The sequence below is a fragment of the Nocardia africana NBRC 100379 genome (assembly GCF_001612635.1).
GTDB classification, from domain to species: domain Bacteria; phylum Actinomycetota; class Actinomycetes; order Mycobacteriales; family Mycobacteriaceae; genus Nocardia; species Nocardia africana.
On record NZ_BDAV01000008.1, the window covers coordinates 1 to 112314 of the forward strand.

The 112314-nt window shown below is 68.7% G+C and carries 116 protein-coding genes and 1 pseudogene (1 of these 117 only partly in view); 55 read left to right on the forward strand and 62 right to left on the reverse strand.

The features are described from left to right. The 9 genes from NA3_RS13945 to NA3_RS13985 all read left to right on the forward strand — a co-directional run. Positions 1 to 822, forward strand: an 822-nt coding sequence (locus tag NA3_RS13945; RefSeq protein WP_062964056.1) for an ABC transporter permease, incomplete at its 5' end; no start/stop codon positions are given. Further along, positions 819 to 1586 (forward strand): ABC transporter ATP-binding protein, encoded by a 768-nt coding sequence (locus NA3_RS13950; protein ID WP_062964159.1) that lies wholly within the window; start codon positions 819 to 821, stop codon positions 1584 to 1586. The genes NA3_RS13945 and NA3_RS13950, both read left to right, overlap by 4 nt. Beyond that, the gene (locus tag NA3_RS13955) at positions 1583 to 2608 is read left to right on the forward strand and encodes an ABC transporter substrate-binding protein (RefSeq protein WP_062964057.1); all 1026 of its coding nucleotides are present in this window, start codon (positions 1583 to 1585) and stop codon (positions 2606 to 2608) included. The genes NA3_RS13950 and NA3_RS13955 overlap by 4 nt, the downstream gene beginning before the upstream one ends. Beyond that, on the forward strand, positions 2605 to 3735 hold the full coding sequence (locus tag NA3_RS13960; protein WP_062964058.1) for an LLM class flavin-dependent oxidoreductase: 1131 nt from the start codon (positions 2605 to 2607) through the stop codon (positions 3733 to 3735). The genes NA3_RS13955 and NA3_RS13960 overlap by 4 nt, the downstream gene beginning before the upstream one ends. Next, positions 3732 to 4901, forward strand: a complete 1170-nt coding sequence (locus tag NA3_RS13965) for an LLM class flavin-dependent oxidoreductase (RefSeq protein ID WP_062964059.1) — start codon at positions 3732 to 3734, stop codon at positions 4899 to 4901. Before NA3_RS13960 ends, NA3_RS13965 begins: the two co-directional genes overlap by 4 nt. 7 nt (positions 4902 to 4908) lie before the next feature. After that, positions 4909 to 5616 (forward strand): class II aldolase/adducin family protein, encoded by a 708-nt coding sequence (locus tag NA3_RS13970; RefSeq protein WP_062964060.1) that lies wholly within the window; start codon positions 4909 to 4911, stop codon positions 5614 to 5616. 34 nt (positions 5617 to 5650) lie between these two features. Continuing rightward, the gene (locus tag NA3_RS13975; RefSeq protein WP_062964061.1) at positions 5651 to 6598 is read left to right on the forward strand and encodes an ABC transporter substrate-binding protein; all 948 of its coding nucleotides are present in this window, start codon (positions 5651 to 5653) and stop codon (positions 6596 to 6598) included. 178 nt (positions 6599 to 6776) lie between these two features. Then, on the forward strand, positions 6777 to 7091 hold the full coding sequence (locus NA3_RS13980) for a cold shock domain-containing protein (RefSeq protein WP_084491560.1): 315 nt from the start codon (positions 6777 to 6779) through the stop codon (positions 7089 to 7091). 95 nt (positions 7092 to 7186) lie between these two features. After that, the gene (locus NA3_RS13985) at positions 7187 to 7861 is read left to right on the forward strand and encodes a hypothetical protein (RefSeq protein WP_062964062.1); all 675 of its coding nucleotides are present in this window, start codon (positions 7187 to 7189) and stop codon (positions 7859 to 7861) included. Between the two features lie 73 nt (positions 7862 to 7934). Here the strand turns inward: NA3_RS13985 and NA3_RS36900 are convergent, their stop codons facing one another. Next, entirely contained in the window at positions 7935 to 8096 is a 162-nt protein-coding gene (locus NA3_RS36900; protein ID WP_157126556.1) for a hypothetical protein, read from the reverse strand. A gap of 148 nt (positions 8097 to 8244) precedes the next feature. Between NA3_RS36900 and NA3_RS13990 the strand changes: the two genes are divergently transcribed. Then, positions 8245 to 8595 (forward strand): hypothetical protein, encoded by a 351-nt coding sequence (locus tag NA3_RS13990; protein WP_227995091.1) that lies wholly within the window; start codon positions 8245 to 8247, stop codon positions 8593 to 8595. A gap of 12 nt (positions 8596 to 8607) precedes the next feature. Here the strand turns inward: NA3_RS13990 and NA3_RS13995 are convergent, their stop codons facing one another. Beyond that, entirely contained in the window at positions 8608 to 9783 is a 1176-nt protein-coding gene (locus tag NA3_RS13995) for a PucR family transcriptional regulator (RefSeq protein WP_062964063.1), read from the reverse strand. A 6-nt stretch (positions 9784 to 9789) separates the two neighbouring features. Here NA3_RS13995 and NA3_RS36905 point away from each other — a divergent pair, with 6 nt between their 5' ends. Genes NA3_RS36905 through NA3_RS14005 form a run of 3 tightly spaced genes read left to right on the forward strand, consistent with a single transcriptional unit; the run spans position 9790 to position 13215 of the window. Then, a complete protein-coding gene (locus NA3_RS36905; RefSeq protein ID WP_157126557.1) occupies positions 9790 to 9936 on the forward strand; it encodes a hypothetical protein in 147 nt (48 codons plus the stop codon). Positions 9937 to 9958: 22 nt separating this feature from the next. Next, positions 9959 to 11521: a GMC family oxidoreductase gene (locus NA3_RS14000; RefSeq protein WP_062964064.1), complete on the forward strand. Its 1563-nt coding sequence runs from the start codon at positions 9959 to 9961 to the stop codon at positions 11519 to 11521. Next, the gene (locus tag NA3_RS14005) at positions 11518 to 13215 is read left to right on the forward strand and encodes an aldehyde dehydrogenase family protein (RefSeq protein ID WP_062964065.1); all 1698 of its coding nucleotides are present in this window, start codon (positions 11518 to 11520) and stop codon (positions 13213 to 13215) included. The genes NA3_RS14000 and NA3_RS14005 overlap by 4 nt, the downstream gene beginning before the upstream one ends. A 103-nt stretch (positions 13216 to 13318) precedes the next feature. Here the strand turns inward: NA3_RS14005 and NA3_RS14010 are convergent, their stop codons facing one another. Both NA3_RS14010 and NA3_RS14015 read right to left on the reverse strand, forming a co-directional pair. Further along, positions 13319 to 14518, reverse strand: a complete 1200-nt coding sequence (locus NA3_RS14010) for a lipid-transfer protein (RefSeq protein WP_062964066.1) — start codon at positions 14516 to 14518, stop codon at positions 13319 to 13321. Further along, positions 14511 to 14933: a Zn-ribbon domain-containing OB-fold protein gene (locus tag NA3_RS14015; RefSeq protein WP_062964067.1), complete on the reverse strand. Its 423-nt coding sequence runs from the start codon at positions 14931 to 14933 to the stop codon at positions 14511 to 14513. The genes NA3_RS14010 and NA3_RS14015 overlap by 8 nt, the downstream gene beginning before the upstream one ends. A gap of 160 nt (positions 14934 to 15093) precedes the next feature. On the opposite strand from NA3_RS14015, the gene NA3_RS14020 reads away from it, so the two are divergent. The 4 genes from NA3_RS14020 to NA3_RS14035 all read left to right on the forward strand — a co-directional run bounded on the left by NA3_RS14020 (position 15094) and on the right by NA3_RS14035 (position 18483). Beyond that, complete coding sequence (locus tag NA3_RS14020; protein ID WP_227995089.1) at positions 15094 to 15873, forward strand: GTP-binding protein; 780 nt, start codon at positions 15094 to 15096, stop codon at positions 15871 to 15873. A gap of 446 nt (positions 15874 to 16319) precedes the next feature. Continuing rightward, positions 16320 to 16826, forward strand: a complete 507-nt coding sequence (locus NA3_RS14025; RefSeq protein WP_062964069.1) for an SRPBCC family protein — start codon at positions 16320 to 16322, stop codon at positions 16824 to 16826. A gap of 9 nt (positions 16827 to 16835) precedes the next feature. Continuing rightward, positions 16836 to 18005 (forward strand): zinc-dependent alcohol dehydrogenase, encoded by a 1170-nt coding sequence (locus NA3_RS14030; RefSeq protein WP_062964070.1) that lies wholly within the window; start codon positions 16836 to 16838, stop codon positions 18003 to 18005. 139 nt (positions 18006 to 18144) lie between these two features. Next, the gene (locus NA3_RS14035) at positions 18145 to 18483 is read left to right on the forward strand and encodes a histone-like nucleoid-structuring protein Lsr2 (RefSeq protein WP_062964071.1); all 339 of its coding nucleotides are present in this window, start codon (positions 18145 to 18147) and stop codon (positions 18481 to 18483) included. Positions 18484 to 18498: 15 nt separating this feature from the next. On the opposite strand, the gene NA3_RS14040 is transcribed toward NA3_RS14035, so the two are convergent. After that, a complete protein-coding gene (locus NA3_RS14040) occupies positions 18499 to 19533 on the reverse strand; it encodes a uroporphyrinogen decarboxylase/cobalamine-independent methonine synthase family protein (protein WP_062964072.1) in 1035 nt (344 codons plus the stop codon). A 354-nt stretch (positions 19534 to 19887) separates the two neighbouring features. On the opposite strand from NA3_RS14040, the gene NA3_RS14045 reads away from it, so the two are divergent. Beyond that, complete coding sequence (locus tag NA3_RS14045) at positions 19888 to 21396, forward strand: WS/DGAT/MGAT family O-acyltransferase (RefSeq protein ID WP_084491548.1); 1509 nt, start codon at positions 19888 to 19890, stop codon at positions 21394 to 21396. A gap of 34 nt (positions 21397 to 21430) precedes the next feature. On the opposite strand, the gene NA3_RS14050 is transcribed toward NA3_RS14045, so the two are convergent. From NA3_RS14050 to NA3_RS14065, 4 genes are all read right to left on the reverse strand, one after another. After that, positions 21431 to 21922: a beta-class carbonic anhydrase gene (locus NA3_RS14050; protein WP_062964163.1), complete on the reverse strand. Its 492-nt coding sequence runs from the start codon at positions 21920 to 21922 to the stop codon at positions 21431 to 21433. Between the two features lie 153 nt (positions 21923 to 22075). Then, on the reverse strand, positions 22076 to 23407 hold the full coding sequence (locus tag NA3_RS14055; RefSeq protein ID WP_062964164.1) for an APC family permease: 1332 nt from the start codon (positions 23405 to 23407) through the stop codon (positions 22076 to 22078). Between the two features lie 53 nt (positions 23408 to 23460). Next, the gene (locus tag NA3_RS14060) at positions 23461 to 23880 is read right to left on the reverse strand and encodes a DUF4186 domain-containing protein (RefSeq protein ID WP_227995086.1); all 420 of its coding nucleotides are present in this window, start codon (positions 23878 to 23880) and stop codon (positions 23461 to 23463) included. A gap of 87 nt (positions 23881 to 23967) precedes the next feature. Beyond that, the gene (locus tag NA3_RS14065; RefSeq protein WP_084491562.1) at positions 23968 to 25914 is read right to left on the reverse strand and encodes a glycoside hydrolase family 15 protein; all 1947 of its coding nucleotides are present in this window, start codon (positions 25912 to 25914) and stop codon (positions 23968 to 23970) included. 172 nt (positions 25915 to 26086) lie between these two features. On the opposite strand from NA3_RS14065, the gene NA3_RS14070 reads away from it, so the two are divergent. Then, positions 26087 to 26593 carry a hypothetical protein gene (locus NA3_RS14070; RefSeq protein WP_227995080.1) on the forward strand — a complete coding sequence of 169 codons (507 nt, stop codon included), beginning with the start codon at positions 26087 to 26089 and terminating at the stop codon, positions 26591 to 26593. 28 nt (positions 26594 to 26621) lie between these two features. Here the strand turns inward: NA3_RS14070 and NA3_RS14075 are convergent, their stop codons facing one another. Further along, complete coding sequence (locus NA3_RS14075; RefSeq protein WP_063917499.1) at positions 26622 to 27086, reverse strand: hypothetical protein; 465 nt, start codon at positions 27084 to 27086, stop codon at positions 26622 to 26624. A gap of 57 nt (positions 27087 to 27143) precedes the next feature. Further along, the gene (locus tag NA3_RS37670) at positions 27144 to 27299 is read right to left on the reverse strand and encodes a DUF6131 family protein (RefSeq protein ID WP_086006941.1); all 156 of its coding nucleotides are present in this window, start codon (positions 27297 to 27299) and stop codon (positions 27144 to 27146) included. A gap of 327 nt (positions 27300 to 27626) precedes the next feature. Here NA3_RS37670 and NA3_RS14080 point away from each other — a divergent pair, with 327 nt between their 5' ends. Further along, complete coding sequence (locus tag NA3_RS14080; protein ID WP_062964073.1) at positions 27627 to 29273, forward strand: flavin-containing monooxygenase; 1647 nt, start codon at positions 27627 to 27629, stop codon at positions 29271 to 29273. 128 nt (positions 29274 to 29401) lie between these two features. On the opposite strand, the gene NA3_RS14085 is transcribed toward NA3_RS14080, so the two are convergent. Together NA3_RS14085 and ilvD are read right to left on the reverse strand one after the other, a co-directional pair. Next, positions 29402 to 30196 carry a PIG-L family deacetylase gene (locus NA3_RS14085; RefSeq protein ID WP_062964074.1) on the reverse strand — a complete coding sequence of 265 codons (795 nt, stop codon included), beginning with the start codon at positions 30194 to 30196 and terminating at the stop codon, positions 29402 to 29404. Between the two features lie 31 nt (positions 30197 to 30227). Next, positions 30228 to 31919: a dihydroxy-acid dehydratase gene (gene ilvD, locus NA3_RS14090; protein WP_062964075.1), complete on the reverse strand. Its 1692-nt coding sequence runs from the start codon at positions 31917 to 31919 to the stop codon at positions 30228 to 30230. A gap of 254 nt (positions 31920 to 32173) precedes the next feature. Between ilvD and NA3_RS14095 the strand changes: the two genes are divergently transcribed. Both NA3_RS14095 and NA3_RS14100 read left to right on the forward strand, forming a co-directional pair. Beyond that, positions 32174 to 33286, forward strand: a complete 1113-nt coding sequence (locus NA3_RS14095) for a ferredoxin reductase (protein ID WP_062964076.1) — start codon at positions 32174 to 32176, stop codon at positions 33284 to 33286. Positions 33287 to 33294: 8 nt separating this feature from the next. Further along, complete coding sequence (locus NA3_RS14100) at positions 33295 to 34536, forward strand: fatty acid desaturase family protein (protein ID WP_062964077.1); 1242 nt, start codon at positions 33295 to 33297, stop codon at positions 34534 to 34536. Positions 34537 to 34617: 81 nt separating this feature from the next. Here the strand turns inward: NA3_RS14100 and NA3_RS14105 are convergent, their stop codons facing one another. From NA3_RS14105 to NA3_RS14125, 5 genes are all read right to left on the reverse strand, one after another. Continuing rightward, entirely contained in the window at positions 34618 to 35193 is a 576-nt protein-coding gene (locus NA3_RS14105) for a dihydrofolate reductase family protein (protein WP_062964078.1), read from the reverse strand. Positions 35194 to 35243: 50 nt separating this feature from the next. Beyond that, positions 35244 to 35957, reverse strand: a complete 714-nt coding sequence (locus NA3_RS14110; protein WP_062964167.1) for an SDR family oxidoreductase — start codon at positions 35955 to 35957, stop codon at positions 35244 to 35246. 17 nt (positions 35958 to 35974) lie between these two features. Beyond that, the gene (locus NA3_RS14115; protein ID WP_062964079.1) at positions 35975 to 36154 is read right to left on the reverse strand and encodes a hypothetical protein; all 180 of its coding nucleotides are present in this window, start codon (positions 36152 to 36154) and stop codon (positions 35975 to 35977) included. A gap of 63 nt (positions 36155 to 36217) precedes the next feature. Further along, positions 36218 to 36475 (reverse strand): hypothetical protein, encoded by a 258-nt coding sequence (locus NA3_RS14120; protein WP_062964080.1) that lies wholly within the window; start codon positions 36473 to 36475, stop codon positions 36218 to 36220. Continuing rightward, the gene (locus tag NA3_RS14125) at positions 36475 to 37506 is read right to left on the reverse strand and encodes an RNA polymerase subunit sigma-70 (protein ID WP_227995078.1); all 1032 of its coding nucleotides are present in this window, start codon (positions 37504 to 37506) and stop codon (positions 36475 to 36477) included. Before NA3_RS14125 ends, NA3_RS14120 begins: the two co-directional genes overlap by 1 nt. A gap of 78 nt (positions 37507 to 37584) precedes the next feature. Here NA3_RS14125 and NA3_RS14130 point away from each other — a divergent pair, with 78 nt between their 5' ends. Further along, positions 37585 to 37773, forward strand: coding sequence for a hypothetical protein (locus NA3_RS14130; protein ID WP_062964082.1), 189 nt, complete (start codon positions 37585 to 37587; stop codon positions 37771 to 37773). A gap of 197 nt (positions 37774 to 37970) precedes the next feature. Next, complete coding sequence (locus NA3_RS14135) at positions 37971 to 38606, forward strand: hypothetical protein (protein ID WP_062964083.1); 636 nt, start codon at positions 37971 to 37973, stop codon at positions 38604 to 38606. Between the two features lie 23 nt (positions 38607 to 38629). On the opposite strand, the gene NA3_RS14140 is transcribed toward NA3_RS14135, so the two are convergent. Next, positions 38630 to 38983: a MerR family transcriptional regulator gene (locus NA3_RS14140; RefSeq protein WP_062964084.1), complete on the reverse strand. Its 354-nt coding sequence runs from the start codon at positions 38981 to 38983 to the stop codon at positions 38630 to 38632. A gap of 146 nt (positions 38984 to 39129) precedes the next feature. Between NA3_RS14140 and NA3_RS14145 the strand changes: the two genes are divergently transcribed. From NA3_RS14145 to NA3_RS14150, 3 genes are all read left to right on the forward strand, one after another. Continuing rightward, positions 39130 to 39552 carry an Hsp20/alpha crystallin family protein gene (locus tag NA3_RS14145; RefSeq protein ID WP_062964168.1) on the forward strand — a complete coding sequence of 141 codons (423 nt, stop codon included), beginning with the start codon at positions 39130 to 39132 and terminating at the stop codon, positions 39550 to 39552. Between the two features lie 274 nt (positions 39553 to 39826). Next, the gene (locus NA3_RS39040; protein ID WP_258562241.1) at positions 39827 to 39955 is read left to right on the forward strand and encodes a hypothetical protein; all 129 of its coding nucleotides are present in this window, start codon (positions 39827 to 39829) and stop codon (positions 39953 to 39955) included. A gap of 107 nt (positions 39956 to 40062) precedes the next feature. Further along, the gene (locus NA3_RS14150; protein WP_062964085.1) at positions 40063 to 40554 is read left to right on the forward strand and encodes a DUF2231 domain-containing protein; all 492 of its coding nucleotides are present in this window, start codon (positions 40063 to 40065) and stop codon (positions 40552 to 40554) included. A gap of 34 nt (positions 40555 to 40588) precedes the next feature. On the opposite strand, the gene NA3_RS14155 is transcribed toward NA3_RS14150, so the two are convergent. After that, on the reverse strand, positions 40589 to 41320 hold the full coding sequence (locus tag NA3_RS14155) for an IclR family transcriptional regulator (RefSeq protein ID WP_062964169.1): 732 nt from the start codon (positions 41318 to 41320) through the stop codon (positions 40589 to 40591). Positions 41321 to 41499: 179 nt separating this feature from the next. On the opposite strand from NA3_RS14155, the gene NA3_RS14160 reads away from it, so the two are divergent. Genes NA3_RS14160 through dmpG form a run of 3 tightly spaced genes read left to right on the forward strand, consistent with a single transcriptional unit; the run spans position 41500 to position 44320 of the window. Continuing rightward, complete coding sequence (locus NA3_RS14160) at positions 41500 to 42312, forward strand: 2-keto-4-pentenoate hydratase (RefSeq protein WP_062964086.1); 813 nt, start codon at positions 41500 to 41502, stop codon at positions 42310 to 42312. Between the two features lie 5 nt (positions 42313 to 42317). Continuing rightward, entirely contained in the window at positions 42318 to 43298 is a 981-nt protein-coding gene (locus NA3_RS14165; protein WP_062964087.1) for an acetaldehyde dehydrogenase (acetylating), read from the forward strand. After that, positions 43295 to 44320 (forward strand): 4-hydroxy-2-oxovalerate aldolase, encoded by a 1026-nt coding sequence (gene dmpG / locus NA3_RS14170; protein WP_062964088.1) that lies wholly within the window; start codon positions 43295 to 43297, stop codon positions 44318 to 44320. Before NA3_RS14165 ends, dmpG begins: the two co-directional genes overlap by 4 nt. A 170-nt stretch (positions 44321 to 44490) precedes the next feature. Here the strand turns inward: dmpG and NA3_RS14175 are convergent, their stop codons facing one another. From NA3_RS14175 to NA3_RS14185, 3 genes are read right to left on the reverse strand one after another with little or no spacing between them, the layout of a single operon-like run. Continuing rightward, positions 44491 to 45342 carry an alpha/beta fold hydrolase gene (locus NA3_RS14175; RefSeq protein ID WP_062964089.1) on the reverse strand — a complete coding sequence of 284 codons (852 nt, stop codon included), beginning with the start codon at positions 45340 to 45342 and terminating at the stop codon, positions 44491 to 44493. After that, the gene (locus tag NA3_RS14180) at positions 45342 to 46286 is read right to left on the reverse strand and encodes a VOC family protein (protein WP_062964090.1); all 945 of its coding nucleotides are present in this window, start codon (positions 46284 to 46286) and stop codon (positions 45342 to 45344) included. Before NA3_RS14180 ends, NA3_RS14175 begins: the two co-directional genes overlap by 1 nt. After that, the gene (locus NA3_RS14185) at positions 46240 to 47862 is read right to left on the reverse strand and encodes a bifunctional 3-(3-hydroxy-phenyl)propionate/3-hydroxycinnamic acid hydroxylase (RefSeq protein WP_084491549.1); all 1623 of its coding nucleotides are present in this window, start codon (positions 47860 to 47862) and stop codon (positions 46240 to 46242) included. The genes NA3_RS14180 and NA3_RS14185 overlap by 47 nt, the downstream gene beginning before the upstream one ends. 160 nt (positions 47863 to 48022) lie before the next feature. On the opposite strand from NA3_RS14185, the gene NA3_RS14190 reads away from it, so the two are divergent. Further along, a complete protein-coding gene (locus NA3_RS14190; RefSeq protein WP_062964091.1) occupies positions 48023 to 48688 on the forward strand; it encodes a TetR/AcrR family transcriptional regulator in 666 nt (221 codons plus the stop codon). Between the two features lie 12 nt (positions 48689 to 48700). Here NA3_RS14190 and NA3_RS14195 read toward each other — a convergent pair whose 3' ends face one another. From NA3_RS14195 to NA3_RS14205, 3 genes are all read right to left on the reverse strand, one after another. Then, on the reverse strand, positions 48701 to 49477 hold the full coding sequence (locus NA3_RS14195; protein ID WP_227995077.1) for an IclR family transcriptional regulator: 777 nt from the start codon (positions 49475 to 49477) through the stop codon (positions 48701 to 48703). Between the two features lie 123 nt (positions 49478 to 49600). After that, positions 49601 to 54223: a cation-translocating P-type ATPase gene (locus NA3_RS14200; protein ID WP_062964093.1), complete on the reverse strand. Its 4623-nt coding sequence runs from the start codon at positions 54221 to 54223 to the stop codon at positions 49601 to 49603. Between the two features lie 118 nt (positions 54224 to 54341). Further along, complete coding sequence (locus NA3_RS14205) at positions 54342 to 55283, reverse strand: pentapeptide repeat-containing protein (protein ID WP_084491551.1); 942 nt, start codon at positions 55281 to 55283, stop codon at positions 54342 to 54344. 274 nt (positions 55284 to 55557) lie between these two features. Here NA3_RS14205 and NA3_RS14210 point away from each other — a divergent pair, with 274 nt between their 5' ends. Next, the gene (locus NA3_RS14210; protein ID WP_062964095.1) at positions 55558 to 57483 is read left to right on the forward strand and encodes a serine/threonine-protein kinase; all 1926 of its coding nucleotides are present in this window, start codon (positions 55558 to 55560) and stop codon (positions 57481 to 57483) included. Between the two features lie 21 nt (positions 57484 to 57504). Here NA3_RS14210 and NA3_RS14215 read toward each other — a convergent pair whose 3' ends face one another. Genes NA3_RS14215 through NA3_RS14225 form a run of 3 tightly spaced genes read right to left on the reverse strand, consistent with a single transcriptional unit; the run spans position 57505 to position 59260 of the window. Continuing rightward, on the reverse strand, positions 57505 to 58041 hold the full coding sequence (locus NA3_RS14215; RefSeq protein WP_062964096.1) for a Dabb family protein: 537 nt from the start codon (positions 58039 to 58041) through the stop codon (positions 57505 to 57507). Beyond that, positions 58041 to 58352, reverse strand: a complete 312-nt coding sequence (locus NA3_RS14220) for a hypothetical protein (RefSeq protein WP_062964097.1) — start codon at positions 58350 to 58352, stop codon at positions 58041 to 58043. The genes NA3_RS14215 and NA3_RS14220 overlap by 1 nt, the downstream gene beginning before the upstream one ends. Then, entirely contained in the window at positions 58349 to 59260 is a 912-nt protein-coding gene (locus NA3_RS14225) for an LLM class F420-dependent oxidoreductase (RefSeq protein WP_167354989.1), read from the reverse strand. The genes NA3_RS14220 and NA3_RS14225 overlap by 4 nt, the downstream gene beginning before the upstream one ends. A gap of 223 nt (positions 59261 to 59483) precedes the next feature. Here NA3_RS14225 and NA3_RS14230 point away from each other — a divergent pair, with 223 nt between their 5' ends. Next, entirely contained in the window at positions 59484 to 60374 is an 891-nt protein-coding gene (locus tag NA3_RS14230) for a YihY/virulence factor BrkB family protein (RefSeq protein ID WP_227995076.1), read from the forward strand. Between the two features lie 12 nt (positions 60375 to 60386). Here the strand turns inward: NA3_RS14230 and NA3_RS14235 are convergent, their stop codons facing one another. The 17 genes from NA3_RS14235 to NA3_RS14310 all read right to left on the reverse strand — a co-directional run bounded on the left by NA3_RS14235 (position 60387) and on the right by NA3_RS14310 (position 75755). After that, positions 60387 to 61145: a DUF6390 family protein gene (locus tag NA3_RS14235; RefSeq protein WP_062964171.1), complete on the reverse strand. Its 759-nt coding sequence runs from the start codon at positions 61143 to 61145 to the stop codon at positions 60387 to 60389. Continuing rightward, on the reverse strand, positions 61142 to 62215 hold the full coding sequence (nicT, locus tag NA3_RS14240; protein WP_218021821.1) for a Nickel transporter NicT: 1074 nt from the start codon (positions 62213 to 62215) through the stop codon (positions 61142 to 61144). The genes NA3_RS14235 and nicT overlap by 4 nt, the downstream gene beginning before the upstream one ends. A 30-nt stretch (positions 62216 to 62245) precedes the next feature. Beyond that, positions 62246 to 63331 carry a hydrogenase expression/formation protein HypE gene (gene hypE, locus NA3_RS14245; protein ID WP_062964100.1) on the reverse strand — a complete coding sequence of 362 codons (1086 nt, stop codon included), beginning with the start codon at positions 63329 to 63331 and terminating at the stop codon, positions 62246 to 62248. Continuing rightward, the gene (gene hypD / locus NA3_RS14250; RefSeq protein WP_062964101.1) at positions 63324 to 64436 is read right to left on the reverse strand and encodes a hydrogenase formation protein HypD; all 1113 of its coding nucleotides are present in this window, start codon (positions 64434 to 64436) and stop codon (positions 63324 to 63326) included. The genes hypE and hypD overlap by 8 nt, the downstream gene beginning before the upstream one ends. Continuing rightward, positions 64433 to 64768, reverse strand: coding sequence for a HypC/HybG/HupF family hydrogenase formation chaperone (locus NA3_RS14255; protein ID WP_062964102.1), 336 nt, complete (start codon positions 64766 to 64768; stop codon positions 64433 to 64435). Before NA3_RS14255 ends, hypD begins: the two co-directional genes overlap by 4 nt. Before the next feature lie 20 nt (positions 64769 to 64788). Next, a complete protein-coding gene (gene hypF, locus NA3_RS14260; protein WP_439956177.1) occupies positions 64789 to 67110 on the reverse strand; it encodes a carbamoyltransferase HypF in 2322 nt (773 codons plus the stop codon). Next, positions 67107 to 67346, reverse strand: coding sequence for a HypC/HybG/HupF family hydrogenase formation chaperone (locus NA3_RS14265; RefSeq protein ID WP_062964173.1), 240 nt, complete (start codon positions 67344 to 67346; stop codon positions 67107 to 67109). Before NA3_RS14265 ends, hypF begins: the two co-directional genes overlap by 4 nt. Before the next feature lie 2 nt (positions 67347 to 67348). Next, on the reverse strand, positions 67349 to 67825 hold the full coding sequence (locus tag NA3_RS14270; RefSeq protein ID WP_062964103.1) for a hydrogenase maturation protease: 477 nt from the start codon (positions 67823 to 67825) through the stop codon (positions 67349 to 67351). Further along, a complete protein-coding gene (locus NA3_RS39455; protein ID WP_372464222.1) occupies positions 67822 to 67941 on the reverse strand; it encodes a DUF6893 family small protein in 120 nt (39 codons plus the stop codon). Before NA3_RS39455 ends, NA3_RS14270 begins: the two co-directional genes overlap by 4 nt. 26 nt (positions 67942 to 67967) lie before the next feature. Further along, positions 67968 to 69296, reverse strand: coding sequence for a hypothetical protein (locus NA3_RS14275; RefSeq protein WP_062964104.1), 1329 nt, complete (start codon positions 69294 to 69296; stop codon positions 67968 to 67970). Continuing rightward, positions 69293 to 69940, reverse strand: coding sequence for a DUF6084 family protein (locus NA3_RS14280; RefSeq protein ID WP_227995075.1), 648 nt, complete (start codon positions 69938 to 69940; stop codon positions 69293 to 69295). The genes NA3_RS14275 and NA3_RS14280 overlap by 4 nt, the downstream gene beginning before the upstream one ends. Beyond that, positions 69937 to 70575, reverse strand: coding sequence for a DUF5947 family protein (locus tag NA3_RS14285; protein WP_062964105.1), 639 nt, complete (start codon positions 70573 to 70575; stop codon positions 69937 to 69939). The genes NA3_RS14280 and NA3_RS14285 overlap by 4 nt, the downstream gene beginning before the upstream one ends. Then, positions 70572 to 71471 (reverse strand): NifU family protein, encoded by a 900-nt coding sequence (locus tag NA3_RS14290; protein ID WP_084491552.1) that lies wholly within the window; start codon positions 71469 to 71471, stop codon positions 70572 to 70574. Before NA3_RS14290 ends, NA3_RS14285 begins: the two co-directional genes overlap by 4 nt. A 33-nt stretch (positions 71472 to 71504) precedes the next feature. Beyond that, on the reverse strand, positions 71505 to 73301 hold the full coding sequence (locus NA3_RS14295) for a nickel-dependent hydrogenase large subunit (RefSeq protein ID WP_062964107.1): 1797 nt from the start codon (positions 73299 to 73301) through the stop codon (positions 71505 to 71507). Positions 73302 to 73313: 12 nt separating this feature from the next. Then, on the reverse strand, positions 73314 to 74369 hold the full coding sequence (locus tag NA3_RS14300; RefSeq protein ID WP_062964108.1) for an NADH-quinone oxidoreductase subunit B family protein: 1056 nt from the start codon (positions 74367 to 74369) through the stop codon (positions 73314 to 73316). Positions 74370 to 74451: 82 nt separating this feature from the next. After that, entirely contained in the window at positions 74452 to 75423 is a 972-nt protein-coding gene (hypB, locus tag NA3_RS14305; RefSeq protein ID WP_062964109.1) for a hydrogenase nickel incorporation protein HypB, read from the reverse strand. After that, positions 75378 to 75755, reverse strand: a complete 378-nt coding sequence (locus tag NA3_RS14310; RefSeq protein ID WP_062964110.1) for a hydrogenase maturation nickel metallochaperone HypA/HybF — start codon at positions 75753 to 75755, stop codon at positions 75378 to 75380. Before NA3_RS14310 ends, hypB begins: the two co-directional genes overlap by 46 nt. 228 nt (positions 75756 to 75983) lie before the next feature. On the opposite strand from NA3_RS14310, the gene NA3_RS14315 reads away from it, so the two are divergent. Continuing rightward, positions 75984 to 76736: a patatin-like phospholipase family protein gene (locus NA3_RS14315; RefSeq protein WP_218021822.1), complete on the forward strand. Its 753-nt coding sequence runs from the start codon at positions 75984 to 75986 to the stop codon at positions 76734 to 76736. Positions 76737 to 76740: 4 nt separating this feature from the next. Here NA3_RS14315 and NA3_RS36005 read toward each other — a convergent pair. Continuing rightward, positions 76741 to 76866: pseudogene (locus NA3_RS36005) on the reverse strand (FAD-dependent oxidoreductase); the annotation flags it as partial. Positions 76867 to 77045: 179 nt separating this feature from the next. On the opposite strand from NA3_RS36005, the gene NA3_RS14320 reads away from it, so the two are divergent. Beyond that, on the forward strand, positions 77046 to 77993 hold the full coding sequence (locus tag NA3_RS14320) for an extracellular catalytic domain type 1 short-chain-length polyhydroxyalkanoate depolymerase (RefSeq protein ID WP_062964112.1): 948 nt from the start codon (positions 77046 to 77048) through the stop codon (positions 77991 to 77993). Between the two features lie 23 nt (positions 77994 to 78016). Here the strand turns inward: NA3_RS14320 and NA3_RS14325 are convergent, their stop codons facing one another. Then, entirely contained in the window at positions 78017 to 79156 is a 1140-nt protein-coding gene (locus NA3_RS14325) for an acyl-CoA dehydrogenase family protein (protein WP_062964175.1), read from the reverse strand. Between the two features lie 99 nt (positions 79157 to 79255). Here NA3_RS14325 and NA3_RS14330 point away from each other — a divergent pair, with 99 nt between their 5' ends. Continuing rightward, on the forward strand, positions 79256 to 79840 hold the full coding sequence (locus NA3_RS14330; RefSeq protein WP_062964113.1) for a TetR/AcrR family transcriptional regulator: 585 nt from the start codon (positions 79256 to 79258) through the stop codon (positions 79838 to 79840). Here the strand turns inward: NA3_RS14330 and NA3_RS14335 are convergent. Continuing rightward, the gene (locus NA3_RS14335; RefSeq protein WP_062964114.1) at positions 79831 to 80442 is read right to left on the reverse strand and encodes a TetR/AcrR family transcriptional regulator; all 612 of its coding nucleotides are present in this window, start codon (positions 80440 to 80442) and stop codon (positions 79831 to 79833) included. The genes NA3_RS14330 and NA3_RS14335 overlap by 10 nt on opposite strands. 99 nt (positions 80443 to 80541) lie before the next feature. Between NA3_RS14335 and NA3_RS14340 the strand changes: the two genes are divergently transcribed. Beyond that, a complete protein-coding gene (locus NA3_RS14340) occupies positions 80542 to 81885 on the forward strand; it encodes a cytochrome P450 (protein WP_062964115.1) in 1344 nt (447 codons plus the stop codon). Positions 81886 to 81895: 10 nt separating this feature from the next. Here NA3_RS14340 and NA3_RS14345 read toward each other — a convergent pair whose 3' ends face one another. Together NA3_RS14345 and NA3_RS14350 are read right to left on the reverse strand one after the other, a co-directional pair. Continuing rightward, a complete protein-coding gene (locus tag NA3_RS14345) occupies positions 81896 to 84097 on the reverse strand; it encodes an acyl-CoA dehydrogenase family protein (protein ID WP_063917502.1) in 2202 nt (733 codons plus the stop codon). 86 nt (positions 84098 to 84183) lie between these two features. Beyond that, positions 84184 to 84693, reverse strand: coding sequence for a DUF2231 domain-containing protein (locus NA3_RS14350; protein WP_062964117.1), 510 nt, complete (start codon positions 84691 to 84693; stop codon positions 84184 to 84186). Positions 84694 to 84934: 241 nt separating this feature from the next. Between NA3_RS14350 and NA3_RS14355 the strand changes: the two genes are divergently transcribed. Beyond that, on the forward strand, positions 84935 to 85585 hold the full coding sequence (locus NA3_RS14355) for an HAD family hydrolase (RefSeq protein ID WP_439956178.1): 651 nt from the start codon (positions 84935 to 84937) through the stop codon (positions 85583 to 85585). Here NA3_RS14355 and NA3_RS14360 read toward each other — a convergent pair. Continuing rightward, positions 85582 to 86856, reverse strand: coding sequence for an NsdA family TPR-like regulatory protein (locus tag NA3_RS14360; protein ID WP_062964118.1), 1275 nt, complete (start codon positions 86854 to 86856; stop codon positions 85582 to 85584). The two genes, NA3_RS14355 and NA3_RS14360, sit on opposite strands and share 4 nt — an antisense overlap. Positions 86857 to 87039: 183 nt before the next feature. Between NA3_RS14360 and NA3_RS14365 the strand changes: the two genes are divergently transcribed. The 5 genes from NA3_RS14365 (at position 87040) to cyaB (ending at position 90083) form a co-directional block, all read left to right on the forward strand. After that, on the forward strand, positions 87040 to 87231 hold the full coding sequence (locus NA3_RS14365) for a helix-turn-helix domain-containing protein (RefSeq protein WP_062964119.1): 192 nt from the start codon (positions 87040 to 87042) through the stop codon (positions 87229 to 87231). A 482-nt stretch (positions 87232 to 87713) separates the two neighbouring features. Further along, complete coding sequence (locus NA3_RS14375) at positions 87714 to 87944, forward strand: eL24 family ribosomal protein (RefSeq protein WP_062964121.1); 231 nt, start codon at positions 87714 to 87716, stop codon at positions 87942 to 87944. Continuing rightward, positions 87941 to 88096, forward strand: coding sequence for a hypothetical protein (locus NA3_RS36910; protein WP_157126558.1), 156 nt, complete (start codon positions 87941 to 87943; stop codon positions 88094 to 88096). Before NA3_RS14375 ends, NA3_RS36910 begins: the two co-directional genes overlap by 4 nt. 44 nt (positions 88097 to 88140) lie before the next feature. Further along, a complete protein-coding gene (locus NA3_RS14380; protein WP_062964122.1) occupies positions 88141 to 89511 on the forward strand; it encodes a hypothetical protein in 1371 nt (456 codons plus the stop codon). A 5-nt stretch (positions 89512 to 89516) separates the two neighbouring features. Beyond that, positions 89517 to 90083, forward strand: coding sequence for a class IV adenylate cyclase (cyaB, locus tag NA3_RS14385; RefSeq protein WP_227995074.1), 567 nt, complete (start codon positions 89517 to 89519; stop codon positions 90081 to 90083). A gap of 94 nt (positions 90084 to 90177) precedes the next feature. Here cyaB and NA3_RS14390 read toward each other — a convergent pair whose 3' ends face one another. From NA3_RS14390 to NA3_RS14415, 6 genes are read right to left on the reverse strand one after another with little or no spacing between them, the layout of a single operon-like run. Continuing rightward, entirely contained in the window at positions 90178 to 90669 is a 492-nt protein-coding gene (locus tag NA3_RS14390; RefSeq protein ID WP_062964124.1) for a hydrogenase maturation protease, read from the reverse strand. After that, on the reverse strand, positions 90666 to 91958 hold the full coding sequence (locus NA3_RS14395) for a Ni/Fe hydrogenase subunit alpha (protein ID WP_062964125.1): 1293 nt from the start codon (positions 91956 to 91958) through the stop codon (positions 90666 to 90668). The genes NA3_RS14390 and NA3_RS14395 overlap by 4 nt, the downstream gene beginning before the upstream one ends. Then, a complete protein-coding gene (locus tag NA3_RS14400) occupies positions 91942 to 92715 on the reverse strand; it encodes an NADH-quinone oxidoreductase subunit B family protein (RefSeq protein WP_062964126.1) in 774 nt (257 codons plus the stop codon). The genes NA3_RS14395 and NA3_RS14400 overlap by 17 nt, the downstream gene beginning before the upstream one ends. Next, entirely contained in the window at positions 92715 to 93524 is an 810-nt protein-coding gene (locus NA3_RS14405; RefSeq protein ID WP_062964177.1) for an FAD/NAD(P)-binding protein, read from the reverse strand. Before NA3_RS14405 ends, NA3_RS14400 begins: the two co-directional genes overlap by 1 nt. 41 nt (positions 93525 to 93565) lie before the next feature. Next, positions 93566 to 94072, reverse strand: coding sequence for a Crp/Fnr family transcriptional regulator (locus NA3_RS14410; RefSeq protein WP_062964127.1), 507 nt, complete (start codon positions 94070 to 94072; stop codon positions 93566 to 93568). Continuing rightward, positions 94059 to 95189 carry a 4Fe-4S dicluster domain-containing protein gene (locus NA3_RS14415; protein ID WP_062964128.1) on the reverse strand — a complete coding sequence of 377 codons (1131 nt, stop codon included), beginning with the start codon at positions 95187 to 95189 and terminating at the stop codon, positions 94059 to 94061. The genes NA3_RS14410 and NA3_RS14415 overlap by 14 nt, the downstream gene beginning before the upstream one ends. Positions 95190 to 95533: 344 nt before the next feature. Between NA3_RS14415 and NA3_RS14420 the strand changes: the two genes are divergently transcribed. Beyond that, on the forward strand, positions 95534 to 96337 hold the full coding sequence (locus NA3_RS14420; RefSeq protein WP_227995070.1) for an SAM-dependent methyltransferase: 804 nt from the start codon (positions 95534 to 95536) through the stop codon (positions 96335 to 96337). A 270-nt stretch (positions 96338 to 96607) separates the two neighbouring features. Here the strand turns inward: NA3_RS14420 and NA3_RS14425 are convergent, their stop codons facing one another. Further along, positions 96608 to 97552, reverse strand: coding sequence for an NADP-dependent oxidoreductase (locus NA3_RS14425; RefSeq protein WP_062964130.1), 945 nt, complete (start codon positions 97550 to 97552; stop codon positions 96608 to 96610). Positions 97553 to 97670: 118 nt separating this feature from the next. Here NA3_RS14425 and NA3_RS14430 point away from each other — a divergent pair, with 118 nt between their 5' ends. The 4 genes from NA3_RS14430 (at position 97671) to NA3_RS14445 (ending at position 101138) form a co-directional block, all read left to right on the forward strand. Then, complete coding sequence (locus NA3_RS14430) at positions 97671 to 98168, forward strand: MarR family winged helix-turn-helix transcriptional regulator (RefSeq protein WP_062964131.1); 498 nt, start codon at positions 97671 to 97673, stop codon at positions 98166 to 98168. Between the two features lie 69 nt (positions 98169 to 98237). Beyond that, entirely contained in the window at positions 98238 to 98456 is a 219-nt protein-coding gene (locus NA3_RS14435) for a ferredoxin (RefSeq protein WP_062964132.1), read from the forward strand. After that, positions 98453 to 99844 carry an NAD(P)/FAD-dependent oxidoreductase gene (locus NA3_RS14440; protein WP_062964133.1) on the forward strand — a complete coding sequence of 464 codons (1392 nt, stop codon included), beginning with the start codon at positions 98453 to 98455 and terminating at the stop codon, positions 99842 to 99844. The genes NA3_RS14435 and NA3_RS14440 overlap by 4 nt, the downstream gene beginning before the upstream one ends. A 13-nt stretch (positions 99845 to 99857) precedes the next feature. Then, a complete protein-coding gene (locus tag NA3_RS14445; RefSeq protein ID WP_062964134.1) occupies positions 99858 to 101138 on the forward strand; it encodes a cytochrome P450 in 1281 nt (426 codons plus the stop codon). Between the two features lie 19 nt (positions 101139 to 101157). Here the strand turns inward: NA3_RS14445 and NA3_RS14450 are convergent, their stop codons facing one another. Together NA3_RS14450 and NA3_RS14455 are read right to left on the reverse strand one after the other, a co-directional pair. After that, positions 101158 to 103152 carry an APC family permease gene (locus NA3_RS14450; RefSeq protein WP_062964135.1) on the reverse strand — a complete coding sequence of 665 codons (1995 nt, stop codon included), beginning with the start codon at positions 103150 to 103152 and terminating at the stop codon, positions 101158 to 101160. Positions 103153 to 103299: 147 nt separating this feature from the next. Beyond that, entirely contained in the window at positions 103300 to 104034 is a 735-nt protein-coding gene (locus NA3_RS14455) for an IclR family transcriptional regulator (RefSeq protein ID WP_062964136.1), read from the reverse strand. Between the two features lie 132 nt (positions 104035 to 104166). Here NA3_RS14455 and NA3_RS14460 point away from each other — a divergent pair, with 132 nt between their 5' ends. Beyond that, positions 104167 to 105579, forward strand: coding sequence for an acyl-CoA synthetase (locus NA3_RS14460; RefSeq protein WP_062964178.1), 1413 nt, complete (start codon positions 104167 to 104169; stop codon positions 105577 to 105579). A 16-nt stretch (positions 105580 to 105595) separates the two neighbouring features. Here NA3_RS14460 and NA3_RS14465 read toward each other — a convergent pair whose 3' ends face one another. Further along, positions 105596 to 106228: a winged helix DNA-binding protein gene (locus tag NA3_RS14465; protein WP_062964137.1), complete on the reverse strand. Its 633-nt coding sequence runs from the start codon at positions 106226 to 106228 to the stop codon at positions 105596 to 105598. A gap of 211 nt (positions 106229 to 106439) precedes the next feature. Between NA3_RS14465 and NA3_RS14470 the strand changes: the two genes are divergently transcribed. The 6 genes in view from NA3_RS14470 to NA3_RS14495 are tightly spaced (at most 47 nt apart) and all read left to right on the forward strand, a layout consistent with a single transcriptional unit that may run on beyond the window. Continuing rightward, on the forward strand, positions 106440 to 107633 hold the full coding sequence (locus NA3_RS14470) for a Rieske 2Fe-2S domain-containing protein (protein WP_062964138.1): 1194 nt from the start codon (positions 106440 to 106442) through the stop codon (positions 107631 to 107633). Between the two features lie 4 nt (positions 107634 to 107637). Further along, positions 107638 to 108696: an FAD-binding oxidoreductase gene (locus NA3_RS14475; protein ID WP_062964139.1), complete on the forward strand. Its 1059-nt coding sequence runs from the start codon at positions 107638 to 107640 to the stop codon at positions 108694 to 108696. 47 nt (positions 108697 to 108743) lie between these two features. Further along, positions 108744 to 109616, forward strand: a complete 873-nt coding sequence (locus tag NA3_RS14480) for a VOC family protein (protein ID WP_062964140.1) — start codon at positions 108744 to 108746, stop codon at positions 109614 to 109616. Between the two features lies 1 nt (position 109617). Continuing rightward, complete coding sequence (locus NA3_RS14485) at positions 109618 to 110922, forward strand: amidase (RefSeq protein WP_062964141.1); 1305 nt, start codon at positions 109618 to 109620, stop codon at positions 110920 to 110922. Beyond that, entirely contained in the window at positions 110919 to 112277 is a 1359-nt protein-coding gene (locus NA3_RS14490; protein ID WP_084491555.1) for a M20 family metallopeptidase, read from the forward strand. Before NA3_RS14485 ends, NA3_RS14490 begins: the two co-directional genes overlap by 4 nt. Further along, on the forward strand, positions 112274 to 112314 hold the beginning of the coding sequence (locus NA3_RS14495; RefSeq protein WP_062964142.1) for an aspartate/glutamate racemase family protein. The gene runs 718 nt beyond the window's last position; only the first 41 of its 759 coding nucleotides appear in the window; the start codon lies at positions 112274 to 112276; its stop codon lies beyond the right edge, outside the window. Before NA3_RS14490 ends, NA3_RS14495 begins: the two co-directional genes overlap by 4 nt.

Genomic DNA, 112314 nt, shown 5'->3' on the forward strand with positions numbered 1-112314 from the left:
CCCGCCGCATCGGCGGGCCGGCTCGCCCCGCCGCGCGGCCGGATCGAGAAACGCCGGCCCGCATGGCTGTCGGTGCCGCTGCGCTTCCTGCTTCCGGTGCTGATCTTCGCCGGCTGGTGGATCGGGTCGGCGACCGGCGCGCTGTCGCCGGAGGTGCTGGCCGGCCCGCCGAAGGTCTGGTCGGCGTTCACCGAACTGGTGAACAACGGACAGCTGGTCGATTTCGCGCTCGCCTCCTTCGTCCGCGCCGGCCTCGGGGTGCTGCTCGGCGTCTCGGCCGGGCTGCTGCTCGGCTTGGTGGCCGGATTGTCCGGCCTCGGTGAGGAATTGGTCGATTCGACGATGCAGATCGTGCGCGCCGTCCCGTTCCTCGCGCTGGTGCCGTTGTTCATCGCCTGGTTCGGCATCGACGAGTTGTACAAGGTGCTGCTCATCGCCGTCGCCACCGTCGCGCCCATGTACGCCTACACCTATCTCGGCGTGCGCAATGTGGACCGCAAGGTGGTGGAGGCCGCCCGCGGCTTCGGGCTGACCGGGCCGCGCCTGGTGCTGGAGGTGATCCTGCCCTCGGCATTGCCCGGCATCCTGATGGCGCTGCGGGTCTGCCTTTCCATCAGTATCACCGGCCTGATCGCGGCCGAACAGGTGGGCACCAGCAAGGGCGTCGGATATCTGGTCACCCTCGCGCAGGAATACAACCGCACCGACTACATGGTGCTGTGCGTCGTGCTCTACGCGGTCCTGGGCCTGATCTTCGACGGCGCGGTGCGGCTGGTCGAGCGCTTCGCGATGCCGTGGCGCGGGCAGGTGGCGATCCGATGACCGCCGTGGACGAAACACGCACCGGCGCACCGCTGGCCGTGCACCTCTCCGGGCTGCGAAAAGCGTTCGGCGACACAGTCGTTCTCGACGGGGTGGAGCTGAGCATCCGCCGCGGTGAGTTCGTGGTGCTGCTCGGCCCCAGCGGCACCGGAAAGACGACGCTGCTGCGGTTGCTCACCGGCCTGGAGGTCCCGGATGCGGGCGATGTGCTGGTTCCCGCGGTCCGCACCACCGTCTACCAGGAGCCTCGGCTCATCCCGTCCAAACGGGTCCTGGCGAATGTGATTGTCGGGCAACGCCGTTCCAAGCCGGTCCGGGAGGCGGGCCTGCGTGCCCTGGCCGAGGTCGGACTCGACGGGAAGGCACGGCAGTGGCCGGCCACCCTGTCCGGCGGCGAAGCTCAGCGCGCCGCTCTCGCCCGCGCACTGGTCCGGGAGCCCGAACTGCTGCTGCTGGACGAACCGTTCGCCGCACTCGACGCCCTGACCCGGTTGCAGATGCAGGACCTCGTCGGCGACCTGGTGCAGCGGCATCGCCCAGCGGTGCTGATGGTGACCCACGACGTGGACGAGGCGGTCCGGCTGGCCGACCGGATCCTCGTGCTGAACCGGGGCCGCTTCGCCGTCGACATCGATATCGACCTGCCCCGGCCGCGCGACCGGACCGACCCCGCCGCCCTGCGCTACCAGGCGGCTCTGCTCGCCGAACTCGGCGTCGGGCACACCCGTCCATCGAATTCCCCGAACTCACGGAGCATTTCATGACCGACACCCTCTGGTACACCCGCTGCCCCGTCCCGACGGCCAGCGGTCTGGCGCACAGCCTGGGCTGGCTCGGGGAAACCGCGCAGCGTAGCGGCCTCACCTTCGGCGTCCTGCAGGACGCCGGGCCCGAACTGGCCGGATTCCACTTCGACCACGCGCTGCCCGGCCTGGTGCGCGAAGGCGGCAACGTGCCCGCGTTGGCCGCCCGCGCCGCGGGCTCGCCCACCCGGCTGATCGGCCTGACCTGGATCGACGAATCGCAGGCCATCCTGGTCGGCCCGGATTCACCGGTCGCCACCCCGGCCGAGCTGGCCGGTCTGCGCATCGGTGTTCCGGCATGGGCACAGGATCAGGCCCGCAGCTTCCCGCGGGCCATGGCGTTGCACGGCTTCGGCAATGCCCTGCGGCTGGGCGGTCTGACCTTCGCCGACGTCACCGTGGTCGAACTCGGCGTGGAACGAGATCCACAGGTGCGCACCGATGTTCAGCAGCGGACCGGCCGCGTCACCTGGGGCGCGGAGGAACTGCTGCGCGGCGAGGTCGACGCGATCTACGTCAAGGGCGCACGCGCCCAGGAGGTGGCCGCCGAGCACGGCCTGCGGGTGGCCGTCGACCTCGACGCCACCGACAGCAAGCGGCTGCGCGTCAACAACGGCACCCCGCGGCCCATCACCGTGCATCAGCACCTGCTCGACACCCGGCCCGAGGTGGTGATCGACTTCGTCGCGCAGAGTCTGCGCGCCGCCGACTGGGCCGCCGGCAATCTCGACGGCGTCCGCGCGGTACTGCAACGCGAAACCCTGTCCGGCCCCGACGGTGTCGTGGCCGCCTACGGCGGGGACTTCCACCGCGGCCTGCATCCCAGCCTGGACGACGAACGGCTCGAACTCCTGGGCGTGCAGAAACAGTTCCTCTACACCCACGGCTTCCTCGCCGCCGACTTCGACCTCGACTCGTGGGTCGCGCCGGAACCCCTGGCCCGAGCACGGGAGCTGGTCGCGGCCGGACGGGCGGCGGCATGACCGAGTATCTGTGGCGGCTGCCCAGCCGCGGTGACGGCCGCCGCGCACGTCCGGAACTGCGGCATCGCGGTGGCTTCGGCGCCCCGGCGCCCACCCCGGCGAGCGGGCACACCGGTAATCGCGTGCCCGATCGCGAACCCACCGATGTTCGGCCCGGCCGCTTCGGCCCCTTCGACGACCTGCACCAGGTGATCGACGCCGCCGAACTGGCCGGACTCGACGGGGTCCTCGCACCCTACGATCCGCTCGGCGAGGAATCGTGGATCGTCGCCGGCGGCGCGCTGCGTGCCACCCGGCACAGCCGGGTGATCGTCGAATTCCAGCCCGCCTTCGGCACTCCCGTCTACGCGGCGAAGGTGTCGGTCACCTTGCAGCGCCTGTCGGCGGGGCGGCTGGGCTGGCGCCTGGCGGTCGACACCGACGACGCGGAGGCGTGCTCGCGCGGCGACCGGGTGTCCGGTGCCGACCGCTACCGTCGCGCCGCGGAATTCCTCACCGTCGCACGCGGTGTGTGGAACCGGGAACCGGTGCCGGCGGCCGGGTTCCAGGGCACCGGATTCGATTTCGCGGGCGACTACTACGACGTGATCGACGGCGGTTTCCGCGGTGTGCTGTCGGGCCTGCCCTTCCCGACCGTCTACCTGTCCGGCACCTCGCCCGAGGCCCTGGACCTTTCGGCGCGGCACGGGGATGTGCACGTGTTCACCGAATCCCCCGACGGCCCGGGCGAACAGCTGGCCGCGCTGCGCGCCCGCACCGGCGAGACCGGCCGCACCGTGCGCGCCGGACTCGAGCTCCCGGTCATCGCGCGCGAGACCGAGGAGGAAGCCTGGGCGCGAGCGGAACGGCAATGGCGTGAGGTGCGCCCGGACGGGCCGGGCGCGCGATCGCTGGCGCTGGGCGACGGCCGCTGGGCCGGATTCGACCTGCTCGGGTATCCGCAGGCCATCGGTCTGGTCGGCAGTTACGAGCAGGTGGCCCGGCAGTTGCAGGTCTATGCCGCAACGGGTTTCGACACCCTCGTGCTGTCCGGGCACCCGTATATCGAGGAGATACACCGCGCCGGCGAGCACCTGCTGTTCCTGGCCGATCCGGCCGGACGCACCCTGAAGGAGGTCGCGCTGTGACGATCGATATCTACTGGCGCATCGGTATGGAAGGCGACCACGCCTCGCTGCGCACGCCGCGCCGCTACAACCGGGGCAACGCCGCCGGCTACGGTCCGGGCAATATCGCCCCGGCCGTGCGCGGTGGTGAACTCGACGGCTACAGCTATATCGATCACGTCGCCGCCGTCGCGCGAGCGAGCGAATCCGCCGGATTCCTGGGCGGGCTCCTGCCCTCGTTCCCGGTCACCGAGGATCCGTGGGCCTTCGCCGCCGCCCTGGCCCGCGAGACCACCACCTACCGCTTCATGGTCGCCTTCCAGCCGGGCTTCCTGCACCCCGTGCAGGCCGCGCGCATGTCGGCCAGTCTGCAGCGCGCCACCGGCGGGCGGCTCGTCTACAACATCATCAGCGGTGGCGGCGGTCCGGCCCAATTGTGGTGGGGCGACAAGGTTTCTCACGACGACCGCTACGCCCGCACCAGCGAATTCCTGGATGTGCTGCGCGGGGTGTGGGACGGGCGCCCGTACACCCACGACGGCCGGTTCTTCCACACCGAGGCCGCCGCCCTGCCGCCGGGCCTGGCCGGGCAACCGTTCCCGGAGGTGTACTTCTCCGGGTCCTCCGGCGCCGCGGTGCAGGCCGCCGGACGCCACGCCGACTACTACCTGTCCTGGCTGGAGCCCTTCGGCGACCTGCGCGCCAAATTCGACGGCGTGCGCGCCCACGCCGAAAAGATCGGCCGCACACCGAAATTCGCGGTCCGGATCGACATCCTGGCCCGGCATACCGAAGAGGCGGCCTGGGAGGAGATCCGCAAGGGCTGGGCCTTCGTCGACCGCGAGGCCGCCAACCGCGCCGCCCAGGGCGATTCGGTGGGAGCGGCGCGGATCAAGGGCTGGGTCCCCGAAACCATCACCGGCTACCGGGATCTCGAGGTGCAACCCAACGTCTGGTGCGGATTCAGCCTGATCCGCGGCGGACCCGCCTTCGGGCTGGTCGGCAGCTACGAACAGGTCGCCCAGCGCCTCGACGAGCTGATCGACCTCGGGGTCGACGCCTTCATCCTCGCCGGCAACCCGCATCTGGAAGAGGCCTACCGGGTCGGCGAGGAAGTGCTGCCGCTGCTCGGCCGAACCCGCCTGACCGCACCCGATGCCACCCCCGCACTGACGCCCGCCCACTAGGAGAATCGTGACCACCACCGAAATCCGGCTCGACGACACCGTCACCGCATTCGTCGCCGCCGCCACCCGCGACGCCGAGAAGGCGTTCCGGGTGTTCCGCGAAACCGGCACCGTCGCCGGCAACGGGACCGTCAACTTCGTCGAACGCGTCCCCGGCACGGAGATCGCGGTCGCGCTCAACGAGCCCGGGCCCTGGGCCGACGACCGCACCGTGCGACCGGTCGTCGCGACGTTCGACGGAGAGGTGCTGTCGGGCGCCGGTTCCGCGGGATTCGTCACCGGCTACGCGGCGGTCTTCCGCGCACACCCGGAAATCACCTCCGTCGTGCACGTGCACAGCCCGTGGCTGGGCGGCTGGGCGCAGACCCACCGCACCTTCCCGATCCGCTACGCCGCCGTGCAACGGCTGACGCTGTCGCGAGAGATCCCGCCGCACATCGACCGCAGCATCGGCGCGGGCGAGTTCATCCTCGATCAGCTGGACCGCGACCCCGATCTCATCGCCATCTTCGAGGCCAACGGCGGCGCGAATGTCATCGGCCGGGCCGGACTGCTGGACCTGGCGAAGCTGGTCGTCTTGCTGGAGGAGGGCGCGCAGTACCAGGCGATCGCCGAAACCCTCGGCGGCTCCGTCGAATTCGACAAGTCCAATCTGGCGGTGCAGTGGGGGCGCACCGGGCTGGCGGACGAGGCTCGCCGCCGCGGACTGATCTGACCCCTACTTCCGTACTTTCCCGAGGAGCATCCCCATGAGTGTTCGTGTCGGCTATTTTCCGCACAACAATTCGCTGTTCGTCCTGCGCCACCGCGGCATCCTGGAACGCGCGCTGCCCGACGTGGAATGGGTGGACCTGCGCGACCTGCCGCAGCCGCCCCGCGCCGACGTGAAAACCGCACTGCCGTCGCTGCATTCGGACTACCTGTTCGACGCGGGCGGCTACGACTTCATCGGCACCGGCTTCACGCCGCCGATCACCGCGCTCGGCAACGACCGCGACATCGTCTACGTCGGCATCTCCGGCCCGCGCATCGAGAACGGCCGGCTGGTCACCAAGGCCGGCAACGGCATCGAATCCGTGGCCGATCTGAAAGGTAAACGAGTCGGCATCGCCCACGGCTCCTGGCAGACCACGCTGCTGCTGTTCGCCCTGGAGCGCTCGGGCCTGGGCTGGAACGATATCGAACCGGTGGACACCGACGTGCACGACGGCGGCGCCCTGCTGCTCGACGGCACCCTCGACGCCTGGGTCGGCGCCTATCCCGGCCTCACCGCCGTGGAGGCCGCCACCCCGCTGCACACCCTCGTCGACACCGAATCCGTCTTCAGCCACCCCTCACTGTGGTTCACCCGCCGCGACTTCGCCGAAGCCAACCGCCCGGCGCTGGAAGCGATCACCACCGCCCTGCGGGAATCCGACGCCTGGATCGCCGAAAACCCCCGCGCCGCAGCACAATACTTCGTCGACGACATCGTCGCCCGCGGCGGCACCGCGGACCTCGACGCCTGGGAAGCCGCCCTGCGCGGCCGCCCGTTCGGCCTCGGCCCGGTCACCGAGCAATTCCTCGACGAGCAACAGCACGCGGCCGACCTGCTGCATGCGAACGGTTTGCTGCCCAAGAAGATTCGGGTGCGAGACGCGGTCGATCCGGCGATCGCGGAGTTCCTCACCGCGCACGAACCGGCACCCGCCGGCTGAGGGAGTCGCCCGGACGGGCCGCCGGTGCACGCCGGCGGTCCGGTGGCCGTGCGTGCGCGGCGCACGCACCGGCCGGCGCGGTTGTTTGGCCCCGGAAGAGGCGGGTATCGCGGCTGGCGGCACCGGGAAGCCGGTCGCCGACAACAGTTGCCCACCCGCGACCGGAATGAGTGTGCGCATGACCGTGACCTGGACGCCCGCCGTTGTTCCCGCCGAGCACCGGACCCATCCGGATCCGCACCTCACGGCAGCCGAGGAGAAGCTGCCGGGCTGGCAGCGCGGGCAGGTGGCGTGGTTCAACGGCGAGAAGGGGTTCGGCTACCTCACCAGCGCCTCCGGTGATGCGGTATTCGTCGACTATCGCACGATCGACATGCCGGGATACAAAACCCTCAGCCCCGGGCAAGCGGTGGTCTTCACCGTGACCCACACCTGCGGCGGACCCGAGGCCACGCAGGTCCTCCCCTACCCGCAGGCCCGCGACGAATTCTGAGCACGGGTCGCGCGAATACCTCGGCCGTGACGGGGTATCGGCCAGATGTCGGCTGCCGCCGGCCAGACCCGACCGTCACGACGAAAGCGACAGATGTGAAAGCCGAACGCCTGGTCGAGGAATCGTTCGAGCTGGTCGCCCGCGCCCGGCGCGCCCGCGTCTTCCATCCGCGCGGACTCTGGTTCAGTGGGCGCCTGCGCCCCGCCCCGGCCTTCGAGAGGTATTTCGGGGACGGAGAACGCGACGTCGAGGTGCGCCTGTCCAAAGCCCTCGGCCTGCCGGGACGGCTGCCGGACGCCGTGGGGATCGGGCTGCGCGTGCGGACGCCCGGCGGGCGCTGGGACCTCGCTCTGGCGTCCACACCCACCGGCACCCTGACCCGATTCTTCGCGATCCCCGTCCCGTCGTGGCGCCACGCGACCTACGGGACGCTCATGGCCTACCGGTTCGACGGCGGCGCACCGCAGTGGATATTCGCCCGGCCGGACGGCGATCAACCTGCCGACGCCTCCCTGGCTACGCTGCGCGAATACACGACCGCCCACGGCCTCGGTTTCACGCTGACGGTCGGGCGACTGAACGGGCCCGAAGAACCGTTCGCGAATCTGCGGCTCACCGCCGAAACCATCGCCCCGCCTCCCGAGGACGCCGTCGACCCGACCCTGCACCATCCGCCCGGTGTCGCCCTGGCCCCGCGGTTCATCACTCGTATCCGGCGCAGCGCCTACCGGGGCAGCCGCGAAGGCCGCGGCGCCGAACCGGCGCGGTAGCCGGTCGCCCCGCCACCCGCACCGGGGCGGCCGGCGTCGAAACCCCTGCGGCGCCGGGGATCTCGTCGTCCGGTCAGGCGGCGGGGCGTGGCGGGTCGGCCGACAGCCCCATGACGTCGTTCCACCACGAATCCAGGGGGCTGGGGTCCGGCCAGCTCACCGCGGCCGGCTGCTCGGCGGGCATCGCGGCCACGGCTTCATCGTCGACGAATACGGAATCTCTGTTACTCGGCATGCGGCTCACTCCTCGTTCCCCCAAGATCACAGCTGACTACCGAAAACCCCGATCGCGGCCTGCCAAACCACTTTTTCATCACACGTGGGAGACCGTAGGGTTGCCGTCACAGGCCAGTGAACTCTTTTCCGACCGGCGAGGAGCAGAATTGCCGAATTTGACCGTCCGCCGTGTAGTCACCGCCGCCGCGGTCTCGGCCGCCGGACTCGCGGCACTGGCGCCGAGCGCAGCTGCCCAGCCCAGCATCTACCACCCGGTGATCACACCGTGCAGCCAGCAGTTCCGTACCCCCCTGGAACCGCCGCGACCGGGCGCCGAGGTGTACTGGAGTCCGTTCGGCACCGCCGGCATCGTCTGCTACGACGACGGCACCGGGATGGAGCACTACTACCAGCGCGATCCCGCCGGCCGCTGGCACGACATCAACGAACTGCTGCCGGGCCAGCACTTCTACGAGATTTTCACCTCCACCGTGCCGGACCAGGCCACCTGGGGATGAGCGGAGCCGCTGCTAGGACTCGAGCCGGATCGCGCGCAGCGCGAGGTACAGCTCGGCGGCGGATTTCGGGTCCGAGCAGCGCCGCCCGGTCAAGGTCTCGATGCGGCGCAAACGCTGGTGGATCGTGTTGCGGTGGTAGTTGAGACGTTGCGCCACTTCGGTATTGGACCCGCCGCAGTCGAACCACAGATCGAGAGTGTCGAGCAGGGTGTCGCGGTCTTCACAGGGCAGCTCGAGCACGGCCCCGAGGATGTCGTGGGCGAGTCCGCGTGCCGCGTCCGGCGCATGGGCCAGCACCAGGGGCACCGATGCGCTGCCGTAGCTGACGACGGCCGAGGTGCCGGGCCGGGCACAGCGCGCGGCGAGTTCTGCCTCGCGCACGGCCGCACCGGTACCCGTCACGGCGGAGAAGGCGCGGCTGACGCCGACCCGGCCGGCCGCGATCTGCCGGAGCCGGGCCAGCGACGATTCCAGCGCGCGCGGACTGCCGAGGCTGATCAGCCCGACGCTGGTTGCCCCATCCCGCAGCCACACCGAATTCACATAGGCGACGCGCAGCCGGCGTTCGGCGCCCGGGAGCGGATCGACGGTGGGGACACCGGAGTCGGCGTGGACCGCGACGAACAGACCGGTCCGGGGCAGATGCAGGGTCCGGCCGATCTCCGATATCGCCGCCGCGTCGATCTCCCCGTGGAACAGCGCGTCCAGTAGTGCGCGGCGATCGGCGTCGGCGCGGGCCGCGCGATCGGCCAGATAGCCGGTGTAGGCGTTGGCGGCGGCACTCGAATAGTCGTCGATCAGCCGCAGGATCTCCGAACCCAGCGCCGGCAGCACGACATCGCCACCGGCGGTAGCGAGCGAGCGTTCCCAGATCAGGCGGCCGGCCAGCCGATAGGCGTGCAGGAGCGCCGCCAGCGGAACCCCGAGTTCGGCCTTGGTGCGGCCGACGTCGGCGGCGGCACGCAACCGCCGCCCGCCCACACCGGCGAGCTGACCGAGTACCGCGGCCAGATTGTCGTGCACGGCCGCGCGCAGCAGCGCCTCCGGCACGGCGGTGACCTCCGCGTAGGCGTGGTCTCCGGTGCGGATGCGCCCGACCAGTTCGCTCGTGAGGTCGTCGACCCCCTCGAGCAAGGTGCGGGCGACCGCTCCGGACCCGTCCGCGGCCGGTTCGATCAGGGTTGGCATGAGTCGATGGTACGAAAGCCGGCGGCCCGTGATGTGTGCTGGAGCACACTGGCCACCACCGAACCGACGACTCGGGCACATGGTGAGGGCGGGGCCTCGGCCTGCACCATCGACTTCGACAGTGATCTGGGCCATATCGGCCCGCATTCGTAGCGAATCGAAGTGAGGTGCCGTCGTGTACGACTACGTCGTCGTAGGCGCGGGTTCGGCCGGCTGTGTACTGGCTGCCCGGTTGTCCGAGAATCCCGAGGTCCAGGTCGCCCTGATCGAGGCCGGGCCGCGCGACACCGCCGAGGAGATCCACATTCCGGTGGCGTTCCCGGCTCTGTTCAAGGGACCGCTGGACTGGGATCTCGACACCGAACCCGAGGCGGGCCTCTACGGGCGCCGCGCCTATCTGCCCCGCGGCCGCATGCTCGGTGGTTCCGGCTCGATGAACGCGATGATCTACATCCGCGGCGCGCGGGCCGACTACGACGGCTGGGCTGCCGCCGGCGCCGAGGGCTGGAGCTACGACGAGGTCCTGCCGTACTTCCTGCGGGCCGAGGACAACGAACGCGGCAAGGACGCCTACCACGGTGTCGGCGGCCCGCTGTCGGTCAGTGACGGCCGCTCCCTCAATCCGCTCGGCGAGGCCTTCCTCGCCGCGGCCGAACAGGCCGGCTACGGCCGCAACGACGACTTCAACGGGGCGACGCAGATCGGCGTGGGCCGCTACCAGCTGACTCAGCGAAACGGTATGCGCTGCAGCGCATCCGTCGCCTACCTGCATCCAGCCCTCGAGCGGCCGAACCTGACCGTCTTCACCGACACCCTCGCGCACAAGGTGGTGTTCGACGGCGACCGGGCGACCGGCGTGCTGATCGGCCGCGGCGCCGAGGCGGAGCTGATCACCGCCCGGCGCGAGGTGGTGCTGTCGGCCGGTGCGTACGGTTCGGCGCACCTGCTGCTGCTGTCCGGTGTCGGCCCCGCCGACGCGATCGCGCCTTTCGGGATCGAGGTGCTGCGCGAGCTCCCGGTCGGGCAGAACCTGCAGGATCACCCGGCGGTGTTCCTGAACTTCCACACCGATCGGGAATCGCTGATGACCGCCCTCTCACCGGAGAATCTCGCGCTGCTGCAGACCGAAGGCCGCGGCCCGCTGACCTCCAATGTCGGCGAGGCGGGCGGCTTCTTCGAAACCCGGCCGGGCCTGGCGGGTCCGGATGTGCAGTTCCATCAGGCGCCCGCGCTGTTCTACGACGAGGGCATGGGACCGGCGGTCGCGCACGGCTTCGGATTCGGCCCCTGCGTGATCAGCCCCACCAGCCGGGGTGAGGTGACGCTGCGCTCGGCCGATCCCGCGACCGCACCACGCATCCGGCACAACTACCTCGACACCGAGGCCGACCGGGCCGCCATGATCGCCGGCTTGCGGATCGGACTCGACCTCGCCGCCCAGCCCGCCCTGCGCGAGGTCACCACCGGCGAATTCAGCGTTCCCGCATCCGATTCCGACGACGATCTGCTCGACTTCGCGCGCCGCACCGCCCAGACGCTCTACCACCCGACCTCGACCTGCGCCATCGGCTCGGTCGTCGACGCGCGGCTGCGGGTGCGGGGACTGGAGGGAGTGCGGGTCGCCGACGCCTCGGTCATGCCGAGCGTCGTACGCGGTAACACCAACGCCCCGACGATCATGATCGCCGAGAAGGCCGCCGATCTGATCGCCGCGGATCACGAAGGGGCGGTGCGATGAGCAGCGCGCTGACCTCCACCGTCGACACGGCGATCGCCGCCTTGCGCGTCGGCGAAAAGACCTGGGCTGCCGCCGATCTGGCGCAGCGCCGGCGGCTGCTCGAGCAACTGCACGCCGCGACCGCGGCATCCGCGCAGGAATGGGTGGACGTCGCCGCCCGCATCAAAGGCCTGGCGGCGGATTCACCGCTGCTGGGTGAGGAGTGGGTGAGCGGACCGTACTCGCTGCTCACCGCCACCACGGCCCTCGCCGAGAGTGTGCGCGCGCTGGAGAACGGGCGCAGCCCGATCGACGGATATCCGATTCGCCCGGCGCCCGGCGGCCGGGTGGCCGTCGACGTGTTCCCGCACGGACTGTTCGATCGGCTGCTGCTCAACGGTTTTCGTGCCGAGGTCTGGTCCCGTCCCGGAGTGGACGCGCGGACATTGCGTGCGCGGGCGGGGCTGGGACAGCGGACACCCGGCGACACCGGCGGCATCGGAGCGGTGCTGGGCGCGGGCAACATCTTTTCGATCGCGCCGCTGGATGTGCTGTACCAGTTGTTCGCCGACAACCGCGTCGTCGCGCTGAAACTCAATCCGATCACCGATCCCCTGCTACCGGTGCTGGAGCGAATCTTCGCGCCGGCGATCGAGCGCGGGCTCGTGCGCATCCTCACCGGCGGCGCCGACGTCGGCGCGGCGCTGGTGAATCACCCCGCGGTGACCGCTGTGCACATGACCGGCAGCGCGGCCACCCACGACGCCATCGTCTGGGGCACCGGAGGCGCCGGCGCGCAGCGCAAGGCGAGCGGAAAACCGTTGCTGGACAAGCCGATCAGCAGCGAACTCGGCGGCGTGTCACCGACGATCGTGGTTCCGGGACGCTGGTCGAACGCGGATCTGCGGTTCCAGGCCGAACATCTGGCGACGCAGCGGCTGCACAACAACGGCTACAACTGTGTCGCCGCGCAAGTGGCCGTCATCAGCGCCGAGTGGCCGCAGAAGCAGCGTTTCCTCGACGAGTTGCGTGCCGCGATCGAGCGGGCGCCCCAGCGGGCGGACTACTACCCCGGCTCCCAGGACCGGGTGGCCGCGGCGCGCACGACCTATCCGCAGGCCCAGGCGATCGGCCCGCGCACCCTGATCGAGGGGCTGGCGCCCACCCGCGGCGAGCCCGCCCTGCACACCGAATATTTCGCGCCGGTCCTCGGCGTGATCGAAATCCCCGGCGCTGCCGCCGGTTTCCTCGCCGAGGCGGTTCGGGTGTGCAACGACGAGTTCGAGGGCACCCTCGGGGTCAATCTGATCGCGCATCCGCGCACCATCCGCCGGCTCGGCAGCGAATTCGACACGGCCGTCGCGGCATTGCGCTACGGCACGGTCGCGGTCAACGCCTGGACCGGGCTGGGGTATCTGACCGCACGGGCCACCTGGGGCGCCTTCCCCGGCCATACCCTCGACGATATCCAGAGCGGTATCGGTGTCGTGCACAACGCCCTGCTGATACCCGAGCCCGAGCGCACGGTGGTGTACGGACCGTTCCGGCCCGCGCCGCGGTCGATCGCCCACGGCGAGTTCACGCTCTCGCCGAAACCGCCGTGGTTCGTCACCAACCGCACCGGCGCCACGACCCTGCGCCGGCTCACCGGATTCGCGGCGAAGCCCGGATTCGCCTCGCTGCCGGGCATTTTCGCCTCCGCGCTGCGCGGCTAGCACTACCGTCCCGTCCCTGGCGGCAACATCGCGCGAAACCGGCCCGCCGCGGGAGGGCGGCGGGCCGGACGTTCGATGACGAGGCCGCTGCGCGGCGGCCGGTTCAGCGGGTGGCGATGATCGCCGAACCGTGGCCGAACAGGCCCTGGTTCACCGCGATACCGGCGCGGGCGTTCTCCACCTGCCGACCGTCGGCCTGGCCGCGCAACTGCCAGGTGAGTTCGCAGATCTGGGCGATCGCCTGCGCCGGGATGGCCTCACCGAAGCAGGCCAGGCCACCGCTGGGGTTGACCGGCACGCGGCCACCCAAAGTGGTCGCGCCGCTGCGCAACAGCTCCTCGGCGCCGCCGATCTCGCACAGCCCGATGTCTTCGTACCAGTCCAGCTCCAGCGCGGTGGACAGGTCGTAGACCTCCGCGAAGGACAGATCGGCGGGGCCGAGTCCGGCCTCCTCGTAGGCGGCATCCGCGATCGCGGAACGGAACGACCGCGAGGGCGTGTCGAAGGCCACGGCGGAGTCGGTCGCGAAATCCGGCAGATCGAGCACCGTTTTCGGGAAGGTCGGCGTGACCGTCGACAGCGCCCGGATGCGGACCGGATCGGTAATGCCGTGGCGGCGGGCGTAATCCATCGACGTCAGCACCAGCGCGGCGCCGCCGTCGCTGGTGGCGCAGATGTCGAGCAGCCGCAACGGATCCGAGACGATCGCCGACGCCGCGACCTCCTCGGCCGCCACCTCCTTGCGGTAGCGGGCGTAGGGGTTGTTCAGGCCGTGCTTGGCGTTCTTGACCTTGACGGCGGCGAAATCGTCGAGCGTGGCCCCGTGCAACGCCATCCGCCGGCGCGCGTACAACGCGAAATAGATGGGATTGGTGGCGCCGAGCAGGTGGAAGCGCAACCAGTCCGGATCGTCGCGGCGTTCACCGCCGACCGGCTGGAAGAACCCCTTCGGGGCGGCATCCGCACCGACCACGAGCGCCACGTCGGTCAGCCCGGCGAGAATCTGGGCGCGCGCGTTGGCGATGGCCTGGGCGCCGGAGGCGCAGGCGGCGTAGCTGCTCGAGATGCGGGCGCCGGACCAGCCGAGCGCCTGGGCGAACGTCGCGCCCGAGACGAATCCCGGGTAGCCGTTGCGGATCGTGTCCGCGCCGGCGATGTAGCCGACGTCGCGGTGGTCGACGCCGGCATCGGCCAGCGCCGCCCGCGCGGCCACCAGGCCGTATTCGACGAAATTGCGTCCCCATTTGCCCCACTGGTGCATACCCGCACCGAGGACGGCGATATCGCGATCGTTGTCAGGCATCGACCGGCCTCCACATCCACACCGTGTGTTCCGCTTCCTCGTCCTCGTACAGCACGCCGAGGGCCAGTTCGACCGGCATGCCGACGGCCAGGTCGTCCACGGTGAGGCCGCGCACGACCTGCCCGAGAATCACCATCTGCTCTTCCTCGAGCTCCACCGCCGCGACGACGTAGGGCTCGAACGGATCCGGCGAGACATAGGGCGCGGGCGGTTTGTAGCGGGCGTCCGCGTACGACCAGATCCGGCCTCGCGTGGAGAACAGGTATTCGGCCAGCTCGGATCCGTCCTTCGGACTCGCACACTGCGGGTTGCGGCAGGCCAGCGTGTTCCGCGGGAAGTACGGTGTGCCGCACACATCGCAGCGACTTCCCTGGAGACGTACCGTGCCGTCGTCCGCAGTGAACCAACCTTCCACGGCGGGGCGTTGTTCTTTCTGCACAGCGCCGACGATATAGGAACACGTTCTATTTTGGCGAGGAAATCCGCTCCGCCGACGCGACCGCGCGAGTACGGTGAGACCGCATCGAGGACGGTCCCCACCCGTGAGCCGATCGGGAGTACGCAGCGCGATGGGCATGAAAATCATTGACCCGCAGTTGATTCGCAACGTGACGATCGTCGGGGAACCTCAGGAGACGAGGGCGCTCATCGGTCGACTGTGCCGCCGGCACGCCGGAAACGGATCCCGCTCAGCGGTCACCGTCGACTGGGTGACCGACCACGTCGAGCACCGGGTTCGCCTCATCGAACTGTCGAGCCACGCGCCCATCGCCGAACTCGAACGGGCCATCCGGACCGCCGACGGGGTGGTCGTGCTGATGAACGCGGCCGCGACGAGCGCTCCACGAGTCGAGGCGCTACTGCGGGTGGCCGACGACCATCAGGTCGCGCGCCTGTGCCTGGTGGGCGGACTCGACGATGCCGCCGCGGACTTCGGCCACTGCGTGCGCACCGTCGCCGCCACGCGCGGAGCGGTGCCGCTGACGCTGCAGATTCCGTTCGGTACCGGCGCCGCATTCCGGGGCGTCATCGATGTGGTGCCGATGTGGGAACTCGAACCCATGGCCGCGGAATTCTTCGGCAGCCACTGGCCGATCGCCGAACAGCGCTACCACGAACTCGTGGACGCGGTACTGGCGCAGGACACCGGGCGGTCCCCCACACCCGGCGCCGGGACGATGGCGGCACACCAGTTGTACGACCGGATCCGCCATCTCACCCGGATCGGCGATGTCGTGCCCGTCCTGTGCGATGCGTCGCCGCACACCGACGACATCGCCGCACTGCTGGACGCGATGGTCCGGTACCTGCCGTCACCGATGCATGTCTGCCAGCCGGAACATGCCCTCGATTGATCAACGACTCGGCGCTGCCGCCGACGCCTCGCGCGGTGGATTCGGCTCGCCGGTAGCGAGCCGAATCCTCACGTTCACCAGCCGGAGCCGGAGCCACCCGAACCGGTGTTGGCGAGGATGGTGCCGATCACCATCTGCAGGATGCCAGCGACTGAGCCAAGAAATTCCACGGTGTCCTCCGACTTTCTCATCGCCGAATGTCCGGCGTAGCCGTGAACCTAACCCAGCAATCTTATGAAAGAAGGACATTTCAGAAAATTCGGTGCGCTCACGCCGGCCCGCGACCGCCTCGAACCCGACGTGAGGACGCCGGACGCCGATACCCTACCGGCCGGGAAAGTCCCATCCGAAACGATCTCCGCCGGTCCGCGACCTTGCGGCAATCGGCGTTTACCGCCTCCGGTCCCGGGTAGCTCGCCAGCGAAGCGACCGGCGAGGAGGACCGGATGAATGTCACCGATGCGGTCAAGGACCGACTGGGCACGGTGGTCACGAAGGCGGTGGGCGCCGTCGCCGGGTACGGCCACCCGCAGTCGGTGACGATCGGCCGCCCGCGCGAGGACGTCGAGCGCCTCTGGCGCGATCCCCACCAGCTGTCGCGGGTGTTCGGGGAGGTGGCCTCGGTGCGCAGCGAGGACGGTCACCGATTCGAGTGGCAGCTGGGTCCGCACGGCAGCGAAACCGCCACGTGGACAACAACGCTGAGCGAAGGCCCGGGAACATTGCGGTTCACCGGCACCGAGTCCGCCGGAGCCGCCCTGCAACTGAACTTCCGCGACGCCCCCCGCGGACTGGGCACCGAAGTCACCCTGTCGGTGCTGGCGCCGATTGCCGACGTCCTCACCGACACCGCCGCATTCGCGGTCCTCTACCGCGCGCGGGCGCTGCTGCAGACCGGCGAGATACCGACCCTCGCCGGCAATCCGAGCGCCCGTGCCACCTCGGACGAATAGGAACGACTCATGCGCGCACTGTGCTGGAACGGGGTCAACGATCTCGCCGTCGAAACCGTGCCCGACCCCTCGGTGGTCAACCCGCACGACGCCGTCGTCGCGGTCCATCTGACCACCACCTGCGGTTCGGATCTGCACTTCATCGACGGCTACCTGCCCGGAATGCGGCACGGCGACGTCTTCGGACACGAATTCGTCGGCGAAATCGTCGATGTCGGGCCGGAGGTCACCCACCGCAAGGCGGGGGATCGTGTCGTGGTCCCCTCCTTCATCGGCTGCGGCTCCTGCTGGTTCTGTGAGCACGAGCTGTGGGCGGCCTGCGACACCACCAATCCGAACGCGCACGTGCAGCGCCCGGTGCTCGGTTATCCGACCGCGGGCATCTACGGCTACACGCATCCCTTCGGCGGATATCAGGGTTCGCACGCCCAATACGTCCGGGTGCCCTTCGCCGACGTGAACTGCTTTCCCGTCCCCGGGGAGATCACCGACGAACAGGCGCTGTTCGTCTCCGACGCCGTGCCCACCGGTCTGATGGGCGCCGAATTCTGCGACATCTCCCCCGGCGACACGGTCGCGATCTGGGGCAGCGGCGGAGTCGGACTGATGGCCGGGCATTCGGCGCGCCTGCTCGGCGCGGATCGCGTGATCGTGATCGACCGCTATCGGGAACGATTGGCGCTGGCGCGCAAGCATTTCGACGCCGAGACCATCGACTACACCGCGGTGGACAGCGTGCAGAACATTCTCGCCGAGATGACCGGCGGCCGCGGCCCCGATGCCTGTATCGACGCGGTCGGCATGGAGGGGCACGGCACCGGGCTGCAGAACGCCTACGACCGCGTCAAACAACTTCTGCGCCTGGAAACCGACCGCGCGACACCGCTGCGCGAGGCGCTGCTGGCGTGCCGCAAGGGCGGTGTGGTGTCGGTGCTCGGCATCTACGGCCTGACCGACAAATTCCCGATGGGCATCGTCACCAACAAGAGCCTCACGATCCGCAGCGCGCAACAGCACGGCCAGCGCTACGTGCGGCGCATCTTCGACTACATCCAGCAGGGCGACCTCGACCCGTCCTACCTGATCACCCATGACCTGCCCCTCGAGGACTCCGTGCGCGGCTACGACATGTTCAAGAACAAACGAGAAGGCTGCGTGCGCGCGATCTTCCGCCCGTGACGGACCGGTGCACGATATGTCCGGCCGCCGCGCGGCCCGAGCCGCAACCCTCTGCGCTCACCCTGCTCAACGACGCTCTCGCGAACTCGATTAGCATTTTCGCCGCGTCACATACGAGCTGAGTGGAGGGTGGGTTTTCATGGCCAAGAAGGTCATCGTCGAGCTGGTGGACGACTACGACGGCAAGTCCGATGCCGACCAGACGGTGCACTTCGGCATCGACGGAGTCGAATACGAGATCGATCTGTCGACCAAGAACGCCGAGAAGCTGCGCAAGATCTTCGAGCAGTGGACCGCGTCCGCCCGCAAGGTCGGCCGAAACCGCAAGGGCGCCGTCAAATCCGGTGCCACCCGCACGACACCGGACCGGGAGCAGACGGCCGCCATCCGGGAATGGGCCCGCAACAACGGCTATGAGATCTCCAGCCGCGGCCGCATCCACAAGGACATCGTCGAGGCATACCACAAGGCCGGCTAGACTCGGTCCGCCCGGTCACGAACCCGCCACTGTCACGGCGCGCGCCATGAGCGCGTCCGCGACGGCCCGGGAACGACGGCCCAGCCCGCATGCGCAGGCGACGCCGTCGACGCGCCGGCCGAGCGCATTCTCGATGGTGTGCAACGTTTTTCGCTGCTCGTCCTCGGTGGGTACGTCGTGGACGAAACCCGCGTAGAAGCGGGTGCCCGCGGGCAGGGACAGATCGGCGAGGGGCGCGTAGAACCGGGCCTCGGCCGCCGGCGGTCTGTCACCCGCGGCGAACGGGACATGAACGTATTCCAGGGTGCGTCCGGCAGGCCATTGCCGCGCAATTGAATTGGCCAGGTCGACGACGGGCCGTGCGGTGCGCAGCGGCGCACCCTTGTTGTGCAGGCTGCCCAGGCACAGGTGCACGCCGAGGCGGGTGCCCTCCGGGGCCGAGGCGGCGAGTGCCGCGATGCCGCGGCCCGAGGCCAGCAGGCGTTCGATCCTCCGATGCGCGGGCTGGGTCAGTGCCATCGCCACCAGCTCCGCGGTGGCCTCCAGCTGGATGACGACGTCGTCCCCGCCCGCCCGTGCGATGGCGGTGATCTCGCGTGCGGTGGCTTCGGTGAACGGCGTGCGCCCGGACCGAATACCCTTGGGCCCCAAGGCGACGAACGCCAGGGTGAGGTCGGTCGGCATGCCGATCTGCACCGCGAGTTCGGGCCGGCCGAGATCGGCACGCACGGCGGAGAAGATCGGCAGCGCCTCGGCGGCTTCCCTGGCATATCCGAGGTCCATCACCTCCCCGGCCGGCGCCCGCCCTCGCGGCAGACGGTACCGGGGGCGATCGCGCCGAGTCCGCCAGTCCCCCGCCCGGGTGACCTCGAGCGCGCCCTGAGCGACGAGATCTTCCAGGATCGGCCGGACGTAGTACTCGTAGCGGCGGGTCTCACCGGTGGGCAGGGTGTGCAGCAGCGGACCGGCACCGGCCGCCATCGCCCGCATCGCCTCATCGGTATTCGTGGCGGGGAAGCTTCCCACGAAATGCACGCTCCGCGAACGCATTACCACATCGTACAAGCCGCGGGGCACACGTTCTGCCGAACGCGGAACCGGGCCGAGGCGAGGGCGGTGCTGCCGGGCGCGGCGTTGGGGTAGGCCGGCGCCGGTTCGCGTCGGCGCGCTCACATCCGGTGTTTGCACACAATTTACGGGCCCGAATTCTTCGTGAAGCCCGGCCGGCCGCGATCGCCCCTAGACTCGCAGCCACGTTTCGGATATCGAGACGCCCCGTCGTTCGACCAGTGCCGCGCGAACACCGCCTACGCGCCTCGCCGAGGCGCCACCCAGCTGTCCGGGCTCGATCGGTGCACCCGTCTCGCCGGTGAACCTTCCCGGACCGGATCCAGGGAGGTACCGATGACCGGCTCGTACAGCACTGTGTCGCACGCCCGGGGAACCACCGTCCACCTGCGAACTCCCGGCGAGTCGTTGACCAGCCGGGCGCACCGCGCGACCGCGCCGGCGTTCACGACGATCCCGGCCGCGGCGGAAATCGGACCGCCGCGGCAATTGAGCGCCCTGGACCTGCACCTGCTGGACAGCGAAACCGCGGCGGCGCCCATGCATATCGGCGCCGTCATGCTGCTCGATTCGGGCCGCGCGCCGCGCGGCCCGCTGGATGCCGGCACATTGCGGCGGTTGTTCGCCGCCCGGCTGCACCTCGTGGCGCCGCTGCGCCGCCGGGTACGCACCGTCCCGCTGGGCCTCGACGAGCCGTACTGGGAAGATTGCGCCGCCGTCGACCTCGGTTTCCACGTGCGGGAGGTGCGACTGCCCGACGGTGCGACCGACGCCGACCTCGCCGACTATGTCGCCCGCCGCCATGCCCAGCCGCTCGACCGATCCCGGCCACTGTGGGAATGCCATCTCGTCTCCGGGCTCTCGGGCGGGCGCCAGGCGGTCTACACGAAGGTGCACCACGCGGTGATCGACGGCGTGTCCGCCGCGGAGATCATGGGCGCCATCCTCGACATCTCCGAAACCCCCACGGCCACACCGCTACCCGAGACCGGTATGCGCCGCGATCGCACGCCGTCGATCATCGAGATGCTGGCCCGCAGCGCTCCCAAGGCGGTGACCCGCCAATCGGCCCGCACGCGCGCGGCCCTCGACGCGGTCCCGACACTGCTGCGCACCCGCGACGCCTTCCGCGCCAAGCGCGACGACGTTCCGTTCAACCAGCCGCTCACCACGACCCGCAGCGTCGCCTACACCTCCCTGCCCCTCGACGCGGTCAAGGCGATCAAGAAGGCGATCGACGGCACCGTCAACGATGTCGTGATGGCCCTGTGCACCTCTGCGTTGCGCAACTGGATGCTCGACCGCGAACTCCCCATCGACCGGCCTCTACTGGCCGCGATCCCGGTCTCGGTGCGCACCCCCGAGCAGTTCGGCCGCGCGGGAAATCAGTTCTCCCTCATGCTGTCCCAGCTGCCGATCGCCGAGAACGATCCACACGCCCGGCTGAAACTGCTGCACAACAATCTGCTCGTGGCCAAGGACCGGTTCGGCAAACAGCCACCGACCCTGCTGCACGAGCTGACCACATTGCTCACACCGGCCTTGCACGGCAGGCCGACGCGTGCGCTGCTGCGCGCCGCCGCCCCCACTCTCCCCCTGGTCAACCTGATCGTCTCGAACGTCCCCGGCCCGCAGATTCCGCTGTATCTCGACGGAATCCGCGTACTGGCCAGTTATCCGGTCTCGGTGCTCACCGAATTGTCCGGCGGCCTGAACATCACCGTGATGTCCTACGACGGGCACCTCGATTTCGGCATCGTCGCCTGCCCGGAGGCCGTTCCCGATGTCTGGGACCTCACCACCCACCTCGCGGACGCGCTGGCAGAGTTGCAGGGAACCTCGTAACGCGGAGTACGACGATCCCTGTCCCGCACCGCGATCAGGCGACGACCTCCTGGAGTTTGCCGGTGCCGACGTCGAAGACGAAGCCACGCAGCGAGGTCGTCTTCGTCACGAACGGGCTGGCCTCGATCCGCCGGATCGACTGACGCACATCCACATCCAGATCGTCGAAGGCCTCCGCGGCCCACGCGGGCTTGATGCCGACCTCGTCCTGGATTCCGCGTTTGAACTCGTCGTCGGTGAAGGTCAGCATGCCGCAGTCGGTGTGATGGATCAGAATGATCTCCGTGGTGCCCAGCAACCGCTGACTGATTGCCAGCGAACGGATTTCGTCGTCGGTCACCACCCCGCCCGCATTGCGGATGACGTGCGCCTCTCCCTCTCGGAGGCCGAGAACGCGGTAGACGTCCAGCCGCGCGTCCATGCACGCCACCACGGCGACGTGCTTGCTCGGCGGCAGCGGAAGCGGTCCGCTGAACTGTGCTGCGTATTCGGCGTTGTTGGCCAGAAGCTCGTCGGTCACGGTCATGATCGCGCCCTTCGTCGGGAAACTGCGGACATTCACATGTGTGCATGGATCGTGACTCCCGATCGACGTGAACACCAGGTATTCGCTCAGCGTGAAGTCAACGGTTGCCGATCGGGTGACACGAACGCCTCGGCTCGTCGGCCGCCCAGGACTTCATGGACGCATCGCCTTCGCCGCGTGCGCGATGCGCGATTCCGGGTGGGCGCGACGGGTGCGCACGCTGTTGACCAGCGCGAGTACGGCGCCCAGGCCGACCAGGACCAGTCCGCGCGCCCAGATCTCGGCATCGACGCGGGTGAACAGGTAGAGGCAGGAGGCCAGCGCCAGCCAGGGAGCGAGGGTGGGGACCCGGAAGTGATCGGTGTCGACCGGATGGCGGCGCTCGAGCAGAACCGAACAGTTCACCGCCGCGAAGACGACGAGCAGAAGCAGAACCAGTGTTTCGGCCAGCACGGCGACCTCGCCGGTGAGCGCGAGGGCGACGGACACTCCGGAGGTCACCACCACCGCGACCCACGGGGTGCGGCGGCCGGGAAGCAGCCGGGTCAGCACCGCCGGCAGCAGGCCGTCGCGAGCCATGCCGTAGGCGAGCCGCGAGGCCATGATGCCGGTCAGCAACGCGCCGTTGGCGACGGCGACCAGGGCGATCACACCGAACAACCGGTCGGGCACCCCACCGGCCCGGCGCACCACCTCGAGCAGCGGACCGCTCGACCGCGCCAGTTCGTCGGTGGGCACGGCAGCGCTGGCGACCACACCCACCAGCACGTACACCAGTCCGGCGGTGAGCAGGGCGCCGAACAGCGCGAACGGGTACGAGCGCCGCGGATCGCGCACCTCCTCCGCCAGATTCACCGAGGTTTCGAAACCGACGAAGGAGTAGAAGGCCAGGACCGTCCCCGCGAGCACCGCCGCGACCGGACCGTGTTCCGCGGTTCCGATCTCGGTGAGCCTGCCGGGATCGGCGTCCCCGCGCACGAGGATCCACGCACCCAGCCCGATGATCAACACCAGCCCACTGAGCTCGACCAGACTCGCCGCCACATTGGCGCGCAGCGATTCCTTGATCCCCCGGATGTTGAGCAACGCCAGCGCCACCAGGAAGACGACGATGACCAGCGCGGTCGGCGCGGACACGATCGCCTGCAGATAGTCACCGGCGAACGCCCGCGCCAATGCCCCCACCGACACCACCCCCGCGGCGAGCATGCAGAAACCGACCAGCGAACCCGCCGCAGGTCCCAGCGCACGAGTCGCGTAGTGCGCCGAACCGCCGGCCCGGGGGTACTTCGTCGCCAGCTCGGCATACGACGCCGCGGTGAGTGTGGCCGCTCCGAGGGCGACCGCCAGCGGTAACCACACCGCACCGCCCGACGCCTGTGCCACCGAACCGATCAGCACGTACACACCGGCCCCGAGCACGTCGCCCAGAATGAAGAAGTACAGCAGTGGCGTACTGACGGCACGCTCGAGGGAACGAGGCATATCGGCCACGTACCCGCCCGGCGCGCATCGAACCGCAAAAGGCCGGTGACCCTCTACCCGTCGCCGCGGCGGCCGGAGTCCTCGTCGCCCGGTACCGGCGCCGTCCGGCGAGCGCACTCGATCTCGACCCAGCGGCAGATGACGTCCACGACGTATTCACGCTCGGCCGTGGTCAGTTCGCGGCCCTTGCCGATGCCGTGGTTCCGCTGCAGACAGCTGCGACAGCAGGTGCCGGTGGCGTGCTGAGCGCGAAAGACCGGATGACCGCCCCACGGAGTCTGTTTGCCGTCCTTCGCCGGATGAGCCGGCGCGAGCCGCTTGCCGATGAGATCGGCAGCATGCTCGCGCACCACCGCCATGCCGCGCAGCGCGACGAACTCCACCTCGGGTCCACGCAGGTAGAACTTCGCCCGAAACGGCTGCCGCGCGATGGCAGCGAGGCGAGCGTCGAGAGTGGCGTGGTCCAGCGGCACCACACCAGCCTAGAACGACCGGCCGACACGACCGTCCGACCCGGTGATCCGCTATGACGGCTCCGCACCCGGCACGGCGTCGGGCGCTCAGAAGTGGATGTATCCGCCGGTGCGCATGCCGTCGTCGAGGCGGGGGGCGATGGACTCTCCCCCGAGCGCGGTGCGCAACTCGATCTGCTCGTCCCGGACGACGTGCATGACGGCATTGATCAACGCCAGGTGCGTGAACGCCTGGGGATAGTTGCCCCAGTGCCGGCCGGTCGCGGGGTCGATCTCCTCGGCGTAGAGGCCCAGCGGGCTGGCATAGCCGAGCAGCTTCTCACACAACTGTTTGGCACGGTGTTGCTCGCCGATTTCCGACAGGGCCGACACCAGCCAGAACGAGCAGATCGTGAAAGTGCCTTCGGCCCCGGTGAACCCGTCGTCGGTTTCGTCGGTGCGGTAGCGCAGGACCAGTCCGTCGCTGGTGAGTTCGTCGGCGATGGCCAGCACCGTCTTGCGGACGCGTTCGTCGTCGGCGGGAAGGAACCGCACCAGCGGGATGAGCAGCGTCGAGGCGTCCAGTGCCGTGCTGCCGTAGTACTGGGTGAACACACCCCGCGCATCGACGGCATTGGCGCAGACGTCGGCGCGGATCTCGTCGGCCGCACGCTGCCAGCGGGCGGCACGTTCGAAATCCTGATGGATGCGGGCCAGGCGCGCGCCGCGGTCCGCGGCGACCCAGCACATGACCTTGCTGGAGGTGAAGTGCTGCGGCTTCCCGCGCACCTCCCAGATACCGTGGTCGGGTTCGCGCCACACCGCGAGCGCACTCTTGACCGCCCAGCGCAGCAGTGGCCAGGTGCGCGCGTCGATCTGGTCCTGATGACGGGCGTAGAGGTAGACCGAATCCAGCGCCGCACCCCAGACATCGTGCTGGCGTTGCCGATACGCGTCGTTGCCGACCCGCACCGGGGTGGCGTTCTCGTACCCCCGCAGGTTGTCGAGTGTGTGTTCGCGCAGATCGGTCTCGCCGCCGATGCCGTAGACGATCTGCATGTCCTCGGCGTTCTCGGCGAGATTGATGATGTGGGAGAAGTAGTCGTTGGCCTCCCAGTTGAAGCCCAGGGTGTACAGACCCCACAGCGCGAAGGCCGAGTCCCGGATCCAGGTGTAGCGGTAGTCCCAATTGCGTTCTCCGCCAGGGGTTTCCGGCAGCGATGTGGTCGGTGCGGCGACGATGGCGCCGGTCGGGGCGAAGGTCAGGCCCTTGAGCGTCAGGGCGCTGCGGGTGAGCTGGGCGCTCCAGGGGTGATCGGGGAACCGCCCGCCGGCCAGCCAGTGCCGCCAGTGATGCACGGTCCCGATCAGCCGTTCGCGGGCCTCTTCGACGGTTTCGGGAGCCGCGCGACTCCCCCACGACAGTGCGCAGTAGCGGGTGTCGCCACTCTTGAGCAGGGTGCGGGCCACCGCGCGCGAGCCCTCGATCCCGAGGCGCAGATCGGTGGTGAGCCGCAACGGCAGATCGACCCCGTCGGCGTCGGCCTGGGCCAGGTGGTAGCTGTCGAGATATTCCCAGGTGGCCCGGGCGCGCCCGTATTCGTAGGCGGGCTGGCAGTCGAGCACGAACTGGATCTGCCCCGTCTCGCAGTGCACGATGCGCAGCAGGATGTGTTCGGCGTCGTAGTCGGTGGGTGCGCGGCGGTGTGCGCTGCGGCCGGGTTGCTGGTGCCGCCAGGGGCCGACCAGCAATACGTCGCGTACGGTTGCCCATCCTTCGCCACTGCGCCAGCTCGTCTCCATGACCATCGTCCCCGGGATGTACCGGCGATCGGCCGGGGTCGCGATGTCGTCGGGAGCGAAGCGGAACGTCCCGGCGGAACGATCGAGGATCGCACCGAAGACGCTCGGAGAATCCATGCGGGGCAAACACATCCATTCGATGGCGCCGCTGGGCGCGATCAGGGCTGTGACCTCGGAATCGGAGATGAACGCGTAGTCGTCGATGCGCGGGAAGGCGGTGACCCGGGGCGTGTGTTCCGGATGGTCGTTCATGCGGTGCTCCCATTCGCCACCTGCTCGGCCCACTCGGGCACTGCTTCGATCGTATGTCCGGCCGGTGCCCGGTTTCTACCGGCGCGGAGAAGGCGACGCGAGCATCCGCCAGGTTGTCTGAAAATTTGCCAAATACCGCATGGTGACGGTCTCGCCGGACGACGATGAGAGGGTGACCGACGAAGACGGCAGGAGCGCCCTGGCCACCGCACAGCATCGCGGCCGCGAGGTGCGGCGAGCGTGGACGGAGACACTGGGGCCCGGGGAGCGGTCGGCGGTGTGGGCATGGGCGGCGTTCACGGCGACCTTCGGGACCACGCGGGCCCTCACACACTGGATCCGCGCCGGGCACGGGCCCAGCGGCGGCGGAATGAGCTTGGGCGGCAAGCATTTCCACCACTACAACATCGGGATCGCGACGCTCGCGGCGGTGGGATTGGTGGCGTTGCGCGGCACCGAGCGCGCCCGCCGGCATCCGATGGTGGCCACCTCGTACGGCGCCGGTTCAGCCCTGATCGTCGACGAACTGGCACTGCTGCTGGATCTCGAGGACGTCTATTGGGCACGCGAAGGGCGGACCAGCGTCGACGCGGCGGTGCTGGTGATCGGACTCGGCGGCCTGGCCACCGCCGGATTCGAATTCTGGCCGCGCGCTCACCGCGCGCTGTGGGGGCGGTGACACGCCGGTAGCCGCACCGGCGGCCGGGTCAGCGCCCCTCGGCGGTGTCGTTGCGCCGAACGTCGTTTCTCGGAACGTCGCTTCGGGGAGCATCGGCTCCGGACGTCCGGCCGGGCTCGGCTTCCTTCCCCGGCTCGCGGGTTCGCGCATCCGGATCGACCTTGTCGGCACGGCGGAACTCCTGGGTGAGTTCGTCGCGCGACGTCGCGGCCTCGTTGTGGTGCGCGGCCGCTTGTTCCTTCAGACCCGCCGCCTGCGCCGCCTTGATATCGGCCTCGGCGGACGCTGCCCGGGCTTTGGCCGCGGTTTCGTCGGCGAGCGCCTGGCGCCGGCCGACCTCGTGGGAACGCTCGGTCGCCTTGTCGCGAATCTCCGCGGCTTCGGCGCGACGGTGTTCCTTCCGCTGGGCCACGGCCACCCGGGCCAGCGCGGCGATGACCAGGATCGCCACAACCACGACAACAACGATCACGACGATCGTGGTGGTACTCATCTCGACTCCTCGAACTCGCTCGGGCGTTCCGGGGTTCGGCCGGCATCGGTACCGGCGTCAGTAGTAGTGGCGTCGACCGCCGACGGCACGACCCATCGACCCCATGGCCAGCAGCACCAGACCGATGACGAGGACCACGATTCCGATAATCCAGATGATGTGGATCTTCAGCAGAAAACCGACGACGAGGAGAATGATTCCGAGAATGATCATGGTCGATACCTGATTCGGCGAATGAAGCGACGGGCCTGTACCGGGCACTTCGACGGTCTGCAAAGCTACCCACCGGCTACACGCTGTAAAACTTACTCAACCACCGCGAACCCACCCTGTCAACGGTGATCAGCTCCTGCCCGCAACCCGGCTCTGCGGGCGGCCGCCTGTGGTCGGCGATGCGGATGCCCGGCACAGCGCGCGTCCCGGTCATCGGGAACCGTCACGCCGGGAGCGCCGGTCAGCGGGACGACATCTGCTCGAGAACCCCGCGCGTTCCTAGCGTCGAAGGCGGAGAAACAGGTCTCCGGCGAAAGGTATCCGACTGTGACCCCCGAGACGACATCGTCCACTGGGAATATCCGTACCGGCGTCGATGTGGTGATCGTCGGCGCAGGCATCGCAGGGCTCTACGCGATCCACCGGCTGCGCGGCCAAGGGCTGCGCGTCCAGGCGTTCGAGGCGGGCGACGGCGTGGGCGGCGTGTGGTATTGGAACCGCTACCCGGGCGCGCGCTGCGACGTCGAGAGCGTCGACTACTCGTACTCGTTCGACGACGCCCTGCAGCAGGAATGGAACTGGAGCGAGAAGTACGCCACCCAGCCCGAGATCCTGTCCTATCTCGAACACGTCGCCGACCGCTACGATCTGCGCCGCGATATCCAATTCGGCACGCGGGTAACCGATGTCGTGCTCGACGAGACCACGCTGCACTGGCGGGTCCGCGTCGACAACGGCGCCGAGGTGACGGCGCGGTTCGTCGTACTGGCCACGGGTCCGCTGTCGAACGCCAACACCCCGGCCATCGACGGCCTGCCGACCTTCGCCGGCCGGATGTTGCACACCTCCAACTGGCCCGCCGGCGGTGTCGACCTCACCGGGCAACGCGTCGGCGTCATCGGCACCGGATCCTCTGGCATCCAAGCCATTCCGCACCTCGCCGAGCAGGCGGAGCGGTTGTACGTCTTCCAGCGCACGCCCAATTACAGTGTGCCCGCGGGCAATACGCCACTGGACGAGCAGACGCGCCGCGAGCAGAAGGCCGGGTACGCGGAGCGGCGGCGACTGTCGATGGCCAGCGGCGGCGGCTCACCGCACCGCCCCCATCCGAAGAACACCCTCGAGGTCTCCGACGAGGAGCGCCGCGACGCCTACGAAAAGCGGTGGCAGCTGGGCGGTGTGCTGTTCAGCAAGACGTTCCCGGATCAGATGGTCACCGCCGAGGCGAACGAGCCGGCGCGCCTGTTCTGGGAGGAGAAGGTGCGCGCGGTGATCGACGACCCGCGCGTCGCCGACCTGCTGATCCCGCGCGACCATCCGATCGGCGCCAAACGGATCTGCACCGACACGAACTACTACCAGACCTTCAACCGCGACAACGTCGAACTGGTGGACCTGCGCACGACACCGATCCAGCGGATCGACGCCGCGGGCGTGCACACCACCGACGCGCACTACCCGCTCGACACCCTGGTACTGGCCACCGGATTCGACGCGATGACCGGATCGGTCGCGAAGATGAATATCGTCGGCCGCGGTGGCGAAACCCTGAACGAGGCGTGGCGCGAGGGGCCGAAAACCTATCTCGGCCTGGGCATCAGCGGCTTCCCGAATCTGTTCAACCTCACCGGGCCGGGTAGTCCCTCGGTACTGGCCAATATGGTCCTGCATTCGGAACTGCACGTCGACTGGGTGGCCGATGCCATCGACTTCCTCGACCGCCGCGGCGCCGCCGCCCTGGAGGCGCGGCCCGACGCGGTTTCGGCCTGGGTGGCCGAATGCGCCGAGCGGGCCGCGAAAACTCTGATGCCGCAAGCCAATTCGTGGTACCTCGGCGCGAACGTCCCGGGTAAGCCGCGGGTGTTCATGCCCTTCGTCGGCGGGTTCGGCGTCTACGGCGAGATCATCGCCGAGGTGGCCGCGGCCGATTACAAGGGCTTCGACGTCCTCGACACCCCTTCGGATCCGACGTAATCCGACTCCGACGCAATCCGACTCCGACGCAATCCGACTCCGACGTAATCCGACAAGGCCCTCCCGTCGGCCCCGCGGTTCCCGATGCGGACCGCGGGGCCGATGTCGTGACCGGGAATTCCGCGAAATCACCGGGGCGCGAACAGATCCGTTTCGAGGATGCCCGGTTCCGCGCCGCTGCGGATGAACCATTCGGTGCCGAACGCCCGCGCGAACGCCGGCTCCGGCATCGCGAGGAAGAACGACTGCTCGTCGATCTGGCTCCGGTGCGCCCGCATGGCTTCCCGCTTGTGGTGCAGATAGGCCGACACGTCGACGGCGGTGGTCAGCATCGATTCCGGCTTCCCGAATTCGGCGACCTCACGGATATCGGGCGGCTCGATCCCCAGCGCCCCGGCCTGCTCGGCCATCTCCCTCATCCCCCGCACGGCCTCGTCGCGGTTCATGGTGCTCTGGAAAACCCGTGGGGTACCGGCGAGTTCGGCGGCACGCATCCCGACGCGGTGGACCTGGATGTGGTCGGGATGACCGTATCCGCCGTTGTCGTCGTAGACGGTGAGCACCTCGGCGTCCTCCTCGGCGAGGATCGCGGCCAGCCGCCGCGCCGCGTCCTCGACCGGAGCGGTCCAGAACGAACCGGCCGCGTCGTTGGTGGAGGTCCCCATCATTCCCGAGTCGACGTAGCCGAGGAACTCCACCCGCGCGACGCCGAGAATCTCTGCGGCGGCGTGGGTTTCGCGCACCCGCCGCTGCCACAACTGTTCGCCGTCGTCGAGGAAACCCTCCGGCACCTCCCCGTGCTCGCCGCGTGTCGCGACCACGAGAACCACTCGGTGCCCCTGCTCGTACGCCTTGCGCATCACCCCGCCGCAGGTGATCGCCTCGTCGTCGGGATGGGCGTGGAAACTGACCAACGTTGCCATGGCGCAACGCTACGTCACGGTCGCGGATGCTTCAGCCGGTCACGGCCCCGTGGGCGGCGGAACTGACCAGCTTGCGGTACTTGGCCAGCACTCCCGAGGTGTACTTCGGCGCGAGCGGCTCCCAGCCGACCTTGCGCGCGGCGAGTTCGGCCTCGTCGATCTCGACGTCGAGACTGCGGTTGGCGACGTCGAGGACGATCGGGTCACCGTCGGCGACGAAGGCGATCGGCCCGCCGTCCACGGCCTCGGGTGCGATGTGACCGACGCACAAACCGGTGGTGCCGCCGGAGAACCGGCCGTCGGTGAGCAGCAGGACGTCCTTGCCCAGGCCGGCGCCCTTGATCGCGCCGGTGATGGCGAGCATCTCACGCATACCGGGCCCGCCCTTGGGGCCTTCGTAGCGGATGACGACCACATCGCCCGCGCCGATGGTGCCGTTCTCGAGCGCGTCCATCGCGGCCCGCTCACCGTCGAAAACCCGTGCGGTGCCGCGGAAGACGTCGGAATCGAATCCGGCGCTCTTGACGACCGCGCCCTCGGGCGCGAGGGTGCCGTGCAGAATGGTCAGCCCACCCGTCTTGTGGATCGGGCGATCGAGCGGGCGGATCACGTCACCGTCGAGCCCCAGCTCGATGTGCGCCAGATTCTCGGCCATGGTCGCGCCGGTCACGGTCAGCACATCGCCGTGCAGCAGCCCCGCGTCGAGCAGGGCCTTCATCACGACCGGGATGCCGCCGACCCGGTCGACGTCGTTCATGACGTAGCGACCGAACGGCTTGAGGTCACCCAGATGCGGCACCTTGTCACCGACCCGGTTGAAGTCGGCGAGGGTCAGCTCGACTCCGGCCTCGCGGGCGATGGCCAGCAGGTGCAGCACGGCGTTGGTGGAACCACCGAGCGCCATGACGACGGTGATGGCGTTCTCGAACGCCTCGCGCGTCAGGATGTCGCGCGCGGTGATGCCGTTGCGGAGCAATCCGACCACGGCCTCACCGGACTTCCGGGCGTACTCGTCCCGGCGCCGGTCGGGCGCGGGCGGGGCGGCCGAGCCGGGCAGGCTCATGCCCAGCGCTTCGGCGGCCGAGGCCATGGTGTTGGCGGTGTACATACCGCCGCAGGCGCCTTCGCCCGGACAGATCGCACGCTCGATGCGGTCGACCTCCTCGCGGCTGATCAGTCCCTTCATGCAGGCGCCGACCGCCTCGAAGGCATCGATGATGGTGACGTCGCGGCCGTCGACATTGCCCGGCAGGGTGGAACCGGCGTAGAGGAACACACTCGCCAGGTCCAGGCGGGCGGCGGCCATCAGCATGCCCGGCAGACTCTTGTCGCAGCCGGCGAGCAGGACCGAGCCGTCGAGCCGTTCGGCCATCATGACGGTCTCGACGGAATCGGCGATGATCTCGCGGCTCACCAGGGAGAAGTGCATGCCCTCGTGGCCCATCGAAATCCCGTCCGACACCGAGATCGTGCCGAATTCCAGCGGGTAGCCACCGCCGGCGTGTACACCCTCCTTGACCGCCTTCGCCAGGCGATCGAGCGACAGATTGCACGGCGTGATCTCGTTCCAGCTGGAGGCGACGCCGATCTGCGGTTTGGCCCAGTCGTCGTCGCCCATGCCGACGGCGCGGAGCATGCCGCGGGCGGCGGTCTTCTCCAGCCCGTCGGTGACGTCGCGGGAGCGAGGCTTGATGTCGTGCGACCTGTCGCGATCGTGTGCCATGCGGCAAGCCTACGACCGGCGCAAACCCCGGGCCGGTTGGCCGGCTCCCGGCGCGTGGCGCGGCGAGAGCGTTCGGCGCACAGTCGTCCACTCAATGAACGAGCGGATCCGACGACGGTGCGGCATATCCGGCAGCGTCGTCCGATTCAGGGGAACCTCGAGAATCCTGTGTATCCGCGTGCGACGGTGGTATACCAGCCCCCGTAGACACAGGCATTTCGAGTGTACGGATGTACACGGAAGTGAGGGCTTCCATGGATCTGCTGAAATGGAGTAAACGGCCTGCCGCCGATGTCAGCGCCAAGAAGCCGCGCGTCAACATCGTGCGCGGGCTGGTGGCGCGGGCCACCACGCCACTGCTTCCCGACGACTACCTCCGCCTGGTCAATCCGCTCTGGACCGCCCGCGAGCTCCGCGGCAAGGTCGTCGACGTCGTCAAGGAGACCGCCGATTCGGCCACCGTCACCATCCGTCCCGGCTGGGGTTTTCCGACCACGTACACCCCCGGTCAGTACGTCGGCATCGGCCTGCAGATCGGTGGCCGCTGGCATTGGCGTTCGTATTCGCTGACCTCGATCGGCGCGACCGGTGACAAGACCATCTCGATCACGGTGAAGGCGAATCCCAACGGGTTCCTGTCGACACATCTGGTCGACGGCGTGGAGCCGGGCACCGTGATCCGGCTGGCGGCGCCGAAGGGCGATTTCCATCTCCCGGAGCCGGTGCCGGACAAACTGCTGTTCGTCACCGCGGGCAGCGGGATCACGCCGGTGATCGCGATGCTGCGCGCCCTCGCGACCCGTGAGCAGGCGCCCGACATCTGCCACATCCATTCGGCCCCCACCCGCGACGACGTCATCTTCCTGGACGAGATGCAGAGCCGGGCCGCGGAGACCCCCGGCTACGACCTGACTCTCCAGCTCACCCGGGAGATGGGCAATTTCGATGCCGCACGACTCGACGAATGGGTGCCCGACTGGCGCGAACGCCACTGCTGGGCGTGTGGCCCACCGGCGCTGCTCGACGAGATGGAATCGCACTACGAGGCCGGCGGACTGCGCCACCGCCTGCACACCGAGCGATTCACCATCGCCCGCACCGACCACGGCGGTGAGGGCGGCACGGTGTACTTCGCCGCGTCCGGGAAGAAGGCGGAGATCGACGGCGCCACAACACTTCTCGAAGCAGGAGAAGAACTGGGCATCGGAATGCCCTTCGGATGCCGGATGGGCATCTGCCAAACGTGTGTCGTCCCGCTGGCGGGGGGATACGTGCGCGATCTGCGCACCGGCGCGGAACGACGCGAAGGAGAACGAATCCAGACATGCATCAGCAGCGTGTCCGGAGAATGCACCCTCGATCTGTAGGAGCCCTTATGGCCATCACCGATATCGACGCCTACGCCCATCTGACCCCCGAGGACATCGAGGCGCTCGGCGCCGAACTCGACACCATCCGCCGCGATATCGAGGAGTCCCGCGGCGAACGGGACGCCCGCTACATTCATCGCACCATCGCCCTGCAGCGTGCCCTGGCCGCCGGCGGCCGGGTGACGCTGATGTTCAGCAACCGCAAGGTCGCGTGGCTGGCCGGCACGGCGATGCTCGCGCTGGCCAAGATCATCGAGAACATGGAGCTCGGCCACAATGTGATGCACGGGCAATGGGATTGGATGAACGATCCGGAAATCCACTCCTCGTCGTGGGAGTGGGACACCACCTGCCCGAGCGTGCAGTGGAAGCATTCGCACAATTTCGTCCACCACAAGTACACGAATGTCGTCGGAATGGACGACGATGTCGGCTACGGAATCCTGCGGGTGACCCGGGACCAGCGGTGGGAGTGGTGGAACGTCGGAAATCCGGTGTACAACCTGATATTGGGGACCTTGTTCGAGTGGGGCGTCGCGCTGCACCACCTCGAGGTGGAGAAGATCCGCCGCAAGGACAAGACCTGGCGGCAGGCGTTCCGGGATCTGCGCATCATCGGAACGAAGGTCGGCAAACAGGCGGCCAAGGATTATCTGATCTATCCGGCGTTGTCGGGGCGCAACTGGAAGACGACGCTGACCGCCGACGCCACCGCCAATCTCATTCGCAACTACTGGGCCTACATGGTGATCTTCTGCGGCCACTTCCCCGACGGCGCGGAGAAATTCACCACCGAGGAAGTCGCGGAGGAGGATCAGCCGCGCTGGTATCTGCGACAGATGCTGGGGTCGGCGAACTTTCGCGCCGGGCCGGTCATGCGTTTCATGAGCGGTAACCTCAGCCATCAGATCGAGCATCACCTGTTCCCCGACCTGCCGAGCAACCGGTACGAGGAGATCGGCGTCCGGGTCCGGGAACTGTGCGACAAATACGACCTGCCGTACACGACCGGTTCGCTCGGGCACCAATACCTGCAGTCGTTCCGGACGATCGCGAAACTGGCCCTGCCCAACGCGCTGCTCACCGCGACCTCCGACGATGCTCCGGAGACCGCCTCCGAGTTGCGGTTCGCGATCCGCGACGGCATGCGCGCGCATTTCGGTGTCGACCCCGAGACCGGCAAGCGCCGGGGGCTGCGCACGGCGCTGCGCGAACTGAAGCAGGCGCCGGTGCGGTCGGCATCCTGAACGCGCGGTGAGGACAACTCCTATCGAAGGCCGGACCGCCGCCGGGACGAGGCCCGGCAGCGGTCCGGTGTTCGATGCCGGTCAGCCGACGTCGTAGACGCAACTCAGCCGGCCGTCGGGCAGTTGCTCGAATTTCCGCAATTCGAGCGGATGGCGAGCACTCGCGGCCGCGAACAGGGCCGGGCCTTTTCCCGCGATGAGCGGGTAGACGATCAGGCGAATCTCGTCCACCAGGCCCGCGTCCAGGGCGGCGGCGGTGAGGGCGGCGCCGCCCATGAGGTAGATGTCTCGTCCGGGTTGCGTCTTCAGGGCCGCGACCTCGTCGAGGCCGCGCAGGAATCGCGTAGTCGGCCACGCGGCCGCACTCCGCGTCGTCGAGACGACGTAATGCGGTGTGCGGCGGGCGAATTCGACCCATTCGAGCTCGCCCGGGGTCGGCGTCGCACCGGTCTGGGGCAGGGGCTCGTCCGGGTGGTCGCCGATCGCCGTCCAGTACGGCTCATAGCCGTCGTACATCCGGCCGCCGAGCACACAGGCGTCGATCTGCGGGCTCAGGCCGTAATCATCGGACCAGCCGTGCACCCAGTCCGCATATCCCTGCGCCCCTTCGTATTTCCCGTCCACCGAGATCTTCATCGCGGCGATGAGCTTGCGCATGCTGCTTCTTCTTTCGTTCGGTCGAGGTGTGGGGACATCCGCCGGTGGGATCACGGCAGCGCCGTCAGCCCCTCGGCGGTGAGCCGATAGGCCGCCGCGGGGTCGCCGCTGCCGGCGAGTTCGAGCAGGGCCGCGCCGGCGATCTCGGGAGTCAGCGGCGCACCCAGGCGATCGAGGTACTCCTGCGCGCTCCGGCCGGAGCGGGCCGCGTAGGCGCGCACCGCGGGCAGGCCGAGGCTCGTGGCCGGAGTGAGCTGCGGCAGGACCGCCGTGAACGTGAGGTCCGCGCCGGCGCGCCGGGCCTCGTCCTGGGCGTAGCCGGTGATGAACCGCTGTGTCGCCTTGGCGCCGGCGTACCCGCCGCTGAGCGGCGAACCGTTGACGGCGGCGCCGCTGCTGACGACGATCACGCGGCCTCCGGGCGGCAGCGGAGTCAGCAGCGCTTCGCGCAACCAGTGAAAGGCGATGCGCACGTCGGTATTCCAGTTCGCCGAGAACGTCTCCCAGGTGTGGTGGTGCAGCGGCCGCATGAGCGGGGCGGCGCCCGCCACGAGGATCAGGGTCTCCGGGCGGTGGCGGTCGAGCAGCGCTCCCGGCACGGCCGGATCGGACGCGTCGGCGACCTCGATGTCGATGCCGGGAGTCTCGCCGGCCAGTTCCCGCAGCGCGGACTCCGTGCGCGCCACCGCCACGACCGCCGCACCGGCGCGCGCGAACGCGACGGCGATGCCCCGGCCCAGGCCACGGCTGCCACCGACGACCATCGTGCGGCGGGACGCGGTCACGACGCCACCGCCACGGCCTGTACGGAGGCGGCGTTCGCTCGCTCCAGGCTCTTGACGACACCGTCGTCCCACCCGGCCGCGATCGATGCGGACATCGGGTCGGGGAAGATCTCTTCGCGGCCGTCCGCGAGACCGGACAGAATGGCGCGGGCGGCCAGAGTGGTGGGGACAGACATGATGGTGCTCCTACTCGGTGTATTCGATGTGTCCACCTGTGTGACGCACGCCGGCCCGATCCGTCATCGGTGGCGGCGGCGCGTCACCGCCGACAGCACGAGCGGCTCGGACCCGGGATTGAGCAGCCGTCGCACCGGCACGACGGCGGGCGCGAGGACCGCTCCGGCGGCGAATCGGGCCCGCCGGCCGCCGCGGCATTCCAGCTCCAATTCGCCGCTGGTCACCACGACAAGGACGTCGGCCCAGTCGGCGGCGACGTAGTCGAGTGCGTCCCCCGGCTGCAGAACCACGCTCCAGCGCCGCACTCGCCGAGAGTCCATCAGCTGTGGGACGGCAAGGCGGGAGGCAACGCGAACGCGGCGAACAGCTCCGGCTGGTGGAACAGGGCGATCTCGGTCAGTGAATCACCGTCGACGGTCAGCACCCCGATGGCGAAGGCATCGAACGTGTCCGCGCCCGGTTCGCGCCAGTACAGTCCGAACGCCGGTTGCCGGTTGGCGGCCGTCGGCAGGAGCCGCCAGCCGCTGCCCATCTCGCCGAAGACGTGGTCGGCCAGAAACGCGCCGATGTCGCGGCGACCGGCGAACCAGACCGTGCCCGGCGGCATGATCAGCGCGGCGTCCTCGCGCAGCAGGGCGACGAGTGCGGCCGGATCCGCGCTCTCCCACGCGGTGATCAGCTTCGCCAGCGCCCGGCGTTCGGACGCGGTCGACTCCGGTCGCCACCGATCACGTTGTGCGGGAAGGTGTTCCGACAGCGTGGCATGGGCCCGTTGCAGCGCGCTGTTGACCGCCGCCCGGCTGACTCCCAGGGCGGCGGCGGTGTCGGCCACCGACCAGTCCAGCGTGTCCCGCAGGATCAGAACGGCGCGCTGGCGCGCGGGCAGGCGCTGGATCGCGGCCAGGAACGCGAGCTCGATCGTCTCCCGGGCGGTGACGACCGCCTCCGGTTCCTCCCCCGTGGCGGCGCCCCCGTCCAGCAGCCGATCGGGATAGGGCTGCAGCCACGGCACGTCCACCGAGACCAGCTCGTAGCGATGCGGATCCGCCGGGCCGGCCAGATCGACCGGCCACGCTCGCGCCTTGCGCCGCCGCAGCGCATCCAGGCAGGCATGGGTCGCGATGCCGTACAACCAGGCACGCAGCGGAGCGCGGCCCGCATAGGAGTCCAGCCGGGACCACGCCCGCACCAGGGTCTCCTGCACCGCGTCCTCGGCATCCTCGACCGAACCGAGCATGCGATAGCAATGCACCTGCAGCTCATGCCGCAACGGCTCGACCAGCTGCGCGAACGCGATCTGGTCACCGTCGCGCGCTGCCTCCACCTTCTGATCCATATCTGTATGACGCATCCGGGCCCCATCGTTCATCGGTCTGCCGAAAACATCAGTAGGCACTTTCACATGTGCCGGCCACGACCACCGGGCGCCATGCCCGGGGCCGCCGAACTGCCGGTGGGCGTGATCGGCTGCGGTATGTCCGGCCCGCTGAATCAGCATGCGGGAGGCGGGATTCCGTTCCTCGTGATCGAGAAGAACCGGGCTCAACCCCTTTTCCGCCTCATCGGCCAATGGCGATCGATCCGCGCACCGGACCCGGACGAGTACGAAATCGATTGAGCCGCGACACTACTCGGACATATGACCAGGTGAGGCGGCGTTGCGATCGCCTGGTGCACGGTGTGGGATGCCTCACGACGTGAGTCGGCGAATTCCGGTTTAGCCGTGACCGGAACCGGTCAATCTGCACACGACGTCCTCGGCTCTATACGCAGGGCCGGTTCGCCGTGTGTCGGTAGAAGAGGTCACGCCAATCCATGGCTCCCATCCCCACTGGCCGCAACGACAACGATCCAACCGCCTATGTCGCGGTGCGGAATGCGTTGTCGCAGGCCTTCGAACTGGTCGACGCGATGCTGCGGTCCGATTACGCGGACCCGGAAGGCCCCGGCGCCGAACTCCCCGGCGCCGAAGCGGTATCCGTCACGCAACTCCGAGCGCGCGGCGGTCGCGGTAGCAATCTCGCCCTGTTCCCCCGTGGCGCCGGTCTGCTCCAGCGCGTCGAGCGGGCGGTGCAGCGCTGCATCGGTCATACCCAGCTGCGCAGCATCGTCGCTGTCACCGGGTCGGCGGACCAGGTACCGGACGCGGTGGCCGACCAGGCCGAAGCCGTGGTCGCCGACACCGTCGCCGCTGTCGTCGCGCATGCGGGCGCCGCGGCGGTCGTCGTCACCGTCACCGTGGCCGACGTTCTCACTCTCACCATCGACACCCTGGACACCACCGGCACCACCACCGCCGACGCACTTCCCACGGCCACCGTGGCGACCGTGCACGCGCGGGCCCGCGACGTCGGCGGCTGCTGCCGGGTCTTTCCCGGCGGCCGGGTCTCCTGGACCGCACCGCTGCCGCCGCACGGCAAGGACGCCACGGTCCATCCGATCATGTTCTGACGCGGTGTGATTCGCCCGGCGGGTCAGGGCTGCGGTTGCTGCCGGGTGAGCGTGTCGCGCAGGTGGTCGCGTTCGACGGTCAGGGCGGTGTTGCGGGCGCGCAGGGCGCTGTTGTCGTCTTCGAGGTCGAGAATCCGCGCGATGGCCGACAGATGGATGCCCTGCCGGGTGAGCGCGGTGATGCGCTGGAGTCTGGCGAGGTCGTCACCGCTGTACCGCCGGGTCCCGCCCGCGCTCCGCGCGGGGGTGATCAGACCGTGTTGCTCGTAGAGGCGCAGGGTGTGGATTTCGATACCGGCGAGCTCGGCGGCCACCGATATCGAATACACCGCCCGGTCCGACCCCGGCAGATGTCCCTCGCGCCGATCCGAACCCATCCTGCTCCCTTCTCCGTGCGGCAACCAGTTTATCTCTCACTACTCCTTGCACTCTCCTGGCCCGAGTGCTAAATAAATCTGTGTCAGATAACAGAGGTTATCTGAGGTTCCTTCGAGCGATAAAGGAGTGAACTGAGGTGGCGACCATGCTGATGCGCACCGATCCGTTTCGCGATCCGGACCGTTGGACGCAGCAGGTGTTCGGCACGCAGGCCCGACCGGTAGCGATGCCGATGGACGCCTGGCGCGAGGATGACGAGTTCGTGGTGGAGTTCGATCTACCCGGCATCGACCCCGATTCGCTGGGTGTGGACATCGAACGCAACGTGGTCACGGTGCGGGCGTCGCGCCCCGAGCACGATTCGGGCCGGTCGATGATCGTGGCCGAACGCGTTCGCGGGGTGTTCCGGCGTCAGGTGATGCTGGGTGACAGCCTCGACACCGATCACATCCGCGCCGACTACCGCGACGGCGTACTCCGGTTGCGAATCCCGGTGGCGGACAAGGCCAAACCACGCAAGATCAGCGTCGACCGGGTCGACAGCGAGCGGCAGGCGATCACGGTCTGATCGCTGCACGGGTGGGCCCGGTCGGCTGCGGCTTCCGGGCCCACCCGTGCGCGAGGAGCCCGTCACGACCGTTTTCCCGACCGTATCGATCAGTCCTGGACTTCTCCCCCATGCCGATGACGATTACGACCGCCTCGCCTCTCGACCACACTCGCGACCTCGATCCCGATGCGGTCGTGCGGTGGCCCGACCCCAGCCCCCTGCAATCGGGGTGGGACACCGTCATGCGTGCCACCCGCCGCGCCGACAACGACACCGAGAGGAGGAAGTTCGCATGCCGATAGCTCTCACGCTGGCCGGCGGCGCCGGTATCGCCGCTGCCGTCACCATCGCGTACGCCACCGTCGCGGCGACCTATTGGTGGGAGATGCGCACCTGCCGGCCCGACTCCAGCGGCGAGTAACCGGGCGAATTCGTTGCTCCGATGGCTATGCTCGGTGCGACTGGGGCGTCGGCGAGTTCGGGGCGGTCGTCGGCGCCGCGCTGACCACGAGTGACCGAGGAGCCCCGGTGACCGTCATTCACAACCTGCCCGCGCACGTGCTGTTCGTCCATTTCGTCGTGGTCTTGGTGCCGTTGACCGCGATCCTGGAAATCGTGTGCGCGCTGTGGCCGGCCGCGCGCCGGGGAAATCTGATGTGGCTGACACTGGTGCTGGCCGTGATCGTCATGGTCCTGACGCCGATCACCATTCACGCCGGCCAATGGCTGTACAACCTGCGCCGCAATCCCGACGAAATCCTGCGCGAGCACGCCGAACGCGGCGAGACGATGCTCTACTTCGCCATCGCCCTGCTGGTCGTCGCGCTGGTGTTGACCGGCCTTCACCTCGCCGAACGCCGCGGCGCCGACCTGCGCACCCTCGCCACGATCACCGTCGTCGTGCTCGCCGTGGTCGTCGGCATCGCCTCGATCGTGCAGACCTACCGCGTCGGCGATGCCGGGTCCCAATCGGTGTGGGGCGACGAGATCGCACGTCTGCAGAAGGCCCGCGGCGACTGACCGACGCCGCTCCGGCACTGCCGCCGTCGCGCGGTCAGCGGCCCGCCGACGTCACCATTCGGGCGCGGCGGGTGAGGGTCGCTCCGATGCCGTCCGCGGCCGCACGCACCGATGCCACATGACTTTCCGGATGGAATCGGTGCGACGCGCCCGCGATGCTGATCGCCGCGACCACGGTGTCGGCCTCACGCACCGGCGCCGCCACGCACACCAATCCCGGTGCCGATTCCTCGAATTCGTAGGCCACGCCCTCGGCGGCGATCCGGTCGAGTTGCGTGCGCAAGGTGCCGGGCAGCACGATCGTGCGGGGAGTGTGGGCGCGGAGCGGGCCGGTCAGCACGCGATCGCGCAGCGACCGATCCGCATGAGCGAGCAGCGTTTTCCCGATCGCCGTGCAATGCACCGGCATGCGGCCGCCGATCCGCGACGGCGCACTCGCTTGGCGCCGGCCGCCGATCTTGGTCAGATACACCACGTCCGTCCCGTCGAGGACACCCAGATGCACGGTCTCGTGGATGCGTGCGTTCAGTTCCTCGAGGAACGGGATCGCGACCTCGAGCAGACTGCGCTCCACGGACGCGCGCATTCCGAGTTCGAACAGGTGGCCGCCGAGGCGATAGCCGGCTTCGGTCCGTTCCAGTAGCCGGACGGTGACCATATCCGCCAGCACCCGGTGCAGGGTGCCCTTCGGCATCCCGGTGCGCCGGCCGATCTCGGCCAGGCTCAGGACGCCGTCGTCGATCGAGAACGATTCGAGGACGGCCATCACCTTGCCCAGCACGGTCGAACCGTCCACCGGCCGTGCGCCGATCCTCGCCGACTCCGCGGTACTCACCCCACCGAGCGTACTCGACGTTCCGCTCAGTGGAACGAAAAGCTGGTGCGGCACCTGCTCCGACGCGACAGTGAAGGCTCTCCCCCTCACCTACTACGCCAGGACATTGGATGCCGACACCACGACTCGACGACCGAACCGCCGCGGCCACGACCGCCGCGGCACACCGGCTCAGCACCGCGGCTCGCACCGCCACCCCCTGCCGCCCCGTGCGTGACCTGATCGGGTCGGACGACGTCGCCGCCGCCTACGCGGTGCAGGCGCAGTCGACCGCCGAACGGGTCGCGGCGGGCGCCACGATCGTCGGCCGCAAGATCGGCCTGACCTCACCGGCGGTGCAACAGCAACTCGGTGTCGGCCAACCCGATTTCGGCGTCCTGTTCGACGACATGCAATTCCGGCAGGACACCCCCATCCCCGCGAGCCGCCTGCTGCAACCCAAGGCCGAAGCCGAGGTCGCGTTCGTGCTCGCGCACGACCTCGCCGACGGTCCGCTCGACGACGAGCAGGTGCGCGCCGCGGTGGACCACGCCGTGGCCGCACTGGAAATCGTCGACAGCCGAATCGCCGACTGGGACATCACCTTCGGCGATACCGTCGCCGACAACGGCTCGAGCGGACTGTTCGTCCTCGGATCGCAGCGCCGCACCCTCGACGAGTTCGAACCCGTGTCGGTGCGGATGACCATGTCCATCGACGGCGCCGAGGTGTCCACCGGGACCGGCGCGGCCTGCCTGGGTGACCCGCTGCGCGCGCTGGCATGGCTGGCGCGCACCGCCCGCGAATTCGGCGAACCGCTGCGCGCGGGCCAGGTGATCCTGTCCGGTGCGCTCGGCCCGATGGCCGCGATCACCGCCCCCGCAACCGTCACGGCCGACATCTCCGGGCTCGGCTCGGTGACCGCCGTCTTCATCGAGGAGTGACAACCATGAGCGACACACGTGGCGCCGTCAAGGTGGCCGTCATCGGATCGGGCAATATCGGCACCGATCTGATGATCAAGGTGATCCGGCATTCGACCGTCCTGGAAATGGGCGCGATGGTCGGCATCGATCCGGAATCCGACGGCCTCGCCCGCGCCCGGCGGCTGGGCGTGCCCACCACCGCCGACGGTGTGCAGGGGCTGCTTCGGCTGCCGAACTTCGACGAGATCGAGGTGATCTTCGACGCGACCTCGGCCAAGGCGCACGCGGCCCACGCGGCGATCCTCGAGCCACTGGGTAAACGCCTGGTCGATCTCACCCCGGCGGCGCTGGGCCCGTTCGTCGTCCCGGCGGTGAACCTGGACGAACACCGGCACGCCACCAACGTCAACATGGTCACCTGCGGCGGGCAGGCCACCATCCCGATCGTCGCCGCGGTCTCCCGCGTCGCACCGGTCCCCTACGCCGAGATCGTCGCGTCGATCGCCTCGAAATCCGCCGGCCCGGGGACGCGGGCGAACATCGACGAGTTCACCGAGACCACCGCGCATGCGGTGCGGACCGTGGGCGGGGCCCGCCGGGGCAAGGCGATCATCATCCTCAATCCGGCCGAACCGCCGCTGGTCATGCGGGACACCGTGCTGTGCCTGACCACGGCTCCGGACGCCGCCACGCAGGAGGCGATTCGCGCATCGATCGAGGAGATGATCGCGCAGGTCGCCACCTATGTGCCCGGCTACCGGCTCAAACAGCAGATCCAGATCGCCCCGATTCCTTCCGACCAGCCGGTGCACACCCTGCAGCCCGCCGACGGCGGGCCCGCGCCCACGCATCAGGTGAGCGTCTTCCTGGAAGTGGAGGGTGCGGCGCACTACCTGCCCGCCTACGCGGGAAATCTCGACATCATGACCTCCGCGGCGATGCGCTACGCCGAATCGGTCGCCGACACGATCGCCGCCCCGGCAGAACAGGGAGCCTCGCGATGACCACGCAACTGTTCATCCAAGACGTCACCCTTCGCGACGGCATGCACGCCGTGCGCCACCGCATCACTCCCGAGGACGTCGGCGCGATCGTGGCGGCGCTGGACGCGGCGGGCGTCGACGCCGTCGAGGTCGCCCACGGGGACGGGCTCGCCGGCGGCAGCCTGAACTACGGCCCCGGCAGCAATACCGACTGGGAGTGGATCGAGGCCGCGGCCGACAACCTCACCCATGCCCGGCTGACGACCCTGCTGCTGCCCGGCATCGGCACCATCGAGCATCTCGAGCAGGCCTATCGGCTCGGCGTCCGCTCGGTGCGCGTGGCCACCCACTGCACCGAGGCCGACGTCTCCGCCCAGCACATCGGCAAGGCCCGCGAACTCGGCATGGACGTCTCCGGCTTCCTGATGATGTCGCATATGGCCGAACCCGACCAGCTCGCCGAGCAGGCCAAGCTGATGGAAAGCTATGGCGCACACTGCGTTTACGTCACCGACTCGGGTGGCCGGCTGACCCTGAACGGCGTCCGAGACCGGGTGCGCGCCTACCGCCGCGTCCTCGATCCGGCCACCGAGATCGGCATCCACGCGCACGAGAATCTCTCGCTGTCGGTCGCCAATTCCGTTGTCGCCGTGGAGGAAGGCGTCACCCGCGTGGACGCCTCGCTCGCCGGGCACGGCGCGGGGGCGGGCAACTGCCCGATCGAACCGTTCGTCGCCGTCGCCGACCTGTACGGCTGGAAGCACAACTGCGATCTGTTCGCCCTCCAGGACGCCGCCGACGATCTGGTGCGGCCGTTGCAGGATCGCCCGGTGCGAGTGGACCGCGAAACGCTCACCCTGGGCTACGCCGGTGTGTATTCCTCGTTCCTGCGCCACGCCGAAGCGGCGGCGCAACGCTACGGATTGGACGCCCGCACCATCCTGCTCGAGGTCGGCCGGCGCGGATTGGTCGGCGGCCAAGAGGATCTCATCGTCGACATCGCCCTGGATCTGCTGGGTGAATCCAGCACCGCGACCGCCTGAACCCCGAAGGGCCACCGAGTACGAACTACTCGGTGGCCCTTCGGTTTTCGCAAGCGTGCGGTGGACATATCCGGGCGGCGGCATCGTGGCCGCGGATGCCGATCGGAGCACGGCGGCGAATGGCTCGCGGAGCGCATCGGGGCGCCCCGCGAGCCGCGTGAGTGCCGGATTCAGTGCCCGGCGACGAAGCCGGCGACGAGCCGGTTGAACTCCTCGGCGTGCTCGATCATCGCCCAGTGCCCGCAGCGGTTGAGCAGCACCGCGCGGCTGTCGGGAATGTGCGCCAGCAGGAACAAGGTGTTCTCGTAGGAGACCACTCGATCGTCCTTGCCGTGAACGAGCAGTGTGGGAGCCGAGATCTCGCCCAGCCTCGAGCGATCGACCCACTCCGGGATCGGCGTACCGGCGGCCAATCCCGCCACATAGTTGCGCAGATGCTCGGGACGCGCCAGCGCCGCGTCGGAACGCGCCTCGACCAGCTCCGGGGTGGCGAAGCGCGCCTTGTCGAAGGTCATCACCTCCACCAGGCGACGCATATTTTCCGGGGAAGGATCCTGGTACGCCGCGATCAGGACCTTCAGCCCTTCGGAGGGGCCGTCGCCGGCGCCGAACAGGGTCGGCATCTTGCCGATCGGCGGGCCCATGGTGATCAGATGGCTGACCCGTTCGGGATGGTGGATCGCCAGCCGCAGCGACGTGTGACCACCCATCGAATTGCCGACGAAGGCCGCCTTCTCGATCCCGACCGCGTCCAGGAATTGCACCGCCGCGCCGAGGTGGTCGAGCCGGTCGATAGTGACCGCGTCCGATTCGCCCCAACCGGGCATATCGACGGCGTAGACGTGGAACCGTTCGGCCAGTCCGGGGATGTTGCCGGCGAAGTTGGACCAGCCGGTGGCCCCGGGACCGCTGCCGTGCAGGAGCACGATCGGCTGCGCGTCGGCGGGTCCGGCCTCGTAGTAGCGCAGTGTCCAATCGGGGGTGGCGACCGTGCGGGCCGCCGACTCCTGTGTGATCGTCATCAGTGGGTCGTCTCCTCGTGTGCGATATTCGTGAACGGCGCCCGGCCGAGCAGATCGTGGACCGTCTCGGGCGCGCGATGACCCCAGCTGTGCAGCCGGTCGAGGGTGCGCACCTGCCAGGTGTCGTCGTCGATGAGCAGTCCGCCCCAGCCGTATTCGATCGAGAAACCCGACGGCGTGCGGACGTAGAAACTGAACATGTTGTCGTTCGGGTGCATCCCCAGCGTCATCTCGAACGGCTGCGCGGCGTCGAGGCAGCGGTCGTAGGCCGTACCCACGTCGCGAATGTCGCTGACCTCGATCATGAAGTGGTGGGTGCGTTTCGGATGCGGCATCTCACCGAACGCGACCGAATGATGACGCGGATTGCAGTGCAGGAAGATCAGGTCGGCGAAGACGCCGGGGGCCAGTTCCTCGACGATGGTGTCGCTGACGCGGAAGCCGAGCAGCCCCTCGTAGAAGGCCATGTAGTCCGCCCGGGCCACGCCGCGGGCGAGCAATACCTGATGGCCGGCGCCGCCGGTGCCGGTGACGAACGAGCCGAGCAGCACCTCGGATCGGAACGGCGTCGGCGCGTCGGCGAATCCGGTGACCAGTTCGATGCGGTTGCCCATCGGATCGGTGGTCAGCACGATCCGGTCGACATGGCGGGAATCGGCAAGTGCGGCATCGCCTTCGGTGACCTGCGCACCGGCCGCCCGCAGCGTCGCCGCGAGCCGGTCGAGCGACTCCTCCGAGTCGACCTCGTACCCCGAGGCGACCAGATCGTCGGCGGGGCCGCGCTGAATGCGCCAGCGGAAGGCCCGCTCATCGGTGCGCAGGACGAGACGGTCGGCGTCCTCGTCGGCGAGTTGCATACCGAGCAGATCGCAGGCGAAATGCCGCCAGGCGGCGAGATCACTCGCCTCGTAGACGACGTAGGCGAGTTCTTTCACTCCGGACATGGTGAATGCTCCTGATACGGGCGGGTTTTCGGCAGGTGGGTGCGGCGAGGCCGTGCACGTCGTCGGCCGCCACGAAGCGATCGGGACGCAGCGCGACGGCACGGCTGCCGTACCGCCGCAGCCATGGGCCCAGGACGTCGTCGAGGTCGACCAGATCGTCGCGGCCGCGGGTGTGGACGGTGCGCGGGCGCACCGCGACGTAGCGGGCGCCGAGTGCATCCCAGCCGGCCTTCTCCTCGGGGGTGAGCAGGCCGGCCGGGTCGAGATCGTCGCCGAGCAGTACGAATCCGTCGCCGAGCAGGTCGTCGAGCCGGGTCATACGCCCGGCCGTATCGCCGACGATCGGCTGGGGCACCATCCGGCCGATGATGCTGGCGTCGGCGATCTCGCCCCGGAGCCATCCGGCGGTCAGGGTGGGCGGGGCGGTCAGGGGCGGTTCGTGCGGGGTGACCAGGCCCTCGGGGACGGCGTTCATCGCATCGATCTCCGCCTGGGTGGCCTCCTGTTTGATGACCCGGCCCAACTGCACGGCCAGATTCGTATAGGACGCCGCGTTGGGCCGGCGCTCGGCCTCGTACGTCGCCAGCCAGGCCTCCGGCAGCGCGCCGCGCAGCACCCGGCCGAGCTTCCAGCCCAGGTTGTGCGCGTCGCGCATCCCTGTCTGCATGCCGGCCCCCGCCCAGGGCGGCATCAGATGCGCCGCATCGCCCACCAGGAAGATCCGGCCGTTGCGCCAGGTGTCGGCCATCCGGACGTGGTGGCGGTAGAACGCGTATCGGTGGATGTCGACGTCGTCCGCGGTGACCCCGATCGCCTCGAGCAGCGGCCAGACCTCGGCCGCGGTCGGGAAGTCCGCCTCGGCCTCCCCGTGCATGAGGGGCAGCTCCCAGCGGTGATTGCCACCCGAGAGCGCGATGTCGACCACCGGGCGCTTGCGGTCGGTCCAGAAGGTGAGCACGTCACGGTCGGGCCACCAGCGCCGCACCGCGCAGTCGACGACGATCCAGAGCGTCTCGGCGGTGTCGCCGTCCAGATTCGCGCCGATCCAGCCGCGCGTGCGCGAGGAGCCGCCGTCGGCGCCGATGGCGTAGCGAACGCGGCAGGTGCGGGACTGCCCGGTCTCGGGATCGGTGGTCGTGACGGTCACGCCCGTCTCTTCCTGGTCGATGCCGGTCACCTCCGCGCCGTACCGGACCGACAACAGATCGCCGTATTCTGCTCCGGCCGAACGCAATTCGGCCTCCATCGTCGGCTGGTAGATGTTGTAGAACCGCGATCGGGACCCGAGCGTGCTCGGCGGATGTTCGATCCGCATGACCTCCTCGCCGCCGTAGGTGACCCAGCGCAGCATTCGCTGCGGGTCGATCACCTTCTCGATCCGCTCGTCGATGCCGAGACTCTGGAAGATGCGCATCGTCCAGTCGTTGACCGTGACGGCGCGGGCGCGCGGGTAGATGTCGCGGTCGCGCTCGAAGGCCACGACCGAGGCGCCCTGCCGGGCGAGGGTGAGCGCGGCGATGACGCCGGACGGGCCGTATCCGATGATCGCGACGTCGGCGTCGAAATCCTGACTCATGGGGTCTCCCGGTATCGCCGATCGGACACTTTCGGACCGATCGTTCCATTCCTTGCAGCCAGCGTCACATGTGACCGCGGACACTGCCAGCGGATTCCGCAGCGCAGAACGGGCCCGCGCAGCGGCACTCGCTCGGAGACGTGCTTTTAGGCTGGCGCGCATGGAGTCCACGCACCCTCGCGCCCCGATCGCCCCACCGGCCGGCAATCGGCGCGGGCGCCGTTCGCGGGCGGAGATCCTCGACGCGGCGTCCCGCCTGATGGCCGAACGCGGGTACGCCGCCACCACCATCTCGGTATTGAGCGCGGAGACCGGACTACCGAAGAGCGCGATCTACCACCACTTCCACTCCAAGAGCGGCCTGCTGTCGGCGGTGATGGCACACGGCGCCTACGACTTCTACCGCGCGATGGCCCAGGCGCAGGCGACACCTCCGAACGGCGGCACCGCCCGCGAGCGGCTGGGCTGGTTCCTCCAGCGCACCGAGGAGGTATTCCTGTCCAAGGCCGATTTCCTGCGGCTGCACCTGATCCTGCTCATGAGCGCCGAGGCGGCCGACGCCGAGGTGGGCGCGATGATCGAGCAGGTCCGCACGGACGGGCGCAGACATATGAATCGCATGATCGCCCAGTCGTTCGTCGCCGAGGGGCCCGCCATCGCACAGGCGGTCGCGGACGAACTGGACTACTTCGGCATGGCGGGCTTCGACGGCGCCTTCATCGCCTGGCAGGCCGACCCCGCACGCGGCCTCACCGGGCAGCTCGCACAGCTCGCCGACGCCCTCGCCGCGCTGGGTGCGCGGATCGTCGCTACCCGGCGCGGCTGATATCGGCCGCTGTCACGACAATTCGCGTCCCAGCGCCGCGGCCGCGGAGCGAAGCGCGGCGACATACCGCGGCAGCGACCGCTTCTCGTATCGGACACTCGGCATCGAGACCGACAACGCCGCGACAGCGGCGCCACTGCCGTCGCGCACCGCCACCCCCACCGCCACCACGCCCCGTTCGGAGCGGCCGTCGTTGACCGCGAATTCGTTGTGGCGGATCTTCGCCAGCTCGGCATTCAGTTGCCCCAGGTCGGGTGGTGGCTCGGGCCGTTCGGTGAAGCGTTCGGGCGCATAGAGCGCCGCGATCTCGGACGACGGCAGCTCGGCGAGCAGCACCAGCCCGCCGGAGGTGCGCTGCGCGGGAAAGACCATCCCCTCCCGGCTGCCCACCCGCAGCGCCTGACCGCATTCGACACTGGCGACGAATCGGACGGTATCGGCGGTCTGGACGGTCAGGTTGGCGGACTCGCCGAGTTGATCGACGAGCCGACGCAGCTGCGGCAGCGCGGCCGTGCGCAGCCGGGAGGCCGCCGACCGGGAATGCGCGGCGAGCTCGAGCAGCGGACCGACGCGGTAGGCCCGATCGGAGTCCTGCACCGCGAAGTCGCGATACACCAGCATCTGCAGTAGCCGGTGCGCGGTCGAGGGGGCCACCCCGATCCGTTCCGCCACCTGCGAGACGGTCAGGGCCCCCTCCAACTGCAACATGGCGGCGATGCGGAGCGCGTTGTCGACGCTGGTGATGGCGTAGGCCGGCGGCGCCTTGAACGGCTGGCCCACGTCGACCACCTCACTTCTGTACAGCAGAAAAACGTGTTCTCCAGATCGGAACGACCTCCACGATAGCCGCCGGGCGCAGCCGGGCGGTCGGTAAGTGCGAACCCGGGCGGCGGACCATGAACCGATCGGCGATCAATGCGATGGCGCACCCACCATTTCGGCTGCTTCCAGGGCGTATTCGTGCCGCCCCGGGCCGAGAGCGAGCTGTTCCGGCTCGTCCGACCGTTCCGGCTCGTCCGACCGGCCCGAGGGCAGGAGGGCGCCGGCGGCGGTCGCGGTCGCGGCCGAGGCGAGCGCGGTGGCCCAGCCGACCGGCCCGAGGGGACGGCAACCGAAGTACGTCGACAGTCCGGGTGTCATCACGACCGTGCCCAGGAAGGCCGCACTGCCGGCCGCGGTGAGCCACACCTGGGGGCTGTGGCGCGCGGCCAGAACGGTCTGCCCGAGCTGGGTGCCCACCAACGCCACCAGGGCGACGGTCGCCGCCCGGCGCTCGGTACCCGTCCAGCGGGCGATCGACCACGCCACGGTCGAGGCGGCCGCGGTGGTGGAGCCGCGGATCACGATCGTGCGCCGCAGATCCGCCGCGATATCGGTGGGCGGCCGGGCGGCGAGCTGGGCGGCGAGCAGATCGGCGCGCTCCTGGTGGCCGGTCGGCTCCTCGTCGCCGGACTGTTCGGTCGCCAGCGCGACGGCCATCGCCGGGAACATGTCGGTGAGCATGTTGACCAGCAGGAATTGCCTGGTGCCCAGCGGGGCCCGCCCCGCCAGCGCGGTGCCGAGGACCGTGAACGCGACCTCACCGGCGTTACCGCCGACCAGGATGCCGACCGCATCGCTGACGCGCCGCCACATGCCGCGGCCCTCGATCAGCGCATGCAACAGCACCAGCGGGTCGGGATCGGTCAGCACCAGATCGGCGGCATTGCGGGCGGCGGTCGACCCCTGTGCGGTGAGCCCGATGCCGACATCGGCGGTGCGGATCGCGGCCGCGTCGTTGCCGCCGTCCCCGGCCATGGCGACCACCTCGCCGCGCCGCTGCAACGTGGTGACGATGCGAACCTTCTGCTGCGGGCTGACGCGGGCGAAGACGCTGCTGCGCGCGATTAGCTCCGACTGGGCGGCATCGTCGAGTTCGGCCAGATCGCTTCCCGTCACGACCGGATCGGCGGCGATGCCCAGATCGGCGGCGATGGCGGCGGCGGTGACCGGATGGTCGCCGGTGATCATCCGCACGCGAATGTCGTTGCGCTGCAACGCGCCGACGAGCGGACGCGCCTGCGGACGCGCGGTGTCGGCGAGCCCGATGAAGCCGAGCAGGGTGAGTTTCTCGACCGCGCTCACCACATCGCCCGGTGCCGCGGACAGATCCCGCCGGGCGACGACCAGCACGCGCAGCCCGCGCTCGGCCATCCGATGAATCATCCGGTCGGCGGCGCGGCGATGATCGGCGGACATCGGTTCGTCGCGATCGGCGCCGTCGTGCCGGGTCCGGATCGCGGTGCAGCGGGCGAGCACGATCTCCGGGGCCCCCTTCACGATCAGCCGCCAGTGCCGCCTCCGCGTCTGCCCCAGCGTCGCGGCGTATCCGCGATTCGATTCGAAGGGCAGTTCCTCGATCGTGTCCCAGCGCTCGTCCGAGCCGAGCTGCTCGGCGGCGTCGAGCACCGCCTGATCGGTGGCGTGCACGACCGGGCCCTCGGCGGGATCGGGGCAGGCATGGGCCGCGGCCCGCAGCAATCGGCGGGCGCGCGGGTCGTCGTCCTCCGGCGACCACTGGTGATCGAGGTCGGCCAGAGTGGTCAGCCGCAGGCGGCCGAAGGTGAGCGTCCCGGTCTTGTCGAAGCAGATGGTGTTCACCCGGCCCAGGGCCTCCACCGTCCGGCTGGCCCGGACCAGCAGGCCGTGGCGCGACAGGCGCCGGGCGACGGCCAGCTGCGCCACCGTCGCGACCAGCGGAAGTCCTTCCGGCACAGCGGCGGTCGCGACCGCCACCCCGTCTGCGATGGCCCCGCGAATGCGCTGTCCCCGCAACCATCCCAGCGCCGTGACCAGCGAACCGCCGCCGAGTGTCAGCGGCAGCGCCTGATCGCTGAGCGCACGCAACTGCGCCTGCACACCGCCCAGGCGTGGCGGCACGGCGACGGCGGCGGCGCGATTGGTTTCGGTATCGGATCCCACCGCGACGACCACGGCCACCGCGGCGCCGTTGACGATCGTGCTGCCCTCGTACACCATGCAGCGCCGCTGGTTGAGATCCGCACCGGGAGTGGCGGGGCTGTCCTTGGGCACCGTGACCGATTCGCCGGTCAGGGCCGATTCGTCGACCTCCAGATCTTCGGCTCGCAGCAGCCGCGCATCCGCCGGAACGACGTCGCCGGTGCGCAGCGCGATCACGTCACCGACCGCCAGTGCCGTACCGGGCACCGATTCGCTGGGCGGTTCGGGATCGTGGTCGAGTACGGCACGATCGACGCGGCGACCGGTGATGCGCTCGTGCGCGATCAGATCACGCAGCGCGTTCTCGGCACGTTGCCGCTGCAATGCCGACACCACCGCGTTGACCCCCACCACGCCGGCCACCAGCGCGGCGTCGCCGGGCGAGCCCAGCACGGCCGAGGCCGCGGCGCCGACACCGAGAATGGGAGTGAGCGGATCGGCCAGCTCGCGGCGCACGGTGCCGAAAAAGCGCGTCACCGGGGACAGCTGGGCGGGAATGCGGGTCAACGGCGTGATCCACGACCGCGCGGGAGGTAGCTCGTCGCGTTCGGGTTCCGGCAACCGCGTCAGCACCTCGTCGGGTTCGAGACTGTGCCAGGGAACCAGCGGTGCGCCCGACTCCGGGAGCGCGCCGCGCGCGGCCTGCACGCCCACCCACACGCCCTGCAACAACCCGCTGGCCTGCGCCGCGGTCACCGGCCACACGTCGCGAGAGCGGCCCGCGGCCAGCAGCAGGCCCGCGAGCGAGCACGCCGACAGTGCGAGGACGCGGCCGCGCTCGCTGACCTGGCGGGCGGGAGCCACCGTCAGCAGCACCCGCATCACCTGATCGAGATCGCCGCAGACCACATCCGCCGCCCACGGCATCGCCTCGACCTCGACGGCGCTGATCCGGCTCACGCCGATGGCCACATCCGCGCAGGTCAGATCGTCGGCGGCGTCGGTGGCGACCAGTCCCACCGCATGCCCGTCGGACTGCAACCGCCGCACCAGCTCCGCCGCCGGCCCCTCACGTTCGACGAATTCGTCTGCCAGGGAACGCAATTCGATGGCATCGCGTTGTCCGCGCACCACCACCTTCAGGCCCGAGGCCCGGGCGGCGAGCATCAGTGTCCGCGCGCGTGGGTCGAGTTCGCGGCCGACCAGGACCCGGCCCACCACGTCCGTTCCGTCGCACACGTCGTACCAACCGGGAATCGAGTCGGCGGGGTTGCGGTCGGGATCCGGTCGAAGCCGGAGGTCGCCGGTATCGGCCGTCGCGGGTCCGCCCGCACCGGGACCCGACCACAACAGTCGCTGCGCGGCGTTCCACACCCGGGCCGTGGTCCAGTCGGATTTCTCGGCATCTCCCGGCGCGGTCTCGCGGGTTTCGACATCGAGTACCAGGCGTCCGCTTCCGTACAGCACGCCACCGTCGATCACCAGGGCGCTCAACCGATCCAGCCGCCGCCACACCGACGGATCCATCGTCAGCACGCCGGACGCCGCCAGCAGTGACGACACCGTCGCCGCGAAACTCTCCCGGCTCGCCCGCGCGGCCTTCGGTGCGGCGAGCGACAAGGCGCGCCCGACAGACGACAGGCCCTGCCCGGCGGCGACGGCGGCGGCGCCGGCGGTCGCGGCGGCCGAGGCCTCGTCCGCGCACCGCTCGATAGGGCCGGGCGGCAGTTCGACCGGACGCTCCCGGCGTGGCGGGCACCGCAGGATGTCGCGGCCCCGGCGGTGACCGTGCTCGACCTCCCACAAGCGCCACCGAGCATGGCGCACACCGTGTTCGGTGACGGCGAGTGCCCGGTGCAGCGCATCGACGAGGACGTTCGCGGGGGTGTCACCGGCGGCCTGCGCGAGCGCGTTCGCGGTGGTGAGCAGCAGATCGGTGCGGGCCCGGCCGAGACGCTGTTCCAGCAGCCGGCGGATTCGCGGCTGCGAGTCGGCCAGCGCGACCAGCGACTGCAGCGTCTCCACGCCGTTGCGGCCGGGAATGGCCGCGCCGACGAAGGTGACACCGGCGGAGATCAGATCACCGGCCAGCGAAATCGCCGCCGACACAACGGGTTCCAGATCGGCGGGATGTTCCGCACTGGGGTCCCAGACGGTATCGGCGACGCCCACGTCCTCCTCCGCCGCGGCGATCGCGTCCACCAGATCGGGCAGCACGGCATCGTCGCGCACCGCGGCGACCACATCCCCGGTCACCGCGTTCACTCGCGTCCAGTGCACACCCGGCAGCGAGCCCACCCGCCGGTGCACGGCCTCCGCGACCCGCTCGCTGCGCTCCGACTGCAGGCCCCGCACCTCCACGACCACACGATCCTCGACGGCGGCGATTCGTCTCCCCTCCCGGCGCAGCGCCGGATTCAGCAACGACCGCACGTCCCGCTGCAATTGCGTGGCGATGTCGTCGGCCACCTCGGTCAGCCGCAGTGCGGTCCGGCCCGCCGACACCGCGCGCACGGGCAACCGCGCCGTGCCGCCGATGAGAGCCGTCCCGGTCCGGCCGGCCCCTGACACCACATCGATCAACGCCTGAAACACCGGACCTCCAAACCCGCACCAGTACCGTCGTCCGAGCTACTACCCAGGATTGCCCGAGCCAACCGCGATACGGGCAGTCCGAGCGGGGCCGATTCTCTGCGCCGCCGGCGCCGTCCGGCTACAGGCATGCGGCGACCGGTATCCGGTGGGCGAGCCCGTGCGAGGCCGGTGCGGTGTACACCCGGACCGCGTCGTCCGAGGGCTGCTCGATCGGCATCGGATCCTGAAATCGGGCGTGTTCGAAGGAACTGCCGAGGGCGAACGCGGCGCCGTCGAACCGAGCCGGCCCGGTGAACCCGGCGGCGACGAAGTCGGCGGTGCCGCGGAACTGCGCGCTGTCGAAGTACGCCCCGCCGTGGAATGCCGCCCGGTGGAATCGGGCGTCGCCGGAGAAGACCGCCAGGGGAAATTGGGCGCTGCCGCGGAAGGTGGTTCCGTCGAAGCGGGCCCGCTCGAATCGGGCGCCGAAAAATCTGGCGCGCTCGGTGAACACCGCCTCCCGGAACCACACGGTGTCGAAGGTCGCGGCCTGAAAATGGGTGTCGGCGGAGAATGTCGCGCCGTCGAATCGGGTGATGCCCGTCAGGTTCGCGCTTTCGAATATCGCGGGGCCGCCGAAAACCGCATCGGTGAAATCGGCGTCCTCGAGCTGAGCGTTGCGGAAATCGAATGTGGCACGCGACCAGCTGCGGCGCGCGCCGCGGCGGAGGTGGTCGGCGATGACGGAGACGATGGTCCGCCGGACCGCCCGGTCGTAGGCGCCGACCCGGCCGGCCGCACGGGGCAGCCGAAGGTAGCCGCAGAGGACGTCCACACATTGCTGGCGCGGTGTGGACGCGGAAGCATCGGCGATCTCGGCCAGCGTGCGCACGGCGGAAATCTGTGATCCGCCCTCACCGGCATAGAGCTGCGCGGCCGCCGACACGAACATGTCGGCCAGTTGCCACGGCCACCGAAAACGCCTGCGCCGAGAAGAATTCACCGAATTCGCGTCGCTGTCGAGCAATAGATTCGCCGCCGCGGCCATCGGTGCCGGCCGGCGTTGTACGAGCACCACCATTCGAACCTCCTAAACGCCTGCAACGCCCAGAAAAGCTCTTCACTCGCTGTAACGACGGTATAACCGGTGGAGATCCGCCATAACAATCGTCACCGAAAAGTAATCGACCGGCCGCGGCGCGCCGGTCGACCTGCGCGGAATCCGAATCCTCGGGACGGACGGAAATCGCTGTCGGATAACCGTCGCGCCATCCGATTCCCGACCCGCCGATTCGCGACCCGGAGCGCGATAAAATTCACCATGTCTCGATGTCTCATCCCGGAATGACCAGCACATGGGCGCTCGACCGGAAGGCGATGCCACCGCCGCCTTCGACCCGTCGGCCGATCGGGCGGTGAATACCGCGCCGCAACCCACCGCCGGCACGACCATGCCGCGGCCGCACGCGTCTCCCGCCGCCGACCTCGAACCCGGCGACCGGATCGACGATTTCGATCTGCTGCTGGAGTTGGGCCGCGGCGCGTTCGCCGAGGTGTTCCTGGCCCGGCAGCGGTCGATGCAGCGCCTGGTGGCGGTGAAGATCTCGACGGATCACGGCACCGAACCGCAGACCCTGGCGCAGCTGGATCACGAATCCATCGTCCGGGTGTACGACCAGCGGGTGCTGCCCGACCGGGCGCTGAAGTTGCTGTATATGCAATACGTCCCGGGTGGGACGCTGGCGTCGGTGCTGACGCGGGTCCGCGCGACGGCGCCGCGGCAACGCAGCGGGCGGCTCCTGCTGGACGCGGTCGACGAGGCTTTGGAGGACAAGGGCGAGATCCCCACGTCGAGCAGCCGCGCGCGGGACGAGATCGCGGCCCTGTCCTGGCCCGAGACCGTGGCCTGGCTCGGACGCCGGCTCGCCGAAGCCCTCGACTACGCCGAACACCGCGGTGTGCTGCATCGCGATATCAAACCGGCCAACGTTCTGCTCTCCGCCGACGGCGCGCCCAAACTGGCCGACTTCAACATCAGCTTCAGCAACCATGTCGCGGGCAGCAGTCCGGTGGCGTATTTCGGTGGATCGCTGGCCTACATGTCGCCCGAACATCTCGAGGCGAGCCACCCGCAGTTGCCCGGCACGGTGAACGATCTCGACACCCGCAGCGACATCTACGCCCTCGGGGTAATGTTGTGGGAGTTGCTGACCGGGCGGCGACCGTTTCCCGCGACCGAGGCGAAGGACTCGCAGGAGTCGGTCGAACAGCTCCTCGACATGCGCCGCCGCCCGATAGCGCAGCAATTCCTCGACGACCTTCCCGCCGACTGCCCCGCCTCGCTGTGCCGCGTGCTGCTGACCTGCCTGGCGCCGCGGCGCGCCGATCGCTGGGCCAACGGGGCGGAACTGGCCCAGCAATTCGAGCTCTGCCTGGACCCGCGGGCGCGGGAGCTGGTCGACGCGCCGCCGCACAGTCATCGGCCGCGCGGGCCGCTGTGGCCGATACCGATCCTCGCGATCGCGATCGCCGTGCCGAATCTGGCCGCCGCATGGTACAATTACTACTACAATCGAACGCTGATCGTCAGCAAACTGACGCCCGAAATCCAGCAGTCCTTCCACGATGTGGCCCAGGTGCTGTATCCGCTGGCGATCGTGGCGGCCACCCTTCTGATCCTCTACACCGCGCGGCATCTCATCGAGGTGTCCATCGGACTGCACAACGGGCGTGACTATCCCGACGCCGTGCTCACGAGCGCCCGCATCGACGCGTTGCGGCTCGGCAACCGGGTGGCCGCCATCGCGTTCGTGTTCTGGTTCTCCGGCGGCGTGATTTTTCCGGTGATGCTGAATCTCGTCGCCGGCGGCGTTCCGGGCGCCACCTACACACATTTCCTGCTGTCGCTGGTGGTCTGTGGTGCGGTCGCACTGGCCTATCCGTACTTCGCGATCACCTGGTACGTGGTGCGGTTCCTGTACCCGCTCTTCCTGGCCCACGGACGGTCGGCCGCGGCCGACGTCGAACATCTGCGCCGGCTCGCCCGGCGTACCGGCATCTACCTCACCGCGGCCGCGGCCGTACCGCTCGTGGGCGTCACCGGGATCACGTTCCTACCCGCGGCGGATATCGAGTCCATCATCTGGGCGGTGCGCGTCCTGTGCGTCGGCGGCATCATCGGCTTCATCCTCGCCTATGTGTGCTACGAGGTCATCGAGAAGGATCTCCGGGCACTCGAACGCGTCGCCGCCGCGTCCACCACCGACGCGGGCGCGGAATAGGCGAGCGCGCGGCCTCGACTCTCAGGACAGCAGCGGTCCGTCCGCCCAGCGGTACAGGTGGGCGATGGCGGGATCGACGATGGCGCCGGGCATCTCCGGGTCGAACCACCGGTCCACGCAGGTCCAGTGGTACGGGTGGAGCAGGTAGTCACCGTTGAGCCCCTCGAGGTCGGCGAATTCCTGCTCCCAGGCATGCGTCCACCTCGGGTGGTCGGCGCGACTGAGGGTCCACGACCCGATGGCCGTGATGTGGTCGGGCATCGCGGCCAGTTCGGCTTCGAAACGACTCACGACGGCCGGCGCGGTCCCGGGACGCACCCGAAGCAGCAGCGTGCGTTTGATTCGCTTGCCGGACAACGCGACTCGCGCGCCGGCGAGGCGGGTCAGTGCCACGGCGTCGGCGTCGGCGGGCCGCCCCGGCCAGGCCGCGCCGATATCGGCGCAGGTCATATCCCAGGTCATCCCGAGCCCGCCGACGCTGCCGGGTAGATCCTCTCCGCCGGAGGCGGCGGGCGGGCCGGCGACGCCGATCGGTGTGCGAATCACCCAGCGCGACATCAGCGCACCTCCTCGAGGACTCGACGCGACCGGGCCACCGCGAGTGAATCGGTCCACTGCCAGAACCGGCTCACCCCGTCGTCGGCACCCGCGGCCGCACGCATCCGATAGAACTCGTAGATCCCGGGCAGCTCCCACTGGATCAGCAGTGTCACCGTGTCGGCCGAGGTGAAGCCGCGGCACTGCCGGATCACCCGCATTCCGCGGTCACCAGCGCCGGGCAGATAGTCGCTGCGCCAGCGCCGTGACCACTCCTCGACGCGCTCCCGGGGCACGGCGATCTCGTCGATCACCGTCACCGTCGTGGTCACAGTTTGCTCACCACCTCGTCGAGGTACCGGCCGATGTATCCGGGCAGCCCCGCGATGCCGGCGGCGAACAACGACTCCTCCCCGAACAGCGGCGGGTTCACCACCAACCGCGACGCACCCGCATCGGTGTAGCCGCGGACGAAATCGACATCGAATTCCCTCGCCGGATCGCAGGATCCGGGCCACGCCGTCAATTCGACCGCGCTTTCGGCCCGCCCCGCGGCGCGCGCATGTGCCCGCACCTCGTCGGCGCGCACGGCGAAATCGGCCGGCGTGATCGTGTAGGGAAACCAGCCGTCGGCCAGGCGACCGGCCCGCCGCACCGCGGGCGCGCTGTTGCCACCCAAAACGATCGGGACCGTCCCCTCGGCCGGGCGGGGCTCGCAGTAGACGCGGTCGAAACGCACATGGTCGCCCGCGTAGCTCGCCGGAGCGTCCGCCCACAGTGCGCGCATCGCGCCGATGGCGTCATCGAGGCGCGCTCCCCGATCGGCGAAGGGCACGCCGATGGCCGCGTATTCCTCCTTCTGCCAGCCGATTCCGAGCCCGAGCAGCAGGCGGTCGCCGGAATGCAGGGCGATGGTGGCGGCGCGCTTGGCCAACACCACCGGACTGTGCAGCGGTGCGACCATCATCGCGGTGCCGAAGCGCAGTGTGCGCGTCGAACCAGCCAGAAATGCGATCGTCTCCAGGGGATCGGTCATCGGCGCCCCGTGCTCGGCACCGGGCATCCGCCCGTCCGGCGAGTACGGATACCGCGGGTCGTACTCGTCGGCAACCACGACGTGCTCGACCGCCCATGCCGACTCGACCCCGCATTCCTCCAGCGTCCCCGCCAGATCTTGCAGAAATCCACCGGAACTGATCATTCCGTCCACATAGGGCAACAGCATCCCGATCCGAGTCATGCGGCTCAGCATCGTTCGTGACCCATGACACACCCACCCTCGATCCCGGCCACCGGGACCAGCGCCCCATTCAGTGATCCGGCGCGGCGAACGGGGGCGCGGGGGACGTCGACACCGCGAGGAACCGCAGCGGCAGCGCGTGGCGGGAGGCGGACGTGGTATTCCGGTACATGCGCCGGCGATGCGACCGGGCTCGATCGAAAACTGCTGGGAGGTAGCAACTGTGGCCGTCGGATCGGAGCCCGCGCTGCGGTATCGGGTGTTTCGCCGGGCCGAGGTCAGGGTGCTCCTGCGTACCGTGCGCGCGGCATGGTCGGACGAATTGTCCGACTGGGCAGCGGCGTTGACGTACTACAGCATGTTGTCGCTGTTTCCGGCCCTGCTGATCGCCATCGTGGTGCTGAGTGTCGCCGGACCCGCCCCCGCGGACTCGCTCGCGGGCGCGGCCGGACGACTGGGGCCCGGCGGCGGCACGTCGCTGATCGCCGACTCGATCCATCACCTGCAGTCGGTCAAGTCGCTGTCCGGTCCGATGGCCGTGGTGGGCCTGTTGTCGGCGTTCTGGACCGTATCGACGTACCTGGGAGCGTTCATCCGCGCGGCCAACGCCCTCTACGGGGTGCGGGAGAGCCGATCCCTGTGGCGCACACTGCCACTGCGTTTCGCGCTGGGGCTGGTGCTGGTGGTCGCGGTGGTCGTCACCGTGTTCGGCTTCGCGATCACCCCGGGCCTGGCCGAACACGCCGGCAACCGGATCGGGATGGGGTCGGCGGGACTGCTGGTCTGGTCGATCGTGAAGTGGCCGCTGCTGGCGCTGCTGGTGAGTGTCGCGCTGGCGCTGCTGTATTGGGTCGCGCCGAACACCGAGGGCCAGCGGTTGCGCTGGCTCACCTCCGGAAGCGTACTGGCCGTGGGCATCTGGATCGCGGGGTCGGTCGGACTGGCGCTGTATGCCGCTCATTTCGACTCGCTCAATCGTGTGTACGGGTCGCTGACCGCGGCGATCGTCCTGCTGATGTGGTTGTGGCTCACCAACTTCGCGATTCTGCTCGGCGCGGTCGTCGATGCCCAGATCACCCGGCAGCGAACGTTGCGCGAGCACCCCGGGCCGTAATCGACATCGCGGTCACGAGGCTCGTGACCGGCGGACGGCCGGTGGCGCGGAGTGCGGGTCCAGCCGGCGGTTCGTGGCCGCCAGTTGCCAGGCCGTCGCGGCCCGGAGCCGGCGGACCTGGCCGGGGTCCAGCCGGCCGCAGATGTGGTCCCAGTGCAGCGCGAGATGATCGCCTGCCACGATATCGGCGGCATCGATGCCCGCACCGGCCAGTTCGATGCGGCGCGGCGTTTCCGCCGACAGCGAGAGTTGTGCATCGCTCCAGCACAACCGGCGCACGGAAACCGTCGCGGTGCCGGCGTCGCGTGCGCAGACCCGCGCCCAGGTGATCCGGCAGTTGTCGAGCACGCGCAGCGGCAGATCCGCCGGACCCCGGCCGAGCAGACGGGTCCACGGGTAGATGCCGAACACGTGGAAGTTGTGGTTGGCCGCGCTCTCGCGCGCCAGTTCCGGCCCCAGGTGACGCCAGTACCCGCCGGCGACCGGTCCGATCACCGCCAACAGCTGCGACAGGAATTCCGTCCTGTCGATCCGCGCGCCGACTCCCCCACCGAGCCAATAGGATTCGACCAGCCGCGGATCGAGCGGATCGGCGATGCCGGTCATCGACGACAGCACCCGCAGATACGGCCAGGCTCCGGAGAAGCGCCGCGCCACGGCCCGGATCTCCGCATCGGTCCCGCCGGCCAGCGCGGCGGCGTCGGCCGGGCCGCAGTAGCCCAGCGCGTTCGGCGCGTAGGCGTAGCGCGCGAACATCTGCGGCCCGCTCATGTTTCCCCGCGTCGCCACAGCAGCACAGCCAGCAGCCAGGTCGCGACGAACATCGCCACCACGACGAACCCCATCGACCCCAAATCGAGACCACCGACCCAGGCCAGCGGGCCGGAGGTGATGCCCAGTGCGCCGGTCACCACGGACACGATCTCCTGGGCGCCGATCAGCAGGGCCACCGCGACCGACAGCCCGGTCACCAGCAGGTTGTAGTAGATCTTGCGGGCCGGCGCGGCGCAGGCCCAGCCATAGGCCGCGTTCATACACGCCCCGTCCAGCGAGTCGAACAGGGTCATGCCGGCCGAGAACAGCAGCGGCAGCACCACGATCGCGTACCAGGGCAGGTCGGTGTCGGCCGCCGCACCACCGGCGAGCACCAGCAGACTCACCTCGGTCACCGTGTCGAATCCCAGCCCGAACAGCACCCCGATCGGATACATCTGCCCCGGGCTGCGCACCGCGCGGACCAGCGGATCCAGCACCCGGTTCAGGGCCCCGCGCGCGTGCAGCCGGGAATCCAGATCCCGCTCGTCGCCGTCACCCCGGCGCGCCGCGCGCAGCGCCCGCCCGATACCGATGAGCGACACCAGGTTCAGCAGACCGATGAGCAACAGGAAGGTTCCCGACACGCCGCTGCCGAACGTACCGGTCCAGCGTCGAAGACCGGAACCGTCGTCCTCGACGCCGGAGGCCAATACCCGAGCGCCCAGTGCCAGCGCACCGACCATGACGAAGACGACGGTGGAATGCCCCAGCGAGAACCAGAATCCGACCGACACCGGTCGCTTCCGCTCACCCACCAGCTTGCGGGTGGTGTTGTCGATGGCGGCGATATGGTCGACGTCGAAGGCGTGCCGCATACCCAGCGTGTAGGCGGTCACGCCCAGTCCGGCGCCGAAGACCACATTGCCCACCGCGTAGTGGCCCGGCACGACCAGGGCGGCGAGCAGCCCCCACCCCGCGACGTGCAGCGCGACCACGGTCACGGCCATCCCGGTCACGCCGCGGCGCCGGGCGCGATGTTCTCGCGCCCACTCTCGAGGGGGCGATACCGTCACCACCGGCCGCATCGTGTCTCCCGCCCGCGCCCCACCGGACGCTCAGCAGATCCGCGGAAGCTGTTCGCCGGCGGGCAGATCCACCACCCGGGTACCGCCGAGGGCGGTGCGCGCGACCACCATCCCGGGGTGTTCGTCGACGCAGACGCCGATCGCGCAGGCCCGCGTGCCCAGCGGATGCGCCCGCATCGCCTCGAGCGCGCGGTCCGCGTCCTCGGCGGCGACGAAGGCGACCGCCTTTCCCTCGTTGGCCACGTACAGCGGATCCAGTCCCAGCAATCCGCAGGCATCGCGGACCGCGTCCGGAATCGGCAGGGCGCGTTCGTCCAGTCGCACACCGACATTCGCCGCTTTCGCGATCTCGTTCAGTGTCGCCGCGACCCCGCCGCGGGTGGGATCGCGCAGCATGTGCACATCGGCGCCGGTTTCGAGAAGCGCGGCCACCAGACCGTTCAGCGCGGCGGTGTCGCTGCGCACGGTGGTGCCGAACTCCAGGCCCTCGCGGCAGCTCATCACCGCCACCCCGTGCACGCCGATATCACCGCTGACCAGCACGACGTCGCCGGGTCGGGCGCGCTGGGGGCGGATGTCCACCCCCGCGGGCACCAGCCCGATGCCCGCGGTGTTGACGAAGATGCCGTCCCCGTGCCCGGAATCGACCACCTTCGTATCGCCGGTCACCAGTTTCACCCCGGCCGTGCCGGCGGCGGTGCCCATGGCCTCGGCGACCCGCGCGATATCGGCCAGATCGGTGCCCTCTTCCAGGATGAACGCCGTCGACAGCACCAGTGGCTGCGCGCCGGCCATGGCCAGATCGTTCACGGTGCCGTTGACCGCCAGCTCGCCGATCGTGCCTCCGGGAAAGACGAGCGGTTTCACCACGAACGAGTCCGTGGAGAAGGCCAGCCTCGCGCCGGCGACCTCGACCACCGCCGAATCCCCGAGCGCGGCGTCGGCGGCGGCGCCGAACGCGGGCAGGAACAGATGCTCGATCAGCTCGCCCGACATCGCACCCCCGCCGCCGTGCGCCATCACGATCGTCGGCGAATCCCGCAACGGCAGCGGGCACACCCAGCTGTCGGCGTCGAATACCGGTGGCGGAGTGGAGGTTCCGGCGTGGTCAAGCATGAGCCACCTCCGCCGGGAGATCCAGGCGGCGATACAGGTAGTAGGCGGCGCAGGCGCCCTCGGAGGAGACCATCGTGGCGCCCAGCGGGTTACGCGGTGTGCAGCGGGTGCCGAACGCCGCGCAATCGGTCGGCTTGATCAGCCCCTGCAGGACCTCTCCCGAGCGGCAGACCGACGATTCGGCGGTATGGATATCGCCCACGCTGAATCGGTATTCGGCGTCGTAGTCGCGATAGCGCGGCGAGAGCCGCCACCCGCTGCGGGGAATGACGCCGATGCCGCGCCAGCCGCGGTCGGTGACCTCGAAGACGTCCTCCAGCATGGCCTTCGCGGCCGGATTGCCCTCGGCCGGCACCGCACGCGGGTAGGCGTTCTCGACCTCGTAGCGTCCGTGTTCGAGCTGGATCACCGTGCGGCGGATCCCCTCGAGAATGTCCAGCGGCTCGAATCCCGTGACCACCATGGGAACTCGGTACTTCCGCGCCAGCGGCGGGTATTCGCCGATACCCATCACCGCGCACACGTGCCCGGCGGCCAGGAACGCCTGCACCCGGCAGTCCGGCGATTCCATGATCGCGGCGATCGCCGGCGGGACCAGCACGTGCGAGACCAGCAGCGAGAAGTTCTCGATGCCCAGGCGCCGGGCCTGATACACCGTCATGGCGTTGGCGGGGGCGGTGGTCTCGAAGCCGATCCCGAAGAACACCACCTGCCGGTCGGGATTCTGCTTCGCGAGGGTGAGCGCGTCCAGCGGCGAATACACCACGCGCACGTCGCCACCCTCACTCTTCACCCGGAACAGATCCTTGGAACTGCCCGGCACCCTCAGCATGTCACCGAAGGAGCAGAAGATGACCTCCGGGCGGGCGGCGATCTCGAGCGCCTTGTCGATCACCTCCAGCGGCGTGACGCAGACCGGGCAGCCGGGGCCGTGGATCATCTCGATCGTATCCGGCAGCAGCTGGTCGATGCCGTGCCGGATGATCGAATGCGTCTGTCCGCCACAGACTTCCATGATCGACCAGCGGCGCGAGGACTCGGCCCGGATGCGTTCGAGCAGGCGCTGAGCCAGTTCGGGATTGCTGAATTCGTCCAGGTATTTCATCGGTTCACCTCGTCGTCGCGGGTGGGCTCCGACGGTGCGCCGGAGGTCGGATCGGGAAGACCGGACTGGCGGGCGGCGATGGCGAAACCGTCGCCGAATTCCTCGTTCAGTACACCGAGGTGTGCGAATTCGGCCAGGGTGGCCAGCGCCGATTCCTCGTCCAGGCGCTGAATGGCGAATCCGACGTGCACGACGACGTAGTCGCCGACCGCGGCATCCGGAATGTATTGCAGGCACACGTCTTTGTGGACACCGCCGAAGTCGACAACCGACATCAGCGTGCCGTCGCGCTCGTACAGGTCGAGCACCTTCCCCGGGACTGCCAGGCACATGATCGGTTCCTTCCTTTCGCTCATCGAGCCCCGGCGGCGAGCAGCTGCCCGAAGGCCAGGCCGCCGTCGTTGGGTGGCACTCTGTGATGAGTGATGATCTGAAAGCCCTCTTCCCGCAGCCGTTTTCGCGAGAGCGAGAGCAGCAGCGCGTTCTGGAACACACCACCGGACAGGGCCACCGGCACACCCGGTTCGCCGAACCGCCGCGCCAGGGCGGCCACGAGTTCGGCGACCGCGATGTGGAAGCGCGCGCCGACGACGTCCGCACCGGCGCCCGCCGCGATGTCGGCGACCACCGCGGCCAGCACCGGTGCCGGGTCGATCCGCAGGGCACCATCGGGGTCCGGTGCGCCCAGCGCGAAGCGGTAGCCGTGTCCGGGATCGGCGTCACGCGAGCGGGCCTCCAGTTCGATGGCGGCCTGAGCCTCGTAGTCGACCACCTGGCGCACGCCCGCCAGCGACGCCACCGCGTCGAACAGCCGCCCCATGCTCGAGGTCGGAACGCAGCCCAGCCCGGTGCCGAGTTGATGAGCGAGGACCCTGCGCTCGGCGGGCGGGCACGCGGCGACCGAGGCGATGGACTCCTCCCAGGGGATGCCGGCGGCGTGCAGATGGGCCAGCGCCATCCGGTAGGGCCGGCGCACGCTGGCGTCACCACCCGGCAGTGCGACGTAGGCCAGATGTGCCAGGCGGCGGAATCCCTTGTAGCCGGCGGCCAGCACCTCACCGCCCCAGATCGCCCCGTCCGGGCCGAAACCCGTTCCGTCGAACGCCATTCCGAGAACCGTCGACGAGCCGGGCAAGCCGTGCTCGCCCATGACCGCCGCGATGTGGGCGTGGTGATGCTGCACGGTGTGTACCGGCCGCCCCGCCGCGGCCCGGCGCGCCCAGGCGCTGGAGCGGTAGCCGGGATGGGCGTCGACCGCCAGCCGCGCCGGGCGCACTCCGGTCAGCTCCTCCAGATGCCGTTCGGCGGCGCCGAATGCGCGCAACGTGGCCAGATCGTCCATATCGCCGATGTGCTGGCTCAGCCACGCGTACCGGCCCTCGGCGACCGCACAGGTGTTCTTCACGTCCGCGCCGACCGCGAGAACCGGCGCCGACTCCTGTGGCAGCGCCAGCGGCAGCGGCGCGTACCCCCGGGAGCGGCGGATCGGCAGTTCGATTCCGTCGACCAGGCGGACCACCGAATCGTCGCAAGGCACGAGGATGCGGCGGTCGTGATCCAGCACGGCGTCGGCCAGTTCCGGCAGGCGCCGCGCGGCGTCGTCGTCGGTGTAGCAGAGCGGTTCGCCGCCGAGATTGGCCGAGGTCATCACCAGCGCGGGCGGACCGGGCGGGTCGCCGGGCAGTCCGAACAGCAGCAGGTGCAGCGGGGTGTAGGCCAGCATCACGCCGAGATCGCGAAGGTCCGGTGCCACCGATGCCGCCGGCGCCCGGCCGCGGCGCGGCAGCAGTACGATCGGTCGCTGGGGTCCGCTCAGCACCGCCGCGGCGGCCGCGTCGACGTGTGCGAGGGTCCGGGCCGCGGGGAGATCGGCGACCATCACGGCGAAAGGTTTGGCGCCGCGGCGTTTCCGCGCGCGCAGCCGCGCCACCGCATCCTCGTCGTCGGCGGCGCAGGCGAGGTGGTAACCGCCGATGCCCTTGACCGCGACGATTCCGCCCTCGCGCAGCGTCTTTCGCGCGGCGGCCACGGGATCGCCGGTTCCCGGACCGGAGTAGCGCAGGGTGGGACCGCAGTCCGGGCAGGCGATCGGCTGGGCGTGGAAGCGGCGATCGCCGGGATCGTGGTACTCGCGGGCGCAGCGCTCGCACATGGCGAAATCTGCCATCGACGTCCGCTCGCGGTCGTAGGGCAGACTCGCGATGATGGTGAATCTCGGCCCGCAATTGGTACAGGTGATGAACGGATGCCGGTAGCGGCGGTCGGCGGGATCGGCCAGCTCCCGGGCACAGTCGGCGCAGATCGCCACATCGGGTGAGGCCAGGGTGCGGCCGCTGCCGCGGGTCGTGCCGGCGATGTGGAATCCGGTTCCGCCGCGCACCGGCAGATCGGTGCGCTCGACGGAGTCGACCACCGCCAGCGGCGGCGGATGGCGGCGCACCCGATCGGTGAATTCGGCCAGCGCCCAGGGTGTTCCCTCGATGTCGATGATCACCCCGTCGCTGTCGTTGGCGACACTGCCGGTCAGCGCGAGTTCGGCGGCGGTGCTGTAGACGAAGGGCCGGAATCCCACACCCTGCACCACACCGCGCACGACCAGCCGGCACCGAGCACGCCCGGCGTCGGCTGCTCGCCCGGTTTCGGTATTCACCGCTCGGCCCGCCTCGGTACTCACGGTTCACCTCGGCTCAGCAGTCGCAGTCCGGCGAGTGCCTCGCGGGCGCCCGCCTCGTCGGTGCGCTCGACCGCGAGGCCCATGTGGATGATCACCCAGTCGCCCGGCCGCACCGGATCGTCCTCCAGCAGGCCGATATTCACCGTGCGCTCGACGCCGGAGACGTCCACGAGAGCGAGCTGACCCGCATAGCCGTCCATGATCCCCACGACCCGGCCCGGAATTCCGAGGCACACGATCACACCTCCGTTCGCGACATCCGCAGCTGCGCGAGCACCCGCGCCACGGTCTCGGCGCCCTCGTCCACCGCGGCCGCCACCGGTTCGGACAGGCCGATTCCCTCGTCGGTCGACAGCACCTGACAGCCGACGACCACAGTGGGTGGCACGACCCCACCCAGCGCCCGGACCCCGGCGAACACCGCTTCCGGATCCATCCCGTGGGCGTCCAGACCGGCCGGCGCCTCCTGCCCCGGTTCGGCGCGCATCACCTCGATGCGCCCCGCCGCGCCCCGATTCGGGATCGCGTCGACGAGGACCAGCGCATCCCAGCCATCGAGCAGGTCGTAGGCCAGATGCATGCCGCGGATGCCGTAGTCGACCACCCGCACGCCGTCCTCGCGGTCCGGCGGTATCCGCCGCACCACCTCGGGGCCGAATCCGTCGTCGCCGAGAAAGATGTTGCCGATTCCGGCGACCAGCACCCGGCTGTTCACATGCGCCGCATTCGCAGGTAGCGGCGCATATCCGGAATCGAGCGGATTCCGATCAACGCCAGGGCGACGACCGCCGCCGCGACGACTCCCGTCGCCACCATTCCCACCGTCTCCATGACATCCGTCCTTTCCTCCGGCCGCGCTACTCGCCCGGTCCGTCCAGCGGTTCCAGTTCGTCGGGATCGAAATACAGGTAGCGCCCGTACCATTCGTGCAGATCGGCTCCCGGATCGTCGGCGATGACCACACCGACGTAGGTGCGTCCGTCGACGTCGGCGTGCACCGAGGTGACCCGTGCGTCCCTGCCGTCGAAGAACATGTCGTGGATGTCGGCGCGCCGGGCCGGATGCAGGCGGACCCTGCTGCCCTTGCGCACCAGCGTCCCGGCGATGGGCAAGGCATCCGAATCCGGCCGCACCGCACCGTCGGCCACCGGATCCCACCAGTCCGTCCCGGGCGGAATCTCCGGCACCAGCCGGCTCTCGGCGGCGCCCGGATCGCGCAGCACGCCGTGCAGTCGCGCCATCTGCTCGGGGGTCATCGCGTCACAGCTGTCGACGATGCGGGCCGCGCGCGGATCGGTGGCCCGTGCGGCAGCCTTCTCCTCGTCGGTCATCGCCATGACGCGCAGGGTGAGGATTTCGTCGATCTCGGTGGCGTCGTAGAGCGATTCCTGGCTTTGGGCGGCGATTTCGGGATGGTCGTAGAGGATGATCGGCGAGATCAGCATCAGGCTGCGGTCACCGGGCGGCCCGGCCAGCACCGGGAAGCAGCGATGCTGGACGCACCGCGCCACGGCGGATTCGGCCTGCGGCGGCGGTTCCAGCAGCGAGACGAATTCCGCGCCGGTGACCTCGGCGACCACGTGGGCGCCGAGCATCGAGCGGGCCAGGGCGTCGCGGCGGTCCGCGGCCGGTTCCCCGGTATTGCGCAGCGTCATACTGAGGATCGGATAGTCACCCTCGGTCGCGACGGCCAGCTCGAATTCGCCGCGCAGCGGGTGGCGGGTGCGCACGATGTTCGCGGGCCCGGTCGCCGGGTCGACGAGGGGTTCGGTGTCGCGACCTCCCGGAATCTCGAACGGCACCGTCGTGGCGACCGGGGCGCACGGTCCGACGGTGATCTCCCGTTCGACGGCCTCGTCCCAATCGGGCCAGGTGTCGCCCGCGGCGGTCGGTTCCGCGACGGGTGTGCCGTCCGCGTCGTGCACACCGCGATGCTGCAACTGCAGGAACCTCAGCGTGAACCGCAGGACCGGCTCGCCGTCCGGGGCGATCGGCATCTGCCCGGCGAGTTCGGACTCCTCGCCCAGCCCGGACGCGTGCGCGCCGACGGGGCCGAGGACGCCGAATTGCCAGCGGCAGCGGTTCTTTCGCGCGTCGGCCCGGTACGGGTAGAGCAGATAGCCCTCGTAGAGCACCGCGTCTGCGACCGCGCGGGCTCGTTCTCGGCTCGATCCCGGGGTACTCATGCCGACTCCTGTGCGCTCGCGAGCAGCCGTGCGACCGTCTCGTCGAAGCCGAGCAGACCGTGCTCGCCCTTGTAGGCGGCGAGCGCGGCCAGGGTGTCCTCGTGCAGGCGCAGCCAGCCCGTGGCCGGGAAGTGCGCCGCCATCAGTTCCCGCCACACCGAGACCGGCATGGCGTACCGGTCGTCGCGATCCCACGGGATCTGCTGCACCGCGAAACCGTGGCTGCCGCGGATGAATACGGTCCCACTGAACAGGAACACCAGCGGCACGTCGCCGCCGCGCAGCGCGTGCAGATACTTCGATCCCGCGACCTCGAGATCGTAGGTGCACGGCATCGGCAGATCCACCTCGGCGCCGCCGGTGAAGCCGGGCACCGTGGTCGCGCAGTGCATCCACAGGAACGAGCGCTGGGTGTGGTCCCAGCGGTCGCGGGGGCCGAACAGATCCAGCAGTCCCGCACTCTCGGCATCGGTGTAGGTCCGTCGGTTCGGCTCGATGCGCACCTGGGCACGCAGCGCGATCGCGTGCACGGCTTCATCACCGACAGAGGCGATTCCGATCCGCGCGGACAGGATCGGCGTGACCGCATACGGTTCGGGCTTCATCCCGAGCACCGCGAAGGTGGTGGCGTAGGCGGGACTCACGGCGCCTCCCCCGGATCGTATGCCCGGGCCCGCGCCGCCGTCTCGTCGAAGAATCGCTCCACGTAGTCGCGCACGTCCGCACCGCCGTCGAAACCGCGCCACAGCAGGCGGATCCGGCCCACGAACTCGTAGCAGGCGTCGATCGGCAGCAGCAGGCAGCGTGCGGCGGCGTCGCGGTCGGGAACCTGGATCAGCAATGCCTCGACATCGTCGGCGAGATCGCCGAATTCCGGATGCCGCTCCATGAACTCGTTCCAATTGTCCAGGGGCAGTTCGGATTCGGTGGCTCCGGCCGGCCCCGGATAGAAGGCGACGGTGCGCCCGGCCGACGAGCTGTGGAAGAAGAAGGCCAGTCCGACCGGGATCTCCAGGCCGTCCCACTCCGGCAGGCCCATCCGGAAATCCGGGAACGAGACGTACCGTCGCGGCACCGCCCGATAGCGCAGGGCCGCGGCGCGATCGGTGAACAACAGATAGCAACCCCGGCACACGCAGAGCATGCGCCGGCTTTCGGTGTCGACGACGTGCTGATGGTCCGCGCCGATATCTTCCGCGCACATCTCGCAACGCTCCCCCGCCGGTGCCGGCGGGCGTTCGGCCGCGAGGCGGCGCAGGGCGCGCACGGTCGGATTCATCCGCCCACCCCCACCGGAATCGCCACCGACAGTTCGCCGTCGCGCACCAGCACCGGCAGCGGCTCGAGGTGTCCGGCCCCGTCGAGGCGGGCACCGCCGTGCACGACATCGAAATGGGCGCGGCAACCGGGACAGCGCAGCACCGGATCGCCGCGGACCCCGCGGTGCAGAACCGCACCGGCCAGCGTCCGATCACAGCTCGGGCAGTGATCGCGGTAGACATAGATCTCGTCACCGACCCGGCAGGCGAGCACGCTCAGCCCGGACAGCGCGAATCCGCCGACCTCACCGGCGGCCAGCTCCGCCAATTCCGGTGCGCCGACCCAGTTTCCGCCGGATCGCACGTGCGCGAACAGCGTCTCCGGGGCGATCACCGCGGCGTCGGCTGCCGCCTCCGCGGTGACCACTTCGATCGCGGTGATCTCCGGTGCGGCCGCACGCACGGCGTCCTCCACCGCCAATTCCAGAGTCACCGAGGACGACGGGCAGCTGCGGCAGCTCCCGGTCAGCTCCAGCCGGACCACCGCCTCCGCGGTGACCTCGAGCAGACGCACGTCGCCGCCGTGCGATCCCAGATACGGCCGCACGCTGTCGAGCGCGCCGGCGACCCGGGTCGCCACGTCGTGCGGATGCAGGCCGTGCACCAGCAGCAGACTGGCGACCAGATCGTCGGCGAGCAGTCGTTGCACCGTGGCGTCGTCCAGCACGGCGAGGATGCGCCGCAGTCCGGCGCCGTACAGGTCGACCACCTCGCCGACCAGCGCCTCGGCCCGTTCCCGGGCCGCCGCACCACCCGCGGAACTGGCATCGAGAAGGGTCTCGATGCGCTCGCCCGCGCTGCGCCACCGGTCGTCGCCGACCGTCGTAGCGGACTCGCCGTCAGGACGCGTGGATATCGCCTCCTCCGGCCGCCGGCACCGGATCTCCGGTTATCCGACGGTCGATATCTGTGCCGGTGAATGCACCAGGTCCAGGGTCGTGCCCTTCCCGAGGTACATGTGCACACCGCAGGGCAGGCAGGGATCGAAGCTGCGCACCGTGCGCATGATGTCGATGCCCTTGAAGTGCTCGCGGTCGTTCTCCTCGAAGATCGGCTGTCCCTGCACCGCGTCCTCGTAGGGACCGGGCGTGCCGAAGCTGTCGCGCGGGTTGGCATTCCACGGCGTCGGCGGATACGGGTGGTAGTTCGCGATCTTGCCGTCGCGGATCACCATGTGATGCGACAGCACGCCGCGCACCGCCTCGGTGAACCCGCAGCCGATCCCCTCGTCCGGCACGTCGAAATGCTCCCACGTCTTGGTCCGCCCGGCCCGGATCTCCGTGAGCGCCTTCTCGGCGAAATGCAATGCGCAGGCCGCCGCGTAGGCCTGGAAGTAGGTGCGGGCGCGATCGCGTTCGATGGTGTTGCTGCCGTACTCCGGAATCTTCCACTCGAGTTCGACCGGCCCCTTCAGCGCCGTCTTGGGCAGGTTGATCTGCACGCTGTGCCCGGTCGAGCGCACGTAGCCGATGTCGACCAGACCGGCCAGCGCCGTCGACCACAACCGGGCCAGCGGGCCGCCGCCGGTGTCGAGGGCCAGATGGTCCTTGCCGTCGAACCAGCGCGGTGACATCACCCAGCTGTACTTGTCGTCGAGGTCGCGTTTCTGCGGCTTCGGATTGGTGTGCTGATTCCATGGATGGCGCCGGTCCACCGGATTGCCCAGCGGATCGGTCTTCACGAACATCTCCTGATCGGTCCAGTCGTCGTAATACGAACTGCCCAAAAGGATTCGGATTCCGAGATTGATGTCGAGCAGCGAGGTGGTGACGAGCTTGCCGTCCACCACCACACCCGGCGTCACGAACATCCGCCGGCCCCAGTCCTCCATGTCCTTGTACTCGAAGTTGCATACCTCCGGATCCTGGAACGAGCCCCAGCAGCCCAGCAGGGTGCGCCGCAGCCCGACCCGCTCGTATCCGGGCACCGCGGTGTAGAAGAAGTCGAACAGGTCGTCGTGCATCGGCACGACCTTCTTCATGAATTCGACGTAGCGCATCAGCCGCGACATGTAGTCGGTCATCAACTGGACCGTGGCGACCGTGCCGACGCCGCCGGGATACAGCGTCGAGGGATGCACGTGCCGGCCTTCCATGAGGCAGAACATCTCTCGCGTATACCGGCTCACCTGCAGCGCCTCGCGGTAGAACTCACCGGTGAAGGGATTGAGCGCTTCCATGATGTCGCCGATGGTGCGATAGCCGTGCATCGCGGCGTGCGGCGCCTCGGCCTGGCGGGCGGCGTCGAGAACGCTCGGATTGGTCTCGGCGACCATCTTCTCGCAGAAGTCCACCCCGACCAGATTCTCCTGGAAGATGTTGTGGTCGAACATGTATTCCGCGGCCTCGCCGAGATTGACGATCCACTCGCCCAGATGCGGCGGCTTCACGCCATAGGCCATGTTCTGGCAGTAGCACGAACAGGTGGCGTGGTTGTCACCGCAGATTCCGCAGATGCGACTGGTGATGAAGTGCGCATCGCGCGGATCCTTGCCGCGCATGAATATCGAATAGCCACGGAAGATGGACGACGTGCTGTGACATTCGACCACTTCCCGGTTCTCGAAATCGATTTTCGTATAGATACCGAGGCTGCCCACGATCCGGGTGATCGGGTCCCACGCCATTTCGACGAGTGAATCCGGCTCGATCTTCTTGTGCGACGCCTCCGGGATGATCTGTGTCATCGCGAAATACTCCTACCAGGTGCGAGTCGCGCCCGTATCGAGTTTCTCCCCCTTGTGCCGCCAGTGCGGCTCCTTGTCGACCGTGCGGCCGGTGATGTGGCGCAGGCTACGGATCACCGATCCGTACAGCCCCGACGCGGTGGACGAGATCTTCCCACCGGGCGGTTCGTCCATGAACGGCATGAATTTGTCCGGGAATCCCGGCATGGTGCAGCCGATGCAGATGCCGCCGACGTTCGGGCAACCGCCGACACCGTTGATCCAACCGCGTTTGGGCACATTGCATTTCACGACCGGGCCCCAGCACCCCAGCTTCACGATGCACTTCGGCGAGCCGTACTCCTCGGCGAAATCACCCTGTTCGTAGTATCCGGCGCGATCGCAACCCTCGTGCACGGTCGCCCCGAACAACCATTTCGGGCGCAGCGCTTCGTCGAGCGGAATCATCGGCGCCTGACCGGTGGCCATGTACAGCAGATAGGTCAGCGTCTCGGACAGGTTGTCCGGCTGGATCGGGCAGCCCGGCACACACACGATCGGAATTCCGGCCTTGGACTTCCAATCCCAGCCGAGATAATCCGGAACCCCCATCGCTCCGGTGGGGTTACCGGCCATCGCGTGAATGCCTCCGTAGGTGGCGCAGGTACCGGCCGCCACGATCGCGGTGGCCTTGGGCGCCAGCCGGTCGAGCCATTCACTGGTGGTCATCGGCTGGTTGGTCTCCGGATTGTTGCCGAAACCGCACCAGTAACCGTCGCCGTGCAATTGTTCGTTCGGGATCGATCCCTCGACCACCAGAACGAAGGGTTCGAGTTCGCCGCGGTCGGCCTTGAAGAACCATTCGATGAAGTCGTCGGCTCCCCCGTTCGGACCGCATTCGAAATCGATCAGCGGCCAATGTACGGCGATCTTGGGCAGGCCGGGAAGCGCCCCGAGAGCGATTTCCTCGACACTGGGCTGGGTGGCGGCAGTCAACGCCACCGAATCGCCGTCACAACTGAGGCCCGCGTTGATCCACAGGACGTGTATCAGCGTCTCTTCGGCCCGCACTGCTTCCTGGGTTGGCATGAACGCCGCCTTCCCGAGCCGGGCGGGGGCTGGCCGATCCGGCTCGAAGCCGTCTCAATCTGTGATACAGACCACACAAATATTAGTCGCGCGACATTTGAACCTCAATGGGTGCGCCGGCTGCGGCCCGGCGTTGCCCGGCCAGCCAGTCGTACCAGTCGCGGAGGCCCTTTCCGCTGGTCGCCGACACCTCGAGCACCGATACCCCGGGGTTGATCGCATGGATGTAGCGCGTGCAGCTGGCGAGATCGAAGTCGACGTAGGGCAGCAGGTCGATCTTGTTGATCAGCACCAGGCCGGCGGCGGCGAACATGTGCGGATATTTCAGCGGCTTGTCGGTCCCCTCGGTCACCGAGACGATCACGACCTTCGCGCGCTCGCCGAGGTCGAACAGCGCCGGGCACACCAGATTGCCGACGTTCTCGATCAAGACCACGCTCCCGCGCGCCGGGTCCAGCGATTCGAGCGCGCCCCGGGTCATCTGCGCGTCGAGATGACAGCCGGCGCCGGTGTTGATCTGCACCACGGGGCAGCCGGTGGACTCGATCCGCCGCGCGTCCAGCAGCGTCTCCTGATCGCCCTCGACGACGGCGATCGGCGTGCCCGGGCATTCCCGAATGGTGCGTTCGAGCAGCGTCGTCTTGCCCGCCCCCGGCGAACTGGTGAGGTTCAGCGCGAGAATGTCCCGCTCGGCCAGCCAGCGCCGATTGGCTTGTGCCAGTGCGTCGTTCTTCGCCAGAACCTTCTGTTCCAGAGTGACGGTCTCGGTCGGCCGGTCGCCGAGCTCGCGCCGGTGCGAGTCGTCGTGCGGGTGCGTGTCTCCGGAGTGATCGTGCGCGTCCTCGTGGTGGTCGTGCGCATGCTCACCATGGTCGTGCGCGTGCCCGTCACCATGGTCGTGTACGTGCCCGTCACCATGGTCGTGCGCGTCCCCGTGCTCGTGCGTGTGGCCGTGCTCGTGCGTGTGGTCGGGGTCGTGCGAATGTTCGTGCTCGTGCGGGCCGGTGATCACCGCCTGGGTGTCGTCGCCGCCGCATCCGCAGGTTGCGCACATGTGTCACTCACCTCCATGGAGCGGATTCGCAATTCCCGCCCGGCGCGGATATCGACGTCGGCGCTGCCGCAGGCGCACAGCGGGATCGGATCGGGCAGATCGAATTCGGCGCCGCAGCTGCGGCAGCGCGCCCGGCCCGGAATCTCCTCGATCACGAGTTCGGCGCCCTCGGCGAGGGTCCCTTCGGCCGCGAGGCCGAAACAGAAGTGCAGGGAATCCGGAACCACCGCGCAGAGCATCCCGATCGCAACGGTCACGCGGTACACCCGCCGCCCGGCAGCATGTTCACACGCGCCGCTCACGATCCCCTGCGCGATTGCCAGCTCGTGCATGAGTTCTCTCGATTCATCGATACGCCGATTCATCGAAGGCCGACCCACTCAGCGTACTCCGGCACCTCCACCGCACAACCCGCTCTACCAGGCCCGTCGGCGTTCTCGACCACCGATCCGCGCGGCGGCGAACACTCGGGACCGCCTCTTCGCGGATCTCCGACGGCACACCGCCACCGCCCCCGGCGACGGGAGCACTGTCCTCGGGATCGCCGGTAGGCTCGGCGGGTGACTTCCGCTCTGCCACCCAACGGTTTTCGGTCCGCGCTCGTGCTGGGTGGGGGCGGCTCGGTCGGCACCGTGTGGACCGTCGGGCTGGTGGTGGGCTTGCGGGAGGCGGGAATCGATCTCGCGCGAGCGGACCGCATCGTCGGCACCTCGGCCGGCGCGGTCGTCGCCGCGGTACTGGCGGACGGCGGCGACGTCGCCCGCTTGCTCACCCCGCCCGAGCCGGGACCCGCACCCGCCCCGGCCGTCCCCACCGACGCCGCCGACCACGTCGCCCGGATGGACGCCCTGCTGGCGATGCCGCGCTGGCCGAACCGCGACCTCGTCGTCACATCGGTCGATGCCGAGTCCGGCGACCTGCGAGCGTGGACCCGCGCCGACGCGGCATCCGTGGCGGAAGCGGTCGCGGCGAGCACCGCGGTGCCTGGCGTGTTCCCGCCGATCCCGATCGACGGCGGCCGCTACGCCGACGGCGGCGTACGCTCCCCGATCAACGCCGACCTCGCGACCGGCGCCGAGACGATCGTGATCCTCGAACCCGGCGCCCACCTCTACCCACGAGCCGACACCGACCACGAACTGGGCTCGGCCACAACCATTTCCGTCGCCCCCGACGCCCAAGCCATCGCCGCCACCGGCGCGGACGTCTTCGATCCGGAGGCATTTCGCCCCGCCTACGAGGCCGGACTACGCCAGAGCGCGGTGGCCGCCGCACGATTGCGCGAGCTCTGGCCCACGCCGTCAGGCCCGTAGCACCTCAAGGATCGAAGCGGTCGAGGATCTCGGCTGCGGCGCGGTGGCCCGACCGCACGGCGCCGTCCATGTAGCCGTTCCACACGTCGGAGGTCTCCGCGCCCGCCCAGTGGATGCGGCCCACCGGACTCAGGCTATTGACCGTGTCCCCGAAAGTCGTTGCTGCCCTGCTGAAATACCGGCGACGCAACCACAGTGTGCTCCCGCGCTGATTCGTGCGCCGCGTTACGCCCCGCCGCCGCAGCGGCTTCAGGTAATCCTCAGCTGCGCGGGACCGACGGCGCGATGGATCCGGTTTACGGTTGTGCCATGGATAAGCCGTTCGCACCGATCCTGGCCGGCGTCGCGGCAGCCGGTCTGATCGCTGCGGTGTGTGGATGCGCTCCCTTGCACGCCTCTCCGGCCGGGGACCGGACGGTCACCGTGGAGACGGGCGGCCTGCCACGGCAGTATCTGATCCACGAACCGTCCTCGCGCGGGCCGGGGAAACGACCGGCCGTCCTCATCTTCCACGGCGGCGGCGGAACGGCCGAAAACATGGCCGCCACAACCGGTTTCGACACCCTGGCCGACACCGCCGGTTTCGTCGCCGTCTATCCCGTCGGCTCCGGCAAGAGCTGGAACGACGGGCGCGGTGCGGACACCGCCGCGGGCGCGAACGCCGTCGACGATGTCGCCTTCGTCTCCGCGATCATCGACCGCCTCGTCGCCGACGACGACGTGGATCCGCACCGCGTCTATGCCACCGGCCTGTCCAACGGCGCGATGTTCACCGAATACCTCGGCTGCCGGCTCTCGGCGAAGATCGCCGCCATCGCGCCGGTCGCCGGACCGCTTCCCGCCGCCGATGCCGCCGACTGCGCGCCCTCGCACCCCATGCCGGTACTCGAAATCCACGGCACCGCGGACCCGATCGTTCCTTACGACGGCGGGGTGGTGCGGGTGACCTCCGGCCGCCACGGCCCCGGCACCAGCCCCGTCCTGTCCGTCGACGCCACCCAGCAGTTGTGGCGCACGAAAGGCGAGTGCGGCCCGGTGACCACCTCCGAGCTGCCGAAAACCGCCGAGGACGGAACCGCTGTCCACACCGCGGCCGCCGCGTGTGCCGGCGATGCGCGGGTAGCGGCGTATTCGATCGACAACGGCGGGCACACCTGGCCCGGCGGCCCGCAATATCTGCCCGCCGCCCTCGTCGGCAAGGTCAGCCGTCAATTCGACGCCACCACCGTCATCTGGCAGTTCTTCAGCGGCCGATAGCGCCGGCCGCATTCCCGGCGAGGCTACTTCGCAAGCGAGCGGCTGATGACCAGACGCTGAATCTGGTTGGTGCCCTCGAAGATCTGCGTGATCTTGGCTTCGCGCATGTACCGCTCGACGCGGAAGTCACGGGTGTAGCCGTAGCCCCCGAAGACCTGCACCGCGTCGGTGGTCACCTTCATCGCGGCATCGGTGGCGACGAGTTTGGCGACCGAGGCCTGCCGCGAGTAGGGCAGTCCGGCGTCACGACGGCGCGCGGCGTCGAGGTAGGTGGCCCGGGCCGAGTCGACGGCGGCGGCCATATCGGCGAGCAGGAAACCCAGGCCGTGATGATCGATGATCTTCTTACCGAAAGTGCTGCGCTCCTTCGCATAACCGACGGCCTCGTCGAGCGCCGCCTGCGCCAGACCCGTCGCCACCGCCGCGATTCCGAGACGTCCGGAATCCAGTGCGCTCAAAGCGATGTGGAGTCCTTGCCCCTCGGCCCCGATCCGCCGCTCCGCGGGCAGGTACGCATCGTCGTAATGCGCGGTCGTCGTCGGCACCGCGTGCAGGCCCATCTTTTCCTCGGGCTTGCCGAAACTCAGGCCCTCGAGGTCTTTCGGCACCAGGAAGCACGAAATACCGCGCGAGCCCTCACCGGTCCGCGCGAACACGTTGTAGAAATCGGCGATGCCACCGTGGGTGATCCATGCCTTGGTGCCGTTGAGCCGATAACCGCCGTCCACGGGCACGGCCTTGCACGCGACCGCGGCGGCATCCGATCCCGCCTGCGGCTCGGACAGGCTGTAGGCACCGATCGTGGTGCCGCCCAGCATCTCCGGCAGCCAGCGGCGCTGCTGTTCCTCGGTCCCGAACGTCATCAGCGGATGGCAGGCGAGGCTGTGCACGCTCACCGCGACCGCGACCGCCGCCCACCGCGCCGCGATCTCCTCGAGCACCTGCAGATACACCTCGTAGGGCTGGCCGCCACCGCCCCACTCCTGCGGATACGGCAGACTCAGCAATCCCGCGTCGCCGAGAGTGGCGAACACACCGCTCGGATACGACTCCGACCGCTCGTGCTCGTCGACGATCGGGGTGAGCGCCTTGTCCGCGATGTCGCGCGTGAGCTGGATCAGCTCGTGCGCCTCGTCGGTGGGCAGCAATCGATCGACAGCCACGACATCCTCACTTTCGGCCACGCATGACAGTACTCCGTTATCGCCTACAGTACTGTCCGCCGTACAGTACTGCAAGGCTCGTTTGAGTACTATTCAGGCATGGCGCAGACGACTCGCAGCGGTTTCGGCACCCGGCGGCGCGGCGAACTGTTCGACGCACTGGTCGACCTCTTCCTGACCGAGGGCTTCGCCCACCTCACCCTGGACGAGATCGCGGCGCGGCTGCGCTGTTCCAAGAGCACGCTCTACACACTGGCCGGCAGCAAGGAACAGCTGGTCCGGGCCGCCACCGTGCATTTCTTCCGCCGCGCGACCGACGATGTCGAGCAGCGCATCGCCACCACGACCAGCGCCCGCGAACGCATCATCGCCTACCTGTCCGCCGTCGGAACCGTCCTCGGCGCCGCCTCACAGCAGTTCATGACCGACCTGGACGCCTTCGCCCCCGCCCGAGAGGTCTACGAGCAGAACACCCGCCTCGCCGCCAGACGGGTCCGCGAACTCGTCGACGACGGCGTCGCGGCCGGCGAATTCCGGGAAGTCCACGCCGCTTTCGCCGCCGACCTCGCCGCGACCATGATGGTCCGCATCCAGCAGGGCGGCGTCCGCACCGAAACCGGCCTCGACGACGCCGACGCCTACCGCGAACTCGCGGCCATCCTCACCACCGGCATTCAGCGGTAGAGACCACGCAGTGCCCGGCACGCGGCCTCGACCATCTCCTCGGCGGTCACCTCGATGGCGCCGTCGAGCCAGGCGGTGACCAGTTCGGCCATACCGCCGATGAACAGCAGACCGGAGGTTTCGTCGGCGGTCCGGCTGCGACCGGAATCGCCGAGCCAAGTTCGTACTTCGAGGGCCGACTCGTGCGCCAGATGCCGGAGCAATTCCGTGCGCCGCCGCCGCAAGTGCGGAAACGCCACCGACTCGACGATCGCGACCCGGCCCTTGCGCGGATCTTCGACGAGCAGCCGCACGAACGCGCCGATCGAGGCTCGCATGCGCGCTTCCGGATCGTCGCCGGCGGCGTCGGCGGCGCTGCGGCTGTTGTCCTCGATTTCGACGGCGATCTGGTTCAGCACGGCCTCGAGCAGGGCGTCGAGTCCGCTGAAACTCTCGTAGAAGTAGCGCTCGCTGAGCCCGGCCTCGGCACAGACCGCCGTCATCGTCGTCCGAGTCCCCGCCTCGGCCCACACCGTGAGCCCCGCGTTCAGCAAGCGCGACCGGCGTTCGGTGGCCCGTTCGGCGGCGGTCGCTCCGCGATAGACCCCTGATTGCACGGCCATGGCCCCAGCATGCCACAGCGAGTTCCTCGTCAAGGTTGACAGGACGTCCTTCCTGAATCAGGCTGTGACGTGAGCGGCATCACAGAGACGAGGTGTGCGATGACGGCGGACGCCCTGCGGACCAGGCCCATTCCGACGCAGCGGCGGGAGGACCGCGGCTACCCCGTACTCGGGCAATTGCTGCACTACGCCCAGGACCCGCTGGCGCTGTTCCAGCGGGAATGGGATCACTACGGGCCGGTCGCGCCGATGTACTCCCTCGGCCGGACCGCGGCCCTGCTGCTCGGCCCCGACGCGTGCGGCGAGGCACTGCTGAACAAGGACGGCGCTCTGGCCAACGAACCGGCCTGGTCGCGGCTGGTCGGCCCGTTCTTCCACGGCGGGCTCATGCTCATCGATTTCGACGAGCACAAGCGGCATCGGCGGATCATGCAGCAGGCGTTCACCCGTCCCCGCCTGCAGGCCTACACCGAGCGGCTGCATCCGGCGATCGAACAGGGTGTCGCGCACTGGGGCGAGAGCGAATCGTTCCCGGCGTACTGGAAACTCAAGCAGCTCACCCTCGATATCGCCGCCGATCTGTTCATGGGCGGCGCGGCGGATACCTCACCGGCCGAGATGGACCGGATCAACAAGGCGTTCATCGCGTGTGTGCAGGCCGCGGCCGGAATCGTGCGCGGCAACGTGCCGTTCACCCGCTGGGGTAAGGCCTATCGCGGCCGGCGGGTGCTCGAGAATTTTCTGCGTCACTATCTGCCGGCGAAACGCGCCGAGCAGACCGACGACATTTTCTCGGTGCTGTGCCATATCGAAGACGAGGACGGCGCTCGGTTCAGCGACGACGACGTGGTCAACCACATGATCTTCTTGATGATGGCCGCCCACGACACCTCCACCATCACCACCTCCACGATCCTGCAGTATCTCGGGCAGCACCCGCAGTGGCAGGAGCGTTGCCGCAGTGAGGCATCGGCGCTGGGCCCCGCACCGTCGATGGCCGAACTCGAGCGACTGGAGTGCATCGATCTGGTCATGCGCGAGGCGCTGCGCCTGCGCGCCCCGGTTCCGGTCCTGGTCCGCTACGCGGTGAAAGACACTGTGATCCAAGGGGTTCGGATCCCGGCCGATACCGATGTGGTCATCGGACTGCAGTTCTCCCATCTGATGCCGCAGTACTGGACCGACCCGCATACCTTCGATCCCGGCCGCTTCGGCCCCGAACGCCGCGAGGACAAATCCCATCGCTTCGCGTGGGAGCCCTTCGGCGGCGGCGCGCACAAATGCATCGGCATGCATTTCGGTGGGCTGGAAGTGAAGTCGATCATGCATCGCCTCTTGCGCGACTACCACTGGCGGGTCGACCCCGCCTACGTCGCGCCCCTGGACTACCACTCCCTGCCCTACCCCAAGGACGGCCTGCCCATCACCTTCGTCCGCAACTGAGCGCGCCCCGCTATGTTCGCGGCAAGCCCATGACCAGGGTGGCGATGGTGTTGAGCTGGATTTCCAGGGTTCCGCCGCCGATCACCCAGCTCGGGATGTCGAGTTCGTGGAGGACGACCTCGCAATCCTTCTCGTTCAGCGCCGCGGCCGGCCCGACGAGTTCGAGGGCGGCGGCCGCGGCGTCGGTGTGCAGCATGGACGCCGCGGCCTTGGAGATACTGGTGGCCGGGCCGATTCCGTGACCGTCGAGCCGACGGATGGTTTCGCGCAGGTTCATCGCCGAGATGGCGGCTCCGCGCGCGCTGATCCGTCCCAGCACACGTAGGGCGTTGTCGCGACTGCCCGCGTATTCCGCGCGCTCGATGATGCCGACGATGCGGGAGTTGTGCCCGGGGTCGCGGACGCCGCCGATGAAAAGTCGTTCCTGGGCAAGGGTTTCCAGCGTCAGCGCCCAGCCCTGCCCGACCTCGCCGAGGACCATGTCGCCGGGGACGAAGGCGTCGTCGAAGAACACCTCGTTGAATTCGGCGTGACCGCTGGACTGGGTGATCGGGCGGACCGTCACACCCGCGCCGTGCATATCGACCAGGAACATGGTCAGGCCGCGGTGGCGTTCGGCCTCGGGATCGGTGCGGGCCAGCAGCAATCCCCAGTCGCAGCGATGCGCCAGTGTGGTCCAGATCTTCTGCCCGTTGAGCCGCCACCCGTCGCCGTCCTTGGTGGCGCGCAGGCTCAGCGACGCCACATCCGAGCCCGCCTCCGGTTCGCTCATCAGCTGGCACCAGATCTCCTCGCCGCGCAGCGCGGGCGGGGCCAGCCGGGCGAGCTGTTCGGGGGTGCCGCGTTGCAGCACGATCGGCACCACCCACTGGCCGATTCCCATGGAGGGCTGGGCGATTCCGTGCTTGTCGTATTCGTCCTGCAGGATCAGCTGTTCCAGCGGACCGGCCGCGATCCCCCATGGTTTCGGCATCGGCGGCGACACCAGGCCGGAGTCGGCGAGCAGAGTGCGCCGGGGGCCGGTGTTGGTGGCGTCGTGGTCACCGATCTTGCCGGGATTCGGATTGTCCAGGGCGGCGGCTCGATCCAGAATCTCCGAAACCCATGTGCGGAAGGAGGAATCGGTTTCCGGCAGCGGTACGGCGAACGTGCGCGGACCGCCGAGCGCGACCTCACCGAGACGGCGTTCCCAGCTCTCCACGCAACCGCCGAGACCGGCCAGCGACATCGCCCGCCGCCAGTACAGGTGCAGATCGTGCTCCCACGTGAAACCGATCGCGCCGTGCAGGCACAGACATTCCACGGCCGCGTGCACGGCACTGCCGAGCGTGGTGAGCGCGGCGCCGGCCGCGGCGTGCGTGCGCTGCGCCGGGTCGTCGGCGAGTCCGCGCACCGCGTCCCAGGCCGCCGCGGTGGCGAGTTCACTGGTGATCAACAGGTGCGCGGCGCGGTGCTGCACGGCCTGAAAGGAGCCGATGGGACGGCCGAATTGCTTGCGCGCCTTGATGTATCCGGTGGCCGTGTCCGAACACCAGCGGATCACCCCGGCTGCTTCGGCGGCCATGAACGCGGTGGCGACCGCCTCGGCATAGCCGGTGTCGATGCCGGTGAGCTCGATTCCGGCGACATCGCGCAAGCGGACGACGGCGAGGTCCCGGCCGAGGTCCGATCCGGCGCACGCCTCGATCCGCACACCCGGGGCGTTACGGTCCACCAGGAACCAGCGGGTCCGGTCGCCGTCGGCCGCGGCCACCAGGAGCACGTCGGCCGCGGCGGCGCCCAGGACCGGGCCGGTCACACCGCTCGCGCCGCCGTCGGCGAACCGCACCCGGTGTCCGGAATCCACGGTCGCCCCGGTCCCGCCCTCGGCGAAACGCCGCAACGTATCGCTCACCGCCGCATCGGGTTTCGCCGACGCGACGACGGCGCTGGTGATCACCGAGGGCAGTAGCGGGCCGGGCAGCAGCGCCCGCCCGGCTTCGGCGAGCACCACCGCGATCTCGTCCAGGGTTCCGCCCTGTCCGCCCACCTCGTCCGGCAGATGCACACCGGGCAGCCCCAGCGCGACCAGATCGGCCCAGAAGGCGGGCCGTTCGCCGGCGGCGAGGCGATCGGTGTGCTTGCGGGTGTATTCGCGGGTGTGGTGGCGGTCGGCGAATCCGCTGACGGCCTGCGCCAGCGCCGCCTGATCCGCGGTCAGAGCCAGGGGCACGATCTCACTCCGCTCGGCGTCGATACGGTCCGGGCTCCCGCCCGCACACCCCGATTAGAACAGGTTGCAGCGTGTTGCGGGGCTGTTCACCGCGACGACGTGGCGCCCTGCGTCGCGGCGCGCGCGTGGGCGGGCCGCGTCGCCACCCCGTGCCAGGCCGAACCCGCCCCGGATTCACCGATGCGGTAGATCTGCACGGTCGCGGCGACGCTCGCCGCGATCGCGACGACCGCCACCGCGCCGACCAGCGGGCGGGAGAGCCCGCGCTCACGGCTCTCCCGCACATGAACCACGGCGATCAGGGCGGCCGCGACGACCGACGCGACGGCGAAGTAGAGGAATGTGTCGCCGAGGTGGGTGTGGGTGCGCAGATCGGGATTGGCACCGACCCGGCGCTCGAGCCATTCACCGGCATCGGTGGTGATCGGAGTCAGGACGACGACCACCACTGCCAGCGCGAGGTTCAGCCATACGAACCGCCGGCGCGCCGCCGGCCACAGCGCACACGCGATGGTGAGCACGGCGGTCAACGGCACCAGGACCACCACGAAATGGACCAGCAGAATATGAGCGGGCAGCCCATTGAGAGTCGACATCGAAGGACTTTCTGTCGGACGGACGAACGCGCGCCAGCCTTCCACGACCACGCTGTGAAACCGCTGAGCGGCGACGACCGTCCGATCACGCCTCGACGGCCCGGGCGTATTCCTCGTCGGCGAGGGGCTGTCGTCACCGCTGTCTCTAGCGAGGAAGACACACAAACCCGTTCGTTCGGCGGGGTCCTAGACTGGCCTCGGCGATGTCGGTGCCGCATGGTCGGCGGTTGAAGTAGGAGCTGTGGTGATCCGAGCCGTTGTGTTCGATGTCGGCGAGACTCTTGTGGACGAGACCCGGGAGTATGGCACCTGGGCGGACTGGCTGGGCGTTCCTCGGCATACGTTCGTCTCGGTTTTCGGCGCAGTCATCGCCCAGGGACTCGACTATCGCGAGACCTTCCAGGTTTTCAAGCCGGGGTTCGATCTGGATCGGGAGCGCCAGGCGCGCGTGGACGCGGGCAAGCCGGAGTGGTTCGGTGAGGATGACCTCTACCCGGATGTGCGCCCCGCTCTGTCCGAACTCCGTGAGATGGGCATCTGGGTCGGCATCGTCGGCAACCAGACCGTGCGTGCTGGAGGTCTTCTGCGCGGTCTCGACTTGCCGACGGACTTCATAGCGACCTCGGACGACTGGGGCCTGTCAAAGCCCGATGTCGCGTTCTTCGAGAAGGTTGTCGAGGTCGCCGGATGCCCAGCCGAAGAGATCATCTACGTCGGCGACCGTATCGACAACGACATCACCCCAGCGGTCAAGGTGGGGATGCGAGCCGCCTATATCCAGCGCGGCCCGTGGGGCTGGATTCACCGAGACCGGCAGGACGTCAAGGAACTCGCGGACTGGCGAATTCACAGCCTGTCCGAGCTTCCCCGCATCGTGAACGCTGAGCGTTAACCAGATAGGGAGTTGACGGTTGTATGCCAGTCGTACAACCGTTCATCCAATGCCCGGACCTCGGGGATCGAGTCCCACCTTCGCAGGTCCTGCCGCACTGCCTTGACTCGATCCAAAGCCGTTGCATACCAGTACTTTCCGATACCGTCCAAGGCTTCATCGAGGAAGTGGCACGCCTGCTCGGGAAGCTTGTCCAACACGCACGCGGCAGCAGCATCGGCGAGGTACACCGATCGCTGTTTCACTGATTCGGCGGGAAGTTCGTCGAGAACTTGCCGCAGCGTCTCCAATGCCTGACGGCCTTCCCCTGCCGATATCAGGGTGTTGGCCTTGAAACCTGCGAGCCGGGTCGGCGAAAACCAGTCCAGCCACTCGGGGGACGGCATCTCATGCGAATCGTGTTGGGCGTAGGACTGTTCGGCATGCCGGATCAGTTTGAGAGCCTGTCGGGTGTCGCCGAACCGCGTCTCGACTTCGGCCTCGACCGCATCGAGCCACGCCATCAGTTCGTGGTTTCCGTTCCCGCGGCGCGCGAATGCGCGAGCCGCCCGGATTCGCTCCCGCGCTTCCTCGGCTCGCTTCACGTCGCCGGAGAACGCTGGAATGAACGCCATGTGCGCGAGCACTGCACAGCCCAGCAAGGCATCAGCCGCTTCATGGGCGGCCTGAAGCGCGAGGACGAAACTGGCCTGCGCCTCCTCGGGTTGCTGAAGGTCGAAGAACTCGAGGCGACCGGCAAGCAACGCCGATTCCGAGACCGCTCGTGCGAGGCGCGCCACCGCGCGTACGTCGATTTGGGGAATGAGATCCGCCCCCAACCGGGCATGATCGGATACGGACCGTTGCAGTTGCTTTGCTGGTAGTGACCAGTACATCCCGCGATGAGCGACCGTGATCGCCATGTAGTCCTTGGCGACACTCGCCGATAGTTCCGTGCCACCCATGACACGCCGATACCGCGTCTTTCGCTGGATTCCATTGGCGCCTAGCACTTCCCGGGTGCTGCGCCCTTCGGATTCGTTCGGCCATGGTGGCGTGAACCCGAGTTCCGTCACGGGACGTTCGAACAGCGCCTCGAGCGCGGCGGCATGCTCCGGATGCGGCCATGGCGGGTCGGCGGATTCCCAGCGCCGCACGGTGCGGGCAGCCACCTCGATGCGCAGCCCGATCACCCGCGCAACCTCCGTCAACGCGTCGGCCAGTGCCGCTTGCGATCGGTACCCCAGCGCCTGACGGGCCGCGCGCAGCGCGGCATTCCCATTGTTTGCCATGCCTGTGAGACTAGTCCTCTATCGGGACATTTGCAGAGTGTATTCGTTCCAATGGCCTCCATATGTCCTCTCACTTGTCCTTCTTATGGCCATCTGCTTCGGTCATCGTGGGTCACAGCGCCGGATAATCTTTTACTCAGCGGCGCGAACCACGACAGTTCGTAAGCCGACGGAGGTGGCCCGATGATGAACACCCTCGAAGCTGATGTTCTCGCGCTCTTGGCACCTGGCGGGACGCTCACCGCCGACACGATCGCCCGCAACCTGGGGGTACCGAAGCACCGTGTAATGCGCGCGCTGCACACATTGCGCGACAACGGCCACACCTTCCAGAACCAGCGAGCGGCGTGGCAGGTATTGGCCGGAAAGCGATGAAGCCCGGCGGCCGGTCACCGCGACCAGAGGAACCAGACATTCATCTCGAGGTCCAATTCGACAGCGTACGTCTGCATTTCGTTGCCTGCCTGACGGCCGCGATGGTGTTCATCTGCGACGTGAACGCCCGCCGGCCCGGCACGGTCACCGTGACCTCCGGGCGCTACGGGGCGGGTCCTCGCCTCCCCTGCGAACGCCTCTATCTGCTGCCCTGATCCGGACCGACCGCCACACCATCCGCAAATGCCGGTTTACGCCGCGGACCGCGACGGCGTGGATCAACGATCACCCGAAACGACAAGACATGACCAATCCAAACGCAGAACAAATTTCGCAATATATGAAGCTGGGAGGCTTTGGCGTGCTGATTCGGCAAATTTCAGAGCGAGAATCCTTACATCGCACCAAGTTGCGGGCCGCATCCGCCCTCGTTTGCCTGTCATCGGAGGCATCCGGTGAGCCCGGGCATCGGAGGTGATGGCGTGACCGTCACCAACGACGACGACTGGTGCGACTGGTGCGCGCTCGAGATCCGTGGCGTACCACTGCGCGTGGATGGCCGGGTTTTCTGCAGCGAAACGTGCCTCAGCGCGTATCACGCGGGTTCGAAGTCGCGCTCGCTGATCGAGCTGCCTCAGCGCCCCGGCATCGATGCGGACCCCAAGGCCACAGAGAAGTTGGGGCGGTTGGAAACCGAGGGGCCTCCGCGATGATCGACGAGCTTCCACGCCGCAGGCCCGGTGAGTCCGGGTTCGTTCGCTACCCGACCACGCTGCCGTGTGCGGCGCTGCTGATCCGCGTCGCCCAGGGGCTCGATGAGTGGAGTGACCGCGACCGCCTTGAATCCGGGCCGGAGGAGCCGTAGCGCCGCGCGCCATTCTGTGCACGTTCTCAGTTCTGGAAGGTTCGATGACTACAGTGAATAGCTTTGCCCATCAACAGAAGTCGGATGCTGTCTACCTCGACATCGCCGCGAACGACCACGGCGACGAGAAAGGCGCACTCGTCCACCGCGCCCTCACCCGTCTGCAGACGGCCAACCCTCACCTGGTCGAAATCGGACCAGGCGGGGGTGCGGCTGTGCAATACCTCGCCTCGAAACTCGCCCCCGGCAGCGGGGCCCGGCTGACGTTGATCGAGGCTCCCGGGGTGGTGTCGCATTCGCTGACATTGGCCATGGGCGCATTCGAGGCCGTGGGTACCTGCCACCTCATGCAAGGCTGGGCGAAGGACCTTGCCGCGCTGATCGCCGAGCCCGTGGACGTGATCAGCGCCTCGGCGCTCATGCACGAGGTGTACTCCTATGGGGGTGCGTACGCGGGGCTGCACACGATGATGCGGGTGCTGCCGAGCGTGATCCGTCACTACGGGTTCTTCGTCTACCGCGACGTCTACGCCGTGGATGCGCCAACCCTGCATGAACGCGTCGTGCAGTGCTACAGTTCGCCATCCTGGCTGCAGTTCCTACGAATGTTCGTGCCCCACTATCTCATCGAGGGCGCGCATCCCTACCATCACCACGACGACGAGGTCGTCGCACGACAGAACTCGCGGATAGTGCCCGTCGCCGAACTCGACACTCACGTCTGCGCCGTCATCGAGGCACCGGTCGGGCTGTTCCGAGAAGTACAGCGCCACTACATCACCCTGCGCGATCACGTCTGGAGGTCCGGGATCCTCGGGTTCGAGCCGATACTGGACGGCGAACTGTCGGTGGACTGGATCGATTTCCGCTCCGGCCACAAGCGCGTTCACTACACCCTCACAGATTCTGTGCTGGTCTCACCGCAACGAACTGCGCTGCTGGCGGTCAGCGAACGGTACAGCGACCATTACGTGATCGACGGCGACATCTTCGATGCCGTCACCGACGCCGCGCTCATGGCCTTCCTGGCCGGTGCCGAACTCGCCGACTCCCGATGCGAACCGACATGGCGCGGGTGGCTGGCACGCGAGGGCCACGAGACCTACGCGTACCTGACCGCGGACGATCTGCTCACCGCGTTCGCGGTGAACTCACTGGAAGGGCGGCCGGATCAAGACGCGGTGTTGATGCCGGTCTGCGCCGAGGACGTGTTCACGCGAGATCGCCGCTACTACAATCGCTTTCTCGCCAAGCGGCTCCCGAACCCGCTGATCGACGCGAAACAGCTGATCCTGTTCCAGAACATCCCGACCCACGACACCCACACCATGCAACAAGCGCTGGCCACACTCCAACAGCTGTGCTCCAAACCCAACATCGCCCGCCTGCACACCGCCATCCATTGGAAAGGATGAACCGAATGCACCTGATCGAGGTCGAGCGCAAACGCGCCGTCGCTGACGCTGCCTCCCTGCGCGACCGACTCGCTGCCCTGGGCTACCGCGGGGACCGTCAGGTCACCGAGACCGACGTCTACTACAGCCGACCCGACGTCGACTACATGCAGACCGTCGAATGCCTTCGGGTACGCCGCCGCGCCGACTTCTGCGAGATCACCTACAAACCGCCGTCGAATCCCGGCACCCACGGCGCGAGCCACATCATCGCCAAACGCGAAATCAACGTCGCCCTTGCAGGAATCGAGAACAGCGACGCTGCACGCGCACTGCTCGAGGCTGTCGGAATGCGCGAACTGGCGGTCGTGGAAAAGAATCGGCACGTATTCTGCCACCCCGATCGTGACGACACCGTCATTGCTCTCGACAGTGTCACCGGTGCAGGCGAATTCGTCGAGACCGAGGTGTCCGCGACCGACCAGCACGACGCGGCAACTCACCTCAAGCAGATCGAGCGCGAGCTGGGTATCGACACACTGCCGGTCGTCACGCTGCCCTACCGCGACTTGGTGATGATGGCTACGCGATGATGGATTGACATCGGATGATGCTTACCACGCCGGGACCGAACCGACGTTCTCCTCGGCGCCTCGTGTGGTGCCGGGCCTCGCACCGGGTACGCGTTCAGTCCGGCAGCCCTGCTCCGGTCGGGCGCAGACCGAGGCGCGCGAGTTCGCTCAGCACGGCCGCGACGGCGTCCGGGACGGCCGCCGCCACCGGGCCGGACAGGCCGACGCCCGGATCGAGGCGCTGTGCCTCGACCGCCACGACGACGAGTTCGGCCGGGACCCGGCCCAAGACTCGCGCGAGCGGCAGCGCGTCCGGTATGCCCAGCGCATGCGTGCCGGTGGCGCGAGCGCACCCGCGCAGGGCCTCGACCGTGGTGCGCCACACCCGCCCGGGAGCCGAGGGATCGCACCGCACCGCGTCCACGACCACCGCGAGTTCGACATCGGCCCACAGGTCGAGAAGGCTCGTCGGATCGCCGTCACACCGCGCCACCGTCACGGCCGGGATGCACAGCGATTCCAGACGGCGGACCACGGCGGGGCCGATGCCGTCGTCGTGCCGGTAGTCGTTCCCGACGCCGATCACCACAGCCCGCGCTGCGGTCATCGGCGCACCAGGTCGAGGTCGAGGAAGTGTGCCGAGCAGGAGATGCACGGGTCGTAGTTGCGGATCGTGCGTTCACACAGGTGGGTGAGAGCCGCATCGTCCAGTCCGAGATTGGCCTCGACCACCCGGCGCAGGTCGTCCTCGATCGCGGCCTGGTTCTGCGAGGTGGGCGGAACGATGGTGGCCGCCCTCACGACGCCGGCGTCGTCGGTTTCGTATCGGTGGTAGAGCACCCCGCGCGGAGCTTCGCTGACGCCGTGGCCGACGCCGGCACGTGGCCGCGCCGCGACCGCCGGTCGCGTGGGTCGCTCGTAGTCACCGATCAGCCGGAGCGCTTCGTCGACGGCGTAGACGAGTTCGACGGCGCGAACCAGGATGCTGCGGAACGGATTACGGCACTGTGCCCGCAGCCCGATGGCCTCGGCGACCGCGCGGGCGGGCGGTGACAGTTGCGCGGAGTTGAGGCTGTAGCGGGCGAGCGGACCGGTCAGATATCGACGGCCGTCCAACCGGGCGTGCAACGCGGTGGAATGCGGCACCTGCCCTTCGACGACGTGCGCACCGAAATCGGCTGCGGTGAACGATGTTCCGGTGCTGCTGCGCAGAGTGCCGTCTTCGATGGCGTACCCGTCCGGCGCGGTGACGGCGAGGAGGTCGTGGTCGAGCTCGAGGTCGGGAAATTCGAATCCCGCGGCGAATTCGGCGGTCTCGACGGCGTAGTCCCGCGCGCGACGCAGCTGTTCGGCGACCGGCCCGAACCGGGCCCGTTCCGGTACCGCGTAGAAGCCGCCGACCCGGACATTGATCGGATGGATCGAGCGGCCCCCGACGAGTTCGAGCAGGCTGTTGCCCGCCTTCTTCACCGCCAGACCGTGTTCCACCAATTCCCGGTGGTCGGCGGCCAGCGCGACGGCATCGGGATAGCCGAGGAAATCGGGCAGGTGCAGCAGGTAGATGTGCAGGGCGTGGCTGGCGATCCACTCACCGCAGTACAGCAGCCGCCGCAGCGCCGCCAGCGGCGGGTCGAGGCGGATACCGCAGAGCTGTTCGACTGCGTTGCACGCACTGGTCTGATAGGCCACCGGGCAGATTCCGCAGATGCGCGCGGTGATATCGGGCGGCTCGGTGTACGCCCTGCCCCGCAGGAACGCCTCGAAGAACCGTGGCGGCTCGTAGATGTTCAGTTCCGCACGCGTGACCTTGTCGTCCTCGACCACGACCCGCAGGGCCCCCTCCCCCTCCACGCGAGCCAGCGAATTCACCGTCAATCGCCTACTGCGGCGGCTCATCTCGCCCCCTCTCCGCAAACGGCGGTGCGGCCGCGGCGACGGTGGCGAACACCCGATCGACGTCGTCGTAGGACATGCCGTTGACGCGCAGGATCGGAAGCAGCGCACCGATATTGGGGCGTGCCATCGGCCCGAAGCAGCCGAAACAGCCGCGGTGGTACGACGGGCACAGGGCGCCGCAACCCGCCTGGGTGACCGGGCCCAGGCACGGTATGCCATCGGCGACCATGACGCAGGTATTGCCGCGGCGCTTGCATTCGGTGCACACACTGGTGTTCGGCAGATCGGGCACCCGGCCGGCCAGCAGGGCGCAGAGGGTGTCGAGGAGCTGGCGGCGGTCGATCGGGCAGCCCCGCAGTTCGTAGTCCACTCGCACATGCGCGGCGATCGGGGTCACGGTGTCCAGCGTCGAGATGTACTCCGGGCTCGCGTACACGATCGAGGTGAACTCGCCCATATCGGCGAAGTTGCGCAGCGCCTGAATGCCGCCGTGGCTCGCGCAGGCGCCGATCGTGACGAGAATGCGTGACTGCGAACGGATTTCGGCGATCCGATCGACCTCTTCGGGTGTGGAGACCGACCCCTCGACCAGCGACACGTCGTAGGGCCCGGGTTCGACCGCACTGGACGCCTCGGTGAAATGCGCGATCCGGATCCGGCCCGCGAGCGTCAGCAACTCGTCCTCGCAGTCCAGCAAGGTGAGCTGGCAGCCGTCGCAGGAGGTGAACTTCCATACCGCGAGTGTCGGGACGGCCATCACAACTCCCGCACCGTCATCAGCGGTCCGGCCACCGCGTAGTCGACGACGGGACCGTCCCGGCAGATCAGTAGCGGCCCGAGCTGGCAGTGGCCGCACCGGCCCACGCCGCACTGCATAGTGCGCTCCATCGACAGCCGGATGTCGCCGCGTGCCACGCCGTGACGAATCAAGGTCTGCGCGCAGAACCGCATCATCGGTTCCGGCCCGCACAGGAAAGCGGTCGTGCGCGCGGGATCGACGACGAGCGTGCGGAGCGGTTCGGTGACGAAGCCGACCCGTCCGGTCCAGCCGGGAGCCGGGTGATCGACGGTCTGATACAGCTCGAGCCGGCCGTCGGCCCGCCATGCGCGCTGATCGTGCCGGAAGAGGATCTCACCGGGGGTCCGGGCGCCGGTGATCAGCACGATCCGGCCGTATTCGGATCGCCGCGCCAGCGCCTCCAGCACGATCGGACGCAGCGGCGCCACGCCGACTCCACCGCCGACCACGACCAGATCGCGGCCGACGGCCGAGTCCAGATCCCACCCGGTGCCGAACGGCCCGCGCACCCCGATCACCGCACCGGGAGGGGCGTCGTACAGTGCGGCGCTCACCGCGCCGACCGAGCGAATCGTGTGCTCGAGGAAATCACCGGAGGCGCACGGATCGCCGCTGATCGAGATGGCGATCTCGCCCACCCCGAATCGGTAGAGCATCATGAACTGACCGGCCCGGAACCGTTGTGCCGCACCATCTATCGGGGCGAGGATCAAGGTGGCGGTATCCGCGGTCTGCGCGATCCGGTCGACCACCCGGTAACGACGCATGGTGTCCGGGTCGGTCACCACGGCCGCGGCCGGCGCGCTGCTCACCACCCACCTCCGATCTCGGCTCGGCTCGGCGCGGCGGCGGCCGCATCGCTGGGATTGCGGTAGAGGTTCAGCAACCTCGCCCGGGTGGCCTGCAGCCGCTCCACGAGTGCCTCGAAGAGCAGCAAGGTGAGGGTGTAGCCGAATTTCGGGTCGGCATCGGCGATGTCGGCCAGGCGGGTCGCGTCGAATTCGATCGCCTCCACGGGCTCGGTGGTGACCGCGCCGAAGTGCCAGCGGTACGGCGGCACCAGCCACGACCATCCGAGCAGATCACCGGGACCCAGGGTCTGTACCACGCAGGGATCGCGGCCGGGAAGCGCCGCGTCCACGGCCACACATCCCGAGCGGAGGAGCCAGCACCGGTCGGCGCGGCGCCCCTCGGTGATCAACCGCCGGCCGGCGGAATAGCGGACGTTTCGCCCGGCTCGCGCGAGCGTGTCGAGTTTGCCGCGGTCCAGCGAGGCGAGCGGCGCGAAGGCCGACAACTCCTCAGCGGTGGTCATCCTCGCCTCCTTCGACCGTCTCGGCCAGGCGGGCGACCTCGACCGTCAAGTCGATACCCGCCGGGCACCACGCGATGCAGCGCCCGCACCCCACACAGCCGGAACTGCCGAACTGGTCGTACCAGGTACTCAACTTGTGGGTCAGCCACTGCCGATACCGGCTCTCGCCCGACTGCCGCACACTGCCGCCGTGCAGATGGGAGAAGTCGAGTTCGAAGCACGAGGCCCAGCGCTCCCAGCGCTCGGCATGGTCGCCGGTGAGATCGGTGACGTCCTCGGTGGTGGTGCAGAAGCAGGTGGGGCACACCATCGTGCAGTTGGCACAGGTGAGGCAGCGGCTCGCGACGTCCTGCCAGTGGGGTGACTCGTGGGAGCGGCGAAGCACATCGCGCACATCGACATCCGGCATGCCGCGTCCCATCCGGCCCGCCGCCGCCGCGACCTCGGCGCGGGCCGCCGATATCTCCGCCTCCGAACTCGGCTCGGTGACCAGTTCGGCGGCGATGCGCGCACCCGCCTCGGTGCCGACGTCGACGAGGAACCGGTGCCCGGCGTCGTCGATGCGTTCGGTGAGGGCGAGGTCGTAGCCGGAGGACACGTCCGGGCCGGTGTGCATCGACGCGCAGAAGCACACCCCGCCGGGCTCGGTGCAGTTCACGCCGATGACGAACAGCTCCCGCCGCCGCGCCGCGAACCCCGAGTCGGGATGCGCGCCGCCGCCGAGCACCTGCCCGAGCACGCCGATCGCGGCCATATCGCAGCCGCGCACGCCGAGGAAGGCGGTGGGCGTCGGATTATCCTGCACGGGTTCGGCATTCAGATCCGCGTCGAGCCGGGCGATCCGGCGATGGGGCGGGTGGAGGAATTGTTTCCACGATCCCGGACCGGCCGAATGCGAGAAGACGGCTTCGTCGTCGCGCCGGAACAGCCGATATCGCCCCGGCTCGGTATGCACTCCCCATCCCCCGGGCAGCCGGTCGCCCGAATCGAGTTCGTCGAGGACGATCGCCCCGTCGCGCACCTGCGGGCCGATGACCCGGTAGCCGTGCTCGACGAGGACGGTGACGAGCCGATCCAGGCCCGCCCGGTCGATCGTCACGGTGTCGCCGATGGTCATGTGGAGCCTCTGTTCGCCGCACAGTCGGCATTCGTCGCCGGTTCAGGATCCAGCCTCGTCGCGGGGCTGCCCGATCGGGAGCGCCGAAGGTCCCGGCCGTAGGGCCGGAAGGCCCGAATCGGATCGATGCACGACCACGCCGAGACCCCCGCAGGTCCAGCTCTCCGGATCATCGACGGGTCCGGCCAGCGGATCGCCGGAAACCGGATTCGCACCGATGGTGCCGGGTAGACTTTCGCCGCGTGCGGGAAGCGGCCGGGTCGCCGATTCCCGTTGCCCGCAACACGTTCGACACGGCACCACGAATGTCGCCGTTGCCACTTCGTCTCGGAAAGGACTGCGACGTGGAATCCGGCTCCCCTGTCGACCTGCGACAGAACCAGCCCCACACCGCCCGCATGTACGACTACTACCTCGGCGGTCAGGACCACTACAGCGCGGACGCGGAAGCGGCCGAGAAGGTCGTGGCGACCTGGCCCGGAGTGCGGGTGGCCGCGCAGCAGAACCGGGCCTTCATCCACCGCGTCACACGGTTCCTGGCGAACGCGGGGATTCGTCAATTCCTCGATATCGGAACGGGTATCCCCACCGAGCCGAATCTGCATCAGGTGGCCCAGCAGGTCGCCCCCGAGGCACGAGTCGTCTACGTCGACAACGATCCGATCGTGCTCGTCCACGCCCGGGCGTTGATGATCAGCTCCCCGGAGGGACGCACCAACTACATCTCCGCCGACGTCACCACCCCCGAAGCGATTCTCGACGCCCCCGGGCTGCACGAGACACTGGACCTGACCCGGCCGGTCGCGGTCAGCCTCAACGCGCTGATGCACTTCGTCCCCGACGGGCAGGACGCCTACGGAATCATCGAGACGCTGATGAAGCGGTTCGTACCCGGCTCGTACCTGGTGATGACGCATGTCACCCCGGACTTCGATCCGACGGCCATTGCGACCGTGGTCGACATCTACCGCCGCAGCGGCCTGCCGTGTCAGGTCCGCAGCCGCGACCAATTCGCGCGCTTCTTCGACGGCATGGAGCTGATCGAACCGGGTGTCGAGGTACCGCACCGCTGGCGCCCCGACGGTGTCGCACCCCCGAAGAAGATGGACGCGCAGGTGTCCGCCTACGCGGCCGTCGCACGCAAGTGATCCGGTCCCCGCAGCGGCCGGAATGGACTCTGCCGTAACGATTTCGGCCCCCGCGGCCCTGAACGCCGTCCCGCGCTATCGGCACGCGGGACGGCCGAACGACGTTGGACTACATCCACTGCCACCGCCCGTCGTCGAACGCGCGGCGGGCGGCGCGATCCATGTCGGCCACCTAGCCGTGGCCCACCTCCGCCGGCACGCTGCCGTCGGCGGGGATTGTGCGTCGGGAACGTCGGTTCCCGTTCCGGCATCGGTCCATTCGCCGACGTGTCAGTCCGTGGTCGGAAGGACGACGACCTTGCCCGGCAACGTCCCCGCGGCCGCCCGGGCGTGCACCGACGCCAGTTCCGCCAGCGGGACACGCTCGTCGACATCGATGATCAACTCGCGACGGTCCACGCGCGCAACGAGTTCCGCCAGTTGCCGCGCGTCGCTGCGAACGTAGACGTCCACCGCGCGCACACCGCGTGCCTCGTCGGCCGGGGCGGGCATCCACACGGTGGTGCCGACCACGACGCCACCGTCGCGGACCAGCCCGGCCAGCGCCTCGAACTCGGCCGGAGCGATCGGCGCGAGGTTGAGCAGGACGTCGATCGGCTCGGTCACCGCGGCGGTCACCTCGGTGGTGGTGTGATCGACGACCTCGTCGGCACCCCGCGCCTCGACGCGCTCGCGGCTGCGCGGACTGCCGGTGGCGATCACAGACGCGCCGGCCGCCTTGGCCAGCTGGACCGCGTAACCACCCACGGCTCCGCCGGCGCCGCTGATCAGGATCCGCTGCCCGGGCTTCAGTTCGGCGTGGTCGAACAGCGCCTGCCACGCGGTGAGTCCGACCAGGGGCAGCGCGGCCGCATCGGCGAGCGGGACGCTCGCCGGCGCCGCCGCCAGAATCTCCGCGGGCGCGAGGACGTATTCCGCCGCGGCGCCGTCGTCGGTGAACGGCAGGAAGCCGATGACCCGGTCACCGGCCTGCCACCCATCGACGCCCTCGCCGAGTGCGTCGATGGTTCCCGCGACGTCCAGGCCGGGAATGTGCGGCAGGGTCAGGGGCATCGGGCCCTGCATGAATCCCGCGCGGATATTGCCGTCGACGCTGTTGAACGATGTCGCCGCGACGCGCACTCGCACCTGGCCGGGACCGGGAAGCGGCTGGTCGGCGTCCTCGTAGCGCAGGACCTCGGGATCGCCGTACTCGTGAAATCGAATCGCCTTCATCGTGGTGCCTCACTCTCGACGTAAGTGCTTCGAGTTCGAAGCACATGAGCGACGATAGCAGTGCTTTGAATTCGAAGCAAGAGTTTCGAAATCGAAGCACGAGTTGTACAGTCGTGCCATGTCCGACACCTCGCGGCCCTTGGACGCCGCCCAACTGGGCGCCTACTTCGCCCTCATGGAGGTGGCCGGCCTGCTGCGGCACGCAGTCGAGCAACAACTGCGAGAGGCCGGCGATCTGAGCTACGTGCAGTTCCAGCTCTTGGCGCGCCTCGGACTCGACTCCCCCACCGGCAGTGAACGCATGACCGACCTCGCCGACGGCGTCGTCTACAGCCGCAGCGGATTGACCTATCAGGCAGGTCTGCTCGAGAAGGCGGGACTGGTCACGCGCACACCCTCCGCGGACGACGAGCGCGGCGTCACGGTCACGATCACCGACGCCGGGCGGGCGCTGCTCGCCCGGGTGCTTCCCGGCCACACCGAGGTCGTCAATCAGCAACTCTTCGAACCGCTGTCACGCGCGGACACCAAGGCCCTGGCCGATCTGCTGTCACCGGTGCGCGACCACATGCGTGCGGCGCCACCCCGCTCGGCAGCGCCTCGCCGACGGCGATAACCCATCGGCCCGGCCGCTACGAATCCTTGGTGAGGTGCCCGCACGCGGTTCGGACGAGGAGCTGAGGGAATGCGCATCGTGGTCGATCTGAATCGGTGTCAGGGATATGCGCAGTGTGTTCCGCTGGCACCGCAGGTGCTGAGGCTGCTGGGCGAGGAGGCGCTGGCCTACGACCCCAATCCCGACGACGTCCACCGCCGCCGGATCTTGCGGGCCGCGGCGTCGTGTCCGGTGCAGGCGATCCTGGTGGAGGCCCACACTCCGGACGAGCCGGAGCCCGCGCCGTGACCACCGCGTCGCTGGCCGCGGACCTGGTCAGGACGTTCCGGGCGGAAGGCCGCATCGTGATCGTGGGAGCGTCGCTGGCCGGACTTCGCGCCGCGGAAGCCTTGCGGGAGAGGGGTTTTCACGGAAGTGTGACCCTCATCGGGGACGAGCCGCACCTACCCTACGACCGTCCGCCGTTGTCCAAGCAGGTCCTGCAGGGCTGGGTGCCCGCCGATCACACCACACTTCCCCGCATGCGGGCCGTCGACGCGGACTGGCGGCTGGGGGTCGCCGCGACCGGCTTGGACCGAGCGAACCGGCAGGTCCTGCTGGCCACCGGCGACGCGGTGCCCTACGACCGGATGCTGATCGCCACCGGGGTGCGGGCCCGGCCGTGGCCGAACCCGGCCGAGGGCGCCCTGCGCGGGGTGTTCACGGTGCGCACCTGCGAGGACGCGGCCCGGCTCCAGGCAGCACTGAATGCCGGCCCGAAGCGCGTGCTGGTCGTCGGCTCGGGATTCATCGGTTCGGAGCTGGCGTCGGTGTGCCGCGAGCGCGGCCTGCCGGTGACCGTCGCCGAACGCGGCGGCGGGCCACTGGTGGGCCCGCTCGGCGGAGTGATCGGCGATATCGCCGCGCGAATGCAGCGCGAGGCGGGCGTCGACCTGCGCACCGGGGTGTCCGTCCGATCCCTCGACGGCGACGCCGACGGACGGGTGTGCCGGGCCCAGCTGTCGGATGGAACCACGCTGGAGGTCGATGTGGTGGTGGCGTCGCTGGGCTCGATCCGCAATGTCGAATGGCTGCGGAATGCGGGTCTGGCCGCCGGTTTCTGGGGCGTCGGTTGCGATGCGGGCTGTCGCGCGTTCGACATCAACGGCGTGGTGACCGACAACATCTTAGTGGCCGGCGATGTCGCGCGTCAGCCCCATGTGCTGTACGAGTATCAGTTCATCTCGATGGAGCATTGGGACAACGCGGTGTGCGGTGCTCAGGTCGCCGCGAACAACATGATCAGCCTGGAGACCGAACGGCGACCACATCTACCGCTGCCCTCGTTCTGGTCGGCCCAATTCGGGGTGAACATCAAAGGTGTGGGGGTGTGCTCGTTCGGCGACGAGATCGCGTTCACCCAGGGATCGCCCGAGGACTTTCGGTTTGCCGCCGTCTACGGCCGCCGGGGCCGCATCATCGGTGCGGTGACATTCGATCACGGCAAATGGCTGCAGTACTACGCGGCGATGATCGAACGGTCGGCGCCGTTTCCGCCGCCACCGCCGGGCTACGACCGGGCCGCCGATCCGGCGCCGATGCCGGCCCGCTTCCCCGATCCGCGCGTGCCGACCGGCATCCCCGACGTGGTGCTGACCGGTCACGACCCCACATCCCGGGGCGCCGAGTTCCATTGAACGAGGAGGCAAAATGACCGCGGCGACCGCCTGGGCCGAGGCGATGAAATACGAACACCGCGCCGACCCCTACCCGTTCTTCGATCGGCTGCGCCGCACCCCGGTCGCGCGCGTGGCCGACAACCTGTACGTGGTGACGGGTTATCAGAAACTGCTGTCGCTGGCGCACGACCCGCGGGTCAGCTCCGATATCGGTCGCAGCCCGCTGGGCAATCCCCTGACCGGCGGTTCCGGGCCCGGCGCGGCGAGCGCGCCACCGCCGGGTCGTCGCACGCCGAGCATCATCGTCTCGGATCCGCCCGATCACGATCGGGCCCGCCGCCAGGTGATGCGCCACTTCGGCCCGCCGCACGCGCCCGACGTCATCCCCGGCATGGAACCCGTGATCGTGCGCATGTGCAACCGGTTGCTCGACGAGATCGGGGCCGCCGGCAAGACCCGTCTCGACGTCGTCGACGACTACGCCTACCCCGTTCCCGTCACGGTGATCTGCACCGTTCTCGGCATCCCGCTCGCGGACGAGCCCCTGTTCCACGCCTGGATCTACGACATGCTCACCGGCATCGATCTGGGCCCCGACGCGCAGACCGAGGAGGGCGAGGTCCGCGCGGGCCGGGCGCACGCGAGCCGTGACGCACTCACCCGGTACCTGGCCGGCCTGATCGAGCAGCTCCAGCGTGAGCCCGGCCCGGGGTTGCTGTCGCACTTGCTCCACGACCACGGCCCCGACGGCCCGATGCCGGCCGAGCAGGTGCTGGCCAACGCGGTACTGCTGCTGATCGCCGGTCACGACTCGACGGTCAACACCATCGCCAACTGTGTGATGACACTGCTGCGCAATCCCGGTTCCTACGACCAGGTGCGCGATCGGCCGCACCTGCTACCCCGTGCGATCGAAGAGGTCCAGCGGTTGCAGGCGGCGGTGCAGTTCTTTCCCAGCCGCAGCGTCACCGCCGATATCGAGATCGGCGGCACCGTCATTCCGGAAGGGTCCGCGGTGCACCTGGTCTACGCCGCCGCCAACCGCGACCCGAACCGATTCACCGATCCGAACCGCTTCGACATCCAACGCCCCGACAACGAACATTTCGGCTGGGGCAGCGGGATCCACACCTGCCCGGGCGGCCCGCTGGCGCGACTGGAAGCCAATCTCGCACTGGAGATCTTCCTGCGTCGCGTCGTGACACCACGGCTGGTCGTCGACCCGCCACCGTATCGGCGCAGCCAGATCTTCCGCGGGCCACGACATCTGCTCGTCGACGTCGACCACATCGCCGGCCGAGCCGATCGGTGATCGCGGCGGAGGTCCCGGATCAAGGGGCGACGATTCCGCGACGGATCTGCCCGGGGCTCGATGTGACGCTGGGCGGCTTGCGATTTCGCGACGAGCGCAGCTGGTAGGGAACGCTGGTGACCATGACACCCGGCTCGAACAACAGACGCGCCTTGAGCCGCAGCGAACTCTGGTTGTGCAGCAGATTCTCCCACCAATGCCCGACGACGTACTCGGGGATGTAGACACTGACGACGTCGCGGGGCCGCGATCGGCGGACCCGCTTGATGTATTCGATGACGGGACGGGTGATTTCGCGGTAGGGCGACTCGACGACCTTCAACGGGATGCTGACGTCGTGGCGCTCCCAGGATTGGGTCAGTGCCCGGGTGTCGGTGTCGTCGACGTTGACCGTGATGGCGGTGAGGGTGTCGGGGCGGGTGGCGCGCGCGAACTGAACCGCGCGCTGAGTGGCCTTGTGCCAGTCCGACACCAGCACGATCGCGTGCACCCGGCCGGGCAGCGTCGTCTCCTCGTCGGGGTCGATGTCGAGTTCGGCGCGCACCGTCGAATAGTGGGTGTGGATGAGATACATCATCAGCACCAGCAGCGGCATCGCGATGACCACGAGGTAGGCGCCGTGACCGAATTTGGTGATCATGACCACGACCAGCACCACGCCGGTGAAGCAGGCGCCGAACGCGTTGATCGCCCGGGCTCGGTAGATGCGTTGGCGTTGCCCCGGCGCGGTCACGCCGCGAAGTTCGCGATTCCAATGCCGGACCATGCCGGTCTGGCACAGCGTGAACGAGGTGAACACGCCGACGATGTAGAGCTGGATCAATCTGGTGGTCTGCCCGTCGAAGGCGTAGATCAACCCGGCGGCGACCGCGGCGAGCAGGATGATGCCGTTGGAGTAGGCGAGCCGGTCCCCACGCGTGTGCAATTGGCGCGGCAGGTAGCGATGTTGCGCCAGAATCGAGGTCAGCAGCGGGAATCCGTTGTAGGCGGTATTCGCGGCGAGGATCAGGATCAGCGCCGTGGTGACCATCAGGTAGTAGAAGCCCAGGCTGCTGTCGCCGAAGACCGCTCCGGCGATCTGCGCGATCACGGTCTTCTGCGCGTCGGTGTGGCAATCGCCCGGAAAGCCGATCAGGTCGCAGGTGTTTTCGGCGACTCGCGTGTGGGTGATCATCGCCAGCGCGGTCACACCGGTGAACATGGCGATCGCCAGCAGGCCCATAGCGGTCATCGTCCGGGCCGCGTTGAGCGACTTCGGTTTCCGGAACGCGGGGACTCCGTTGGAGATCGCTTCGGCCCCCGTCAGCGCCGTACATCCCGAGGAGAACGCCCGCAGCGCGAGGAACGCCACCGCTGCCGTGCCGAGGCCCGCGTGCGCGGCGTGGATCTGATAATGCGCGCTCTCGGCGACGGGCGCGTGCCCGATCAGCGTCTCGATCAGGCCGATCGAGATCATCACCATGACGCCGGCGACGAATGCGTAGGTCGGCACGGCGAACGCCCGGCCGGATTCCCGCACCCCGCGCAGATTCATCGCGGTCAGCGCCACGATGAACCCGATATCGATCAGCACCCGATGCGGATTCAGCGCCGGCGCCGCGGAGATGATGTTGTCCACACCCGCCGCGACCGACACCGCCACCGTCATCACATAATCGACCAGCAGCGCCGCCGCGACCACCAAACCCGGTATCGCACCGAGGTTTTCGGCGACGACCTCATACGATCCGCCGCCCGAAGGATAGGCGCGCACCACCTGGCGATACGACAACGCGACCACCGCCAGCAGCACGACGACACCACCGGCCACCCACGGCGTCAGATACAGATAACTGAGCCCGCCCAACGTCAGGATGAGCAGAATCTCCTGCGTCGCATAGGCCACCGAGGACAGCGGATCACTGGCGAAGATCGGCAATGCCAGCCGCTTCGGCAACAGCGTCTCACCGAGCCGATCGCTGCGAAACGGTCGTCCCAGTACAACTCGTTTGGCGACGTCGATCGGTGAAACCACGATTAATCACCCTAAATCCGGCAAACCCGTACCCATCGATCGCCAGCCGTAGGGAAAACGTAAAAAAATCCCCGCGCCGGGATCGGGCGGTGTATCGCTCGGCGATACGTGAGCCGTCCCATCAGGCGGTCGCGCACCTCGGCACCATCACTCGCCGAGCAGCCGTTCGACGGTGTCACGGGTCGCGAGGGCCCGGGCTCCGTAGTCCTCGAAAAGCGCAGGGGTCAGCCGCGACGACGGCCCGGAGATGCTGAAGCACGCGCGGGCCGGACCGTAGCGTCCCCGCAGGGCTACCGCGACCGCGCAGATTCCGTCGTGCAGCCCTTCGACCGTGGTGGCGTAGCCCCGCCGCCGAATGAGATGTATTTCCTCCCAGAGCTCGTCCACATCGGTGATGGTGTGCTCGGTCGACTTGGCCGGGGTTTCGGACAGATAGGCCGCGATCCGTTCGTCGGGCAATGTCGCGAGGAACGCCTTTCCGGTCGCGGCGGCGTGCAGCGGCAGCCGAGTGCCCAGTGCCATGAACGCGCGCAACTGGTGCGAACTGTCGAGACGTTCGATGAGCACCAGTTCGTCACCGTCGGGCACCGCGAGATGGACCGTCTCACCCGTCGACATCTGCAGCGCGGACAGCTCCGGCAGCGCCACCTCGCGCAGATTGTCGCGCCCGGCGACCGCGCTACCCAACCGGAAAGCCAGACCGGTGATCTCCCATCGCCCTTCCGGTGAGGACCGCACCCACCCGGCCTCCTCGAGCGTCTTCAGACAGCGTTGCACCGTACTTTTCGGCACCTCCAGCCGCCGGGCCAGGTCGCTGAGTCCCGCGGGCTGTAGCCGCGCCACTTCCTCGAAGACCCGCAGGGCGGTCAGCACGCTGTTCACGAACTCGTCCCGAAGCCCAGCACGCACCGGCACACCCGTTGTTGACGGAGTCGCCACAAGCTAATACCGTCACTGGTCCATAATGTAGCACATCGGTCCACAGTGTGGACCATACACGAGAAAGTGGCCCTCATGCCAGTTCCTCTTCTCACCGCATTGCAGACCGGCACGGCCGCCTCCCGGCCCGCGGTCACGATCAGCGACACCGAAGTACATTCCGATGAACTATTGGGCGCGGCGGGCGCGCTCGCGAATCGCATCGCCGGCGCGGAATGCGTCGCCATCGATGCCCGCCCCAGCGTCGAGACGGTGATCGCGGTGGTGGGCTGCCTACTGGCCGGCGTACCCGCGGTTCCCGTTCCCCCGGACTCCGGCGCGGTCGAACGCCGCCACATCCTCACCGACTCGGGCGCCGAATTGTGGATCGGCGCACCGAATCCCGATGCTTCCCTTCCGGCGATCACCGTCGACCGGCGAGCGTCACACACCTGGACAGGTCCGGAACCCGATCCGGCAACGACGGCGCTGATCGTCTACACCTCCGGAACCACCGGGGCGCCGAAAGGAGTGGTGCTGCCCCGCTCGGCGATCGCGGCGAGTCTGGACGGACTGCGCGATGCGTGGCAGTGGAATGCCGATGACGTTGTCGTCCACGGCCTTCCGTTGTTCCACGTCCACGGCTTGGTGATCGGCGTGCTGGGCGCGCTGCGCACCGGATCGCCACTGGTGCACACCATCCGCCCCACACCGGACCGATATGCCGCCGCAGGCGGATCGCTGTATTTCGGTGTGCCGACGGTCTGGTCGAGGGTGTGCGGCGATCCGGACTCCGCACGTGCGCTCGCCGCCGCCCGTCTTCTGGTCTCGGGCAGCGCTCCGCTGCCGGTTCCGGTGTTCGACGGTCTGCGGGCACTCACGGGCAGTGCACCGATCGAGCGGTACGGCATGACCGAGACCGTCATCACGCTCAGCACCCGGCACGATGGTGAGCGCCGTCCCGGCTGGGTCGGGCTACCGATTACCGGAGTGCACACCCGGCTCCGCTCGGACTCCGGCGATACCGTCGGCCACGACGGCGAAACTCTCGGCCGCCTCGAAATCGCCGGGTCCACACTGTTCGACGGCTACCTTCACGACAAGGCCAAGACCGACGAGGTCATGTCGTCCGACGGATGGTTCGACACCGGCGATATCGCCGTGATCGATCCGGGAGGCTTTCACCGCATCGTCGGTCGTGAGTCGGTCGACATGATCAAATCCGGCGGCTACCGAATCGGCGCCGGCGAGGTCGAACACGCACTGCTGTCACATCCGAGCGTGCGCGAGGCCGCGGTGGTCGGCGTCCCCGATTCCGACCTCGGCCAGCGCATCGTGGCCTATGTCGTCGGTGAACCCGGTTATCACGACGCGCTCATCGACTTCGTCGCCGGCTCACTGGCGGTGCACAAGCGGCCCCGAGAGATTCGCATGGTCGAGGCGCTACCACGCAACGCGATGGGCAAGATCCAGAAGAAGACTCTGCTGAGCGATTACACATCCCACTGACGGGGCCGCCCGGGACTCACCCGGCTCCGTCACCGCGCCGCCGACGCCGCTTCGCGACCGGCGCGTCGTGCGGCTCGCCGCCGTCGGCCGGGAACATGACCGCCGGATTGATGGTGGCCAGATCACGACTGGCCGCCGCGTAGAGGCCGGTCAGAATGTGCATCGTGCGGACCGCATGGCCCATTTTCGTTGTCACATCGGATAATTCGGCAAGATTCGCGGTGAGCAGTTCACGCCGCAATGCGGCATAGCGATCGGAGATCTCGCGCCCGGCCTCGGTCACCCGGAACACCGACGAGGTGCCCGACTTGGTGCGCTCGAGCAAACCGAGGCCGACCAGTTTCCGCAGGTTGTACTGCAGGTTGGGCAGATCCTCCCGGTTGGTCAGCTGCGCGATGGTCGCGGTGTCCTTGGCGCGTTCCTGCATGCGCACGACATGCAGCGCCACGACTTCGTTGAAGGCCAGGTCCACATCTCCGGCGATGCGCAACGCCTGCACCGCAAACCGCTCGAAGGCACCTTCGACCTGTAGGAGCGCGAATTCGAAGGCGGTCATCGCCTCTTCGTGCGTGTTCTCGGCCAGATGCCAGCGGCGTTCCGGGTCCAGTTTCGCGGGCCGGTCGTCGCCGGCGGCTTCGGTGGCGGTCATAGCACACCAGCCAACACGGGTAACCGGGCCGACCGCAATGTGGAACATGAAATTTACGTTGAAAGTCTATTGATAGTCCACGAAGATTCTGTAATGTGGCTCAGGACACCACGGTGTCCAGCCCACATTCCGCGCCGCACTCCCCGCCGCGCCACTCATCACCGATCAACCACGCACTCGGCGTGGTCCCCACCTCGATGGAGGTTTCTCGATGTCCGCTGACCACTACAACGGCACCTCGGCCGGTGTGACCCGGCACTACGCCCCCTACGTCCAGGCGGATTGGGGCTATGCCAACCACTGGTATCCCGCACTGTTCTCCGCCGAACTCGCCGACGGCACCGTCAAGGGCGTCACCATCGGCGGCCACGACATCGCATTGCGACGGTCGGCGGGTAAGGCCTACGCATTGTCGGACCGGTGTATCCACCGCGGCGTGAAACTGTCGGCGAAGCCGATGTGCCTGTCCGAAGGCACCGTGACGTGCTGGTACCACGGCTACACCTACAGCGTCGACGACGGCAGCCTCACCACCATCGTCGGCAATCCCGACGATTCGCTGATCGGCCGGGCCGCGATCCGGACCTATCCGGTCGAAGAAGTCAACGGCATGATCTTCGTCTTCGTCGGCGATGCGGACTACGGCACCCCGCCGCCGCTCGAGAGCGATCTGCCGATGCGAGTGACCAACGATCCCGGCAACTCTCCCGTCGCCCACCTGATGGACGACAACATCATCGTGCGCGGCATCCATCGCAAACTGGTCGGCAATTGGCGGCTGGCCGCCGAGAACGGCCTCGATCCGGGCCACCTGCTGGTGCACTGGGACAACCAGATCCTGGTGGCCCTGGACCGTGCGCTGCCGCTCGGCGTCAACGCCCTCACCGACGACGCGACCGAGGAGATCGACATCCCCAACGGGCCCAAGGGCGTGATGAATCGCTACGACCGGCCCGATCTGTACAAGCCGGTGCTGGAGAACCCGAAGGTCGACATCAAAGCCCGGGGCAACGTTCAGCATTACTTCCGCACCTCGCTGTGGGTGCCGGGCGTGTTGATGGTGGAGCACTGGCCGATCACCGACGTCGTGCAGTACGAGTTCTACGTCCCCATCGACGACCACCACCACGAGTACTGGGAGGTGGTGGCGACCCGCGCCCACACCGACGAGGAACGGGCCGAATTCGACTTCAAGTTCGAGCATTTCTTCAAGCCGCTCGCGCTCGAAGGCTTCAACAACAGCGACGTGTTCGCCCGTGAAGCGACGGAAGAGCACTACACCCGCTTCGACGGATGGAACAACGAAATGCTCTGCGACATGGACTATTCCATCATCGCGTGGCGCAAGATGGCCGCCCGTCACCTGCGCGGATACTTCGAATCGCCGTATCGGGACGAGGACTGAACGTATGACCATGTCTCCGAGCGAAACCCGTTCCCACGCCGGCGCGGACACCGGAACCCATTGTGTCCGTTTGCGTTACACCGACACGGTGAAGGAGATCCACGTACCGGAGGGCACTTCGGTGCTGGACGCCGCAGCCGCCGCCGGCGTGCGGCTCGCCCATCAATGCGGGATCGGCACCTGTGGCACCTGCGTCGGCCGGGTATCGGCCGGAGACGTGGTCATGCCCGAAGGCCGGGTCTACCCCCTGCGTGCGGACGAGTCGGAGGCGGGCATGCGGCTGCTGTGCCAAGCGCGTGCCCGCTCCGATGCCGAGATCGACCTCGACTATCCAGCGGCCCTGCTCGACGAGAACCCGCTCATCACGACGACTACGAAGGTCACCGGTCTCACCTGGCTGGCCGAGTCCGTGGTCGAGCTGCAGATCCGGTTGCCGAAGTCGGCGAAGTTCTCCTTCCGCGCCGGACAGTACGTGCGGCTGCGGGTGCCCGGCACCAGCGAATGGCGCTCGTACTCCATGGCTTCCGGCGAACGGGAGAGGCGCCGGCTCACCTTCACCGTGCGCGTACTGCCGTCCGGCGCGATGTCGCACTATCTGCGCGAGCGGGCCGCCGTCGGCGACGAGCTCGAGATGGAAGGGCCTCTGGGGTCGTTCGGACTTCGCCCCGAACCCGGTCCGATTCTCATGGTGGCGGGCGGCACCGGGCTGGCACCCATGCTGTCGATGCTCGAAACCCTGCAAACCGCACGCGATCGCGACCGCATCGACCTGGTTTTCGGCTGCACTCGCGGACCCGACCTGTTCCACCTCGACGAGCTCGCAGGACGGCGCAGTTTCACCCCGGGCCTGTCGGTGCGGGTAGTGGTGGACGAGCCGTTCGACCACCCGGATGTGCTCACCGGAAATCCGGTCAGCGTGCTCACCGCGGCCGACGTCGCCGACCCGAATACCAGCGCCTACCTGTGCGGTCCCCCGGCCATGCTCGATGCGGCCCGCGTCCGGCTGAGCGAACTGGGCCTGCCGCCCGAGCGGATCCACGCCGAGCAATTCCTCCCCAGCTGATCACCATCGGCGGCCCGGCCGCCGGTGCGCACAGATTGTGAATCATCATGAGCATCGCCCGACTCGGGGCTCTGACCGTCGAGGTCGCCGATATCGACGCCTGGCAGCACCTGCTGGTCGACCTTCTCGAACTCGACGCCCGGCCCCGCACCTCACCGGCGGATCCGCTGCTGATCCGACTCGACGACCGCCATCACCGCATCGCGTTGTATCCCGGGACCGAAGACCGCGTCCGACGGGTCACCTGGGAGGTGAACACTCCCGAGCAGCTGAACACGCTGGCCGATGCGGTCGAGGCCGAAGGTGTAGAGGTCGAGCGGGTGGCCGCCGGCGACGCTCCCGATGTCGCCGCCGCCATCCGGTTCGCCGATCTGGACGGGTTTCCCACCGAGATCGGCTACGGCGTGCTGACCGACCACCACCCGGTACGGCCCGGCGGGGTGATCAGCGGGTTCGTCACCGGCGAACTGGGCCTGGGGCATGTGGTCTACATGTGCTCGGACTATCCCGCGGCGGTGGACTTCTATACCCGCGTCCTCGGCTTCCGGCTCACCGACTACATCGTCTGGGACGGCGCGGATGCCACCTTTCTGCACTGCAATGCACGCCATCACAGCCTGGCGTTGATGAACGAATGCTTCGGGATGCGCGGCGGCGACCTCAACCATCTGATGATCGAGACCGCCACGCTCGACGACGTCGGCCGGGCCTACGACCGGATCACCGCCGCGGGCATCGATCTGAAGATGACGCTCGGTCGCCACACCAACGACGGGGTCACCTCGTTCTACCTTTCCACGCCGTCCGGCTTCGGCATCGAAATCGGCTGGGGTGGAGCGGTTGTCGGCGAGGACTGGGTCGTGCAGACCTACGACGCCCCGGCGCGCTGGGGCCACGAGGTCCGGAAGAAGGTGAGCTGAGATGACCGTCGACGCAGCCACCGGCGAGCACGCCGAGACCTCGAGCATCAGCACGGTGGAACGCTATCTGGACCGCGTCGCCGAACGCGACGAATTCATCCGCGCCTGGGCCTTTCTCGATCCGGACCTGGTCCGCGCGCAGGCCCGCGCACTCGATGCCGAATCGCCCCGCTCGCCGCTGCACGGAATTCCGGTGGGCATCAAGGACATCGTCGACACCGCCGATCAGCCGACGGCGTACGGCAGCAGCCTCTGGTCCGGACATCGCCCCGGACGCGATGCCGAAGCGGTGCGCCGGCTGCGTGCGGCGGGCGCGCTGATCTTCGGCAAGACCGCCACCACCGAGTTCGCCACCTACGAGCCGGCCCGAACACGCAACCCGCACAACCTCGATCACACGCCGGGCGGATCGTCGAGCGGCTCGGCGGCGGCAGTCGCCGACGGCCAAGTACCCATCGCTCTGGGCACCCAGACCGCCGGATCGGTGCTGCGTCCCGGTTCCTACTGCGGCGTCTTCACGCTCAAGCCCAGCTACGGCCGGTGGTCGTTCGACGGTGTGCTGCCGGTGGCGCTGAGTTTCGACACCCTCGGCGCATTCGCGCGGCATCCGGTGTGGCTCGGCGCGGTCGACCACATCCTCACCGCCCCAGGGCAAACCGGCGAGGAACAGACCGCGCTGCCCGCCACCCGCGACCTGACCGTCGGTGTGCTGCGCCCCCCGTGGGCCGAACGCGCCGGCAGGGACGCCTCGGAGCGGCTGGAATCGTTCGCCGCCGGCCTGCGCGCCCACGGCACCACCGTCACCGAGATTTCCGTCCCGCCCGAGCTGGCCGAACTCGACGACGCTCACACGCTGATCATGGCCGCAGAGGCTGCCGCGGCGCTGTCCGACCGCGTCGGCAGGGATGGAACCGACGGCATCAGCCCCCGGCTGGCCGAATTCCTCGCCTTCGGCCGCGGCGCGGAGCCGAGCCGAATCCAGCACGCGCGCAGCATACTTCGCGCTGCCCGACGCTTCCTCCAGGATGCGCACCGACGTGCCGACGTGCTGCTGACCCTCGCCTCGACCGGCGAGGCGCCCCGCGGCCTGGACAGCACCGGCGACCCGGTGTTCAACAAGCTCGCCAGCGTCGGAGGGCTTCCCGCGGTCGGGCTGCCGACCGGCACCGGCGCCACGGGACTGCCGCTCGGTGTGCAACTCATCGGCCCCACCGGCACCGACCACGCCCTCGTCCGCATCGCGACCTGCCTGACCGACCGGGTCGGGCTGGCCGCCCGCTGCCCGCTTCCGGAGGAACAGCGATGAACGACGCCATCACCCGCGCCGAGACCCCGGCGCAGTCGATCCAGGATCTGGCGCTGGACGACGACCGCCGCGCGATGTACGACGCGGTCTGCGATCGACTCGACCCCGACCGCTTCCGCGATCTGCTGGTCGAGCTGGTCGGCATCCACAGCCCCACCGGGCGCGAACGCGCTGCCTCGGAATTCATGGCCGACCATCTGCGCCGCGAGGTCGGCATCGACGCCGCCTATCGGCCGGTCAGCGAGCACACCGGCAATGTGCTGGGCGAGATGCGCGGCAGCGGCGGCGGCAGCCGGCTACTCCTGTACGCCCCGATCGACACCCACATCGATCCCGAGGCCGATGTGCCGTGGGTCGGGCCCCGGTTGCGTCCGGACATGGTGCCGCAGGCGCGGGTGGACGGCGATCTGGTGATCGGACTCGGCGCCTCGAATCCGAAATGCATGGTGGCCGGGCTGACCGAGGTTGTCCACGCTGTCGCCGACGCCGGTGTACCCCTGATCGGCGATCTGGCGATCGGCTTCGCAGGCGGCGGAATGCCGGTCACCATGAGCGGCCGCGACCACGTGGGCATGAGCAGTGGGGTGTTCCATCTGCTGACCCACGGCGCAATGCCCGATCACGCCATCGTCCTGAAACCGTGGTGGGCCGTCTACCCGGAGGAGCCGGGCATGTGCTGGTTCAAGGTGTCGGTACGCGGCACCTTCGGATACTCCGGAATCAGCAGGGGCACACCGGGTTTCCGCTCATCGATCGTCCCGGCCGCGCGCGTCGTCGACCTCATCGAGGCCTGGCTGCCCGAATACACCGCACGCAACACCTCCGGATCCACCATTCCCGAGGGATGGATCTCGGCGCTGCGTTCCGGAAACCCGGACAAGCCGGCCTTCCCCTCCGCCACCACCGAGATCTACCTCGACGTCCGGGTCAACCCCCGAACCTCTCCGGGCGATGTGCGAAATCAGTTCGCCCAGTTGATATCCCACATTCGCTCGACCGAGCCCGATATCGATCTCGACTGGGAGATGTACGGTTCGCTGCCCGGCGGCATGACCGATCCCGGCAACTGGATCATCCAATCCTGCCGGCGCGGGTGGGAAGAAGTGGAAGGCCGGCCCTACGAATCCACACCACTGCTCGGCGGACAGACCGACGGCACCCTCATCCGCCGGATGGGCGTCCCCTGCGCGCGCATCGGCTATCCCTGGCCGCCCGCGACCGCACCCGCCGAACTGAACGAAGGCCTGGGCGGCATGGGCGTCGCGTCGGTATCCGACGTGATGACCGCCGTGCGCGCCGTCGCCTACGCCGTCGTCGACACCCTTACCCGAACCCGAGAGGACGTGGGACTGTGAGCCCAGAACGCAAGATACTCAACATCGTTCCGGTACC

Coding starts and splice junctions, on each gene's coding strand:
- NA3_RS14460 (WP_062964178.1), top strand. CDS start 104,167: ATGCCAGTTCCTCTTCTCACCGCATTGCAGACCGGCACGGCCGCCTCC.
- NA3_RS14255 (WP_062964102.1), bottom strand. CDS start 64,768: ATGTGCCTGGCAGTCCCGGGGAAGGTGCTCGACCTGTACGAGCGCGAC.
- NA3_RS14155 (WP_062964169.1), bottom strand. CDS start 41,320: ATGGCCGTCCTCGAATCGTTCTCGATCGACGACGGCGTCCTGAGCCTG.
- NA3_RS14485 (WP_062964141.1), top strand. CDS start 109,618: ATGACCGTCGACGCAGCCACCGGCGAGCACGCCGAGACCTCGAGCATC.
- NA3_RS14040 (WP_062964072.1), bottom strand. CDS start 19,533: ATGCGTTCGCGGAGCGTGCATTTCGTGGGAAGCTTCCCCGCCACGAAT.
- NA3_RS14115 (WP_062964079.1), bottom strand. CDS start 36,154: ATGTCTGTCCCCACCACTCTGGCCGCCCGCGCCATTCTGTCCGGTCTC.
- NA3_RS14110 (WP_062964167.1), bottom strand. CDS start 35,957: ATGGTCGTCGGTGGCAGCCGTGGCCTGGGCCGGGGCATCGCCGTCGCG.
- NA3_RS14100 (WP_062964077.1), top strand. CDS start 33,295: ATGGCCATCACCGATATCGACGCCTACGCCCATCTGACCCCCGAGGAC.
- NA3_RS14405 (WP_062964177.1), bottom strand. CDS start 93,524: ATGCGTCGTTACCGGGTGGTCGACCGGATCGCGCAGACCGCGGATACC.
- NA3_RS14275 (WP_062964104.1), bottom strand. CDS start 69,296: ATGAGTACCCCGGGATCGAGCCGAGAACGAGCCCGCGCGGTCGCAGAC.
- NA3_RS14125 (WP_227995078.1), bottom strand. CDS start 37,506: ATGCGTCATACAGATATGGATCAGAAGGTGGAGGCAGCGCGCGACGGT.
- NA3_RS14360 (WP_062964118.1), bottom strand. CDS start 86,856: ATGGCAAACAATGGGAATGCCGCGCTGCGCGCGGCCCGTCAGGCGCTG.
- NA3_RS14005 (WP_062964065.1), top strand. CDS start 11,518: ATGAGCAGCGCGCTGACCTCCACCGTCGACACGGCGATCGCCGCCTTG.
- NA3_RS14210 (WP_062964095.1), top strand. CDS start 55,558: ATGGGCGCTCGACCGGAAGGCGATGCCACCGCCGCCTTCGACCCGTCG.
- NA3_RS14430 (WP_062964131.1), top strand. CDS start 97,671: ATGTCCGACACCTCGCGGCCCTTGGACGCCGCCCAACTGGGCGCCTAC.
- NA3_RS13950 (WP_062964159.1), top strand. CDS start 819: ATGACCGCCGTGGACGAAACACGCACCGGCGCACCGCTGGCCGTGCAC.
- NA3_RS14030 (WP_062964070.1), top strand. CDS start 16,836: ATGCGCGCACTGTGCTGGAACGGGGTCAACGATCTCGCCGTCGAAACC.
- NA3_RS14365 (WP_062964119.1), top strand. CDS start 87,040: ATGATGAACACCCTCGAAGCTGATGTTCTCGCGCTCTTGGCACCTGGC.
- NA3_RS14185 (WP_084491549.1), bottom strand. CDS start 47,862: ATGAGTCAGGATTTCGACGCCGACGTCGCGATCATCGGATACGGCCCG.
- NA3_RS14400 (WP_062964126.1), bottom strand. CDS start 92,715: ATGGCCGTCCCGACACTCGCGGTATGGAAGTTCACCTCCTGCGACGGC.
- NA3_RS14235 (WP_062964171.1), bottom strand. CDS start 61,145: ATGAGCGGGCCGCAGATGTTCGCGCGCTACGCCTACGCGCCGAACGCG.
- nicT (WP_218021821.1), bottom strand. CDS start 62,215: ATGCGGCCGGTGGTGACGGTATCGCCCCCTCGAGAGTGGGCGCGAGAA.
- NA3_RS14300 (WP_062964108.1), bottom strand. CDS start 74,369: ATGCCAACCCAGGAAGCAGTGCGGGCCGAAGAGACGCTGATACACGTC.
- NA3_RS36900 (WP_157126556.1), bottom strand. CDS start 8,096: ATGCCGAGTAACAGAGATTCCGTATTCGTCGACGATGAAGCCGTGGCC.
- NA3_RS14475 (WP_062964139.1), top strand. CDS start 107,638: ATGACCATGTCTCCGAGCGAAACCCGTTCCCACGCCGGCGCGGACACC.
- NA3_RS14065 (WP_084491562.1), bottom strand. CDS start 25,914: ATGAACGACCATCCGGAACACACGCCCCGGGTCACCGCCTTCCCGCGC.
- NA3_RS14330 (WP_062964113.1), top strand. CDS start 79,256: ATGGCGCAGACGACTCGCAGCGGTTTCGGCACCCGGCGGCGCGGCGAA.
- NA3_RS14435 (WP_062964132.1), top strand. CDS start 98,238: ATGCGCATCGTGGTCGATCTGAATCGGTGTCAGGGATATGCGCAGTGT.
- NA3_RS14075 (WP_063917499.1), bottom strand. CDS start 27,086: ATGAGTACCACCACGATCGTCGTGATCGTTGTTGTCGTGGTTGTGGCG.
- NA3_RS14465 (WP_062964137.1), bottom strand. CDS start 106,228: ATGACCGCCACCGAAGCCGCCGGCGACGACCGGCCCGCGAAACTGGAC.
- cyaB (WP_227995074.1), top strand. CDS start 89,517: ATGCACCTGATCGAGGTCGAGCGCAAACGCGCCGTCGCTGACGCTGCC.
- NA3_RS13960 (WP_062964058.1), top strand. CDS start 2,605: ATGACCGAGTATCTGTGGCGGCTGCCCAGCCGCGGTGACGGCCGCCGC.
- NA3_RS14225 (WP_167354989.1), bottom strand. CDS start 59,260: ATGACTCGGATCGGGATGCTGTTGCCCTATGTGGACGGAATGATCAGT.
- NA3_RS14035 (WP_062964071.1), top strand. CDS start 18,145: ATGGCCAAGAAGGTCATCGTCGAGCTGGTGGACGACTACGACGGCAAG.
- hypD (WP_062964101.1), bottom strand. CDS start 64,436: ATGAAATACCTGGACGAATTCAGCAATCCCGAACTGGCTCAGCGCCTG.
- NA3_RS14410 (WP_062964127.1), bottom strand. CDS start 94,072: ATGACCACCGCTGAGGAGTTGTCGGCCTTCGCGCCGCTCGCCTCGCTG.
- NA3_RS14470 (WP_062964138.1), top strand. CDS start 106,440: ATGTCCGCTGACCACTACAACGGCACCTCGGCCGGTGTGACCCGGCAC.
- NA3_RS14130 (WP_062964082.1), top strand. CDS start 37,585: ATGCCCGGGGCCGCCGAACTGCCGGTGGGCGTGATCGGCTGCGGTATG.
- NA3_RS14415 (WP_062964128.1), bottom strand. CDS start 95,189: ATGACCATCGGCGACACCGTGACGATCGACCGGGCGGGCCTGGATCGG.
- NA3_RS14335 (WP_062964114.1), bottom strand. CDS start 80,442: ATGGCCGTGCAATCAGGGGTCTATCGCGGAGCGACCGCCGCCGAACGG.
- NA3_RS14310 (WP_062964110.1), bottom strand. CDS start 75,755: ATGCACGAGCTGGCAATCGCGCAGGGGATCGTGAGCGGCGCGTGTGAA.
- NA3_RS39040 (WP_258562241.1), top strand. CDS start 39,827: ATGCCGATAGCTCTCACGCTGGCCGGCGGCGCCGGTATCGCCGCTGCC.
- NA3_RS36910 (WP_157126558.1), top strand. CDS start 87,941: ATGATCGACGAGCTTCCACGCCGCAGGCCCGGTGAGTCCGGGTTCGTT.
- NA3_RS14380 (WP_062964122.1), top strand. CDS start 88,141: ATGACTACAGTGAATAGCTTTGCCCATCAACAGAAGTCGGATGCTGTC.
- NA3_RS14165 (WP_062964087.1), top strand. CDS start 42,318: ATGAGCGACACACGTGGCGCCGTCAAGGTGGCCGTCATCGGATCGGGC.
- NA3_RS14120 (WP_062964080.1), bottom strand. CDS start 36,475: ATGGACTCTCGGCGAGTGCGGCGCTGGAGCGTGGTTCTGCAGCCGGGG.
- NA3_RS13955 (WP_062964057.1), top strand. CDS start 1,583: ATGACCGACACCCTCTGGTACACCCGCTGCCCCGTCCCGACGGCCAGC.
- NA3_RS14215 (WP_062964096.1), bottom strand. CDS start 58,041: ATGTCGCGCTGGGTGATTCGCACACCGATCGGCGTCGCCGGCCCGCCC.
- NA3_RS14490 (WP_084491555.1), top strand. CDS start 110,919: ATGAACGACGCCATCACCCGCGCCGAGACCCCGGCGCAGTCGATCCAG.
- NA3_RS14145 (WP_062964168.1), top strand. CDS start 39,130: ATGCTGATGCGCACCGATCCGTTTCGCGATCCGGACCGTTGGACGCAG.
- NA3_RS14425 (WP_062964130.1), bottom strand. CDS start 97,552: ATGAAGGCGATTCGATTTCACGAGTACGGCGATCCCGAGGTCCTGCGC.
- NA3_RS14020 (WP_227995089.1), top strand. CDS start 15,094: ATGAAAATCATTGACCCGCAGTTGATTCGCAACGTGACGATCGTCGGG.
- NA3_RS14045 (WP_084491548.1), top strand. CDS start 19,888: ATGACCGGCTCGTACAGCACTGTGTCGCACGCCCGGGGAACCACCGTC.
- NA3_RS14205 (WP_084491551.1), bottom strand. CDS start 55,283: ATGGTGGTGCTCGTACAACGCCGGCCGGCACCGATGGCCGCGGCGGCG.
- NA3_RS14175 (WP_062964089.1), bottom strand. CDS start 45,342: ATGACGATCACACAGGAGTCGGCGGCCCGCACGGTCGCCACCCCCGAT.
- NA3_RS14140 (WP_062964084.1), bottom strand. CDS start 38,983: ATGGGTTCGGATCGGCGCGAGGGACATCTGCCGGGGTCGGACCGGGCG.
- NA3_RS14320 (WP_062964112.1), top strand. CDS start 77,046: ATGGATAAGCCGTTCGCACCGATCCTGGCCGGCGTCGCGGCAGCCGGT.
- NA3_RS14095 (WP_062964076.1), top strand. CDS start 32,174: ATGGATCTGCTGAAATGGAGTAAACGGCCTGCCGCCGATGTCAGCGCC.
- NA3_RS14480 (WP_062964140.1), top strand. CDS start 108,744: ATGAGCATCGCCCGACTCGGGGCTCTGACCGTCGAGGTCGCCGATATC.
- NA3_RS14350 (WP_062964117.1), bottom strand. CDS start 84,693: ATGTCGACTCTCAATGGGCTGCCCGCTCATATTCTGCTGGTCCATTTC.
- NA3_RS14190 (WP_062964091.1), top strand. CDS start 48,023: ATGGAGTCCACGCACCCTCGCGCCCCGATCGCCCCACCGGCCGGCAAT.
- NA3_RS14180 (WP_062964090.1), bottom strand. CDS start 46,286: ATGTCCGGAGTGAAAGAACTCGCCTACGTCGTCTACGAGGCGAGTGAT.
- NA3_RS14295 (WP_062964107.1), bottom strand. CDS start 73,301: ATGACACAGATCATCCCGGAGGCGTCGCACAAGAAGATCGAGCCGGAT.
- NA3_RS14390 (WP_062964124.1), bottom strand. CDS start 90,669: ATGACCGCAGCGCGGGCTGTGGTGATCGGCGTCGGGAACGACTACCGG.
- NA3_RS14085 (WP_062964074.1), bottom strand. CDS start 30,196: ATGGCAACGTTGGTCAGTTTCCACGCCCATCCCGACGACGAGGCGATC.
- NA3_RS14010 (WP_062964066.1), bottom strand. CDS start 14,518: ATGCCTGACAACGATCGCGATATCGCCGTCCTCGGTGCGGGTATGCAC.
- NA3_RS13980 (WP_084491560.1), top strand. CDS start 6,777: ATGACCGTGACCTGGACGCCCGCCGTTGTTCCCGCCGAGCACCGGACC.
- NA3_RS14340 (WP_062964115.1), top strand. CDS start 80,542: ATGACGGCGGACGCCCTGCGGACCAGGCCCATTCCGACGCAGCGGCGG.
- NA3_RS14445 (WP_062964134.1), top strand. CDS start 99,858: ATGACCGCGGCGACCGCCTGGGCCGAGGCGATGAAATACGAACACCGC.
- hypB (WP_062964109.1), bottom strand. CDS start 75,423: ATGTGCGCAACCTGCGGATGCGGCGGCGACGACACCCAGGCGGTGATC.
- hypE (WP_062964100.1), bottom strand. CDS start 63,331: ATGCTTGACCACGCCGGAACCTCCACTCCGCCACCGGTATTCGACGCC.
- ilvD (WP_062964075.1), bottom strand. CDS start 31,919: ATGGCACACGATCGCGACAGGTCGCACGACATCAAGCCTCGCTCCCGC.
- NA3_RS13995 (WP_062964063.1), bottom strand. CDS start 9,783: ATGCCAACCCTGATCGAACCGGCCGCGGACGGGTCCGGAGCGGTCGCC.
- NA3_RS14105 (WP_062964078.1), bottom strand. CDS start 35,193: ATGCGCAAGCTCATCGCCGCGATGAAGATCTCGGTGGACGGGAAATAC.
- NA3_RS39455 (WP_372464222.1), bottom strand. CDS start 67,941: ATGGAGACGGTGGGAATGGTGGCGACGGGAGTCGTCGCGGCGGCGGTC.
- NA3_RS36905 (WP_157126557.1), top strand. CDS start 9,790: ATGGTACGAAAGCCGGCGGCCCGTGATGTGTGCTGGAGCACACTGGCC.
- NA3_RS14050 (WP_062964163.1), bottom strand. CDS start 21,922: ATGACCGTGACCGACGAGCTTCTGGCCAACAACGCCGAATACGCAGCA.
- NA3_RS14025 (WP_062964069.1), top strand. CDS start 16,320: ATGAATGTCACCGATGCGGTCAAGGACCGACTGGGCACGGTGGTCACG.
- NA3_RS14135 (WP_062964083.1), top strand. CDS start 37,971: ATGGCTCCCATCCCCACTGGCCGCAACGACAACGATCCAACCGCCTAT.
- NA3_RS13975 (WP_062964061.1), top strand. CDS start 5,651: ATGAGTGTTCGTGTCGGCTATTTTCCGCACAACAATTCGCTGTTCGTC.
- NA3_RS14395 (WP_062964125.1), bottom strand. CDS start 91,958: ATGAGCCGCCGCAGTAGGCGATTGACGGTGAATTCGCTGGCTCGCGTG.
- NA3_RS14055 (WP_062964164.1), bottom strand. CDS start 23,407: ATGCCTCGTTCCCTCGAGCGTGCCGTCAGTACGCCACTGCTGTACTTC.
- NA3_RS37670 (WP_086006941.1), bottom strand. CDS start 27,299: ATGATCATTCTCGGAATCATTCTCCTCGTCGTCGGTTTTCTGCTGAAG.
- dmpG (WP_062964088.1), top strand. CDS start 43,295: ATGACCACGCAACTGTTCATCCAAGACGTCACCCTTCGCGACGGCATG.
- NA3_RS14285 (WP_062964105.1), bottom strand. CDS start 70,575: ATGAATCCGACCGTGCGCGCCCTGCGCCGCCTCGCGGCCGAACGCCCG.
- NA3_RS14160 (WP_062964086.1), top strand. CDS start 41,500: ATGCCGACACCACGACTCGACGACCGAACCGCCGCGGCCACGACCGCC.